This window comes from Bacillus sp. AL-1R, from assembly GCF_052180195.1.
GTDB lineage: Bacteria > Bacillota > Bacilli > Bacillales > Bacillaceae_G > Gottfriedia.
Genome location: NZ_CP197469.1, coordinates 4,348,015 through 4,459,415 on the forward strand (window position 1 = coordinate 4,348,015; position 111,401 = coordinate 4,459,415).

The 111,401-nt window shown below is 38.1% G+C and carries 80 protein-coding genes, 16 tRNA genes, 15 rRNA genes, 1 other RNA gene and 1 other annotated feature; of the genes, 8 read left to right on the forward strand and 104 right to left on the reverse strand.

Annotated features, from left to right (window positions below; genetic code table 11):
* Positions 1–280: 280 nt before the first annotated feature.
* The 62 genes from rrf (ACSBO6_RS20790) to metG all read right to left on the reverse strand — a co-directional run bounded on the left by rrf (ACSBO6_RS20790) (position 281) and on the right by metG (position 55,812).
* Positions 281–396 (reverse strand): 5S ribosomal RNA (rrf, locus tag ACSBO6_RS20790).
* A 58-nt stretch (positions 397–454) separates the two neighbouring features.
* Positions 455–3,392 (reverse strand): 23S ribosomal RNA (locus ACSBO6_RS20795).
* 79 nt (positions 3,393–3,471) lie between these two features.
* Positions 3,472–3,547, reverse strand: a tRNA-Ala gene (locus tag ACSBO6_RS20800).
* 21 nt (positions 3,548–3,568) lie between these two features.
* Positions 3,569–3,645 (reverse strand) — tRNA-Ile (locus ACSBO6_RS20805).
* A 92-nt stretch (positions 3,646–3,737) separates the two neighbouring features.
* Positions 3,738–5,287 (reverse strand): 16S ribosomal RNA (locus tag ACSBO6_RS20810).
* 82 nt (positions 5,288–5,369) lie between these two features.
* Positions 5,370–5,445: transfer RNA gene (locus ACSBO6_RS20815), tRNA-Ala, on the reverse strand.
* A gap of 9 nt (positions 5,446–5,454) precedes the next feature.
* Positions 5,455–5,531 (reverse strand) — tRNA-Pro (locus tag ACSBO6_RS20820).
* Positions 5,532–5,536: 5 nt separating this feature from the next.
* Positions 5,537–5,613: transfer RNA gene (locus ACSBO6_RS20825), tRNA-Arg, on the reverse strand.
* A 10-nt stretch (positions 5,614–5,623) separates the two neighbouring features.
* Positions 5,624–5,712 (reverse strand) — tRNA-Leu (locus tag ACSBO6_RS20830).
* An 8-nt stretch (positions 5,713–5,720) separates the two neighbouring features.
* Positions 5,721–5,795: transfer RNA gene (locus ACSBO6_RS20835), tRNA-Gly, on the reverse strand.
* Between the two features lie 22 nt (positions 5,796–5,817).
* Positions 5,818–5,900, reverse strand: a tRNA-Leu gene (locus ACSBO6_RS20840).
* A 21-nt stretch (positions 5,901–5,921) separates the two neighbouring features.
* Positions 5,922–5,997, reverse strand: a tRNA-Lys gene (locus ACSBO6_RS20845).
* Positions 5,998–6,005: 8 nt separating this feature from the next.
* Positions 6,006–6,078 (reverse strand) — tRNA-Thr (locus ACSBO6_RS20850).
* Between the two features lie 3 nt (positions 6,079–6,081).
* Positions 6,082–6,157, reverse strand: a tRNA-Val gene (locus ACSBO6_RS20855).
* A 5-nt stretch (positions 6,158–6,162) separates the two neighbouring features.
* Positions 6,163–6,278 (reverse strand): 5S ribosomal RNA (gene rrf / locus ACSBO6_RS20860).
* Between the two features lie 120 nt (positions 6,279–6,398).
* Positions 6,399–9,336: ribosomal RNA gene (locus tag ACSBO6_RS20865) — 23S ribosomal RNA — on the reverse strand.
* Between the two features lie 153 nt (positions 9,337–9,489).
* A 16S ribosomal RNA gene (locus tag ACSBO6_RS20870) occupies positions 9,490–11,039 on the reverse strand.
* Together the 16S, 23S and 5S rRNA genes with 11 tRNA genes alongside form the textbook arrangement of a ribosomal RNA operon.
* A gap of 363 nt (positions 11,040–11,402) precedes the next feature.
* Positions 11,403–12,884, reverse strand: a complete 1,482-nt coding sequence (lysS, locus tag ACSBO6_RS20875) for a lysine--tRNA ligase (RefSeq protein ID WP_098846241.1) — start codon at positions 12,882–12,884, stop codon at positions 11,403–11,405.
* Between the two features lie 134 nt (positions 12,885–13,018).
* Positions 13,019–14,017, reverse strand: coding sequence for a tRNA dihydrouridine synthase DusB (gene dusB / locus ACSBO6_RS20880; protein ID WP_498843949.1), 999 nt, complete (start codon positions 14,015–14,017; stop codon positions 13,019–13,021).
* Positions 14,018–14,047: 30 nt separating this feature from the next.
* The gene (locus tag ACSBO6_RS20885; RefSeq protein ID WP_098846239.1) at positions 14,048–14,248 is read right to left on the reverse strand and encodes a helix-turn-helix domain-containing protein; all 201 of its coding nucleotides are present in this window, start codon (positions 14,246–14,248) and stop codon (positions 14,048–14,050) included.
* Positions 14,200–14,697, reverse strand: a complete 498-nt coding sequence (gene folK, locus ACSBO6_RS20890; protein ID WP_498843950.1) for a 2-amino-4-hydroxy-6-hydroxymethyldihydropteridine diphosphokinase — start codon at positions 14,695–14,697, stop codon at positions 14,200–14,202. Before folK ends, ACSBO6_RS20885 begins: the two co-directional genes overlap by 49 nt.
* Positions 14,694–15,056: a dihydroneopterin aldolase gene (gene folB / locus ACSBO6_RS20895; RefSeq protein WP_098846237.1), complete on the reverse strand. Its 363-nt coding sequence runs from the start codon at positions 15,054–15,056 to the stop codon at positions 14,694–14,696. The genes folK and folB overlap by 4 nt, the downstream gene beginning before the upstream one ends.
* Positions 15,049–15,891 (reverse strand): dihydropteroate synthase, encoded by an 843-nt coding sequence (folP, locus tag ACSBO6_RS20900; RefSeq protein ID WP_286138324.1) that lies wholly within the window; start codon positions 15,889–15,891, stop codon positions 15,049–15,051. Before folP ends, folB begins: the two co-directional genes overlap by 8 nt.
* A complete protein-coding gene (gene pabC / locus ACSBO6_RS20905) occupies positions 15,888–16,760 on the reverse strand; it encodes an aminodeoxychorismate lyase (RefSeq protein WP_498843951.1) in 873 nt (290 codons plus the stop codon). The genes folP and pabC overlap by 4 nt, the downstream gene beginning before the upstream one ends.
* Positions 16,757–17,344, reverse strand: a complete 588-nt coding sequence (pabA, locus tag ACSBO6_RS20910; protein WP_498843952.1) for an aminodeoxychorismate/anthranilate synthase component II — start codon at positions 17,342–17,344, stop codon at positions 16,757–16,759. The genes pabC and pabA overlap by 4 nt, the downstream gene beginning before the upstream one ends.
* Positions 17,341–18,759 carry an anthranilate synthase component I family protein gene (locus ACSBO6_RS20915; protein ID WP_498843953.1) on the reverse strand — a complete coding sequence of 473 codons (1,419 nt, stop codon included), beginning with the start codon at positions 18,757–18,759 and terminating at the stop codon, positions 17,341–17,343. Before ACSBO6_RS20915 ends, pabA begins: the two co-directional genes overlap by 4 nt.
* 121 nt (positions 18,760–18,880) lie before the next feature.
* Entirely contained in the window at positions 18,881–19,801 is a 921-nt protein-coding gene (gene cysK, locus ACSBO6_RS20920; protein WP_098846234.1) for a cysteine synthase A, read from the reverse strand.
* A gap of 154 nt (positions 19,802–19,955) precedes the next feature.
* Positions 19,956–20,831, reverse strand: coding sequence for an Hsp33 family molecular chaperone HslO (hslO, locus tag ACSBO6_RS20925; protein WP_098846233.1), 876 nt, complete (start codon positions 20,829–20,831; stop codon positions 19,956–19,958).
* Positions 20,832–20,844: 13 nt separating this feature from the next.
* Positions 20,845–21,609: a type III pantothenate kinase gene (locus ACSBO6_RS20930; RefSeq protein ID WP_098846232.1), complete on the reverse strand. Its 765-nt coding sequence runs from the start codon at positions 21,607–21,609 to the stop codon at positions 20,845–20,847.
* Positions 21,610–21,862: 253 nt separating this feature from the next.
* Complete coding sequence (gene ftsH, locus ACSBO6_RS20935; protein WP_098846231.1) at positions 21,863–23,779, reverse strand: ATP-dependent zinc metalloprotease FtsH; 1,917 nt, start codon at positions 23,777–23,779, stop codon at positions 21,863–21,865.
* An 81-nt stretch (positions 23,780–23,860) separates the two neighbouring features.
* Positions 23,861–24,400: a hypoxanthine phosphoribosyltransferase gene (gene hpt, locus ACSBO6_RS20940; protein WP_098846230.1), complete on the reverse strand. Its 540-nt coding sequence runs from the start codon at positions 24,398–24,400 to the stop codon at positions 23,861–23,863.
* 9 nt (positions 24,401–24,409) lie between these two features.
* Positions 24,410–25,792 (reverse strand): tRNA lysidine(34) synthetase TilS, encoded by a 1,383-nt coding sequence (gene tilS, locus ACSBO6_RS20945; protein ID WP_098846229.1) that lies wholly within the window; start codon positions 25,790–25,792, stop codon positions 24,410–24,412.
* Between the two features lie 72 nt (positions 25,793–25,864).
* Entirely contained in the window at positions 25,865–26,992 is a 1,128-nt protein-coding gene (prkT, locus tag ACSBO6_RS20950) for a serine/threonine protein kinase PrkT (protein ID WP_098846228.1), read from the reverse strand.
* Positions 26,961–27,695, reverse strand: a complete 735-nt coding sequence (locus ACSBO6_RS20955; protein WP_098846227.1) for a VWA domain-containing protein — start codon at positions 27,693–27,695, stop codon at positions 26,961–26,963. Before ACSBO6_RS20955 ends, prkT begins: the two co-directional genes overlap by 32 nt.
* A 79-nt stretch (positions 27,696–27,774) precedes the next feature.
* Positions 27,775–30,249 (reverse strand): stage II sporulation protein E, encoded by a 2,475-nt coding sequence (spoIIE, locus tag ACSBO6_RS20960; RefSeq protein ID WP_498843954.1) that lies wholly within the window; start codon positions 30,247–30,249, stop codon positions 27,775–27,777.
* A gap of 935 nt (positions 30,250–31,184) precedes the next feature.
* Positions 31,185–31,256: transfer RNA gene (locus ACSBO6_RS20965), tRNA-Glu, on the reverse strand.
* 11 nt (positions 31,257–31,267) lie between these two features.
* Positions 31,268–31,344, reverse strand: a tRNA-Met gene (locus ACSBO6_RS20970).
* A 154-nt stretch (positions 31,345–31,498) separates the two neighbouring features.
* On the reverse strand, positions 31,499–31,969 hold the full coding sequence (locus tag ACSBO6_RS20975; RefSeq protein ID WP_056474447.1) for a S1 domain-containing RNA-binding protein: 471 nt from the start codon (positions 31,967–31,969) through the stop codon (positions 31,499–31,501).
* Positions 31,970–32,054: 85 nt separating this feature from the next.
* Positions 32,055–32,432, reverse strand: coding sequence for an FtsB family cell division protein (locus tag ACSBO6_RS20980; RefSeq protein WP_098846225.1), 378 nt, complete (start codon positions 32,430–32,432; stop codon positions 32,055–32,057).
* Positions 32,433–33,044 carry a spore cortex biosynthesis protein YabQ gene (gene yabQ / locus ACSBO6_RS20985; RefSeq protein ID WP_098846224.1) on the reverse strand — a complete coding sequence of 204 codons (612 nt, stop codon included), beginning with the start codon at positions 33,042–33,044 and terminating at the stop codon, positions 32,433–32,435.
* On the reverse strand, positions 33,041–33,346 hold the full coding sequence (gene yabP / locus ACSBO6_RS20990; RefSeq protein WP_056474457.1) for a sporulation protein YabP: 306 nt from the start codon (positions 33,344–33,346) through the stop codon (positions 33,041–33,043). The genes yabQ and yabP overlap by 4 nt, the downstream gene beginning before the upstream one ends.
* Positions 33,347–33,436: 90 nt before the next feature.
* Entirely contained in the window at positions 33,437–33,706 is a 270-nt protein-coding gene (locus ACSBO6_RS20995) for an RNA-binding S4 domain-containing protein (RefSeq protein WP_098846223.1), read from the reverse strand.
* Between the two features lie 34 nt (positions 33,707–33,740).
* Positions 33,741–35,195, reverse strand: a complete 1,455-nt coding sequence (gene yabN / locus ACSBO6_RS21000; RefSeq protein ID WP_098846222.1) for a bifunctional methyltransferase/pyrophosphohydrolase YabN — start codon at positions 35,193–35,195, stop codon at positions 33,741–33,743.
* Between the two features lie 18 nt (positions 35,196–35,213).
* On the reverse strand, positions 35,214–36,803 hold the full coding sequence (locus ACSBO6_RS21005; RefSeq protein ID WP_098846221.1) for a putative polysaccharide biosynthesis protein: 1,590 nt from the start codon (positions 36,801–36,803) through the stop codon (positions 35,214–35,216).
* A gap of 212 nt (positions 36,804–37,015) precedes the next feature.
* Positions 37,016–37,552 carry a stage V sporulation protein T gene (gene spoVT, locus ACSBO6_RS21010; protein WP_114347079.1) on the reverse strand — a complete coding sequence of 179 codons (537 nt, stop codon included), beginning with the start codon at positions 37,550–37,552 and terminating at the stop codon, positions 37,016–37,018.
* A 231-nt stretch (positions 37,553–37,783) separates the two neighbouring features.
* Positions 37,784–41,314, reverse strand: coding sequence for a transcription-repair coupling factor (gene mfd, locus ACSBO6_RS21015; protein ID WP_098846219.1), 3,531 nt, complete (start codon positions 41,312–41,314; stop codon positions 37,784–37,786).
* A 172-nt stretch (positions 41,315–41,486) separates the two neighbouring features.
* A complete protein-coding gene (locus ACSBO6_RS21020) occupies positions 41,487–41,720 on the reverse strand; it encodes an anti-sigma-F factor Fin (protein ID WP_180232930.1) in 234 nt (77 codons plus the stop codon).
* A gap of 90 nt (positions 41,721–41,810) precedes the next feature.
* Positions 41,811–42,374 (reverse strand): aminoacyl-tRNA hydrolase, encoded by a 564-nt coding sequence (pth, locus tag ACSBO6_RS21025; protein ID WP_098846217.1) that lies wholly within the window; start codon positions 42,372–42,374, stop codon positions 41,811–41,813.
* A 104-nt stretch (positions 42,375–42,478) separates the two neighbouring features.
* The gene (locus ACSBO6_RS21030; protein ID WP_069033957.1) at positions 42,479–43,432 is read right to left on the reverse strand and encodes a ribose-phosphate diphosphokinase; all 954 of its coding nucleotides are present in this window, start codon (positions 43,430–43,432) and stop codon (positions 42,479–42,481) included.
* A gap of 43 nt (positions 43,433–43,475) precedes the next feature.
* Entirely contained in the window at positions 43,476–44,834 is a 1,359-nt protein-coding gene (glmU, locus tag ACSBO6_RS21035; protein WP_098846216.1) for a bifunctional UDP-N-acetylglucosamine diphosphorylase/glucosamine-1-phosphate N-acetyltransferase GlmU, read from the reverse strand.
* Between the two features lie 141 nt (positions 44,835–44,975).
* A complete protein-coding gene (gene spoVG, locus ACSBO6_RS21040) occupies positions 44,976–45,266 on the reverse strand; it encodes a septation regulator SpoVG (RefSeq protein ID WP_056474486.1) in 291 nt (96 codons plus the stop codon).
* Between the two features lie 207 nt (positions 45,267–45,473).
* Entirely contained in the window at positions 45,474–45,845 is a 372-nt protein-coding gene (locus ACSBO6_RS21045; RefSeq protein WP_098846215.1) for a RidA family protein, read from the reverse strand.
* A gap of 53 nt (positions 45,846–45,898) precedes the next feature.
* Positions 45,899–46,738 carry a pur operon repressor gene (gene purR / locus ACSBO6_RS21050; protein ID WP_098846214.1) on the reverse strand — a complete coding sequence of 280 codons (840 nt, stop codon included), beginning with the start codon at positions 46,736–46,738 and terminating at the stop codon, positions 45,899–45,901.
* A 53-nt stretch (positions 46,739–46,791) separates the two neighbouring features.
* The gene (ispE, locus tag ACSBO6_RS21055) at positions 46,792–47,661 is read right to left on the reverse strand and encodes a 4-(cytidine 5'-diphospho)-2-C-methyl-D-erythritol kinase (protein ID WP_498843955.1); all 870 of its coding nucleotides are present in this window, start codon (positions 47,659–47,661) and stop codon (positions 46,792–46,794) included.
* 185 nt (positions 47,662–47,846) lie between these two features.
* Positions 47,847–48,005 carry a small, acid-soluble spore protein, alpha/beta type gene (locus ACSBO6_RS21060; protein ID WP_069033981.1) on the reverse strand — a complete coding sequence of 53 codons (159 nt, stop codon included), beginning with the start codon at positions 48,003–48,005 and terminating at the stop codon, positions 47,847–47,849.
* Between the two features lie 119 nt (positions 48,006–48,124).
* Positions 48,125–48,394, reverse strand: coding sequence for a biofilm formation stimulator Veg (gene veg, locus ACSBO6_RS21065; RefSeq protein WP_069033953.1), 270 nt, complete (start codon positions 48,392–48,394; stop codon positions 48,125–48,127).
* A 199-nt stretch (positions 48,395–48,593) separates the two neighbouring features.
* The gene (gene yabG, locus ACSBO6_RS21070; protein WP_098846212.1) at positions 48,594–49,472 is read right to left on the reverse strand and encodes a sporulation peptidase YabG; all 879 of its coding nucleotides are present in this window, start codon (positions 49,470–49,472) and stop codon (positions 48,594–48,596) included.
* A gap of 190 nt (positions 49,473–49,662) precedes the next feature.
* Positions 49,663–50,538, reverse strand: a complete 876-nt coding sequence (gene rsmA, locus ACSBO6_RS21075; protein WP_098846211.1) for a 16S rRNA (adenine(1518)-N(6)/adenine(1519)-N(6))-dimethyltransferase RsmA — start codon at positions 50,536–50,538, stop codon at positions 49,663–49,665.
* Complete coding sequence (gene rnmV / locus ACSBO6_RS21080; protein ID WP_098846210.1) at positions 50,538–51,092, reverse strand: ribonuclease M5; 555 nt, start codon at positions 51,090–51,092, stop codon at positions 50,538–50,540. Before rnmV ends, rsmA begins: the two co-directional genes overlap by 1 nt.
* A gap of 139 nt (positions 51,093–51,231) precedes the next feature.
* Positions 51,232–52,455 (reverse strand): G5 and 3D domain-containing protein, encoded by a 1,224-nt coding sequence (locus tag ACSBO6_RS21085; RefSeq protein WP_142339218.1) that lies wholly within the window; start codon positions 52,453–52,455, stop codon positions 51,232–51,234.
* 186 nt (positions 52,456–52,641) lie between these two features.
* A complete protein-coding gene (locus ACSBO6_RS21090; protein WP_098846208.1) occupies positions 52,642–53,412 on the reverse strand; it encodes a TatD family hydrolase in 771 nt (256 codons plus the stop codon).
* 423 nt (positions 53,413–53,835) lie between these two features.
* Entirely contained in the window at positions 53,836–55,812 is a 1,977-nt protein-coding gene (gene metG, locus ACSBO6_RS21095) for a methionine--tRNA ligase (protein WP_098846207.1), read from the reverse strand.
* A 303-nt stretch (positions 55,813–56,115) separates the two neighbouring features.
* Between metG and ACSBO6_RS21100 the strand changes: the two genes are divergently transcribed.
* Complete coding sequence (locus ACSBO6_RS21100; RefSeq protein WP_088014761.1) at positions 56,116–56,400, forward strand: AbrB/MazE/SpoVT family DNA-binding domain-containing protein; 285 nt, start codon at positions 56,116–56,118, stop codon at positions 56,398–56,400.
* Between the two features lie 107 nt (positions 56,401–56,507).
* On the opposite strand, the gene rsmI is transcribed toward ACSBO6_RS21100, so the two are convergent.
* From rsmI to tadA, 21 genes are all read right to left on the reverse strand, one after another.
* Positions 56,508–57,383 (reverse strand): 16S rRNA (cytidine(1402)-2'-O)-methyltransferase, encoded by an 876-nt coding sequence (gene rsmI, locus ACSBO6_RS21105; RefSeq protein ID WP_098846242.1) that lies wholly within the window; start codon positions 57,381–57,383, stop codon positions 56,508–56,510.
* A complete protein-coding gene (locus ACSBO6_RS21110; RefSeq protein ID WP_498843956.1) occupies positions 57,379–57,645 on the reverse strand; it encodes a GIY-YIG nuclease family protein in 267 nt (88 codons plus the stop codon). The genes rsmI and ACSBO6_RS21110 overlap by 5 nt, the downstream gene beginning before the upstream one ends.
* A complete protein-coding gene (locus tag ACSBO6_RS21115) occupies positions 57,632–58,372 on the reverse strand; it encodes a tRNA1(Val) (adenine(37)-N6)-methyltransferase (protein ID WP_098846205.1) in 741 nt (246 codons plus the stop codon). Before ACSBO6_RS21115 ends, ACSBO6_RS21110 begins: the two co-directional genes overlap by 14 nt.
* Positions 58,373–58,557: 185 nt before the next feature.
* The gene (gene yabA, locus ACSBO6_RS21120) at positions 58,558–58,917 is read right to left on the reverse strand and encodes a DNA replication initiation control protein YabA (protein ID WP_069033942.1); all 360 of its coding nucleotides are present in this window, start codon (positions 58,915–58,917) and stop codon (positions 58,558–58,560) included.
* A 12-nt stretch (positions 58,918–58,929) separates the two neighbouring features.
* Positions 58,930–59,757, reverse strand: a complete 828-nt coding sequence (locus ACSBO6_RS21125) for a PSP1 domain-containing protein (protein WP_097979278.1) — start codon at positions 59,755–59,757, stop codon at positions 58,930–58,932.
* A gap of 3 nt (positions 59,758–59,760) precedes the next feature.
* Complete coding sequence (gene holB, locus ACSBO6_RS21130) at positions 59,761–60,756, reverse strand: DNA polymerase III subunit delta' (RefSeq protein WP_098846204.1); 996 nt, start codon at positions 60,754–60,756, stop codon at positions 59,761–59,763.
* Between the two features lie 169 nt (positions 60,757–60,925).
* The gene (gene tmk, locus ACSBO6_RS21135; RefSeq protein ID WP_498843957.1) at positions 60,926–61,558 is read right to left on the reverse strand and encodes a dTMP kinase; all 633 of its coding nucleotides are present in this window, start codon (positions 61,556–61,558) and stop codon (positions 60,926–60,928) included.
* Between the two features lie 11 nt (positions 61,559–61,569).
* Positions 61,570–62,991 carry an aminotransferase class I/II-fold pyridoxal phosphate-dependent enzyme gene (locus tag ACSBO6_RS21140; protein WP_498843958.1) on the reverse strand — a complete coding sequence of 474 codons (1,422 nt, stop codon included), beginning with the start codon at positions 62,989–62,991 and terminating at the stop codon, positions 61,570–61,572.
* A 268-nt stretch (positions 62,992–63,259) separates the two neighbouring features.
* On the reverse strand, positions 63,260–63,448 hold the full coding sequence (locus tag ACSBO6_RS21145; protein WP_286138319.1) for a sigma factor G inhibitor Gin: 189 nt from the start codon (positions 63,446–63,448) through the stop codon (positions 63,260–63,262).
* A gap of 488 nt (positions 63,449–63,936) precedes the next feature.
* A 5S ribosomal RNA gene (rrf, locus tag ACSBO6_RS21150) occupies positions 63,937–64,052 on the reverse strand.
* A 59-nt stretch (positions 64,053–64,111) separates the two neighbouring features.
* Positions 64,112–67,049, reverse strand: a 23S ribosomal RNA gene (locus ACSBO6_RS21155).
* 79 nt (positions 67,050–67,128) lie between these two features.
* Positions 67,129–67,204 (reverse strand) — tRNA-Ala (locus ACSBO6_RS21160).
* A gap of 21 nt (positions 67,205–67,225) precedes the next feature.
* Positions 67,226–67,302 (reverse strand) — tRNA-Ile (locus ACSBO6_RS21165).
* A 92-nt stretch (positions 67,303–67,394) separates the two neighbouring features.
* A 16S ribosomal RNA gene (locus ACSBO6_RS21170) occupies positions 67,395–68,945 on the reverse strand.
* A gap of 235 nt (positions 68,946–69,180) precedes the next feature.
* Complete coding sequence (locus tag ACSBO6_RS21175; protein WP_180232981.1) at positions 69,181–69,444, reverse strand: pro-sigmaK processing inhibitor BofA family protein; 264 nt, start codon at positions 69,442–69,444, stop codon at positions 69,181–69,183.
* 123 nt (positions 69,445–69,567) lie between these two features.
* On the reverse strand, positions 69,568–69,795 hold the full coding sequence (locus tag ACSBO6_RS21180) for a YaaL family protein (protein WP_098847125.1): 228 nt from the start codon (positions 69,793–69,795) through the stop codon (positions 69,568–69,570).
* A 23-nt stretch (positions 69,796–69,818) separates the two neighbouring features.
* A complete protein-coding gene (recR, locus tag ACSBO6_RS21185) occupies positions 69,819–70,415 on the reverse strand; it encodes a recombination mediator RecR (protein WP_056471203.1) in 597 nt (198 codons plus the stop codon).
* Positions 70,416–70,427: 12 nt separating this feature from the next.
* Complete coding sequence (locus ACSBO6_RS21190) at positions 70,428–70,754, reverse strand: YbaB/EbfC family nucleoid-associated protein (protein ID WP_098847128.1); 327 nt, start codon at positions 70,752–70,754, stop codon at positions 70,428–70,430.
* 20 nt (positions 70,755–70,774) lie between these two features.
* A complete protein-coding gene (gene dnaX / locus ACSBO6_RS21195) occupies positions 70,775–72,460 on the reverse strand; it encodes a DNA polymerase III subunit gamma/tau (protein ID WP_098847131.1) in 1,686 nt (561 codons plus the stop codon).
* 121 nt (positions 72,461–72,581) lie between these two features.
* Positions 72,582–72,846: signal recognition particle sRNA large type (ffs, locus tag ACSBO6_RS21200), an RNA gene on the reverse strand.
* A gap of 84 nt (positions 72,847–72,930) precedes the next feature.
* Positions 72,931–73,404, reverse strand: coding sequence for a tRNA adenosine(34) deaminase TadA (tadA, locus tag ACSBO6_RS21205; RefSeq protein ID WP_098847282.1), 474 nt, complete (start codon positions 73,402–73,404; stop codon positions 72,931–72,933).
* 82 nt (positions 73,405–73,486) lie between these two features.
* Here tadA and ACSBO6_RS21210 point away from each other — a divergent pair, with 82 nt between their 5' ends.
* The 3 genes from ACSBO6_RS21210 (at position 73,487) to ACSBO6_RS21220 (ending at position 75,499) form a co-directional block, all read left to right on the forward strand.
* The gene (locus tag ACSBO6_RS21210; RefSeq protein ID WP_498843959.1) at positions 73,487–74,080 is read left to right on the forward strand and encodes a cysteine hydrolase family protein; all 594 of its coding nucleotides are present in this window, start codon (positions 73,487–73,489) and stop codon (positions 74,078–74,080) included.
* Between the two features lie 106 nt (positions 74,081–74,186).
* A complete protein-coding gene (locus ACSBO6_RS21215; RefSeq protein WP_498843960.1) occupies positions 74,187–74,828 on the forward strand; it encodes a deoxynucleoside kinase in 642 nt (213 codons plus the stop codon).
* Complete coding sequence (locus ACSBO6_RS21220) at positions 74,825–75,499, forward strand: deoxynucleoside kinase (RefSeq protein ID WP_098847273.1); 675 nt, start codon at positions 74,825–74,827, stop codon at positions 75,497–75,499. The genes ACSBO6_RS21215 and ACSBO6_RS21220 overlap by 4 nt, the downstream gene beginning before the upstream one ends.
* 144 nt (positions 75,500–75,643) lie before the next feature.
* Here the strand turns inward: ACSBO6_RS21220 and ACSBO6_RS21225 are convergent.
* Positions 75,644–75,736, reverse strand: a tRNA-Ser gene (locus ACSBO6_RS21225).
* Positions 75,737–75,965: 229 nt separating this feature from the next.
* On the opposite strand from ACSBO6_RS21225, the gene ACSBO6_RS21230 reads away from it, so the two are divergent.
* From ACSBO6_RS21230 to cstA, 3 genes are all read left to right on the forward strand, one after another.
* Positions 75,966–77,717 carry a sensor histidine kinase gene (locus tag ACSBO6_RS21230; RefSeq protein WP_098847270.1) on the forward strand — a complete coding sequence of 584 codons (1,752 nt, stop codon included), beginning with the start codon at positions 75,966–75,968 and terminating at the stop codon, positions 77,715–77,717.
* A 3-nt stretch (positions 77,718–77,720) separates the two neighbouring features.
* The gene (locus ACSBO6_RS21235) at positions 77,721–78,455 is read left to right on the forward strand and encodes a LytR/AlgR family response regulator transcription factor (RefSeq protein WP_098847268.1); all 735 of its coding nucleotides are present in this window, start codon (positions 77,721–77,723) and stop codon (positions 78,453–78,455) included.
* 133 nt (positions 78,456–78,588) lie between these two features.
* Positions 78,589–80,382, forward strand: a complete 1,794-nt coding sequence (gene cstA, locus ACSBO6_RS21240; protein WP_098847265.1) for a carbon starvation protein CstA — start codon at positions 78,589–78,591, stop codon at positions 80,380–80,382.
* Between the two features lie 637 nt (positions 80,383–81,019).
* Here cstA and serS read toward each other — a convergent pair.
* The 5 genes from serS to guaB form a co-directional block, all read right to left on the reverse strand.
* Positions 81,020–82,294, reverse strand: coding sequence for a serine--tRNA ligase (gene serS / locus ACSBO6_RS21245; protein ID WP_098847262.1), 1,275 nt, complete (start codon positions 82,292–82,294; stop codon positions 81,020–81,022).
* A gap of 66 nt (positions 82,295–82,360) precedes the next feature.
* Positions 82,361–82,586: a binding site (T-box leader), on the reverse strand.
* Positions 82,587–82,636: 50 nt separating this feature from the next.
* Positions 82,637–83,224 (reverse strand): pyridoxal 5'-phosphate synthase glutaminase subunit PdxT, encoded by a 588-nt coding sequence (pdxT, locus tag ACSBO6_RS21250; protein ID WP_098847259.1) that lies wholly within the window; start codon positions 83,222–83,224, stop codon positions 82,637–82,639.
* 12 nt (positions 83,225–83,236) lie between these two features.
* Positions 83,237–84,121: a pyridoxal 5'-phosphate synthase lyase subunit PdxS gene (gene pdxS, locus ACSBO6_RS21255; RefSeq protein WP_056471238.1), complete on the reverse strand. Its 885-nt coding sequence runs from the start codon at positions 84,119–84,121 to the stop codon at positions 83,237–83,239.
* Positions 84,122–84,253: 132 nt separating this feature from the next.
* Entirely contained in the window at positions 84,254–85,582 is a 1,329-nt protein-coding gene (locus ACSBO6_RS21260) for a serine hydrolase (protein WP_498844691.1), read from the reverse strand.
* A 112-nt stretch (positions 85,583–85,694) separates the two neighbouring features.
* Entirely contained in the window at positions 85,695–87,158 is a 1,464-nt protein-coding gene (guaB, locus tag ACSBO6_RS21265) for an IMP dehydrogenase (protein ID WP_098847257.1), read from the reverse strand.
* Between the two features lie 115 nt (positions 87,159–87,273).
* Here guaB and ACSBO6_RS21270 point away from each other — a divergent pair, with 115 nt between their 5' ends.
* The gene (locus tag ACSBO6_RS21270) at positions 87,274–88,233 is read left to right on the forward strand and encodes a YaaC family protein (protein WP_498843961.1); all 960 of its coding nucleotides are present in this window, start codon (positions 87,274–87,276) and stop codon (positions 88,231–88,233) included.
* 42 nt (positions 88,234–88,275) lie between these two features.
* Here the strand turns inward: ACSBO6_RS21270 and rrf (ACSBO6_RS21275) are convergent.
* The 15 genes from rrf (ACSBO6_RS21275) to dnaA form a co-directional block, all read right to left on the reverse strand.
* Positions 88,276–88,391, reverse strand: a 5S ribosomal RNA gene (gene rrf, locus ACSBO6_RS21275).
* Positions 88,392–88,448: 57 nt separating this feature from the next.
* Positions 88,449–91,386, reverse strand: a 23S ribosomal RNA gene (locus ACSBO6_RS21280).
* A 153-nt stretch (positions 91,387–91,539) separates the two neighbouring features.
* Positions 91,540–93,090: ribosomal RNA gene (locus ACSBO6_RS21285) — 16S ribosomal RNA — on the reverse strand.
* 316 nt (positions 93,091–93,406) lie between these two features.
* Positions 93,407–94,474 (reverse strand): HAMP domain-containing sensor histidine kinase, encoded by a 1,068-nt coding sequence (locus ACSBO6_RS21290; RefSeq protein ID WP_180232985.1) that lies wholly within the window; start codon positions 94,472–94,474, stop codon positions 93,407–93,409.
* The gene (locus ACSBO6_RS21295) at positions 94,471–95,145 is read right to left on the reverse strand and encodes a response regulator transcription factor (RefSeq protein ID WP_098847316.1); all 675 of its coding nucleotides are present in this window, start codon (positions 95,143–95,145) and stop codon (positions 94,471–94,473) included. The genes ACSBO6_RS21290 and ACSBO6_RS21295 overlap by 4 nt, the downstream gene beginning before the upstream one ends.
* A 23-nt stretch (positions 95,146–95,168) precedes the next feature.
* On the reverse strand, positions 95,169–96,923 hold the full coding sequence (locus ACSBO6_RS21300; protein ID WP_098847313.1) for an ABC transporter ATP-binding protein: 1,755 nt from the start codon (positions 96,921–96,923) through the stop codon (positions 95,169–95,171).
* Positions 96,924–97,093: 170 nt separating this feature from the next.
* Positions 97,094–97,209, reverse strand: a 5S ribosomal RNA gene (gene rrf / locus ACSBO6_RS21305).
* A gap of 58 nt (positions 97,210–97,267) precedes the next feature.
* Positions 97,268–100,205 (reverse strand): 23S ribosomal RNA (locus ACSBO6_RS21310).
* 153 nt (positions 100,206–100,358) lie between these two features.
* Positions 100,359–101,909 (reverse strand): 16S ribosomal RNA (locus ACSBO6_RS21315).
* A gap of 495 nt (positions 101,910–102,404) precedes the next feature.
* Positions 102,405–104,915, reverse strand: a complete 2,511-nt coding sequence (gene gyrA, locus ACSBO6_RS21320) for a DNA gyrase subunit A (protein ID WP_098844395.1) — start codon at positions 104,913–104,915, stop codon at positions 102,405–102,407.
* 66 nt (positions 104,916–104,981) lie between these two features.
* Entirely contained in the window at positions 104,982–106,901 is a 1,920-nt protein-coding gene (gene gyrB / locus ACSBO6_RS21325; protein WP_098844586.1) for a DNA topoisomerase (ATP-hydrolyzing) subunit B, read from the reverse strand.
* A 97-nt stretch (positions 106,902–106,998) separates the two neighbouring features.
* Complete coding sequence (recF, locus tag ACSBO6_RS21330; RefSeq protein ID WP_498843962.1) at positions 106,999–108,120, reverse strand: DNA replication/repair protein RecF; 1,122 nt, start codon at positions 108,118–108,120, stop codon at positions 106,999–107,001.
* Positions 108,121–108,137: 17 nt separating this feature from the next.
* The gene (gene yaaA / locus ACSBO6_RS21335; protein WP_098844401.1) at positions 108,138–108,356 is read right to left on the reverse strand and encodes a S4 domain-containing protein YaaA; all 219 of its coding nucleotides are present in this window, start codon (positions 108,354–108,356) and stop codon (positions 108,138–108,140) included.
* Between the two features lie 221 nt (positions 108,357–108,577).
* Positions 108,578–109,723 (reverse strand): DNA polymerase III subunit beta, encoded by a 1,146-nt coding sequence (gene dnaN / locus ACSBO6_RS21340; protein WP_098844404.1) that lies wholly within the window; start codon positions 109,721–109,723, stop codon positions 108,578–108,580.
* A 156-nt stretch (positions 109,724–109,879) separates the two neighbouring features.
* Positions 109,880–111,226, reverse strand: coding sequence for a chromosomal replication initiator protein DnaA (gene dnaA / locus ACSBO6_RS21345; protein WP_098844406.1), 1,347 nt, complete (start codon positions 111,224–111,226; stop codon positions 109,880–109,882).
* Between the last annotated feature and the right edge of the window lie 175 nt (positions 111,227–111,401).

Sequence of the window (111,401 nt, forward strand, 5' to 3'; positions counted from 1 at the left end):
TCTTTACCATTTTTTCCAAACGATACTGCTCTTAATCCTATTTTTGACCATTAAGAATTGTATAAATCGGTAATGTATTAGAAATTTAATCCCTATGATCTCTCTGTCTTTGCCTAAAGGCTCGCCAGTTGGGCAATTTATCTTTATCAATATATAAATATATATGTTATACAATTCTTTTAAGAAGCTTTTTTTCCTTTATACTTTATTAAAAAATTATTTTTTTGATCTATTTTTAAATATAAAAAAAGCATCGGCTTAATAGCTGATGCTTTTTGTTACCAGGCGACGTTCTACTCTCACAGGGGGAAACCCCCAACTACCATCGACGCTGAAGAGCTTAACTGCCGTGTTCGGTATGGGAACGGGTGTGACCTCTTCGCAATAATCACCTGATTTGTATTTGAGTTGTACTTCGTACCCTCAAAACTAGATAATGTCATTATCAAACTTGTTAGTTAAGTCCTCGACCGATTAGTATCAGTCAGCTCCACGTGTCACCACGCTTCCACCTCTGACCTATCAACCTGATCGTCTCTCAGGGGTCTTACTAGCTTAACGCTATGGGAAATCTCATCTTGAGGGGGGCTTCATGCTTAGATGCTTTCAGCACTTATCCCTTCCACACATAGCTACCCAGCCATGCTCTTGGCAGAACAACTGGTACACCAGCGGTGTGTCCATCCCGGTCCTCTCGTACTAAGGACAGCTCCTCTCAAATTTCCTGCGCCCACGACGGATAGGGACCGAACTGTCTCACGACGTTCTGAACCCAGCTCGCGTACCGCTTTAATGGGCGAACAGCCCAACCCTTGGGACCGACTACAGCCCCAGGATGCGATGAGCCGACATCGAGGTGCCAAACCTCCCCGTCGATGTGGACTCTTGGGGGAGATAAGCCTGTTATCCCCGGGGTAGCTTTTATCCGTTGAGCGATGGCCCTTCCATGCGGAACCACCGGATCACTAAGCCCGACTTTCGTCCCTGCTCGACTTGTAGGTCTCGCAGTCAAGCTCCCTTATGCCTTTACACTCTTCGAATGATTTCCAACCATTCTGAGGGAACCTTTGGGCGCCTCCGTTACTCTTTAGGAGGCGACCGCCCCAGTCAAACTGCCCACCTGACACTGTCTCCGAGCCGGATCACGGCTCTAGGTTAGAATTTCAATACAGCCAGGGTAGTATCCCACCGACGCCTCCACCGAAGCTAGCGCTCCGGCTTCTCAGGCTCCTACCTATCCTGTACAAGCTGTACCAAAATTCAATATCAAGCTGCAGTAAAGCTCCACGGGGTCTTTCCGTCCTGTCGCGGGTAACCTGCATCTTCACAGGTACTATAATTTCACCGAGTCTATGGTTGAGACAGTGCCCAAATCGTTACGCCTTTCGTGCGGGTCGGAACTTACCCGACAAGGAATTTCGCTACCTTAGGACCGTTATAGTTACGGCCGCCGTTTACTGGGGCTTCAATTCAGAGCTTCTCCCGTAAGGGATAACCCCTCCTCTTAACCTTCCAGCACCGGGCAGGCGTCAGCCCCTATACTTCGCCTTGCGGCTTCGCAGAGACCTGTGTTTTTGCTAAACAGTCGCTTGGGCCTTTTCACTGCGGCTCTCCCGGGCATACACCCAAAAGAGCACCCCTTCTCCCGAAGTTACGGGGTCATTTTGCCGAGTTCCTTAACCATAGTTCTCTCGCTCACCTTAGGATTCTCTCCTCGCCTACCTGTGTCGGTTTGCGGTACAGGCACCTATTTCCTCGCTAGAAGCTTTTCTTGGCAGCGTAGAATCAGGAACTTCGGTACTATATTTCCCTCGCCATCACAACTCAGCCTTATGATGTGCGGATTTGCCTACACATCAGCCTAATTGCTTGGACGCGCATATCCAGCAGCGCGCTTACCCTATCTTTCTGCGTCCCTCCATCGCTCAAACGGAAATGAGGTGGTACAGGAATATCAACCTGTTGTCCATCGCCTACGCCTGTCGGCCTCGGCTTAGGTCCTGACTAACCCTGGGAGGACGAGCCTTCCCCAGGAAACCTTAGGCATACGGTGGACGGGATTCTCACCCGTCTTTCGCTACTCATACCGGCATTCTCACTTCTAAGCGCTCCACCAGTCCTTACGATCTAGCTTCAACGCCCTTAGAACGCTCCCCTACCACTGATACCAAATGGTATCAATCCGCAGCTTCGGTGATACGTTTAGCCCCGTTACATTTTCGGCGCAGAGTCACTCGACCAGTGAGCTATTACGCACTCTTTAAATGGTGGCTGCTTCTAAGCCAACATCCTGGTTGTCTAAGCAACTCCACATCCTTTTCCACTTAACGTATACTTTGGGACCTTAGCTGGCGGTCTGGGCTGTTTCCCTCTTGACCACGGATCTTATCACTCGTAGTCTGACTCCTATGGATAAGTCATTGGCATTCGGAGTTTGACTGAATTCGGTAACCCGTTGGGGGCCCCTAGTCCAATCAGTGCTCTACCTCCAAGACTCTAACACATAAGGCTAGCCCTAAAGCTATTTCGGGGAGAACCAGCTATCTCCGAGTTCGATTGGAATTTCTCCGCTACCCACACCTCATCCCCGCACTTTTCAACGTGCGTGGGTTCGGACCTCCATTCAGTGTTACCTGAACTTCATCCTGGACATGGGTAGATCACTCGGTTTCGGGTCTACGACCACGTACTAAATCGCCCTATTCAGACTCGCTTTCGCTGCGGCTCCGTCTCTTCAACTTAACCTTGCACGGGATCGTAACTCGCCGGTTCATTCTACAAAAGGCACGCCATCACTCGTTAACGAGCTCTGACTATTTGTAAGCACACGGTTTCAGGTTCTCTTTCACTCCCCTTCCGGGGTGCTTTTCACCTTTCCCTCACGGTACTGGTTCACTATCGGTCACTAGGTAGTATTTAGCCTTGGGAGATGGTCCTCCCAGATTCCGACGGAATTTCACGTGTTCCGCCGTACTCAGGATCCACTCAAGAGGGAACGAGGTTTCAACTACAGGGTTTTTACCTTCTTCGACGGACCTTTCCAGGTCGCTTCATTTACCCCGTTCCTTTGTAACTCCGTATAGAGTGTCCTACAACCCCAAGAGGCAAGCCTCTTGGTTTGGGCTATCTTCCTTTTCGCTCGCCGCTACTTGGGAAATCGCTATTGCTTTCTATTCCTCCAGGTACTTAGATGTTTCAGTTCCCTGGGTCTGTCCTCAGTACCCTATGTATTCAGGTAAAGATACTACTCCATTACGAGTAGTGGGTTCCCCCATTCGGAAATCTCCGGATCAAAGCTTACTTACAGCTCCCCGAAGCATATCGGTGTTAGTCCCGTCCTTCATCGACTCCTAGTGCCAAGGCATCCACCGTGCGCCCTTTCTAACTTAACTAATTTTAAAACTAATTGAATTAAACTTACGCAGTTTAATGAATGACATTATCTAGTTTTCAAGGTACAAAATAAAAAAATGGTGGAGCCTAGCGGGATCGAACCGCTGACCTCCTGCGTGCAAGGCAGGCGCTCTCCCAGCTGAGCTAAGGCCCCATATTTATTTTATAAAAGATATGGTGGGCCTAAATGGACTCGAACCATCGACCTCACGCTTATCAGGCGTGCGCTCTAACCAGCTGAGCTATAGGCCCATATCTATAATAGAAGGATAATCCTTCAAAACTAAACAAAACAATGAAGAAACATTTCATACATGAACCATCGGTTCATGATGTCTCCATAGAAAGGAGGTGATCCAGCCGCACCTTCCGATACGGCTACCTTGTTACGACTTCACCCCAATCATCTGTCCCACCTTAGGCGGCTGGCCCCTAAAAGGTTACCCCACCGACTTCGGGTGTTACAAACTCTCGTGGTGTGACGGGCGGTGTGTACAAGGCCCGGGAACGTATTCACCGCGGCATGCTGATCCGCGATTACTAGTGATTCCGGCTTCATGTAGGCGAGTTGCAGCCTACAATCCGAACTGAGAATAGTTTTATGGGATTAGCTCCACCTCGCGGTCTTGCAACCCTTTGTACTATCCATTGTAGCACGTGTGTAGCCCAGGTCATAAGGGGCATGATGATTTGACGTCATCCCCACCTTCCTCCGGTTTGTCACCGGCAGTCACCTTAGAGTGCCCAACTAAATGCTGGCAACTAAGATCAAGGGTTGCGCTCGTTGCGGGACTTAACCCAACATCTCACGACACGAGCTGACGACAACCATGCACCACCTGTCACTCTGTCCCCGAAGGGAAAGCCCTATCTCTAGGGTTGTCAGAGGATGTCAAGACCTGGTAAGGTTCTTCGCGTTGCTTCGAATTAAACCACATGCTCCACCACTTGTGCGGGCCCCCGTCAATTCCTTTGAGTTTCAGTCTTGCGACCGTACTCCCCAGGCGGAGTGCTTAATGCGTTAACTTCAGCACTAAAGGGCGGAAACCCTCTAACACTTAGCACTCATCGTTTACGGCGTGGACTACCAGGGTATCTAATCCTGTTTGCTCCCCACGCTTTCGCGCCTCAGCGTCAGTTACAGACCAGAAAGTCGCCTTCGCCACTGGTGTTCCTCCAAATCTCTACGCATTTCACCGCTACACTTGGAATTCCACTTTCCTCTTCTGCACTCAAGTTTCCCAGTTTCCAATGACCCTCCCCGGTTGAGCCGGGGGCTTTCACATCAGACTTAAGAAACCGCCTGCGCGCGCTTTACGCCCAATAATTCCGGACAACGCTTGCCACCTACGTATTACCGCGGCTGCTGGCACGTAGTTAGCCGTGGCTTTCTGGTTAGGTACCGTCAAGGTGCCAGCTTATTCAACTAGCACTTGTTCTTCCCTAACAACAGAGCTTTACGACCCGAAGGCCTTCATCGCTCACGCGGCGTTGCTCCGTCAGACTTTCGTCCATTGCGGAAGATTCCCTACTGCTGCCTCCCGTAGGAGTCTGGGCCGTGTCTCAGTCCCAGTGTGGCCGATCACCCTCTCAGGTCGGCTACGCATCGTCGCCTTGGTGAGCCGTTACCTCACCAACTAGCTAATGCGCCGCGGGCCCATCTGTAAGTGATAGCCAAGGCCATCTTTCAATCAAGGAACAGGAGTTCCTTGATGTCATCCGGTATTAGCTCCGGTTTCCCGAAGTTATCCCAGTCTTACAGGTAGGTTGCCCACGTGTTACTCACCCGTCCGCCGCTAACTAACGGGAGCAAGCTCCCATTAGTCCGCTCGACTTGCATGTATTAGGCACGCCGCCAGCGTTCGTCCTGAGCCAGGATCAAACTCTCCATAAAAGTTAAGTTTAAATCTTGTATTGCTCAAAAAACTAATAATTGACGTTTACTTCATGTTTTGTTTAGTTTTCAAAGATCATCTTGGTGGAGCCTAGCGGGATCGAACCGCTGACCTCCTGCGTGCAAGGCAGGCGCTCTCCCAGCTGAGCTAAGGCCCCTTATTAAAATGGTCGGGAAGACAGGATTTGAACCTGCGACCCCCTGGTCCCAAACCAGGTGCTCTACCAAGCTGAGCCACTTCCCGTAATATGGCGCGCCCGAAAGGACTCGAACCCATAACCTTTTGATCCGTAGTCAAACGCTCTATCCAATTGAGCTACGGGCGCATATTATAAATGGTGCCGAGGGCCGGACTCGAACCGGCACGGTTGTCACCAACCGCAGGATTTTAAGTCCTGTGTGTCTGCCAATTCCACCACCCCGGCAGTATATATGGAGCGGAAGACGGGGTTCGAACCCGCGACCCCAACCTTGGCAAGGTTGTATTCTACCACTGAACTACTTCCGCATATACTGATTAACAAGATAAATGGTGCGGGTGAAGGGACTCGAACCCCCACACCGAAGTACTAGATCCTAAGTCTAGCGCGTCTGCCAATTCCGCCACACCCGCAATATTTTCTTTTTTAGAAAATGGTGAGCCATGAAGGATTCGAACCTTCGACCCTCTGATTAAAAGTCAGATGCTCTACCTACTGAGCTAATGGCTCATAAAGAGTGCCGACTAGAGGACTTGAACCCCCAACCTACTGATTACAAGTCAGTTGCTCTACCAATTGAGCTAAGTCGGCATATGGTGGAGGATGACGGGCTCGAACCGCCGACCCCCTGCTTGTAAGGCAGGTGCTCTCCCAGCTGAGCTAATCCTCCATCAAACCAAGCGACGTTCTACTCTCACAGGGGGAAACCCCCAACTACCATCGACGCTGAAGAGCTTAACTGCCGTGTTCGGTATGGGAACGGGTGTGACCTCTTCGCTATCATCACTTGATTCTTTTCTTTAGGACATTAATTATTATATCAAATTTCATTTTAAAGTCAATAACTTTTTTGAAGTTTTTTATAATAATTTTTGTACCTTCAAAACTAGATAATGTCATTATCAAACTTGTTAGTTAAGTCCTCGACCGATTAGTATCAGTCAGCTCCACGTGTCACCACGCTTCCACCTCTGACCTATCAACCTGATCGTCTCTCAGGGGTCTTACTAGCTTAACGCTATGGGAAATCTCATCTTGAGGGGGGCTTCATGCTTAGATGCTTTCAGCACTTATCCCTTCCACACATAGCTACCCAGCCATGCTCTTGGCAGAACAACTGGTACACCAGCGGTGTGTCCATCCCGGTCCTCTCGTACTAAGGACAGCTCCTCTCAAATTTCCTGCGCCCACGACGGATAGGGACCGAACTGTCTCACGACGTTCTGAACCCAGCTCGCGTACCGCTTTAATGGGCGAACAGCCCAACCCTTGGGACCGACTACAGCCCCAGGATGCGATGAGCCGACATCGAGGTGCCAAACCTCCCCGTCGATGTGGACTCTTGGGGGAGATAAGCCTGTTATCCCCGGGGTAGCTTTTATCCGTTGAGCGATGGCCCTTCCATGCGGAACCACCGGATCACTAAGCCCGACTTTCGTCCCTGCTCGACTTGTAGGTCTCGCAGTCAAGCTCCCTTATGCCTTTACACTCTTCGAATGATTTCCAACCATTCTGAGGGAACCTTTGGGCGCCTCCGTTACTCTTTAGGAGGCGACCGCCCCAGTCAAACTGCCCACCTGACACTGTCTCCGAGCCGGATCACGGCTCTAGGTTAGAATTTCAATACAGCCAGGGTAGTATCCCACCGACGCCTCCACCGAAGCTAGCGCTCCGGCTTCTCAGGCTCCTACCTATCCTGTACAAGCTGTACCAAAATTCAATATCAAGCTGCAGTAAAGCTCCACGGGGTCTTTCCGTCCTGTCGCGGGTAACCTGCATCTTCACAGGTACTATAATTTCACCGAGTCTATGGTTGAGACAGTGCCCAAATCGTTACGCCTTTCGTGCGGGTCGGAACTTACCCGACAAGGAATTTCGCTACCTTAGGACCGTTATAGTTACGGCCGCCGTTTACTGGGGCTTCAATTCAGAGCTTCTCCCGTAAGGGATAACCCCTCCTCTTAACCTTCCAGCACCGGGCAGGCGTCAGCCCCTATACTTCGCCTTGCGGCTTCGCAGAGACCTGTGTTTTTGCTAAACAGTCGCTTGGGCCTTTTCACTGCGGCTCTCCCGGGCATACACCCAAAAGAGCACCCCTTCTCCCGAAGTTACGGGGTCATTTTGCCGAGTTCCTTAACCATAGTTCTCTCGCTCACCTTAGGATTCTCTCCTCGCCTACCTGTGTCGGTTTGCGGTACAGGCACCTATTTCCTCGCTAGAAGCTTTTCTTGGCAGCGTAGAATCAGGAACTTCGGTACTATATTTCCCTCGCCATCACAACTCAGCCTTATGATGTGCGGATTTGCCTACACATCAGCCTAATTGCTTGGACGCGCATATCCAGCAGCGCGCTTACCCTATCTTTCTGCGTCCCTCCATCGCTCAAACGGAAATGAGGTGGTACAGGAATATCAACCTGTTGTCCATCGCCTACGCCTGTCGGCCTCGGCTTAGGTCCTGACTAACCCTGGGAGGACGAGCCTTCCCCAGGAAACCTTAGGCATACGGTGGACGGGATTCTCACCCGTCTTTCGCTACTCATACCGGCATTCTCACTTCTAAGCGCTCCACCAGTCCTTACGATCTAGCTTCAACGCCCTTAGAACGCTCCCCTACCACTGATACCAAATGGTATCAATCCGCAGCTTCGGTGATACGTTTAGCCCCGTTACATTTTCGGCGCAGAGTCACTCGACCAGTGAGCTATTACGCACTCTTTAAATGGTGGCTGCTTCTAAGCCAACATCCTGGTTGTCTAAGCAACTCCACATCCTTTTCCACTTAACGTATACTTTGGGACCTTAGCTGGCGGTCTGGGCTGTTTCCCTCTTGACCACGGATCTTATCACTCGTAGTCTGACTCCTATGGATAAGTCATTGGCATTCGGAGTTTGACTGAATTCGGTAACCCGTTGGGGGCCCCTAGTCCAATCAGTGCTCTACCTCCAAGACTCTAACACATAAGGCTAGCCCTAAAGCTATTTCGGGGAGAACCAGCTATCTCCGAGTTCGATTGGAATTTCTCCGCTACCCACACCTCATCCCCGCACTTTTCAACGTGCGTGGGTTCGGACCTCCATTCAGTGTTACCTGAACTTCATCCTGGACATGGGTAGATCACTCGGTTTCGGGTCTACGACCACGTACTAAATCGCCCTATTCAGACTCGCTTTCGCTGCGGCTCCGTCTCTTCAACTTAACCTTGCACGGGATCGTAACTCGCCGGTTCATTCTACAAAAGGCACGCCATCACTCGTTAACGAGCTCTGACTATTTGTAAGCACACGGTTTCAGGTTCTCTTTCACTCCCCTTCCGGGGTGCTTTTCACCTTTCCCTCACGGTACTGGTTCACTATCGGTCACTAGGTAGTATTTAGCCTTGGGAGATGGTCCTCCCAGATTCCGACGGAATTTCACGTGTTCCGCCGTACTCAGGATCCACTCAAGAGGGAACGAGGTTTCAACTACAGGGTTTTTACCTTCTTCGACGGACCTTTCCAGGTCGCTTCATTTACCCCGTTCCTTTGTAACTCCGTATAGAGTGTCCTACAACCCCAAGAGGCAAGCCTCTTGGTTTGGGCTATCTTCCTTTTCGCTCGCCGCTACTTGGGAAATCGCTATTGCTTTCTATTCCTCCAGGTACTTAGATGTTTCAGTTCCCTGGGTCTGTCCTCAGTACCCTATGTATTCAGGTAAAGATACTACTCCATTACGAGTAGTGGGTTCCCCCATTCGGAAATCTCCGGATCAAAGCTTACTTACAGCTCCCCGAAGCATATCGGTGTTAGTCCCGTCCTTCATCGACTCCTAGTGCCAAGGCATCCACCGTGCGCCCTTTCTAACTTAACTAATTTTAAAACTAATTGAATTAAACTTACGCAGTTTAATGAATGACATTATCTAGTTTTCAAGGTACAAATGTTGAGAGTGAACTCTCAAAACTAAACAAAACAATGAAGAAACATTTCATACATGAACCGTCGGTTCATGATGTCTCCATAGAAAGGAGGTGATCCAGCCGCACCTTCCGATACGGCTACCTTGTTACGACTTCACCCCAATCATCTGTCCCACCTTAGGCGGCTGGCCCCTAAAAGGTTACCCCACCGACTTCGGGTGTTACAAACTCTCGTGGTGTGACGGGCGGTGTGTACAAGGCCCGGGAACGTATTCACCGCGGCATGCTGATCCGCGATTACTAGTGATTCCGGCTTCATGTAGGCGAATTGCAGCCTACAATCCGAACTGAGAATAGTTTTATGGGATTAGCTCCACCTCGCGGTCTTGCAACCCTTTGTACTATCCATTGTAGCACGTGTGTAGCCCAGGTCATAAGGGGCATGATGATTTGACGTCATCCCCACCTTCCTCCGGTTTGTCACCGGCAGTCACCTTAGAGTGCCCAACTGAATGCTGGCAACTAAGATCAAGGGTTGCGCTCGTTGCGGGACTTAACCCAACATCTCACGACACGAGCTGACGACAACCATGCACCACCTGTCACTCTGTCCCCGAAGGGAAAGCCCTATCTCTAGGGTTGTCAGAGGATGTCAAGACCTGGTAAGGTTCTTCGCGTTGCTTCGAATTAAACCACATGCTCCACCACTTGTGCGGGCCCCCGTCAATTCCTTTGAGTTTCAGTCTTGCGACCGTACTCCCCAGGCGGAGTGCTTAATGCGTTAACTTCAGCACTAAAGGGCGGAAACCCTCTAACACTTAGCACTCATCGTTTACGGCGTGGACTACCAGGGTATCTAATCCTGTTTGCTCCCCACGCTTTCGCGCCTCAGCGTCAGTTACAGACCAGAAAGTCGCCTTCGCCACTGGTGTTCCTCCAAATCTCTACGCATTTCACCGCTACACTTGGAATTCCACTTTCCTCTTCTGCACTCAAGTTTCCCAGTTTCCAATGACCCTCCCCGGTTGAGCCGGGGGCTTTCACATCAGACTTAAGAAACCGCCTGCGCGCGCTTTACGCCCAATAATTCCGGACAACGCTTGCCACCTACGTATTACCGCGGCTGCTGGCACGTAGTTAGCCGTGGCTTTCTGGTTAGGTACCGTCAAGGTGCCAGCTTATTCAACTAGCACTTGTTCTTCCCTAACAACAGAGCTTTACGACCCGAAGGCCTTCATCGCTCACGCGGCGTTGCTCCGTCAGACTTTCGTCCATTGCGGAAGATTCCCTACTGCTGCCTCCCGTAGGAGTCTGGGCCGTGTCTCAGTCCCAGTGTGGCCGATCACCCTCTCAGGTCGGCTACGCATCGTCGCCTTGGTGAGCCGTTACCTCACCAACTAGCTAATGCGCCGCGGGCCCATCTGTAAGTGATAGCCGAGGCCATCTTTCAATTAAAGAACAGGAGTTCCTTAATGTCATCCGGTATTAGCTCCGGTTTCCCGAAGTTATCCCAGTCTTACAGGTAGGTTGCCCACGTGTTACTCACCCGTCCGCCGCTAACTAACGGGAGCAAGCTCCCATTAGTCCGCTCGACTTGCATGTATTAGGCACGCCGCCAGCGTTCGTCCTGAGCCAGGATCAAACTCTCCATAAAAGTTAAGTTTAAATCTTGTATTGCTCAAAAAACTAATAATTGACGTTTACTTCATGTTTTGTTTAGTTTTCAAAGATCACTTTATCGCTCTTTAGGCGACTTAAACATCTTAACATTTTCTTTCGAATGTTGTCAATGTTTTTTTAAAAGTTTTTTTCGTTGTTGTTTCGAATTAACGTGACAACGTTTAATAATATAACACCTATAAAAACAAAATACAATACCTAAATTTAAATTCTTTTTATTCAGATAGTTTATAGCAGATTCCAATAAATAAATGATGTCCTTATTCTTTTAAAAAGATACATCAAATCATAAAAAAACTGGCTAAAAGTATTCCTTTAGCCAGTTAATTATAAAATCTTATTTATGTCTCATTAATGGGAACAGTAGAACGTCACGGATTGAAGGAGAATTAGTTAGCAACATAACTAATCGATCAATACCTATTCCAAGACCACCAGTTGGTGGCATACCATGTTCTAATGCTTCGATGTAATCATCATCCATCATATGTGCTTCATCATTACCAAGCTCACGTTCTTTTAGCTGTGCTTCAAAACGTTCTTTTTGGTCAATTGGATCATTTAACTCTGTAAATGCGTTAGCATGTTCACGCGCCACAATAAATAACTCAAAACGATCAGTAAAACGTGGATCGTCAGCATTCTTTTTCGCTAGCGGTGAAATTTCAACAGGGTGACCATAAATAAATGTAGGTTGAATTAATGTTTCTTCAACTTTTTGTTCAAAGAATTCGTTAATAATATGACCAACAGACATATTCTCGTTAATTTCAACATTATGTTCTTTAGCATATTCTCTTGCTTGCTCAACTGACATCTCTGGCCAGAAATCTACTCCACAAGCTTCTTTAATCGCATCTACCATATGAAGTCGAGTCCATTTTGGCTCTAGGTTCACCGTATACTCACCATAAGGAATAGTTGTAGTACCTAATACTTCTTTAGCAATATGAGCGATTAGATTCTCAGTAAGTTCCATGATATCAGCATAATCAGCATAAGCTTCATATAATTCAATCATCGTAAACTCTGGGTTATGGCGAGTAGAAATACCTTCATTACGGAATACTCGACCAATTTCATAAACTTTTTCAAGTCCACCTACAATTAGTCGTTTTAAGTGTAGCTCAATTGCAATACGCATATATAATTCCATATCAAGCGCGTTATGATGAGTGATAAATGGTCTTGCAGAAGCTCCTCCTGCAATAGCATGTAACATAGGAGTTTCAACTTCTAAATAACCTTGGCTATCTAAATAACGTCTCATAGATTGGATAATTTTACTGCGAGCAATAAATGTTTGTCGACTGTCCATATTCATTAAATCTAAATATCTTTGACGGTAACGTTGCTCAACATCTTGTAAACCATGGAATTTATCAGGAAGTGGCAATAACGCTTTTGAAAGGAATGTATATTCTTTAACTTTAATAGATAATTCCCCTACATTCGTTTTGAATACCACACCAGTAACACCTACAATATCACCTAAATCAGTAATATCAAAGATTTCATATTGTTCTTCGCCTACAGCATCTTTACGTACATAAATTTGAACTTGTCCATTTAAATCTTGAACATGTGCAAATCCAGCTTTACCTTTACCACGTTTAGTCATTACTCGACCTGCAAATGAAACAACAATTGCTTTTTCTTCTAATTCTTCCTTAGAAAACTGGTCAAATTGTGCTAATAGATCACTTGAAGAATGTGTGCGCACAAACTTCTTACCGAATGGATCGATACCTTTTCCTTCAAGTGTTTTTAATTTCTCCCTACGTATAAGGGCTTGATCATTTAATTCTTCGTGACTCATTTTCTCAACTCCACGTCATTATTCAATAAATATTTAAATACAATATGATTTTAATAGAAAAACTGCCAGTAATTCGATCTGGCAGTTTTGTTTACTATAACTTATTATATTTTGTCAAGTTAAACCTGTCAAACTTACAAAGCTTGAGCAGCTTTCATTTTTACTTCCACTTCATTAACGTATGTTGTTAATACTTCGACCATTTGAGCACGAGTACTAACTTCATTAATTTGATTACGGACTAATGCAGTACCTTTCAAGCCTTTTAAATACCATGCAGCATGTTTTCTCATTTCCATTACAGCTACATGTTCATTTTTCAAATTAATTAATCGATCTAAATGCAATAAACATACATCAATTTTTTCACGCGGTTCTGGTTCTGGCATTAACACTCCAGATTCCAAATATTTAACTGTACGATAAATCATCCATGGATTCCCTAATGCAGCTCGGCCAATCATTACGCCATCACAGCCTGTTTCGTCTAACATACGCTTGGCATCTTGAGGAGTCTCTACATCGCCATTACCGATTACCGGAATCGAAACCTGATTTTTAACTTCTTTAATCCAACTCCAATCAGATTTCCCTTCATACATTTGATATCGCGTTCTTCCGTGGATTGCAACTGCTTTTCCACCTGCTGCTTCAACTGCTTTTGCATTATCTACTACATAAATATGATCATCATCCCATCCAAGACGCATTTTAACGGTAACTGGTTTTCTTACATTCTGTGCTACAGCATATACCATTTCATGAATTTTATTAGGGTCTAAAAGCCATTTAGCTCCTGCGTCTACTTTTGTAATCTTAGGAACAGGACATCCCATATTAATATCAATAATATCTGCATTCGTATTTTCGTCAACGTACTTAGCAGCTTCAACTAATGTTGATTTTTCACCACCAAAAATTTGTAAGCTTAATGGCTTTTCACGTTCATCCATATAAAGCATATTTAATGTCCTTTTATTATTGAGGAGAATAGCTTTATCACTTATCATTTCTGCGCATACTAAGCCTGCACCAAATTCTTTTACAATTAAGCGGAAAGCAGAGTTACAAACTCCGGCCATCGGTGCTAATACGACGGGATTCTTCATCTCGATGTCACCAATTTTCAGCACATCCCATCCTCCTTCTAATACAATTTAAATCTATATTGATAATTCCTCGACACTCACCTTTAATTGTTTTGCACATTCATGCAAAAACTGTTCTGTTGGCATACGATTTCCTCGCTCAACTTCACCTAACACTGAAACAGAAACTCCAAGGTTTTTTGCAAAGCCTTCTTGGGTATAACCTTTTAATTTTCTAAAAGCCCTAATCCGTCTACCCCACTTTTCAGCTTCCATAATCGAACTCCTTTATCCTCTAAAAATTTAGTTTCAACCTTAATTGTTTGGTTAATTTCTTTTAAGGGGATTAATACAAAGCTTCTTTCAAACATTCTTGGGTGTGGTATTCTTAGGTGCTCAACTTCTATATCTTCGTGATTATAGAGTAAAATGTCAAGGTCTATTGTTCTTGGACCCCAACGCAACTCCCTTTTTCTACCAAGAAAATGTTCAATTCCTTGTGTAACATCAAGTAATTGGTGTGGTGTCAAATTGGTAGAAATTTTAATAACAAGATTTAGAAATGGATCTTGGTCAACGTATCCTACTGGGTCTGTTTCATAGATAGAAGATATTTGTTCTACTTGAATATCGGGATAATTCGCTAATTCCCTAATTGCCTTTGTAAGAAAACCTTCTCGATCGCCTATATTCGTTCCTAAACTTAGAAATGCTTCATTTTTCATATGCGACCTCTTGTTATTTCAACTGCTACAAAATCATAATGTCCTGGTATTGGTGGATCTGGTTTTACGACTTTTACAGTACATTGTTGAATTAAATTGTATGTAGTTAATATTTGTTTGGCAATTTCTTCAGCTACTGATTCAACTAAATCATAAGACTGACCTTGAACTACTTCTTGGCAGGTTTTAAATAAGTCTGCGTAACTTACTGAATACGCCAAATCATCCGTTTCTCCTGCTTTTTTTGTGTCTAATTCGACAATTAAATCAACATTAAATCGTTGCCCTAATGTTTTCTCCTCTTTAAATACACCATGGTATCCATAAAATCTCATACCTGTTACATAAATTTTATCCATTTTTTACTCCTATCTTTAACATCGCATCCATCATTTTAGTCATACGAGAAATCGCTAATACATCGTGTACTCGCACGATTTCACAGCCTTTCGTAATACCTAAACAGACTGTAGCCCCTGTACCTTCCATTCGTTCATGTACTTCAGTTCCAAGAACCTCCCCAATGAACCTTTTTCGAGAAGTACCAAGTAACACTGGGTAATCCAATGCTTTGATTTGCTCCATTTGGTTTAAAACTTCTAAATTCTGCTCAGCTGATTTCGCAAAACCAACACCTGGATCTAATATAATCATTTCGTCCTTAACGCCTGCACGTTTTGCAATCTGAATACTTTCTACTAAATCACAGACGAGATCGCTCATTAAACTATAATAATTTTCATCTGTTCGATTGTGCATTAAGCAAATAGGTACATTGTACGCTGCAGCCACCTCAGCAATTTTGGGATCTTTCTTTGCTCCCCACACATCATTAATGATTGTGGCTCCTGCTTCAACTGCTTGCTTTGCTACTTCAGATTTATATGTATCAATTGAAATTGGGACATCAATTTCTTTAGCTAGCGCTGTAATAATTGGAACTACTCTTCTTAACTCTTCTTCTACATCAACTGTGGCAGCACCTGGTCTTGTCGATTCCCCACCAACATCGATAATTTTTGCTCCATCAGCAATTAACTTCTTTGCATGTTGAATTGCTAATTCAATTTCGTTGTATCGACCACCATCAGAAAATGAGTCCGGAGTTACGTTTAATATCCCCATCACAATTGTTTCATTTTGAATTGGTAATGAGTAATTTCCACAAATCAAAGGTTTCGTTGCTCTTCTCACACTTGTTCACTTCTTTCCATTTCATTCATGCTTAATAAGGTTTTTCGGTAAAGCCTATAATCCTTTTGCAATTCCTTTATTACACTATTTTCACTAACATTAAAGATGCGCTCACCAATTGTAGTAATTGGAATAATCTCTTGAATTGAGTTTGAAATAAATATTTCATCTGCATTTAGCAGCTGTTGCTCCGTGTAGAAGCCCTCTTCAACCGTAATTCCTTTTAATTTAGCCCAATGAATTACAAACTGTCGGGTGATCCCATTTAAGATTCCTGTATCAACATGTGGTGTATATAATCGGTCTTGTTTAATAAAGAAGAGATTTGAAACGATACCTTCTGAAAGAAACCCATCTTTGTTTAAAAAGATTCCTTCTATTCTTGGTGAGTTACCAATCTCTTTTTTCCCGATTATATTATTTAAATAATGATGAGACTTTAATCGCTCTTTTCCTTCAGGAGAGTTTCGAGGGGTATTTAGTATTACCCCTTCTTTCTCTAAAATATTACTTTCATGCATAGGTTTAATAAAAATGATTGTATTTGGATTCGAATATACACCAGTGTATAAGCCTATTTCACCGTCACCCGCTGAAACATTCAAACGGATATACGCATCTTGTAAGTCATTTAATTCAATTAACTGATTTAAAATCGTTTGTATTTCCTCATATAGCAAATTCCACTCGATATTTAGGTTTAATAACGATTTTCTTAAACGCTTTAAATGATCAAATAATAAAAATGGATGCCCATTGTAAATCCGAAAAGTTTCAAATACTCCTAAACCATATAAAAAGCCATGATCAAACGGAGAAATTTTCACTTCATGATCATTCAAGAATTCTCCATTAAAATATAGTTTCATACTGTACTCCTAGCCGGTTTGTAAACTTGTAAAAAGTTTCTAAGCATTTCTTTACCGAATTGAGACATAATCGATTCCGGATGAAATTGTACTCCTTCAATCGGCAATGTCTTATGTTTTAAAGCCATGATTTCTCCTTCATTCGTCCAAGCTGTTATTTCAAGCTCCTCAGGGAATGTTTCTTTTTTAACGATTAAAGAGTGATAACGTGTCACGTCAATCGGCGAAGGTAAGTCATTAAACAATCCTAATCCTTCATGCGTTATTGCCGATGTTTTTCCGTGCATTAAGCGTTCTGCACGAACTACGTCACCTCCAAATACTTGAGCGATTGATTGGTGTCCTAAGCATACGCCCAAAATTGGAATTTTCCCGGCAAAGTGTTCAATTGCTTTTAAACTAATTCCAGCTTCATTTGGTGTACAAGGTCCTGGTGAAATCATCAAATAAGATGGGGCTAATGCTTCGATTTCTTCTAAAGTTATTTCATCATTTCGTTTAACAATTAACTCTTCACCTAATTCGCCTAAATATTGAACTAGATTATAGGTAAATGAATCATAGTTATCAATCATTAATATCATTTTACATTCCCACCCAACTTTGCTTTTTCTTCACTTACTTTCTTAGCTGTCCATAAAGCTTGAGCTTTCTTCAGGCTTTCTAAATACTCATGTTTTGGATTAGAATCAATAACAATACCAGCACCAGCTTGTACAAATGCTTGCTGGTCTTTTGTAATCATTGTTCGAATCGTTATGTTTAACTCCATATCTCCAGTAAAGCTAATCCATCCTACAGAACCTGTATAAATGCCACGCTTGGTTGGCTCTAGTTCTTCAATAATTTCCATCGTGCGGATTTTTGGTGCTCCTGTTATTGTTCCCCCGGGAAATACTGCCTTTAATAAATCAAATGAATCTTTATTCTTTTGTAACTCACCTCTTACATTAGAAACAAGGTGCATTACATGCGAATACTTTTCGATTACTAATAGTTCGTCTACTTCAACAGTGCCATATTCGCATACTCTTCCTAAATCATTGCGCTCTAAATCAACTAACATAATGTGCTCAGCTTGTTCTTTTTCATTTGAACATAGTTCTTCCATCAGTTGTTGTTCTTCTTCAACTGTTTTACCGCGAGATCTTGTACCAGCTATTGGTCTTGTCCAAACTTCTTGATCACGTTTTGCTACTAATAGCTCCGGTGAGCAACTAACAATTTGAAACTCGTCAAAATCTAAATAGGACATATAAGGTGAAGGATTTATTTCTCTAAGCTGTTCATATATATACAGTGGATCTGTTACCAGCGTCTCAGATTGTAGTACAGATAAATTCACCTGGAATACATCCCCTGCACTAATATATTCTTTAACATTTCCTACAGCATCCGTAAATTTTTGTTCAGACATGTAAATCGTTTTTTCAATCTCTTCGGTAGAAGTTCTTCTAGATAAATCGATTTGTTCTATTTCACTAATGAAGAATTCTTCTAAAGAGTTTAGTTGTTCTTGTGCCTTAACAGCATTATTCACTTCATCGACAACGATAAAATATAATTGATTTTCTTCATGGTCATAAATAACAACTTCATGGAAAATTAATAAATAAACATCTGGAATATTGTAGACATCCTCAGCCATTGATGGTAAGTCTTCAATATAATGGTTACAGTCATATGTGAAATAACCAATTGCTCCACCTTGAAATGGTGGAAGGTCATTTCTTTTTTTTGCAGTGTATTTAGAAAGATATTCTTTTGCTAAATCAATTGGATTTCCTTCATACTCCACTTTCCCCGAGCTAACTTCGACCGTTAATTTATTACCTTTCCCATATAACTTCGCAACAGGATTAGATGCCATAATTGAATACCTACCGTCACGACCACTTTCAAGAAGTACAGCATTCTTTTTCTCTTTTGCCGTTTCTACAAAGTATTTAAAAAAAGGTGTAGTATAATTGATAACTTTTGAAAAGATTTCATAATTCACGTGAATATCCCCCTCTGATAGCACTTCTTTTTTCATTTTACACAAAAAGTAAGAAGTATACATCAAAGCATTTTATGGAAATACAAAAAACCCCTTTGCAGATTGCAAAGGGATTTTAAAATTACTCAAATTGGTATAATGCTGTACTTAAATAACGTTCTCCATTACTTGGAATAATCGCAAGTACTTTTTTACCTTTTCCAAGTTTTTTTGCAACTTGTAATGCAGCACTAATTGCAGCTCCAGAAGAAATACCAACAAGTATACCTTCTTCTTTTGCTACTTTTCTAGCTGTTTCCATTGCATCATCATTTTTGATTTGAACGATTTCATCATAAATATCCGTGTTTAATGTTTCAGGTATAAAACCTGCTCCAATACCTTGAATTTTATGCGGACCTGGTTTACCACCTGATAAAACAGGAGAGTCTTCAGGTTCAACTGCAACAATACTAATTCCAGGGTAAGCTTCTTTTAAAACAGCTCCCGCACCAGAGATTGTTCCTCCTGTACCAACTCCTGAAATAAATGCATCAAGTTGGTCTCCCATTTGTTCAACAATTTCAGGACCAGTTGTTAAACGGTGGACTTCAGGATTTGCAAGATTATTAAACTGTTGTGGAACGAAATAACCATTTTCCTTTGCTAATTCATCTGCTTTACGAATTGCTCCTCCCATTCCTTCAGGGCCTGGAGTTAGAACTAATTCTGCGCCATAGGCACGTAATAAGTTTCGTCTCTCAATACTCATTGTTTCTGGCATTACCAGAATCGATTTATAGCCTTTAGCCGCTGCTACCATCGCTAATCCAATACCAGTATTTCCACTAGTTGGTTCAATAATTGTATCACCTGGTTTTATTAAACCTTTTTTCTCTGAATCCTCAATCATCGCAAGAGCAATACGATCTTTGACACTGCTACCAGGATTCATAAATTCTAGTTTTAAGTATACTTCCGCGCTGTCCTCATCTACTAATCTGTTAAGTTTTACAATTGGAGTTCTTCCGATTAATTCATAAACTGAATTTGCAACTTTCATTCCATCCACTCCTAATCCCTAGTATATTGACCTGTTTAATATACATTATGTAAAAAACAAAAGAATCTGTCAATTACTTTCTCTTATACATAACTTGTATGAAATTCATAATAAATTATGAAAAGAAAGCTCGACAAATTCCTTCAACTTTCACCTACAATTTGTTAATTAGTTCTTTTAATTGTTCTTCTGAATAATGATAAGGTTGATTACAGAAATGACATGTTACTTCTGCTTCTCCATCCTCTTCTAATATTAATTGTAATTCTTGTTTACCAATACTTAAAAGAGCACCCTCAATTCTCTCTCTTGAGCATTGACATTGGAACTTTACATCCATCGTTTCTAAAACTTTCACTTCTTCTTTTCCTAACACTTCATATAAAATTTCTTCTGGAGTTAGGCCTTCCTCAATCAGTTTAGAAACTGGTTTAATCGTTTTTAAACGATTTTCAATTTGAGTGATACATTCTTCACTTGCACCAGGTAAAATTTGAATAATAAATCCACCACTTGCTAAGATTGAATGATCCGGGTTTACTAATACACCAACACCTACAGATGAAGGAGTTTGCTCAGATACAGCAAAATAGTAAGTAAAGTCTTCTCCAAGTTCACCTGAAACAATAGGTACTGAACCTGTGAAAGGTTCTCTCATACCAATATCTTTAACGACTGAGATTGTACCTACAGTACCAACAGCTCTAGCTACATCAATTTTTCCATGCTTATTAAGTTCAGTTTGTACATGCGGATTTTGTACATATCCTCGCACTTCACCTTTGGCATTACTATCGACTAAAATATGACCAATTGGGCCATTACCTTCAACTTTTAAAGTTAATTTTTCATCGCCTTTTAACATAGCACCCATCATCGTAGCAGCAGTTAGTGTACGGCCTAATGCAGCAGAAGCATTTGACCAAGTATCATGACGTTCTTGTGCTTCTTTTACAATATTTGTTGATCTAACGCTGTATGCACGGACTTCACCGTTAAAAGCTAATGCTTTTACTAAATAATCTTTCATATTGTACCCCTTTTTATGAATTTCGTTTATAAATTAAATGTAGACCTTTTAAGGTTAAATATGGATCCATGACATCAATAATATCTGATTCCTTAGATATTAATGCTGCAAGTCCACCTGTTGCTATAACAGTAGGTTCTACTTTCGCTTGAGCTTTCATTCGTTTTACAATCCCTTCAACTTGACCTACATAACCATATAGGATTCCAACCTGCATTGCTTCTACAGTTGTGCGGCCGACAATATTTGAAGGTCTTGAAAGCTCTATACGAGGCAGTTTTGAAGCCTTTGTATATAGAGCCTCTGTTGAAATGTTGATACCTGGTGCAATTGCTCCACCGATGTAATTTTTATTTTCATCTATATAACAATATGTAGTAGCCGTTCCAAAATCTACAATAATCAGCGGGCTTCCGTATTGTGCAATTCCTGCAACCGCATTAACAATTCGGTCCGCACCCACTTCTTTCGGATTATCATATTTTATGTTTAAACCTGTTTTTATACCAGGACCTACGATTAGTGGCTTTTGTTTAAAGTATTTTGTTGCCATTCTTTCCAATGAGAACATAATCGGTGGGACGACTGAAGAAATAATAACCGCATGAAATTCATCAAATCCAATACCCGCATATTCAAGTAATGAACCAATGACCATACCATACTCATCTTCCGTCTTATAACGATTCGTCTCAATTCTCCAATGATGTATTAACTCATCTTCTTGGTAAACACCTAAAACAGTATTTGTATTTCCTACATCGATTACAAATAACATATAATCCACCGTCTCTCCATTTCAAAAATAAAACATTTATTTTATATTTTTTGTCTCAATTACATTTTTTAACCACTTTAAAAGTAATGATAACATAAGTTGATAGTAGTTTAAAAATAGATGCTTTCTGCCGTGCATATAGGTACACATTGATGCACTAAAACACTTCGATGAACTGATTTCCTCAATAGACAAGATCCTATTTTTCACCAATAAACAAAAGAAAGAGTGTCTAGAAAGACACTCTTAATTTTTATTCTGTGATTTTAGGCTCAGTTGGCTCATCATTCTTTTTAGATATGTTGACTTTAACCTCATCTTTTGAAGTTGGAGATGTAGGAAGAGTGCCTTGTTCCCAAAGACTCTTAATGCCTTTTGCATCTAAAGTTTCAACTTCTAATAATGTGTTAGCAAGCAAGTCTAATTTATCGCGATGCGTCTTAATAATATCAGTTGCTTTTGCATAACACTCTTTAATGATTGTTTGGATCTCTACATCGATCTCATAAGCAATTTTATCACTATAATTTTGTTCATTATTAAAGTCTCTACCAAGGAATACATTTCCTCCTTGAGATTGACCAAACTGTAATGGACCTAGTTTATCGCTCATACCGAACTCAGTAACCATACGACGAGCAATACCTGTTGCACGTTGGAAGTCATTATGAGCTCCTGTACTTACTTCACCAAATACCACTTCTTCAGCAACACGTCCACCAAGTAGACCTGTAATTTTATCAAGTAATTCCGGTTTTGTCATAAAGTAACGATCTTCTTTTGGAAGCATTACTGCATAACCACCAGCTTGACCACGAGGTACAATTGTTACTTTATGAACCATTTCAGCCTCATCTAACACTTGGCCAATAACCGTGTGTCCAGCTTCATGGAACGCAACAATTTTTCGTTCTTTTTCAGATATAACTTTATTCTTCTTAGCAGGACCCGCAATTACACGGTCAGTTGCTTCGTCAATATCAAGCATATCGATTTTCTTTTTATCACGTCGAGCCGCAACTAATGCCGCTTCGTTTAATAAATTCTCTAAATCAGCACCAGAGAAACCAGGAGTTCTTTGAGCAATCGCTTTTAAGTCTACCTCTGGTGATAATGGTTTATTTCTTGAATGAACTTTTAATACTGCTTCACGTCCTACTACATCAGGACGATCTACCGTAATCTGTCTGTCAAATCGACCTGGTCGTAATAACGCTGGGTCTAGAACATCAGCACGGTTTGTTGCAGCGATGATGATGATACCTTCGTTAGCACCGAAGCCATCCATTTCAACAAGTAACTGGTTTAATGTTTGTTCACGCTCATCGTGACCTCCACCTAATCCAGCACCACGTTGACGACCTACAGCATCAATTTCATCTATAAATATGATACAAGGAGCGTTTTTCTTCGCATTTTCAAATAAATCACGAACACGAGAAGCACCGACCCCTACAAACATCTCAACGAAATCAGAACCACTGATTGAGAAGAATGGAACTCCAGCTTCTCCTGCAACAGCTCTTGCTAATAATGTTTTACCTGTTCCAGGAGGTCCTACTAATAGTACCCCTTTAGGAATTCTTGCACCTAATTCAGAAAATTTACGAGGATCCTTCAAGAACTCTACTACTTCAACAAGTTCTTGCTTCTCTTCATCTGCACCTGCAACATCTTTAAATCGCACTTTCTTTTTCTCGTCATTATAAAGTCTAGCTTTGCTCTTCCCAAAGTTCATAACACGGCTTCCGCCACCTTGTGCCTGATTCATTAAGAAGAAGAACAGAATGAAAATAATAACAAATGGAATAAGTGAAGTGAAGATTTGCACCCACGCACTTGTTGTTTCAGCTGGATTCCAATTAGCCTTTATTTTATAGTCAGCAACTGCTTTGTTAACTATTTTTGTCGTTTCGTCACTAATTGGTACTTGAGTTTGGAAAGATTCGCCTTTTTTTACATCTGTAAAGTGACCTCTTACTATGTACACTCCATTTTTAGGTTGGATAGATGTTAAACTGCTAACATCTCCTTTTTGTAACTTAGTATAAAATGTATCGTAACTTACTTTCTTAACTTGAGATTCTGGCCCATTAAAATATGTAACAACACCAATCACAACTAAGAAGATTAATATGTAAAAGACTGTATTACGGAAAATTCGATTCAATTCCAAACCTCCTCTCTTTCAATTTAATTACTTTATATAGTAGCATAGTTATACCATGTAAACAAACGAATAAAACTTGACTTATTTCGTGTAAACTTCAGGCTTTAAAACGCCAACATACGGCAGATTTCGATAACGCTCAATATAATCTAAACCATATCCTACTACGAAAGCATCTGGTACTTCGAAACCAACTAAATCAGCCTCAATATTTGCTTTACGTCCGCTTGGCTTATCTAATAAAGTAACGATTTTAACCGAATTAGCTTTGCGATGTTTAAATAGTTCAACTAAATAATTTAAAGTTAGACCACTATCAATAATATCTTCTAGAATGATTACATCTCTTCCTTCTACAGAAGTATTTAAATCTTTTACAATTTTTACTTCACCAGAAGAAACTGTGCTATGTCCGTAACTAGAAACATCCATAAAATCAATTTCGATATATGTATCAATATGCTTGATAAGATCAGACATGAACGGAAGAGCTCCCTTTAAAACACCCACTACTAGTGGAAAACGGTCTTTGTACTCTTCAGTTAGTACTGCACCTAATTCTACTACTTTTTGTTGTATTGCCTCTTCACTTACTAATACTTCTTGAATGTCTTGTTTCATTTTTTCCTCCTAGAAACTCTTAGAAACCACCTGTATTGCAATGAGTGACTCATCTGTCGAAAAATTTCTTTCAAATGCAGATTTCTTTACGAAAGGTACCCATAATATATTATTTTGACTATCCGTAATTATTGGCCATTCATCACGTAATGATTGTTTCATTTTTTCATCAATAAATATATCTTTTAACTTTTTTGACCCATTCATACCCTTTAATGACATTCGATCACCATTCTTTCGATTCCGTACAATGAGTGGAAAAGAAACATCCTTGATAGAACAAATAAACGTGTCTTTTTTTGGTTCATAACTTTTTAATTCAACTTTTATTGAAAAACCATTTGGTAGTTCGTAAACACCAGGCCCATTAATAGAAATAGTATAATCCTTCACATTCAATTGTTCGAATGTAAACGTGCATTCATTATATGAGCGTGTGACAAAAAGTCCTTCAGGTAAATGCTGCTCCCACGTGGATTTTTCATTTCGTAATAAAGTCAGAATTGAATTAAGATGCCCTTGTGTCAAGCCTTTAGGGATATATAGGTAGACATATTCTAATATTAGTTGAATACATCTCCTTTGTAAAGATATAGGCATATTTAAAAACTGTTTAACATCAATAGTGACTGCTTGCTTTTCTTTATTTTTAATAACTGTATTCATTGCGTCTTCAGTTAATTCCATTAAATATAGTTCATCTTCTAATTGCTGTCTGCTAAACTGCTGGAATCTTTTGTGTGCAGTTGGATTTTCTTCAAAAATAAAAGGTAGAATATGATGTCTAAATCGATTTCTTGTGTATGCATCTTTATCATTACTTGGATCTTTTCGAGGAATAATACCTTGTTCGAGACAATATGTAGTTAATGCTTGTTTTCTTAAATCTAAAAATGGACGAATAATTTCGCCCGTACTAAAAGATCTCTTTTCCCTAATCCCAGCGTAACCGATCTGCGAACTACCTCTTGTTAACCTCATCAAAATCGTTTCAACTTGGTCTTCTCCATGATGACCTAACGCTAAATAGTTCGCTTCGTATTTCTTCATCGTTTCATCAAAAAAACGATATCGACATTCCCTTGCCGCCAATTGACCACTTAATCCCGTTTCATCGATATATTGATTTACGTTTATACTTCTACCTTCAAATTTAACGTTATTTTGGAGGCACCAGTTCTTAACATATTCCAAATCATCTAGAGATTCTTGTCCTCTAAACATATGGTCTACATGTGCGATTATAATCGAAAACCCATAGTCTTCTCTAATTGATAATAAAGAGTGAGCTAACGCCATTGAATCTGGACCTCCAGAAACACCGATCACAATTACACTATTTCTAATAATATTGTTTTGTTTTAGAAATTCCTTTAATTGATTAATTACCATTTATCTATACTCCTAAATGAAAGTAAAATTCATATATATATGTTACCATTCACACTATTGGAGTACTATAATTTACATTTGATAATAAAAATATAATGCATAAGCCAAGCCCATTAATATGAGAATGGTCGATGTTTCGAACCAATGAATCCTTTTCTTCTTTTGCTTTACTTGGACATTGTTCCTTGATCTTGTCTGTGTCGATTGATTAGATTTTTGATTCTGACTAGTTGAATTTCTAGATTGATTTGCTGGCTGACTATGTTTGTTTGATTGTGATGTTTGATTAGCTGTCTGATTTTGCTTTTTTGATTGCCTTGTTTGATTCATTGAATTTGTTTGTGCTGTAGTAGTTTGAACCTTTTTACTCTTCTTCTTTTTTGTAGCATTTATCAATTGCTCATACATTAATAGAGCCTGTTTCATGGCATTTGCACTAACATACTCACCTTTTAAACCTTTCATTAGAAACTCTTTATATGGAATAAGGGTTTGCGTTTGACTAATTACTTGTTCCAATTGTTTTATACCTAGTCCATTTTTTAAAAATTGCTTTTTACAATGCAAGTGGATAAAAATCATCGTAACAGCAAATAAGTCATAGGAAACTTCTGCTTTTCTAGAACCTAAGCCCCAGTAGCCACGATCAAAGAACTCCGTAAACTCTTTAACAGCACGGCCAATTTGAGTAACCCCTCCAAAATCGATCCACTGGATTTTATTCGGCTCTTTCGTAACTAGTAAATTGTCTGTTTTTAAATCTCCAAAAATATAGCCCTTATGGTGCAATTTATCTAACAATGATAAAACTTGTATGATAAAAATACTACTCCATTCCATTCCGTTTCTTTCAATAAATTTTGGTAAACTTACACCATTTACGTATTCCATAACATAGTAATAGTAGCATTCATTTGTACCTGGATTTATATAGTCATCTACATCGATAAAAGAAGGCCCAAGGAATGAATCCTGGACCTGTGTGATTTTTTTTAAAACATTTACTTCATTCGTGATATTAGTAGAATCTTTACTTAGTTTAATAGCAACATCTCCAGTTTTTCCAGAAGCTAGATAAACTGTTCCATTTGCTCCATTTCCAAGTAAACTCTTAATTTCGTATTTGTTTTTATTCCACTTTCCAGTAATGTGAGTCCCAGGCGCTAAATTAATCTGCCCATTCAATTGATTGTTCATCATCACCATTAATACCTCTATTGTAGTTTTGTTCATTAAAATAGTTTAAAGCCTCACGTAAAGCAGGACCAGTTGGTGTCATACCACCCATCGTTAACTTAGGAAAAATTGTATTTAGTTTTTCTAATTTAGGTGTCCAATCTAATAATTTGTCTACATCATCGTGTTTCCCAGGAAATATGAATAATGAGTAGGCATTTTCTCCTGTTCTTGAGTTTAAACTAATTTGTAAATCAAATAATGATTCCTTAACAGTTTCTAGCTTGTCTTTCATACTAGCACTCGTATCTACTAAAATAATAACTTCTAACCCTACAGTTTCACCGATGTCCTCTACAACCTCATATACCTCTTCTCGCTTTGAAGGAGGGAGTGATTCAATCGAATTGCTATTGCCTAAAATTTGCTTTAATTCTTTATTAACAAATCCTTGAATTGTTTGTGTCATCGCTTTTCTAGTAACCATTTGGACTGTTTGAGAAAGTTGCTTTGTATAAACGACTTGGCTAATTCCCCCACCTGCTCTAGCAATCTCCTCGATTTCCTTTAAACCGTCGCCACTTTGTACATTTTCATCTAATATTCCAATTACATTTACAGTAATACCATATTCTTGTGCCAGGCTTGAAACAGCTAACGGATCTTCACCATGGTTAGAATATCCATCAGTTATTAGTAGAATTTGTTTTAACTTTCCTTTATACATAGAAAATCCCCTCCGCGTAAAAGTTGTTACCATTTTGTCCAATTACGGGAGGGGATAAACCTTTATTTATTTTATTTTACTATGCCATCGCACTATATGATGAGATAGACGACCATTCTGGCAAGTTTCGTTTAACAACCGCAACCACGACCGTCATATCATCATTAATATCACCTGTATTCGAACGAATTACTTCCTCCAGTAACAGCTCTGCTACTGATTGTGGATCATCTGTTTCAAATTCACTTATTTTACGTTTCATCCACATTTCGTAATTTTCAACATGTTTTGGTCCTTCAAAAATACCATCACTCATCATAATTAATAAGTCTCCAGCTTTTAATTGCTCACTTACTACTTCTACATCAAATTCATCAATAATCCCGATTGGCAAATTACTCCCTTCAATCTTAATAACTTGCTTGCCTCGTTTCACAAAACTTGGCGACGAACCAATTTTTAAGAACTTTGCTGAAGCATCGTGTAAATCAACCATTGCTAAATCCAATGTAGCAAACACTTCCTCAGTAGTACGTAAAGATAGAATCGAGTTAATCGATTTAATAGCGACTGTTTCTTCAATACCTGAGTTTAATATTTTTTGAAGTAGTTTTAGTGTCTCATTACTTTCAATATGTGCTCGCTCTCCATTTCCCATTCCATCACTAATTGCAATAGCATGCTTTCCTGCTCCTACATCCATTATTTTAAATGCATCTCCTGAAATAAAGCCTCCACCTTTAGCTGCAGTTGCAACCCCGGTTTCAATAACAAAGGCTTTATCTGATCCAAAAGTAACTAAGTAATTACCTCCATTTGGTATTGTAGCTGCCTCTTCTTTTAATACAACAATTGTCTCTTTTAAAATATCTGATAGAATCGGCGCGATTAACTTTTGGCATTCACCATACTCGTTTTCAAACGGTATTAATATATCTATATCAATATTACCTTGCTCTAAGTTATAAATTTCTACTTGGCTAACGTCAATTCCAAAGTTTAATAAAGCCTGTAAGATTTGATCTTCCTGTAATTGATGGTTTTCTTTTTCTCGTTGAATTTCTTTTGCAAAATCGACCATAACTTTTGAAACCCCGCGCAATTGCTCTGCCACTAATCTTCTACTTTCTTGCACTTGTTTTTTAAGTCTTTGATTTGCACGGAAGTAGAAAACCTCTTGCTTCATCAAATCTGCCATTTTTGAAGAACGTTGGCAATATTTTTCCCACTCTCTCATAAATTGGCCATTTTTAATGAGCTGATCCTTTTCAACTAAATGCATCATATTTTCCATGTATTGATATGTTCGGTCTCCGTTGTTTGACCAGCAATGGTCCTTTTTCATACAACTATTACAGCACTTGTTTGAAATACTACAAATGAACAGTTCTTCATCAGTTAATTCGTCTTCAATTTGTGCAAACTGACTAGGCTGTGAAAAACTTGCAGATAAAGCTTCAAACACGTTTGAAAATTGAGTAATTCGATTAGCTGTCAAATCTCTGATTTTACGCAAGTATTGTTGTTGATCTGTAGAGTGTTCTTCTGTTCCCGGTACTAGTTTAGCCAATTGTTTTAGTAGGAATGATGGGGTAATTAAGAATAAGACAATCGCAATCACAGATTCAATGATTGAAAAAATGATATCTGACTGTTTCTCAGCATAAAAGCTGATTAGGCATGTCCCTATTAATAGTCCGGCTGCCGCACCTAATCTTTTTCCTTCTTTAAGAAGGCCACCAAGTAGGCCAGAGAATGCTAATAGACTCATTTGATATAGACTTGAAACACTGGCTAGACTTAGTATAAGACCCGTTACAACTCCTACTGTACAACCGACCGTTCCACCCGCTACAAAGGCAAATAGCAAGACAATATATCTAGTAACGATATGCTGAATAGATAAATCTTGAATATACCAATCAGTTGTCCCCGTCACAACCGAAGCTAAAAGAATAACTAAACATACGATTTCTTCAACACCTAAAAGCTGTTTTCTTTTAGGAACCGCAAGTAAAGGTACACTTTGGAAAAAGATCATCGTTAAAATAAAACTCAACCCTGCTTCAACTGAAGCCATCAAAACATCATACATCAGAACTTCTTGTTGAAAAGCATATGCAATTAATAGGTGACTAATAAATACGGATAAAAAAACTTGAAAAGGTACAAGACCTATATAATGTCTCTTAACTCTAGCGAAGAATATATTAAGGATAAAAAATAGGATAATTGTGGCGAATGCATAACTAACCGTTTCAACTGACACAGTTAATGAACCGATCATAAGAGCAACAAAGGCTATTCCTGTTCGCTCGCGCTTCATCATATAAACTGAGGCAAAAAACGGTAATACAAACGGGAGTATATGAGATAGTATCAACGCTCGTCCTAATAAAAATCCCGTTAAAAAGATTAGTAGCCCAAAGTCAAAGAATGCTCGCTCTAATTTGGATTTAATTGATTTAGAAGATTGCCGAAATACTGATTGAAATCCATTCGTAGGGACCAAGCTTGCTGAAGAATTAGAAGATCCTCTTTGTAGTTTCGTCATATTTCCACCTCATCCGATTTGGTTTATTGAACATATTTTAACTTGTCCAATTGAAGGAATATGTCAAAATGACAAAGGCAAAAAAAAGTTTTCTTCGACGGAAAAAGCATCTACGTACAACTGTTTTACAAAATATGAGGAAAGCTTGCAGCATAATTTCTCTAATAGGGTAAAAGAAACGCAATTATTAAATTTTATGTCAATCGAAATTCAGAATAAAGAGAGAACAGTTGGAATGAAGAATAGGATTAAGAGGATGGATACATGTTCCTAGAAAAAAGTTTATGTAAAATGTTAGGTGAGATGACCATTCACTTCATCCAATATAATTTCCAATATCTAATACTGATGCGCTAGAACTATCTTTGATCGAAAGCGCTTGAAGGACTTAAATCCAAAAGCGTTTCTTTTTATGACTTTTGTATGATTCGTTATTTATTCAAGAAACCATTTGACTCGTAATATGCAAAACAATTGAATACTTCATTTTGCCAGTTTTATAACGTTTTTATTACTCGGTTAAATTTTGGAATATCAATTTCTTTTACTTCTTAGTAGAACGATTCGATTGCTTCTTTCGTTTTAAGAATATCCTTCGATTCATTTTCTTTACCCTTTTACTGGTTTCCACTAACGCTTCATGAACAACAGCTTCAAATGAAAGGCTCATGCCCATGATGACAATTTATTCCCTTGAAATCTGACAAACCTTCTAATTGCTGTCATATGAGATACCCCGAAAATCTCGCTCGTTTCATTAAAACTTTACTTTAAATCGCTATGATCGATTGAGCCTTTTTTATAGCTGGAGACAAACGAATTGCTTTCTAAAGAAGAGCTTACCACATTTACAACCATAACAACGTCTTATATACCAACTCTCAGGGCAAAAAAAAAACGCCTAGCCTCTCTTAAAGAGACTAAACGTTTTTGTATGACCCGTACGGGATTCGAACCCGTGTTACCGCCGTGAAAGGGCGGTGTCTTAACCACTTGACCAACGGGCCGTTAAAGGGAATGGTAGCGGCGGAGGGAGTCGAACCCACGACCTCACGGGTATGAACCGTACGCTCTAGCCAGCTGAGCTACACCGCCATTATCTTTAAACGACAAGGTTTATAATATCATGGTACTAATTTATCGTCAACAGTTTTTTTAAATGTTATTTTATTATTTTTTCATACAAAAACGCACCCCATCAAAGAGTGCGTGTTCTATATACCTATTTATGTCCTGACAAGGTAGGAAATTAGCCTCGACGAGCTCCACGACCACCACGTTTAGATTCTGTGTTACGTTTTAATGAAGCTAGACGATCTTCACTGTCTTTTAAAAATTTACTCATTTTTTGATCAAATGTTTCTTTAACCGGACGTTGATCTGAACGGTTTTGATTTTTTCCACGGTTTCCACCACCGCCGCCTCCATATGAAGGTCTGCTTTGACGAGGTCTTTGCTCACGCTCTCCCTCTTTTACTGGTGGACGTTCTTTCGCTTTTTTAATTGAAAGGCCGATTTTACCGTCTTTTTCAACATTGATTACTTTTACTTCTACTTCATCGCCAACTTTTAAATGTTCATTAATATCTTTAACATAGTTGTCAGCTACTTCACTAATGTGAACAAGTCCAGTTACTCCTTCTGGTAACTCAACAAAAGCACCAAAATTTGTAATTCCTGTAACTTTCCCACTAACTTTGCTGCCTACCTCAATTGACATAAAAAAAATGCTCCTCCTTAAAAATGTTTAACTGGATTTACTATATTATATAAAATTATAAAAACAAGTGTCAATGAAACGATAATTACTTGATATTTGGAAAAATTATTTCTCCCTTTTTAGAAAAAAATAAATTCTTTCTAGCTAACTCAATAATATATTGATCATCGTTTAATTGTTCAATCATACGCTTCGAATCTTCTACAGAACTCTTTGTTTTCTTTAGATCAGCCTTTGCTAGTTTCAATTGTTTTACTTTAGTTGAATATACATGTTGTTGTGTTTCTAAATGAGACTGTAATAAAAAAAATAGGGGGACAGTTAAAAAGCAGAATAATGAAATACGCACTAAAAACTTTTTAAAACTCCTTCTCCTAGGCTTAACACTACGCTCCTCAACTAAAGTAATATTTTGTTTATCTTGAACTTGTCTAGTTAAATCCAACTTTCTCGCATGTTCCACCTATTTCTTCCTCCTATCTAAAAGGTTCTTTACTTTTTTAATAGTAGTAAGGAAGATATTCTTGAATTTTCCGAAAACTCCTTTAAATTGCATTAAATAGTTTTTGACTCGTTTTGGCACAAAAAACCAACATACTCTGCCGAAAAACAAAAGAATTGATAGTACAACGTTGTAAACTAAACGGATTAGTCGAATAAGGAGTCCATAAATAAACAAAAGAATAATGATTATTACCTGAATAATCCACTTTATAGGTTTTACAATAAATATTACGATTAACTTGACAATAATGCGGTAAAGGCTAATAACCAGCTTAATAACAAGTTCTAATAATTTTTTATAAATCGTTCGAAAAAGACTTTGATATGCCGCATAACCACATAATAAGGCTAATAGTAAATAAAACCTGAGTGCACCTTCATTAACTAAGTATAATACATAAAAAACTAATAGAGCCTGAAAAACCCAAAATAAAATATCAGTTGCAAATACAATCAATCGATTACGAGTACCTCGATATAAAAAACGATGGTATGTATCTAGTGCCATACCAAGATATGCACCCATACCAACCATCGCTATCATTGAGTAGAACTGAACGTTTAAGCTCATTTAAATAGCTTGCTAAAGATTCCTTTAGCTTTCCCTGAATTGTATTCGTCAATATAACAAAGTTCATTAATCTTTCCCTTTATTGCTACATGACCTTTTTCTACATCGAGGTTTTTCATTTGTAAATTATGACCTTTAATATGCAAAAAACCTAAAGCTGTTTCTAATAGAAACTCTTCACTATCAAAGCTCTCAACCTGTTTAACTCCAGTAATTTCAAGATATCTTCTACTTTTTAACGATAAATCTTGCTCGATTATTTGGCTTGTATTTTTGGCATTTAGCTCATACGGATTATTCATACTAGTCCCTCCATTTACATAAACTGTACCTCTAGTAAATCGATTCCTAATACAGTGTTATTTGTACAAGTATATGAAGGGACAACTTTTTTAGAACAAGCTATCTGACAGTTTTTCCTCACTTATGATCGTATACATTGAATCTGCTTCTTCTTTTCGAACGGTCTCTTTAAGTAAATTAATTTTTGCTGTAACAATTTTCTGTCCGAAACGAATTTTTAATTCATCATTTACTTTAACTTCTGTTGATGCTTTTGCAACTGTTCCGTTAATCGTTATTCTTCCTTGGTCAGCTACTTCTTTAGCAAGAGTACGACGCTTAATAATTCTCGATACTTTTAAAAATTTATCAAGTCTCATAATTTATTCTCCTCAATTCTCATTCAATTAGACATTATTCATATTTTTTAGCTTCATTCCATATCTCATCCATTTCATCAAGAGATACATCAGAAAATGTCTTATTTATTTCACGAAGTCTTGATTCAATATATTGAAAACGATTTGTAAATTTCATATTAGTTTTTAAAATCGCCTCTTCAGGGTTTACATCAATAAAACGTGCTAAATTAACAATACTAAATAACAAATCACCAAGTTCCGCTTCCATTTTAGATTGATCATTCAATTTGATGGCATCAAGAACTTCGGTTAACTCTTCCTTAACCTTATCTACCACTGGCGGTAGTTCCTTCCAGTCAAACCCTACTTTCGCAGCTTTGCCTTGCAGTTTCTCTGCTTTTAATAATCCTGAAAGATCCTTTGGTATGCCTGAAAGAACCGACTCAACTACATGTCCTTTTTCAGCTTGTTTTAATTCTTGCCAATTTTTTAATACGTCTTCCTCATCATTCACATGAACTGTTGAAAATACATGCGGGTGACGATAGATTAACTTACTCACTAATCCTTGAATTACGTCTTGGATTGAGAAGTAACCTTCATCTTCTCCGATTTGGGCGTGTAACATGACTTGAAGTAATACATCTCCAAGCTCTTCAATAATATGATCGTCATCTTCTTCATCGATTGCTTCAAGTAGCTCATAAGCCTCTTCTAATAAATACTTCTTCAGCGATTCATGGGTTTGCTTTTGATCCCATGGACATCCATTAGGGCCTCTTAGGGTTGCAATGACTGAGCGAAGTGTTTCAAATTGATGATATAGATCCTCTTCATTTTTAACTGGCGGTACATAAACACTTGTCAAATTATTGATGGATGTATCACGATCCAACTCAAACAATGGTACTCTTCTTATTATTTCATGCGAACTACCTGCTGCTGTAACAATTACGACTTCATAATCATCGGGAAGCTGCTCCATTAGCTTTAATTTCGCATGTGAGGCAGTCATTTGATCGTAAACTTGGCAAATGATTAAATGCTGTCTAAATGTAATCGATTCCTCTTCTAAGTCTGTTGCATCAACAAACTGGAAGCCTTCGATTGGATCAATCTTCAAACTAGTAAACATTGCATCTAGAAAGCTTTGTCCACCTTTGATATCTAGCTGAATATTGCCTTTTTCTGCAAGCTCTATTAAAAGCTGAACAGTTTTTTCCGCTACAAGTGGGTGGCCTGGAACAGCATATGTAATTGCCGCATTTTCAGAGGCTTTCACCAATAGTTGAACAATTTCTTGATAAACCTCTTCAAAGCGATCATGTTTTTCATATATTTCATCGAATGACAGGAATGTTAATCCTTCTGTTTCTAATTCACTTATAACAGGGTGGTCTTTTGTACGTAAATAAAGATTGTCAGTTTTTTGTAACAATTTATAAATACCAAACGGAAGCTGATTAAGGTCACCTGCTCCTAAACCTAAAACTGTAATCTTGTTCATTTTGATCCTCCTGTTCTTTTAAGAAAGCCATTTCTGCAGTTTTTTGCTTTTAACGATTGAGCATAGCTCTTCTACTGTAAATAACTTAATTTTTATTAACACAACCGCAAATACGATTGCACCTACAACCGCTGAAGATAGTGCCTCGACTAACATTCTTAAACGGAGCGGATTAATAAACATTGCATATTTTTCAAAAATGTACTCATAACCATATACACAACCATACATAATGGCTACAGATACTAGTAATTTTCCAATAAACTGAACGTCAAAAAATGTTACTTTTGACAATTTATATATATAAGCTAAGTTCAAAATCGTAACAATAATTAAAGCAGATACTGTTGAATAAGCTGCTCCTTTTGATCCAATTTGCTCCATTAAAATAACATTTCCAATAAATTTAACACATCCTCCAGCAATTACATTTAAAGCCGGGATTAAACTTTTACCTAATCCTTGCGCGATTGAAGATGTCGTAATTGATACACCTGCAAAGAAAATCGATATACATAAAACAGCAAGGACATCCGTCCCTAAATCATTTCGATAAAGCATTATATTGGTTGGATGAATAATTGAAATTAAACCAATTGTGGCTGCTGCACCTACTACAATACTTACTCTAATGGCACCTGAGATTCGATTATTAATAGAAAGATGTTCTTTGCGAACTAATTCACTAGATAAGTACGGAATTAAAGCAAGTGAAAACGATGAAGCAATGACAGAGCCTAATTGAATTAGCGGAAATCCACGGTCATATATACCCTTTACTAGCTTAGCACCTTCAACATGATATCCATATTGTACTAGTAACGGATAAAAAGTGAGTGAATCGATAAACTGAATGAATACAAGTACTAAGCTACTTAAGCTTAGTAAGATCCCTTGATACAAAATTGTTTTTAATTCTAAACGATAGGTTTTTAGTAAACCGAATGATGGTATGGTTAATCCAGAGCCACGAAAAGAAACCCAATAAAAGAAGTACATTATCGCTGCTATACTACCTAGTATCGAACCTGAAACAGCCCCTGCACCTACAATATAAAGATTGTCGGTCGTTTGCATTAAATAAAGAGATAAGACTAAAATCGTAATAACTCGGATTAATTGCTCAATCACCTGACTAACTGAAGTAGGTCCCATATCACCTAAACCTTGATAATATCCTCGAAATGCTGAAGTTATTGGAACAAATAAAAAGCCAACACTAACAACACGGATTAACATCGCTAGGTGATCATCACGCATAAACTTTGCTATACTATTACTTCCTATGTATAAAGTAAAGAAACACAACAACCCAATGACTAACAACATCATAAATGTTGCATAAACCAATTCTTTAGCCCCTTTGTCATCTTTTTTCGCCAATCTTTCAGCAACATAAGACGATAAAACTAATGGAAAGCCATATGTAGAAAAAGCTAGAGCAATCGCGTAGACTGGATATACCTGTTGGTAAATATAATAACCTAAATCGCCGGCAATATTTTGATACGGAATTTTATAAAACGCACTTAATACTTTCGATAATAATGATGCTATCGTTATGAACAATGCCCCTTGTAGGGCTGCTTTTTGCTTGGCTTTTTGCAAAAGGATAACAACTCCTTTGTTAGACGGTTCACCCTTTAATGTATTACATAATTAGGGCTTATGTAAAGAGTTGCCAAAAGAAAAACCCTCCCTTTCCCAAATTTGGCAAGTAGTGGTTTTGTTTAAAGGTGTATCCTGTCGTTAATAGCCTCAAAAAACAAAGACCAGTTAAGGTATTATTCCTCACTGGTCCATGTTTACTTCATATATGATTATTGCTCCATTTGTCTAGCTAAGAAATTAGTAGCAGTATCGATCGCTTTCTTTTCAACTTCGGAAATAGTTTTATCTTTTGAAAAGATAACAACAGCTCCAATTGGATCCCCACTTGCGATGACTGCTCCTACTGCATAGGATTGATATTTTTCAATTACACTTTCGATAAATGAAGCTTCCCCAGGTTCGCTAACTACTTTTGAGTTACGCTCTGCCATCGTTTTCTCGATAATATCACCAATGTTTTTGTTTAAGTATTCTTTTTTGGAAGCCCCTGCAACTGCTACAACAGAATCTCGGTCACTTATTATGACAGTATGTCCAAGTGTGTCGTAAAGTGCATCAGCGTATTCCTTCGCAAAATCGCTTAATTCACTAATTGGTGAATATTTCTTTAAAATGACTTCTCCATCTCGGTCCACAAATATTTCTAATGGGTCACCTTCACGAATCCGTAAAGTTCTCCTAATTTCTTTTGGTATTACTACTCGACCTAAATCGTCAATTCGACGAACAATACCTGTTGCTTTCATACTTGTAAAGCGCCTCCTCACTTACTTGCATGTCTACGTTGATGAAAGATATCCGAGTGACAATGAGGTAAGGTCACCCTTAATTAATGATAGTATCCTACACAACGAAAGTTCTATACAAAATAAGTGAGATTTTTTAACACCTTTACTAAAAATATAGTACTATAAGCACTTTTTGGTAACTTATAAATACTTTATCGCAATATTAAAGCAGCCATTCAGATTATGTTCCTAAGCATTTACGCTCTCTTTTTTAACGTTCTTTAACCCATTAATTAAACCTTCTAGTGTAGTAAGCCAGTCAGCTGGATTTTTTCCTTTAACGTCTAGTGTTACTTTTAATTTTGATCCATCCATTCCTAAGCCAATACCTCGACCGAATGAGTTACATAGTTGGAACAACTTCCCGCCATCGATATTAGCACTTGCCTTTTCAGAAAAATAGACACTTACTTCTGATTTAACTTGTTTAATCAGTTCAATCTTCTCTGCAATAGCTAAAAGTTTAATATGAGCAACTTGACATAGATAGCCAACTTCTAGCGGGAAATCACCAAAACGATCCATTAATTCATCTTGTAAATCATTTAATTCTTCAAAAGTTTCAATACGTCTAAATTGCTTGTACATCTCAATTTTTTGCTTACTATCTTGAATATACGTATCAGGTAAATAAGCATCTACTTCAATGTCAATTTCAATTGAAATGGTATCTTCTTTCTTAACGCCTCTACGCTGCTCAATTGCATCTTTTAACATTTGAGAATATAAATCAAAACCAACCGAATCAATAAATCCGTGCTGTTGTGCACCTAGTAAATTCCCTGCACCTCGTATTGATAAGTCACGCATAGCGATTTTGAAACCTGAACCTAGTTCTGTAAATTCTTTAATTGCTTGCAGACGCTTCTCGGCAACCTCAGTCAACACTTTATCTTGTTTATATGTGAAGTAAGCATATGCCACTCTATTCGAACGTCCTACGCGCCCTCTTAATTGATAAAGAGTTGATAGCCCCATTCGATCTGCATCATATACAATCAATGTATTAACATTTGGAATATCTACACCTGTTTCGATAATCGTCGTGCTGACTAATACGTCATATTGGCCATCTAAAAAGGCATACATAACTGATTCTAGTTCCCCTTCATTCATTCGACCATGAGCTACAGCTACTTTTGCATCTGGTACAAGCATTGAAATCTGTTCAGCCATACGTTCAATATCTTCCACTCGATTATATAAGAAATAAATTTGTCCATCTCGAGCAAGCTCTCTTTCAATCGCTTCCCTCACTAATGCAGCATTATATTCAACTACATATGTCTGAACTGGAAAACGATTTTCTGGCGGTGTTTCAATAACTGATAAATCTCTTACTCCTAGCATCGACATATGCAATGTACGAGGTATTGGAGTTGCTGTTAACGTTAAAACGTCTATATTTGCTTTTAGTTGTTTTATTTTTTCTTTATGGGATACACCGAATCTTTGCTCTTCATCAATAATTAAAAGTCCTAAATCTTTATATACAATATCTTTTGATAATAGACGATGTGTTCCAACTACTATATCGACAGAACCTTCTTTTAAGCCTTTCATCGTTTCAAGCTGCTGCTTGCGAGTTCGGAAACGATTTAACAGACCGATATTAATTGGATGATCTTGAAACCTCTCTCTTAATGTTTCGAAATGCTGCTGTGCCAAAATTGTAGTAGGAACTAGTATAGCAACTTGCTTACCTTCAACAATTGCTTTAAAAGCCGCTCGAATAGCTACTTCTGTTTTTCCGTATCCTACATCACCGCAAAGCAGTCGATCCATTGGACGTTCTCTTTCCATATCCTTTTTAATTTCTTGAATTGATCTAAGTTGATCGTCAGTTTCCTGATAAGGGAATGAAGCTTCAAATTCTTGTTGTTCGAGTCCATCAGGTGAAAATGCATAGCCTTTTGATGCTTCGCGTTCTGCATAAAGCTTAATTAAGTCATCAGCTATATCTTGAACTGAACCTTCAACCTTCTTCTTAACTTTTTTCCAATCAGTCCCACCAAGCTTATAAATCTTTGGCTCTTTACCTTCAGATCCAACATACTTTTGTACTTGATCAATTTGTTCAATCGGTACGAATAATTTATCATCACCATGATATCGAATATGTAAATAATCTTTATGAATTCCATTAATCTCTAGTGTTTCAATTCCTAAAAATTTACCAATACCATGATTTACATGAACAACATAATCTCCAACTTTTAATTCTGAGTAATTTTTTATTCGTTCTGCATTTGATAATTTTGTATTGACTCTTTTTTTCTTCTTAGCTTTTTTTGTGAATAACTCACGCTCTGTTATGAGAACAAATTTTTCTAAAGGAAGTTCGAACCCAGAACGGAGATCACCTTTCATAATGTATACTTCACCATTTTTTATTTGTTCCAGTGAAGAAACAATTTTACCCTCAATTTTATAATCTGCTAATATATTTTCAATTTTACTTGTTCTTTCTTCACTTTCGCCGAGCATAACAATGGTATATTTATTTTTCTTCCAACGATCTAATTCATTTTTCAACAGATTCATTTGTCCATGAAACTCTTGCATCGATTTACATTGAATTGAGACTACCTGTTCAGGATGCGTATGAGGTACTCTTCTTGGAAAAAGACTCGTGTGAATTTGTTGGCGCTTTCTTGATTGCAGTAAATCAAAAAAGTCATGTGAAAAACTTACTCCATGTAATGCATTTCCTTCAGCTAGTAAGGATGTATACCACTCTGCTTCATCCTTTTTAAGCTGCTCTACAATTTCATGAACCCTCGAAATCTCATCAATAACAACGACAGTTTCCATAGGAACATAATCTAGTAAACTAAATTGGTTTTCATAGATTAGACCAAAATATTTGTATATTTGATCAATCAATTGCCCTTGTTTTAGTTGTTCAAGATCATAAGTTACCTTTTCAACCAATAACTCTTTTACTTGTTGATCACTTATTTTTGATAGAGTTGTTTTGAATGCTTGTTCGATTCGTTGAACGCCTAATTGCAAATCAGTTTTTGAAATAATCCTTTCAGTCGCCGGACCAATATGGACACTCTCATATTTTGTAATAGATCTTTGAGAATCAGGAGAAAACGAACGGATTGAGTCGATTTCTGTGTCAAAGAGCTCAATTCGAATAGGGTCTTCATACGTTAGCGGATAAATATCTAGAATTCCTCCGCGTACGCTAAACTCCCCTTTACTTTCAACCATCCCAACACGTTCATAGCCCATTTGAACAAACTTTGAAATCAAATTCGATAAGTCGATTTCTTCACCAATTTCAAAATTGATCTGGTTGTTAGACCATAACTCTGGAGATGGCAAATAGCCAATTAATCCAGAAACAGGCGTAACGACTATCGACGGTTTTTTTGACATCAAACTATTTAACGCAATTAGTCTTTGTGATCTAAGCTCCGGACTTGATACTGCAATCTCTGAAGCAATCAATTCATTTGCAGGATATAAAAAAACTTTATCTTCCCCAACAACCGATTTTAAGTCTTCCGATACTTTTTGAGCTTGAAGAAGATTATTTGTCACAATTAACTGAGTTTGCCCAGTTTCTTTAAAAACGGCTCCAGAAAGCAACGTTTTCGCAGACCCCGTTAAATTTGTAACCAATTGTTCTCTTAGCCCATTTTTTAGGCCACTTATTACTTTCTTAATATCTTTATACTGGTTAAATTGTTCAATTAAACCAATCACGAAGTCAATCTCCCCTAACAGTCAATCTAAGTAACATTAATCTTAGTTGAAGTTTATATTTATAATTTTTTTAACTTTATCATTTTAAGTATCATTCATAGCTAAACATACTAAATCTTAACAGAGTCTAGAAAAAAACAGAAAAACGCCTCAGTTATAAACCAAAGGCAATTTAATTTATGAAATTCTTATATTCATGATAATGTGGAAACTCAGATAGAGTCATTTCGCAATCCTCGCACACAATATAAATTACTTGATTAGGAGATTGAATAAAATTTACAAAATCGCTTAATTCTTCCTCGAAAGAATGACAATACGAAGATGAAACTTGTAACAATTGTTGTTTTTCAATACTACCCATTTGTTTTTTACAATACCGACACTGACAATCTAATACTTCCATTACTTCCTCCATACTACAAAAAAATTCATATATACAGTATGGATTGTACTAACTATACTTATTCAATGTGAAAGCTTAAATTCCTGTTTTTTATTTTTTATTATATTGATTCATTACATCCACGAATGAATGCTTTAAAAAATATTCACATGCATCTGCAGCTCTTTTTACGCCAGCAACTACTTCTGCAATTTCTTCTTCAAAAAAGTTTGATAATACATGGTTAACGACACTCATTCCATTTGACGGACGATCAACACCAATTCGAATACGTTGGAATTCTTGAGTTCCTAAGTGCTGAATTAATGACTTTATACCATTATGCCCCCCGGCACTTCCTTTTGTACGTAAACGTAACTTCCCTGTTGGAATATCCATTTCATCATATAAGACAACAAGATCTTCTATTTCAATATTGAAGTAATCCATGAATGGTCTTACACATTCACCTGACAAGTTCATATATGTTAAAGGTTTTAATAAGAAAACTTTTTCTCCGTCCACAATTCCTGAAGTATAAATTCCATTAAATTTTTGTTGGGTTAACGATAAACCCCATCGGTGAGCTAATTCATCGATTGCAATGAACCCGATATTATGTCGCGTTCTTTCATATTCTCTGCCTGGGTTGCCTAATCCTACAAACAACTTCATTTCATGATCCTCCATTCTAACTCACTTGGTTATATTGCGAAAAGACGTAACCACTTCTGGTTACGTCCTCTTATAATTTTTAAAGCAAAGATGTAATTTTTATATTAATCAAATAAAGTACTTACTGATTGCTCTTCATATACACGAATAATCGCTTCACCTAATAGGCCAGCAACTGATAATTCAACAAGTTTATCAGTCTTTTTATCTTCAGTAAGACAAATTGAATTTGTTACAACTAATTCTTTAATACAAGAGTTTTCGATACGATCAATTGCCGGTCCAGACAATACAGGATGTGTACAACATGCATATACTTCTTTTGCACCATGCTCTACTAATGCATTAGCAGCAAGTGTAATTGTACCCGCTGTATCAATAATATCATCAATTAAGATAGCCGTTTTACCATCAATATTACCGATGATGTTCATAACTTCAGCAACATTTGGTTTTGGACGACGTTTATCAATGATAGCAATCGGAGCTTTTAGGCGATCTGCCATTTTTCGAGCTCTTGTTACTCCACCATGGTCAGGAGAAACAATTACGATATCTTCAAGCTGTTTTTTTCTAAAGTAATCTGAAAGGATAGGTACACCTAATAAGTGATCAATCGGAATATCAAAGAATCCTTGAATTTGTGGAGCATGTAAATCAAGTGTAATCACTCGAGTTGAACCCGCAGTTTCAAGAAGATTTGCAACTAATTTTGATGTAATCGGCTCACGTGAACGAGCTTTACGATCTTGACGAGCGTAACCATAATAAGGAATTACGATGTTAATTGTTTTAGCTGATGCACGTTTTAAAGCATCAATCATAATTAATAATTCCATAATACTTTCATTTACAGGGAAACTTGTTGATTGAATGATAAACACATCACAACCACGGATACTTTCCTCTATGTTAATTTGCACTTCGCCATCGCTAAAACGAGAAACCGAACATTTACCAAGCTCTACACCAATGTGCTTTGCAATTTCTTCTGCTAATTTAGGATTCGAGTTTAGAGTAAATACTTTTAAATGCTTGTCTGGATAATGATTAGGCATGTTTCGTGTACCCTCCGCTTTTTTTCTTTTCTTTTGTCTATAATTAATTTTTATAGTAACCTTCTTTATTCACTTGTCTTGCTCTTGCAATTGCTAGTGAATCTTCTGGAACTTCATGAGTAATCGTTGAACCTGCTGCAATATATGAACCTTTTTTAACCGTTACAGGTGCAATTAAATTTGAATTACACCCAACAAAGACGTTGTCTTCTATCGTTGTTTTAAACTTATTCTTACCGTCATAGTTCACAGTGATTGAGCCACAACCAAGATTAACACCTTGACCAATTTCCGCGTCACCAATATAGCTTAAATGTGATGCTTTACTTCCGTTACCAAAAGTAACTTTTTTAGTTTCAACAAAATTACCAATTCGAACTTCATCACCTAAAGTTGATGCCGGACGAATGTGAGCAAATGGTCCCACTGTAGTTGAATGACCAATTTTACTCTCATGTACAACAGATTGTTTAACCACTGTATCATTACCAATTTCACTATCGATAACTTCAGTATTTGGGCCTATTGTACTACCCGTTCCAATTATACTATTTCCATAGATCATTGTGCCAGGGTAAATAATTGTATCAGAACCAATTTTTGCATCTGCCGAGATATATGTGCTAGCTGAATCAATAATCGTTACACCGTTCAACATATGCTTTTTGTTTATATTTTTGCGCATGATTGATTCTGCAATAGATAATGCATATCGATCATTTACACCTAATGTTTCATCGAAATTTGCCGTTTTATATGCAGCTACTATTTCGCCCTTTGCTTTTAGTATCTCTATAACATCTGGTAAGTAATACTCACCTTGAGCGTTATTATTATTTACTTCGCTTAATGCTTCAAATAATGCTTTATTATCAAAGCAATATGTACCTGTATTTATTTCTTGAACTGTTAGCTCTTCAGGACTTGCATCCTTATGCTCAACAATTTTCAATACAGACCCATTTTCGCCCCTAATTATTCTACCATAACCAGTTGAATCCTCAAGATGGGCTGTTAATATTGTAGCTTTTGCCTTTAATCTTTCGTGCTCGTCGAATAACGCTTGAATTGTCTCTGGTGAAATTAAAGGTGTGTCACCACAAATTACTAAAGTAGTGCCTTCTTTATCTTTTAACATTGGCGCTGCTTGAATAACAGCATGTGCAGTACCTAATTGCTCAGCTTGTAGAGCATATTCACTATGATCACCTATTTGTGTTTTAACTAGTTCCGCTCCGTGACCTACAACGGTTACAATATTTTGTACACCTACTGATTTTACGTGGTCTACAACATGTTGAACCATAGGTTTCCCACAAACAGGGTGAAGTACTTTATATAATTTTGATTTCATTCTAGTACCTTTTCCTGCAGCTAGAACAATCGCATATTTACTTGACATAGTCATCCTCCATCAATCTAAATACCTATACCTGTTAGCTCAAAATGCTAATTTTAATATTTTTCCACAAAATACATCCATTTTATTATACCATAAAAAAAGAACCCATTATACATTAATGGGTTCTTTTTGGTCATATTTTTAAGAAGCACCTGCTTCTTCAAAGTCTTCTTCCAACTCACCTACTCGGTGATATTCAGCTAATACAGAATCCTGTATTTTGCTACGAGTTGAAGAGTTAATCGGATGAGCGATATCACGGAACTCTCCATCCGGAGTACGTTTACTTGGCATTGCTACAAATAAACCGTTATTACCATCGATTACGCGAATATCATGAACAACAAATTCATGATCTAATGTAATCGATGCAATAGCTCTCATTCGACCCTCCGTATTTACGCGGCGTAGTCTTACGTCTGTCACTTCCATCTTGTTCACCACCTTTATCAACTTAAACCATAATTAGTAAGTTTCAACAATTATCAATAATTTCCTTCTTTTTGGAAAATTTTTTATTTAAATTATTTAATTTTTACAAATGTTTACTAAATTAAAGTCCTCAACTTATTTATCGGAATATTTTAATTGGATTTTAACGAATATAAAAAAAACCTGAAAAAGTTTCAGGTTTTTGGCTTATACAACTGCGATACACTCGATTTCAACTAGCACGTCTTTAGGTAGTCTTGCAACTTCCACACAGCTTCTTGCAGGCTTGTGTCCATTGAAAAATTCTTCGTATATACCATTAAATTCAACGAACATTGTTAGGTCTTTTAAAAATACAGTTGTTTTAATAACTTTTGACAAGTCTGTACCAGCTTCTTCTAGAACAGCCTTAAGGTTCGCAAACACTTGCTTTGTTTGTTCTTGAATTCCACCTTCTACAAGATTTCCCTCTGCAGTTAATGGAATTTGACCAGAAGTGTATAATAATCCATTAGCGATTATTGCTTGAGAATATGGTCCAATTGCTTTTGGTGCATGATCAGTATGAATTAATTGCATTATGTATCTTCCCCTTCTTCACTAATTTAGGTAGCTTATTCAATAAGCAACTATCAGTTTTCAGTTTTAATAAATGACTCTTCTTGGAAATTGCCTCTTTCGACACGAATAAGCTGTTCTCTTTCATTTACCTCAGATAACTTTACAAGTGATATATAATCTTCAACTAATCTTTCTTCAATATTTACTGCTTCAACTAATACACCAATTCCTGCAACATTTGCCTGAAATTCCTTCAGTAAATTTTTCATCCCAGTAACCGTTCCACCAGCTTTCATGAAATCATCGATAATTAAAACATTTGAACCTGCCTCGATGCTTCTTTTTGCCAATGACATTGTTTGTATACGTTTTGTTGATCCAGATACGTAGTTAATACTTACTGTTGATCCTTCTGTAACCTTGTTATCTTGACGAACAATTACAACTGGTACATTTAAAAAATTTGCAACTGCGTACGCTAAAGGAATTCCTTTTGTTGCGATTGTCATAACGATATCTATTTTTTGATTACTGAATATTGATGCAAACATACGTCCTACACTATTAACATAGTTAGGATTGCTTAATATATCAGTCATGTACAAGTATCCACCAGGCAACACTCGGTCTGGTTTTTGAAGTAGATCACATAATTCTTCAATTACTGTATTTACTTCTTGATTGCTAATACTAGGAATATACTTTACACCACCAGCTGCTCCTGGGACAGTCAATAGTGTCCCAATACCTTGCTGTTCGAACGTTTGCTTAATAATACCTAAATCCTCACTGACAGATGATTTAGCAGACGCATATAAATCAGCAAAAAAAGTTAATGATACTAATTGTTGTGGATGATGCAACAAATAGTGTGTCATACCTACAAGACGAGAGCTTCTTCTAATTTTCATGCAGCACCTCAAATCACGAATATTTTATAAAAATTTTATAATAATATTCGTATTTAATCAAGTTTTTCCCTTTCACCTAACATCCGAACGGCGTATACTTGATCGCAGAAACCTTTTAGACCGTTATAAACGCGATTCATCCTAGAATCATGGCGAACTAATCCGAACACCGTAGGACCACTTCCACTCATTAAAACGGCATCTGCACCAAAGCGTTTCATTTGATCTTTAATCATTGCAACCTCAGGGTGTAGTTGCAGTGTAACAGTTTCTAATACGTTTCCTAAAGATAGACAAATTTCATCGTAATTTTTATTCGATATGGCATCGACCATACGATCTACATCAGGATGCTGAATATTATCTAATTTTAGCTTTTGATAAACAGTAGCTGTTGAAACGCCCTGTGTTGGTTTCGCTAAAATAACCCAACAAGGTGGTGGTGTATCAATATGTTCGATCTTTTCGCCACGACCTGTAGCAATAGCAGTTCCGCCATAAACACAAAACGATACATCCGACCCGATTTTTGAACCAATTACCGCCAATTCATCCAACGAACAATTTAAATTCCAAAGCTTATTTAGACCTCTCAGTACGGCCGCTGCATCTGAGCTACCTCCAGCTAAACCAGCAGCTACAGGAATATTTTTTGTTATAAAAATATGCGCTCCTAATTTAACTCCGAACATTTCTTTGAGTAGCATTGCAGCTTGATAAGCTAAATTGCGTTGATCATCTGGTACGTAACGATTATGTGATGTAACGACAATCTTATCTTCTTGAATAAGCTCTAATTCAATTCGATCAGCTAAATCGATCGTTGTCATGATCATTTTTACATCATGATATCCGTCGCTTCTTTTCCCTACTACATCTAATGAAAGATTTATTTTCGCGGGAGCCTTCACCATTAATTTCACTATTCTCACCTTCTTATGAACACTTACTTTTTTGCTATTGTATCATAATTAACTCATAAGAAAAATGTACCCCAATGAATGTGAGCTCCAATCATTCTATTTTATTTATGGAAGATTCACAAAAACCGAAGCAAAATGCTTCGGTTTGATGTGTAGACAAATTCGTTTGTCGAAGTGAAGATTGTTTATTGTTGCTTATTAGATAATTGTAACTCAGCTAATTCGATTGCCCTTTTAACCATGTTGCCGGCATCCTTCGCTCGAATGCCTCCCCAGCCTTCTTTTTGAACGACGTCATAGAAACCAAGATCTTTTGCAAGTTCCTCTTTAAAGCTCTGTGACATTATACCTCTTTTTCTTCTACCCAAAAAAAGCAACCCCCTTTTTCCACTTCGACATTGTTAGTATGTGTAAATCAGTTTCATTTCATGAATTATAAAAAGAAAAGGGACAGTAGAAAATTCTACTGTCCATTCGCCATCAGTCCACTTGTATGGTCATCACAGAAAAACAATTCAACTGTTTCTGTTAAGATATCAGCATAACTAAAAGATAAGCGTTCAAATGCGTTCTCTTCTTGATCTAATTGTACTACGAATATGGATGGATATGTTTCTGCTAATACACCGGAACGTTCCACAGTCTTTCTACGTCCGCTATTTGCTTTTAATGTAAGTCGTTGTCCAACATGACTATCTAAAGTATCCTTTATTTCAGATAATTTTTTTGCCATTTCATACCACCTCACTAAGACAAGTATACCATCTTATGTAAACTAAGTCAAAAAAGATAAAATTATACCAACGTTACTGGCTACCTGTCAATATTTTTTTGCAACACCTGTTTATTATTTGTGAAAATCTGAAAATTTATGTATGAAAAAAAAGATTTTCTACATACGAGTTCTCTCGTTAATGTAGAAAATCTTTTCCTTACTCCTCTTCCATCGATTGGAAAGGCAGTCCTGTTCTTAAAATTCCTTTTGTTTCTACTCCACCTAGTCCCTTTTCACCTGTAATTGTATTACGAACCACATCATATACATTTACACGATCCATAAATGAAGTGAAACTTATCTTTCCAACTACATAAACAGGATCTAACGCATGTATGTTTACCCTAGTTGGTGAACTTGCAAAGTTTGCTCCTGCACGTATAATCGCCTCAAAGTGAGATTGACATGCTCCAGCAAATATTACAAGATGGTCTAAAGACGGAACCTTTTTTCGTGCCTCTTTTACAGCATCGACAAAATATCTTGAATGTCTGTAAGCATCTAAATCAGTAACGACACCTTTTGCTTTTGTGTATGCATCGTGACCAGTTATAACTAATATATCAGGGCGATAATGATCTAAATAATAACCAATTTTCGTTGGTAACTCTGTTTCCTTACAATAAATCCCTTCAACGGGAACACCCATCTTATTATACATTTCAAGACATTTTTTTAAATAAATTGGATCCCCATCGATGTGTAGAACCCGACCTGGTATTTGAAAAAGATTTACATCTGTTCTAAATCCATTTGTTGCTTGAAATCTTCTTTTTTCTTTTTGTTCCATAGCTTCTCTTTTAAATAGTTTGTAGTTTTCCTCAATTTGAACAGATGATCTTTTACCTTTTTCTCGATACTCTGATTCAATGATTACTCGCAGGTCGGATAAAGGCGCATCAGCAATTAAACGAAAATCGTCACCATATAAGACAGCAATGACTTCATCCCCGATTTGTTTTACCTCCACTACTCGAAAAACTAGGTCATATTTATAAGATGCTCTTTCTACTATATCTCCTACATTAATATTCACATGCCTTCCCCTCCAAAAAAGCTTAAGTACACTACGAGTTCGCTCTCTTTTTTTAGATTATGTATGGACAAAAAAAAGGGTGAAAAGAAGGTTTATTGAACTTTTGTAGGGCATCAGAACTAAAATAAAATATCAAATAAAAAAGATGATTACAAACTAGTTGTTAAATTAGCTTATAATCATCTTTTCATTATTTTACTTGCTTATATAGACTATTACTTAATGTTGCAAATTCTTGAATTGATAAAGTTTCGCCTCTTCTCGTTCCTTCAATACCTGCCTCTTGAAGGCAAGCTTCAAGAATTGCCTTATCTTTTTTCAGTTGAGAAAAATTATTTAATAAATTATTATTTAATGTTTTTCTTCTTTGAGCAAAGCTCGCTCTAACTACTTCAAAAAAGAATGATTCATCAATTACCTCTGCTGCTGGTTCTTCACGTTTTACTAGCTTGATAACAGCGGAATCCACATTTGGTTGTGGCATGAAGACCGTTCTAGGTACAGTCATAACCGTTGAGGCATGTGTATAAAACTGTATTGCAATTGATAGTGAACCATAATCCTTTGTCCCCGGCTTTGCGGCGATGCGGTCAGCTACTTCTTTTTGTAGCATACAAACAATTCCTCTAATTGGTAAACCTTCTGTTAATAGCTTCATGATAATTGGTGTTGTTACATAATAAGGTAAATTTGCAACTACCATTATATCTGATTCATTAGGCAAATACTCATTAATCGCTTTTTCAACATCTGCCTTTAGTACATCTTCATTAACAATTTGTATATTATCATATGGGGAAAGTGTATCTTCTAAGATTGGGATTAGTCTATTATCAATTTCAAAAGCTAATACTTTCTTAGCACGCTTAGCAATCTGCTCTGTTAATGCCCCAATTCCCGGTCCAATTTCAATTGCGCAACTTTCTTCAGTTAAATCTGCATAACTTACAATGTTTTCTAGTATATTTGTATCAATTAAGAAATTTTGACCATAACTTTTTTTAAAGAAGAAATCGTACTTGGCTAATATTTCTTTCGTTCGACTAGGTGTCGCGATATCCTTCATTATTTTTCCTCCATTAAAACTTTTTTTACTGCTTGCCCAAATTCATCTTTTGATATTTGAAACATTTGCAGTCTTTTCTCTAGTTGCTTACCGTTTGTATAACCTATATTAAGAATTTTACCAAGTTGATCTCGCCTTTTACTTGAAGAGGGATGTCCAATTAATCCGGCATCTATTAAATCTTCTTTTGTAATTTCTGATTCGACCTCGATAAATTCTTGCTTAACATGAATTAAAGCATTTCGAATAGATTCTCTAGTAGCATGCTCGATTCCTAATCCTTTTTTACCTGAACGAACAGCTTCTTCCTTTGGTAAAAACGCATGTTTGCATCCTGGTACATGCTCTTTAATTATCGAGCGAATACGTTGACCAGGGTAATCAGGATCTGTAAATACGATTACGCCTCGAGTCTTTTGAGCATGCTTTATTAAATTTAAAGTATCCTTATTTATAGCAGAACCACTTGTTTCAATTGTATCTGCATCAACAGCTCTTTTAATTGCCGCCGTATCATCTTTACCTTCAACAACAATAATTTCTTTAATTTTCATTTGTTCCTCCAACCAATACAAGTATATGTAATCATACCATAAGGATAATAAAACTTCATACTCTCTTAAAAGTAGTATAAAAAAAGCAGAAGGACTTATCCTTCCACTTTCTTTCAAACAACGATCTATTTAAAAAATATTAACTAATAATACGAATTTTTACCGTACGACGACCAAAATCAAAGCAATCGTCTTTTGTAGGCATTAAAATATCAATTCTTTTGCCTTTAATTGCTCCACCAGTATCACCAGCAATAGCAACGCCATACCCTTCAACCCAAACTTTAGAACCTAAAGGAATAACCTTTGGATCTACTGCAATCAGTTTCTTGTTCGGATTTTTACGGATATTAATACCTATAGCTGTTATACCAGACATTCCAGCATCATAAGGAGAATATGCAGTTGCTTCAACATACATTTCTTTTACTTTGCTACTTGATTTAGGCGCACTAGATTTAGACGTACTAGATTTTACTAAAGCACTTGATGATGGTACAGACTTAGTTCCTACTGCAACTACTCGATCAACAGGTTCTTTTAATAGAGTTTCATCCACTAGTGTTTTAGAAACTACTTTACCATTTTCTTTGATCAGTTCAAAGTTACGTTTAACAAGTCCTTTTACACCTTCTGAAATGACCGAAGATTCATTTTTAAGCATAGAAGAATCTTTTTGCTCTTTTACTTTAAAATCTACAGGCTCTTCCACCACATCGTTGACTTTTTCGACACGGATAACTCGAACTGTATCATTTTGTTTGATCATTTCGCCAGCACCTGGTTCAACTCGGTCAAATTCGTTTAAAGTAATGTTCTGCTTTTCTAAAAAGTCAGCGACAGTAGTCGAAGTTGTAAATACTTTTTTAGAAACTCCTCCGTCATTTAATACCATTGGGAATGATTTTTCGTAAGATACTTTACCGTTTTCCTCTAATGGTGTCGACAGTGCAGGCATTATAACATCATCAGGATTGATGTTAATATTTTGTTCTTTTAATAATTCCTTTACCGTTTGAGCAGTTGTCATAATGACTTTTTCTTGCCCATCGATCGTAAGTTTAACAGGTTTCGCTAAATGAACTGTAATATCCATATCATCTGATATTTTCGTTTTAGCTGACGGATATAATTCATCTGCATTTGTAATATTAATATTTTGTTCTTTTAATAATTCAGCCACAGTATTTGCATGTGTTTGAATAACCTGTTCCTTCCCGTCTACCTCAAGAGTTACTTGTTCTTTAAGTCCCTCATATGCTCCTGTACCTACTGATCCAGTGAAAACTAAAGCTCCTGCAAGTTGTACTGCTAGTTTTTTACTACTCCCAAGTCTAGAAAGTAACCTATTCGCGTCTATCACGATTATACTCCTCCTTTTTGCCTGAGAAAAAAGATTGACTAGCTCCAAACCTATTAACTAGTGCTTCTACTCTACTGAATGTATGTTTACTAGATTTAGAAGTAGAAGAGTTTTCTTTCGACAAATTCTTCAACTCTTCATACGTGAACTGTGACAAATATGATCTATTCGTACTAGTTCATAAGATCATTTGTTAATCTGAAAAATATTACACGCATTTTCAAAAGTTCGTTTTTGAACTTCTTCAACTGATAGATCTTTTAAACGTGCAATTTCTTCAGCAACAAGTGATACATAGCTAGGTTCATTTCTTTTTCCTCTATACGGATGTGGTGTTAAGTATGGACAATCCGTTTCGATTAATAGATTTTCTAACGGAATTTCTGTCGCTACTTCTTTTGGTTTTTTTGCATTCTTAAATGTAACTGGTCCTCCTAGTGAAATATAGAAGTTCATTTTAATACATTCTTTTGCCGTTTCCACACTTCCGCTGAAGCAGTGCATAATGCCACCTACTTCTGATGCATTTTCTTCTTTTAATATAGTTACAATGTCTTCTGTTGCGTCTCGATTGTGAATGACAATCGGTAGTCCGCATTCTTTTGCTAATTGAATTTGTTTACGAAATACTTCTTTTTGGATTTCTTTTGGAGACTTATCCCAGTAGTAATCTAATCCAGTTTCACCAATTGCTACTACTTTAGGATGTTTTGATAATTCTTTAATCCATTCAAAATCTTCCTCAGTTGCGTCAATTGCATCAACTGGATGCCAGCCAATCGCTGCATAAAGAAAATCGTATTTCTCGATTAATTCCATTGCTTTCGTAATTGTCGGTCGATCAAAACCAACAACTACTTGATGAACAACTCCTGCTTCTAAAGCTCTATTAATTACTTCTTCAAGGTCTTCTTTATATTGATCTGCATTTAAATGTACATGTGTATCAAAAAGCATTTTTACTTCCCCTTTGCTCATCTGAGATTTAGTCTAGCATACCGTAAAATTTCTTACCTAACGCACAGTTAACAATTCCGTTACAAAAAGAAACAGTCAAATTTAAGCAGTTTCTAATAGTTTTTTTAAAATGTTTTAAATTAATTCCATGTTATATCAAGACTTTTTACCTTTTTAAACTAAATTCTGATAATTTTTTTAGTTTACTATTGTAATCATTCTGTAATATTTTCTTCATATAATGACATTTTCTAACAATAACTTGTTAACACCTGCCATAAATCAACAAAATATTATCATATTTGTGATTCTTATGTTATTTTTACAATTTTCTGCACAATACAACAATTATTCCAATAAAACAAATAAAAAAAGAAAAGCATTTCATGTTAGTTTTTACACGAAATACTTTTCCTAGTAACATTATTTAATAATCGTACCGTTTGGTAATGATTGATCGATTGTTGCAAGTGATAGCTTACCTTCAATACTTCCTGCTAGGATCATCCCTTCGGATAATTCCCCTCTAAGCTTAACAGGCTTTAAATTCGTCACACAGATCACTTTTCTACCGATTAAGTCTTCTGGTTTATAGTATTCCGCTATACCCGAAACAACTTGTCTTGATTCATTCCCTAAATCTAATTGAAGTTTTAGAAGTTTTTTTGCTCCTTTTATTGCACCTGCTTCTTTTACTTCAGCTACCTTTAATTGAACTTTAAAGAAATCATCAATTGTAATCTCAGGAACAGTTTCTTCCACTTTCTCTTCTACCACTGGTTTAACAGTGCCTTGCATTTGTTCTTTAATATATGCAACTTCAACCTCTGTCTCGAGTCTTGGGAAAATTGGTTCACCTTTTTGTACTCTCGTATCCTCTTGAATTGCTCCAAATTCATTCAAGCTATCCCATGAAAGAATTTTCTCATCAACTAGTCCTAATTGATTGAAAATTTTTGCTGGAGTTTGAGTTAAGAAAGGTTTTAATAAAATCCCAACTTGACGTAAAGATTCCGCTAGATGCGCCATTACTGAAGCTAGTTCTTGTACACGGCTCTCGTCTTTAGCAAGTACCCACGGTTGCGTCTCATCAATATATTTATTTGTACGACTAACGAACTGCCAAATATTTGTTAACGCAACTGAAAACTCCATATTTTCCATTGCTTCTTCTACAGTTTCTTTCGTGTTTTTTGCCACCTGTTGAAGATTTGCATCAAAATCCGTTACTGTTCCATTAACTGCAGGAATATTACCATCAAAATATTTTTGGATCATTGCAATCGTTCGATTTAATAAGTTACCTAAATCATTCGCTAAATCAAAATTAATACGGTCAACGAATCCTTCAGGCGTAAATATTCCGTCTGATCCAAAAGGTACTTCACGTAATAAGTAGTATCTTAGAGCATCTAAGCCGTATCGATCGATTAAAACTACTGGATCTACAACATTTCCCTTTGACTTACTCATTTTGCCGTCTTTCATTAATAACCAACCGTGGGCAAAGACCTTTTTAGGTAATGGTAAGTCTAATGCCATTAACATGATTGGCCAATAGATTGTATGGAAACGTACAATTTCTTTACCAACTAAATGAACATTTGCCGGCCAATATTTTTTATAGTTCTCTTCATTATCTGAACCATATCCTAACGCTGTAATATAATTAGATAAAGCATCAATCCATACATAAATAACGTGCTTAGCATTACCAGGTACTTTTACACCCCAATCGAATGAAGTACGTGAGACTGCTAAATCTTCTAAACCTGGTTTAATAAAATTATTTATCATTTCATTTTTTCTAGATTCAGGTTGAATAAATTCTGGATTTTCCTCATAATACTTCAATAAACGGTCGGCATATTTACTCATTTTAAAGAAATAAGACTCTTCTTTAACTAATTCTACTGGATGACCGCTGTCGGGACTTTTTCCACCAATAATTTTTCCTTCTTCATTATATAAAGGATCTACAATTTGTGTTTCAGTATAGAACGTTTCATCCGGTACGGAATACCATCCTTCATATTCGTCCAGATAAATATCACCTTGATCAAGTAATTGCTTGAAAATCTTTTCAACAATTTCTTTATGTCTGTTTTCTGTTGTACGGATAAAGTCATCATATGAAATATCTAATTTCGTCCATAAGTCCTTGATACCAACAACGATATCATCTAAGTATTTTTGAGGTGTGACATTTAATTCTTCAGCTTTACGTTGAATCTTTTGACCGTGTTCATCTGTACCCGTTAAATAAAAAACATCAAAACCTCTAAGTCTTTTATATCTAGCCATTGCATCCCCAGCAACAGTCGTATAAGCATGACCTATATGTAATTTTCCGCTCGGATAATATATTGGGGTTGTAATATAAAAAGTTTTATTACTCATTGACCAAAAATCCTCCTTCAAAAATTTCTAAATATTGACACTAAATTATTCGCATGATTTTGTATTTCATTATAAAATGAAAAATGAGTTATCTGCATATACCCATCTACTATTACAACTTCATACTAATTTTATAAGTTAAATTTTACACAATAGTAACATCTATTTCTATTATTTCTCGTAATTATACATACATTTTCTCTTTAATTAACCCATTTTGGCATAGTAGCATTACGTAGCTCTTTCTTTTGAACTACATATTACATTTATTTTCATAAAAACTTTATAATAGGAGGATTAATTATGAAATCTACAGGAATTGTCCGAAAGGTAGACGAGCTTGGCCGTGTAGTAATTCCAATTGAACTGAGAAGAACACTAAATATCACTGAAAGAGACACACTTGAAATATTTGTTCAAGATGATCGAATTATCCTAAAAAAGTATGAGCCAAATATGACTTGTATGATGACGGGAGAAATTTCTCAAAATAATCTTGAGGTTGCTGATGGTAAAATTGTTTTAAGTAAAAAAGGCGCTGAGCTTCTAAAATTCGAGATAGAACAATTTATAGCTAATAATAATTAAATCGAAGAGGCTGCTTATTTTAATTACATTCTCTAAATTAAAAGCAAGTAAAAATGAGTAGAGAATTACAAATAAGTAAGACAGCCTAACTTCATTTTTAAACTAGATTAAATCTCGTGATATTCTGCGTAGACGTCCCTTTTATTTAATGAACGATCCTTCGCAACAAGTTTTATTGCATCTTTACTTTTTTCATTTTTTTCATTTATGTACCAATCGACATGCTGGTTAATGGATAGTTCTTGCCACCAACATTCCTCATTGTTTTTCACATCTTCTTCTGATGCCCCTTCTAAAACAACTACAAACTCTCCACGTACTTCTTCATTCGTTGCCCAGTCTATTGCTTCACTTACTGTCCCTCGTAAAAACTCTTCAAATTTCTTTGTTAATTCTCTACAAAGTACAACTTTTCGGTCACCTAATACTTCGAGAATAACGTGTAGTGTTTCTTTTAAACGATGTGGAGACTCGTACAAAATGACTGTACTACGTTGCCCCTTTAACGGTTCCAATTGCTTCTTCTTATCTTTCTTTTGACGAGACAAGAAACCTATGTATAAAAATGAATCGGTAGGTAGTCCAGATGATATTAAAGATGTTAAGGCAGCATTTGCTCCAGGTAATGGGACGACAGAAATACCTTCTTCCAAACAAAGTTTTACAAGCTCATAACCTGGATCATTTATGCACGGCATACCTGCATCACTTACTAATCCAATTTTTAATCCTTGTTTTAAGTCTTCTACAAGTTTTAATCCTGCTTTTTCTTTATTATGCTCATGATAACTCACTAATGGTGTTGGTATTTCGAAATGATTACAAAGCTTTTTCGTATTACGAGTATCCTCTGCTGCTATATAATCTACTTCCTTTAGTATTCGTACTGCTCTAAACGTCATATCTTCTAAGTTGCCAATAGGTGTTGGTACTAAATAAAGACAGCCTAATTCTTCATTTAAGAAACTCTTTTGACTTTTAATCATTGCTCGTTCCTCCTCTCATATATTTTTCTTTGTTCTCTCTTGATAATTGCTTAAAAGCATATTCAGCCTGCATCGCTTCTCTTTTTGTCGGGTATTCCTCAAAAAATATACAATTTACAGGTGTTCTCCCCCTAGTATATTTTGCACCCTTACCATCGTTGTGTTGTTTTACTCTACGCTCAATATTTGTTGTATATCCTGCATAGAAAGTTGCATCGGAACATTCTAGCACATATAAATAGTGTTTATGATCTTCCATATAGAATTTCCTTTAACTCTGATGTATACTCGTTATTTTCCTCGTAAACGTAGATTGGAGGCAAAATTTTAAGGTCTGCCTTACCACCTTTAATACCTTCAATTAAAAGTGTATTGGCTTCTTTACCCATTTTAGGATAGACAAACTGAATTCTTTTCGGCTCGATACCATGTTTACGCATTGTCGTAACAATATCCAACATACGTCCTGGACGATGAACCATCGCCAATTTCCCACCATGCTTCAAGAGTTGTTTACTTGCATTAATTACTTCCTCTAAATTCGTTTTAATCTCATGTCTTGCAATTGCATAATGCTCATTCATGTTCTGTTCAGAAGTCGGAATATCTTGAAAGTATGGTGGATTACACGTAACAACATCTACAAATTCTCTACCTATTTCGTTTGGTGCATTTTTTAAATCATCATGAATCATTGATATTTTTTCAGCTAACTTGTTATATTCAATGCTTCTTTTAGCCATATCAACTAATCGCTCTTGTATTTCTACACCAATTATATTTGCATTAGATCTGCGGTGTAGCATCAATGGAATCACTCCATTACCAGAGCATAAGTCAACAATCGTACCCTTTTGGATTGGGACATATGTAAAATTAGATAAAAGGACTGCATCTAATGAAAATGAAAAAACAGATGGGCTTTGAATAATCCTCATATCATCAGTTAATAAGTAATCTAATCGTTCGTCACCTTTAAGCATAATTAGTTCCTTTCAAATTCACACCAATATTATCTTTTAGCATTGCCTAATTGTATAACAATTAACTAACATTGCATAAAAAGAAGCTATTCCAATTGGAAGTGCGCGTACTTTACCTTTTTTACCAGTTTATTTAAAAGCTGGGTATTAAAAAGGTAATCGCTCGCTTCTTCCGGAATAGCCTACCATTACTTTTTATCAAAGAAGGATAAACAAAACAGACAGTCCTCGCCATGACGTACGCTTCCATAATGTAGATTACAAATATGGAAACCTTCTTGGTACAATCTTGCTAAATTATCATAGCCTTCCCCAAGATCCTTATCCTTTTGTACTTTTTTCTTCTTTGAGTCTTTTATTTGCTCTTTCTCTTCTATACGTTTATTTAGACCTAATCTTTCTCGCAAGTGATCATTCTCAATTTTCGTATAGTGATTTTCTTCTAGTAGCTCAGCAATATATTGTTTTAAGTCACTAAGCTGTGTTGATAAATCTTGAATTTGTTCTTCCATATTGGAAAGAGATAAGAATATATTCTTCTTGTCCAATCTTACCACCTCTTAATCTGTGGTTTGTATTGACACGACTCCCTCGTGAATTAAATCATCTAGGGTATACTCCACAACGCGTTCTTTTTTAATCAATTCTACCTGAATAACTCGTTCTAAGATGTTCAATCCTACTACTCTTCCTGGACCTTCAGCTGTTTTAATAATATCCTCTAAGTCTGGAAGTTGTTCTTTTGCGGCCTCATACTCATCATTTTCATATTTTAAGCAGCACATTAATCGGCCACAAAGTCCTGATATTTTCGCCGGGTTAAGAGAAAGATTTTGATCTTTAGCCATTTTAATAGACACTGGTTCAAAATCTCCTAAGAACGTTGAACAACACAACATTCTCCCACAAGGTCCAATCCCACCAAGCATTTTAGCTTCATCACGTACTCCTATTTGTCTTAATTCAATTCGAGTACGGAATACCGCAGCTAAATCCTTTACTAATTCCCTAAAGTCTATTCTACCATCTGCTGTAAAATAAAAGATGACTTTATTTCGATCAAACGTATATTCGACATCAACTAATTTCATGTCTAGTTCATGTTGCATAACTTTACTAGAACAAACTTCATAAGCCTCTTTAGCTGATTGTTTATTCTCTTCAACAATCATACGATCATGCTCATCAGCTAATCGCATAACTTTTTTTAATGGAAGGACTACGTCATTTTCTCCGACCTTTTTGTTTGGTACCACTACTTTTCCAAATTCAATCCCTCTCACCGTCTCAACGATGACAAAAGTATCTTTAGGGATTGCTAATCCATTTGGGTCGAAATAATAGATTTTACCAGCTTTTTTAAAACGTACTCCGACTACTTCGTACACAATCTACAATCCCTCCTGTAGCTCTATAATCATTTGCTCTAGAACCATTAACATATTTGCGTTGGATGTTAACCGCTTTTTAGCAAAAAGAATAATTTCTAAACAAGTAGTTATTTTCTCTAATGAAATACGGTTTAATGCTTGTCTCATTAATGGTTCTTCATTTTTAAAAACAACGTTCTGCTCTTGCTCAGCATATATATATAACATATCTTTAAAGGCTAATACAAGCATATCAAGCATCATTTGTAACTGTTCCTTCGTATCAAAATGACGAGAAACATTTTGTTGTATGACTAGAAGACTATCTTTTTTTGTCGTTAATAATGCTTCATATAATTCTATCACTAAATCTCTAGCTTGTGCAAACCATTCTTCTTCAGCAATTTGGAGTGCGACTGCCTCACTATTTGTTAATCTTGCCAATAGCGGTACTAAGTTTGATTGGAGCTCGATATTAACTAAATGTTCTTCAAAGTATTTTATTGGTAATGGATTAAAATGGATTGATTGACAGCGTGATTGTATTGTTGGCAATATTTGTTGTACTTGTTCAGTTAATAAAAATGCAGTTGTAATTGAGACCGGCTCCTCTAAAAATTTCAATAAAGAATTAGCTGCATTTGTCGTCATTCGATCAGCATGGTCGATTATATAAATTTTCCGATTCGATTCAACAGCTGTTTTAGAAAATTCTTCTTGTAATTGTTGAATTTGATGTTTCTTAATAGAGGCTTCTTCGGGCTCAATTAGATAAACATTTGGGTGATTACCAGAATCAACACGCTTACAATTCCGACAAGCTCCACAAGGTGTAGCGCCACTTACATTCTCACATAGTAATACTTTTGTGTAGTATAATGCAAGTTCGCGTTTACCTGTTCCTCTTGGGCCTTCAAATAAGTAAGCATGAGCTACCCTGTTTTTAATTACTGCATTTTTTAACATTTTTGTAGCAACTGGCTGACGCTCGCTTAGTTTCTCCCAAGATGTTTTCATATTTACACCTACTCATATCTATAAATTAATCAATTTTTTTAACCTGGCTTATGACCTAATTTTATTATAATTGATACAAAAAATTTTCAGTTAAGTTCCGAAAGTATCCTTTCATCTATTATACCAGTTCCGTCATGTTATTGTTCATGTAATCAATTTTTGCAAAAAATTAAATTTCTCCAATCTTTTCTAAAATAACCTTTAAAGTATCATTAAACACTTGATTGATCTGGTTTGACGCATCAATTCGTTTAAAGCGCCATGGTTCTCTCTTCATAATTTCAGCATATCCACTTTGGACTTTTAAATGAAAGTCTAATTCTTCTAAATCCAATCGGTTAATTTCTCTCTCATCTGCTTGGTGAACTCTATTTAATCCAACTTTAGGATCTAAATCAAAGTAAATTGTCAAATCAGGCATTAAACCATCTATTGCAAATTGATTAATATTATAAATTTCATCTATTCCGATTCCTCTACCGACACCTTGATAGGCAAGCGAACTGTCTACAAATCGATCACATAACACGATTTTTCCTTCAGCCAATGCAGGGATGACTTTCTCTGCCAAATGCTGTCTTCTTGCTGCAGCATAAAGTAATGCCTCCGTACGCTTGTCCATTTCAGTATTCTCTGTGTCTAATATAATATTTCTAATATTTTCAGCAATCCGTATACCACCTGGTTCACGAGTAGATATAAAATTTACACCTCTTTTACGAAGTTCCTCCGATATCATATTTATAATTGTTGTTTTCCCTGCACCCTCTGGTCCTTCAAATGTAATGAATAAAGATTTCAAATGTGTTCCTCCTAAATCAATACTTCTATTTGTAATTTTTTATCTTCAATCAGATTTTGAATCGTCATTCCATATTTATATACATCATGAATATAATCAACGTGCTTAGTAGTAACTAGTTCACCTTTTAGTAAAATTGGAACGCCTGGTGGATAAGGAACTATATTTTCCGCCGAGATTTCTCCTACTGAATCTGCCAAATCTTTTACCGACTTCCTTTTTTTCTTTAAATCAGCGTAACTGTGTAAAACTGTACTCGTAAAATTAGGTACGTTAAGTTTAGGTTGTTTATTTTCAATATATACCATCGATTCCGTTGCTTTTTTTATACGATGAATAAGATCATTAAAATTCATTCTTTCATCTAGTGGAAGGATAAACAGAACATGTCCCCAATCTGATAGCTCTGAATAGATACCCTCCGTTTCAAATATTGCCTGTAATTGTTTACCGGTATGGCCTTTTTTACTTTTTACGATTACTTTTAACATATCTTGTCTATAGTTTATATGACTTGAAGTTACAATTCGGATACTAGATAAGTTATTTACTTCTTCTTTAAATAAGGAAATTTTCTCTTGAAGTATTTTTACTTTATCTAAGGAAAATGTTTCAACAAAACTTCTTGCGTAATCTAAGGAAGCCATAATTGGATAAGATGGGCTGCTGCTTTGTAACATTCTCAGCATTTCTCTAACTTTATCTTTACAAACAAGTTTTGATTTTATATGTAAATATGACCCCATTGTCATTGCGGGTAAAGTTTTATGCGCCGATTGTATGACAATATCGGCGCCCATAGAGAGTGCGTCATTAGGAAAAGGCTCCCCAACTATAAAATGTGTTCCATGAGCCTCATCCACGATCGTTGGAATCTCCATACTATGTGCGAACTCAATTATACTTTTTAAATTCTGAGACATTCCATAATAATTTGGATTCGTTAAAATCATTGCTTTTGCCTTTGGATAATTTTTTATTACATGCAAAGATTGTTCAGTGTTTATCCCGAGTGGCTGTCCTAGCTCTTCGTCGATATCTAATGGCAAGAATATCGGCTTAGCACCAGCTAGTAAAAGACCATGAAAAATTGACTTATGACAATTGCGTTGTACCAATACTTCATCATTTTCGCCACATAACGCTAAAATTGCAGCGAGGTTACCCACGGTTGATCCATTTACTAAAAAGAAACTTTCTTCTGCTTTGTATACACTAGCCAACATTTCTTGAGCCTCACTAATCACCTCTGAAGGATAATGTAAGTCATCTAAGCCATTTAATTCTGTCACATCATAATTTAATATATTTGGTAGTCCTAATTCATTTATAAAAGTGTGTTTTCCATTTTTATGACCTGGAACATGTAGAGATATTGTTTTTTTATTAACGAACTGTTTCAGTGCATTTAGTAATGGCATTTCATTCATCATTAACGCTTCCTTTAATTTATGTAAGTTATTTATCTATGTCGCTTACTAGTCTATTTTTTATAGAATTTTTAATTTAGACAATATAAAAACCGATTGTATTTACAAGTTCTCTCCATTACTTAAAGGTTCAGTCACTAAAGAGGAGACCAAACAGTAATAAATTATGGCAGAGGTACCTGTATATAGAATCGGTCCTACACTATATATCTTATTTTAACTTACAAAAACTTATTAGACTACTATTAGTCTATCACGTTTATACTTATCCCTAATTTGCAATTTCTTCTTTCACTGTACTAATACATCTTAACTTCTCTACGAAGGAATTATATATAGGTGAATCTGTTTCGGTTTTTACGATTTTCTTTTCACACTCTTCACATACAAATGCTTTAATAATATGAATGCCATTTTCCTTTTTCTCTTCACAAACTATACACTTTGATAAACCATTCACCTTTATTCCTCCTCTAAGTGTTTTTCCAATGTAATTTGAGATTGATTAAACAATTTCGTTTATTATTTAGTTTTGCATATTAAAAACTTTTTATACAATTTAGGGCCTATTTTTTTGTAATATATGAAAATAGTTCTAATTTTGTGCTCTATATTTTTAAATTTTTTTCTAATGTGATATTACTTTCCTGACTTGATCTTATGATTGCTCCTTTTAACTACTAAAAAAGGACTACAATTAGTTTAGTTTGTAGTCTTTAATTACCGGCCAAACGTTCGTTATCTTCGTTACTTTTCCTGAGTCTTGGTACTCACCTACTGCTATATGGAGTAACCCCGTACCTTTACAGAATATCCCCTTAAACAAAACGATTAAGTGAACAAGCGGTTAAATTAGCTTTGGTTAAATCGAAATGTAAAGTTTCACATTATTTAACTTTAATTTGTAAACAAAAAAAAGCATCAGCCAAATAGCTGATGCTTTTTTTTACCAGGCGACGTTCTACTCTCACAGGGGGAAACCCCCAACTACCATCGACGCTGAAGAGCTTAACTGCCGTGTTCGGTATGGGAACGGGTGTGACCTCTTCGCAATAATCACCTGATTTGTATTTGAGTTGTACTTTTGTACCCTCAAAACTAGATAATGTCATCATCAAACTTGTTAGTTAAGTCCTCGACCGATTAGTATCAGTCAGCTCCACGTGTCACCACGCTTCCACCTCTGACCTATCAACCTGATCGTCTCTCAGGGGTCTTACTAGCTTAACGCTATGGGAAATCTCATCTTGAGGGGGGCTTCATGCTTAGATGCTTTCAGCACTTATCCCTTCCACACATAGCTACCCAGCCATGCTCTTGGCAGAACAACTGGTACACCAGCGGTGTGTCCATCCCGGTCCTCTCGTACTAAGGACAGCTCCTCTCAAATTTCCTGCGCCCACGACGGATAGGGACCGAACTGTCTCACGACGTTCTGAACCCAGCTCGCGTACCGCTTTAATGGGCGAACAGCCCAACCCTTGGGACCGACTACAGCCCCAGGATGCGATGAGCCGACATCGAGGTGCCAAACCTCCCCGTCGATGTGGACTCTTGGGGGAGATAAGCCTGTTATCCCCGGGGTAGCTTTTATCCGTTGAGCGATGGCCCTTCCATGCGGAACCACCGGATCACTAAGCCCGACTTTCGTCCCTGCTCGACTTGTAGGTCTCGCAGTCAAGCTCCCTTATGCCTTTACACTCTTCGAATGATTTCCAACCATTCTGAGGGAACCTTTGGGCGCCTCCGTTACTCTTTAGGAGGCGACCGCCCCAGTCAAACTGCCCACCTGACACTGTCTCCGAGCCGGATCACGGCTCTAGGTTAGAATTTCAATACAGCCAGGGTAGTATCCCACCGACGCCTCCACCGAAGCTAGCGCTCCGGCTTCTCAGGCTCCTACCTATCCTGTACAAGCTGTACCAAAATTCAATATCAAGCTGCAGTAAAGCTCCACGGGGTCTTTCCGTCCTGTCGCGGGTAACCTGCATCTTCACAGGTACTATAATTTCACCGAGTCTATGGTTGAGACAGTGCCCAAATCGTTACGCCTTTCGTGCGGGTCGGAACTTACCCGACAAGGAATTTCGCTACCTTAGGACCGTTATAGTTACGGCCGCCGTTTACTGGGGCTTCAATTCAGAGCTTCTCCCGTAAGGGATAACCCCTCCTCTTAACCTTCCAGCACCGGGCAGGCGTCAGCCCCTATACTTCGCCTTGCGGCTTCGCAGAGACCTGTGTTTTTGCTAAACAGTCGCTTGGGCCTTTTCACTGCGGCTCTCCCGGGCATACACCCAAAAGAGCACCCCTTCTCCCGAAGTTACGGGGTCATTTTGCCGAGTTCCTTAACCATAGTTCTCTCGCTCACCTTAGGATTCTCTCCTCGCCTACCTGTGTCGGTTTGCGGTACAGGCACCTATTTCCTCGCTAGAAGCTTTTCTTGGCAGCGTAGAATCAGGAACTTCGGTACTATATTTCCCTCGCCATCACAACTCAGCCTTATGATGTGCGGATTTGCCTACACATCAGCCTAATTGCTTGGACGCGCATATCCAGCAGCGCGCTTACCCTATCTTTCTGCGTCCCTCCATCGCTCAAACGGAAATGAGGTGGTACAGGAATATCAACCTGTTGTCCATCGCCTACGCCTGTCGGCCTCGGCTTAGGTCCTGACTAACCCTGGGAGGACGAGCCTTCCCCAGGAAACCTTAGGCATACGGTGGACGGGATTCTCACCCGTCTTTCGCTACTCATACCGGCATTCTCACTTCTAAGCGCTCCACCAGTCCTTACGATCTAGCTTCAACGCCCTTAGAACGCTCCCCTACCACTGATACCATACGGTATCAATCCGCAGCTTCGGTGATACGTTTAGCCCCGTTACATTTTCGGCGCAGAGTCACTCGACCAGTGAGCTATTACGCACTCTTTAAATGGTGGCTGCTTCTAAGCCAACATCCTGGTTGTCTAAGCAACTCCACATCCTTTTCCACTTAACGTATACTTTGGGACCTTAGCTGGCGGTCTGGGCTGTTTCCCTCTTGACCACGGATCTTATCACTCGTAGTCTGACTCCTATGGATAAGTCATTGGCATTCGGAGTTTGACTAAATTCGGTAACCCGTTGGGGGCCCCTAGTCCAATCAGTGCTCTACCTCCAAGACTCTAACACATAAGGCTAGCCCTAAAGCTATTTCGGGGAGAACCAGCTATCTCCGAGTTCGATTGGAATTTCTCCGCTACCCACACCTCATCCCCGCACTTTTCAACGTGCGTGGGTTCGGACCTCCATTCAGTGTTACCTGAACTTCATCCTGGACATGGGTAGATCACTCGGTTTCGGGTCTACGACCACGTACTAAATCGCCCTATTCAGACTCGCTTTCGCTGCGGCTCCGTCTCTTCAACTTAACCTTGCACGGGATCGTAACTCGCCGGTTCATTCTACAAAAGGCACGCCATCACTCGTTAACGAGCTCTGACTATTTGTAAGCACACGGTTTCAGGTTCTCTTTCACTCCCCTTCCGGGGTGCTTTTCACCTTTCCCTCACGGTACTGGTTCACTATCGGTCACTAGGTAGTATTTAGCCTTGGGAGATGGTCCTCCCAGATTCCGACGGAATTTCACGTGTTCCGCCGTACTCAGGATCCACTCAAGAGGGAACGAGGTTTCAACTACAGGGTTTTTACCTTCTTCGACGGACCTTTCCAGGTCGCTTCATTTACCCCGTTCCTTTGTAACTCCGTATAGAGTGTCCTACAACCCCAAAAGGCAAGCCTCTTGGTTTGGGCTATCTTCCTTTTCGCTCGCCGCTACTTGGGAAATCGCTATTGCTTTCTATTCCTCCAGGTACTTAGATGTTTCAGTTCCCTGGGTCTGTCCTCAGTACCCTATGTATTCAGGTAAAGATACTACTCCATTACGAGTAGTGGGTTCCCCCATTCGGAAATCTCCGGATCAAAGCTTACTTACAGCTCCCCGAAGCATATCGGTGTTAGTCCCGTCCTTCATCGACTCCTAGTGCCAAGGCATCCACCGTGCGCCCTTTCTAACTTAACTAATTTTAAAACTAATTGAATTAAACTTACGCAGTTTAATGAATGACATTATCTAGTTTTCAAGGTACAAAATAAAAAAATGGTGGAGCCTAGCGGGATCGAACCGCTGACCTCCTGCGTGCAAGGCAGGCGCTCTCCCAGCTGAGCTAAGGCCCCATATTTATTTTATAAAAGATATGGTGGGCCTAAATGGACTCGAACCATCGACCTCACGCTTATCAGGCGTGCGCTCTAACCAGCTGAGCTATAGGCCCATATCTATAATAGAAGGATAATCCTTCAAAACTAAACAAAACAATGAAGAAACATTTCATACATGAACCATCGGTTCATGATGTCTCCATAGAAAGGAGGTGATCCAGCCGCACCTTCCGATACGGCTACCTTGTTACGACTTCACCCCAATCATCTGTCCCACCTTAGGCGGCTGGCCCCTAAAAGGTTACCCCACCGACTTCGGGTGTTACAAACTCTCGTGGTGTGACGGGCGGTGTGTACAAGGCCCGGGAACGTATTCACCGCGGCATGCTGATCCGCGATTACTAGTGATTCCGGCTTCATGTAGGCGAGTTGCAGCCTACAATCCGAACTGAGAATAGTTTTATGGGATTAGCTCCACCTCGCGGTCTTGCAACCCTTTGTACTATCCATTGTAGCACGTGTGTAGCCCAGGTCATAAGGGGCATGATGATTTGACGTCATCCCCACCTTCCTCCGGTTTGTCACCGGCAGTCACTTTAGAGTGCCCAACTAAATGCTGGCAACTAAGATCAAGGGTTGCGCTCGTTGCGGGACTTAACCCAACATCTCACGACACGAGCTGACGACAACCATGCACCACCTGTCACTCTGTCCCCGAAGGGAAAGCCCTATCTCTAGGGTTGTCAGAGGATGTCAAGACCTGGTAAGGTTCTTCGCGTTGCTTCGAATTAAACCACATGCTCCACCACTTGTGCGGGCCCCCGTCAATTCCTTTGAGTTTCAGTCTTGCGACCGTACTCCCCAGGCGGAGTGCTTAATGCGTTAACTTCAGCACTAAAGGGCGGAAACCCTCTAACACTTAGCACTCATCGTTTACGGCGTGGACTACCAGGGTATCTAATCCTGTTTGCTCCCCACGCTTTCGCGCCTCAGCGTCAGTTACAGACCAGAAAGTCGCCTTCGCCACTGGTGTTCCTCCAAATCTCTACGCATTTCACCGCTACACTTGGAATTCCACTTTCCTCTTCTGCACTCAAGTTCCCCAGTTTCCAATGACCCTCCCCGGTTGAGCCGGGGGCTTTCACATCAGACTTAAGAAACCGCCTGCGCGCGCTTTACGCCCAATAATTCCGGACAACGCTTGCCACCTACGTATTACCGCGGCTGCTGGCACGTAGTTAGCCGTGGCTTTCTGGTTAGGTACCGTCAAGGTGCCAGCTTATTCAACTAGCACTTGTTCTTCCCTAACAACAGAGCTTTACGACCCGAAGGCCTTCATCGCTCACGCGGCGTTGCTCCGTCAGACTTTCGTCCATTGCGGAAGATTCCCTACTGCTGCCTCCCGTAGGAGTCTGGGCCGTGTCTCAGTCCCAGTGTGGCCGATCACCCTCTCAGGTCGGCTACGCATCGTCGCCTTGGTGAGCCGTTACCTCACCAACTAGCTAATGCGCCGCGGGCCCATCTGTAAGTGATAGCTAAAAGCCATCTTTCAATTAAGGAACAGGAGTTCCTTAATGTCATCCGGTATTAGCTCCGGTTTCCCGAAGTTATCCCAGTCTTACAGGTAGGTTGCCCACGTGTTACTCACCCGTCCGCCGCTAACTAACGGGAGCAAGCTCCCATTAGTCCGCTCGACTTGCATGTATTAGGCACGCCGCCAGCGTTCGTCCTGAGCCAGGATCAAACTCTCCATAAAAGTTAAGTTTAAATCTTGTATTGCTCAAAAAAACTAATAATTGACGTTTACTTCATGTTTTGTTTAGTTTTCAAAGATCATCTTGTTTTTTAACAACTTATTCAGTTTATCACTTTCGACAATTTCTGTCAACAGTTGTTTTTTTCTTTTTTTGTTATCGCCATCAGCGACGTATATAAATATAACATCCCCACGATAATTGGTCAACAGTTTTTAGCAACTTTTTTTATATTTTTTATACGATATAAATTCCGATTACACTTAACGCTACAATACCTGGTACACCTAATACACTTAAGAATGTGCAAGTAACAGCATTAATCGGAATATGAAAATTATTAGAAGCTAAAGCATAGTTTAATATAAACACGATCATGACACATACTATACCTCTTAGTACATACCTACTAATTAGTTTTAAAGCTTTAACTGGCAGACCTACTAATAATAGAAATAAAATTACAAATAATACAACCGAAATCATAATAATACTATTCACAAAAAAAACTCCCCTCATATAACTTGTACACCTTGTACTAAGATTGTATGAGAAAAGGAACTATTCAATGACAAAAAACATTAATAAAAAAGAGTCTATTGCCTAAGCAATAAACCCTTTTACTTATTTCATTTTTGTTATTAAAACGTTTCTAGCCTTTGCTTCTTTTAATAAGAAGAAGTATTTAGCCTGGTAAAGTTTAATATGGATTAGTAGATCATCTGGTGGATCCACACTTCTTTCCATTAACTCTACCTGACTTAAGTAAATATCTTTGTAGTCATGTAGTCTATCAACTAACTTTTCATCAAATTCTTTACGAATCTTACCTTTTTTTCGAAAAAAACCCATGGTCTCTCTCCATTAATCAGTTTCTAAAGTTCTCTTCTACCTTCCAGAGCTTTTGAAAGTGTAACTTCATCTGCATATTCTAAGTCTCCGCCTACTGGTAGACCATGTGCGATTCGAGTAATTTTAATACCCGTCGATTTTAATAGCCTAGAAATATACATAGCAGTTGCTTCGCCCTCTATATTCGGATTGGTTGCTAAAATTATTTCTTGAACTACATCATCTTTTAGTCTGCTCAATAATTCCATAATTTTAATATCTTCCGGTCCAACACCCTCCATTGGTGAAATCGCACCATGAAGTACGTGATATAACCCTTGATACTCTCTCATTTTTTCCATAGCAATAACATCTTTTGTATCTTGAACTACACATATTGTAGATCGGTCTCGATGTTGATCGCTACAAATATAACAAGGGTCTTGGTCAGTTATATGGCCACATTCTGAACAGTAAAGTAGTTTTCTTTTCGCATCTATCATTGACTTTGCGAAATCTAACACGTCGTCTTGCTTCATATCTAACATGAAAAATGCCAGTCGAACAGCCGTTTTGGGACCAATCCCTGGCAACTTCATAAAACTATCTATTAATTTTGATATCGGTTCAGGGTAATGCATTTGTCTTAACCTCTAAAACAATCCTGGAATATTCATCCCTTTAGTGAATTGCCCCATTGTTTTAGCAGTTGCCTCTTCAATTTGTTTAATCGCATCATTTGTTGCAGTTAAAACTAAATCTTGTAGCATTTCGATATCTTCTGGATCTACAACTTCTTCTTTAATAGTAACGTCTACAATTTGTTTTAATCCATTAGCTGTTACAGTTACCATTCCTCCGCCAGCTGTACCAACAAACGTACGCTCATTTAATTCATTTTGAGCTTGCTCCATTTGCTTTTGCATTTTTTGCATTTGTTTCATCATATTATTCATATTGCCCATTCCGCCACGCATCATTTTCATTTCCTCCAATATAGTTATTCTTTGATAATGACTAAATCTTCACCAACAAGATTAATCGCCTCTTGTACGATTGGTGAAACTTCTGTTGAAGTCTCTTTTGGTTTTGATGTATTTAAAAATGAATCCCTAGTCGATCTCCAATCTTCTTCGGGAATTGCTAACATACTCATTTCTGTACCTAATAAATTAGATAATGTTTGATTAATCGTTGTTAGGTGCTCTTGTTCCCCATTATTATTAATTAAATCACAAATAGTCTCTGATTTAAAAGCAACAATACATTGTTCAGAAGAAGCAGCCACAACTTCACCATACGATACTAAAGTCGCAGTTGAAACTTTATTTTGTTGCCTCAATTGATCTTGAAGTGATGACCAAACTGCTAAAACCTTGTTTTTTTCTGGTTTAGAGGCAGCTCTTAATACACCTTGTATCATACTATTTGGTATTTTTGAACGAGATGCACTTGATTTCGGTTTTGAATTAGTAGAGGAATCATTCGTTCTACTAACCGTAACACCATTTTCTTTTAAAAACTTTACCTCTTTTTCAAGAGCGTTAATTTTATTAATTAACGGTGTTAGCTCGTCCTGCTTTTTGCCAATATGACTCACAGAAGCTTTTTGACAAAGTTGTACTATTGCCACCTCAAGTAAGACTCTCGGATGATTAGTCCATTTCATTTCTTGCTGACTTTTATTTAAAGAAGCAATAATCTGATATACTAACTCATCGTTGTATGCATCACAAAGCTCATTAAATCGCTCACTAACTGTTGCTCTCTCAAGTAATTCAATTGTACTTGGTGAATGCTTATATAATAGAATATCTCGATAATAAACTGTTAAATCCTCTATAAACCGAACTGGATCTTTACCTTGGTTTAATAATTCTTCAATATTAGTCAAACAAACCGATACATTACCATCTATTATTGCTGAAACAACTGATATTAAACGTTCTTGAGCCACTGTACCTGTTACCGCTAACACATCATCTAATGAAATGGATTCGTCGCTATATGAGATAGCTTGATCCAGAATGCTTAGTGCATCCCTCATTCCACCTTCAGCTGCACGAGCTAACATCATCAAAGCTTCTGGTTCAATTGTTGTTTGCTGATGATTCAGTACAACTGTCAATCGATCCGAAATCGTTTGAGCACTTATCTTATGAAAATCGAAACGTTGACATCTTGATAGAATCGTCAATGGTATTTTATGTGGTTCAGTAGTAGCTAATATAAAGATAACGTGACTTGGAGGCTCCTCTAATGTTTTTAATAATGCATTAAAAGCCCCAATTGATAACATATGGACCTCATCTATTATGTACACTTTAAATTTGCCTACAGAAGGAGCGTATTTAACTTTTTCTCGAATATCACGTATCTCATCTACACCATTGTTTGATGCAGCATCAATCTCAATTACATCCGAAATAGACCCATCAGTAATTCCTTTACAAATGGCACACTCATTACAAGGTTCATTCGTAGGTGCTTTTTCACAGTTTAAAGCTTTTGCGAAGATTTTTGCTGTACTTGTTTTACCTGTACCACGTGGACCTGTAAACAAATATGCATGTGATACTTTTTGCTGAAGAAGGGAGTTTTGTAACGTTCGTATAATGTGATCTTGACCTACGACATCTTTAAATTGCTGCGGTCTCCACAAACGATATAGTGCTTGATAAGTCAATTGATTTCCTCCTTCTTACAAAGTCATCATTATTATACCCTATGTAATGATTTCATGGAAAATATTTTAAAGAAAACAAAAAAACTCACTCAAAATTGAGTGAGTTTTTATAAAGTTACTGCCGTGCACCACTCGTTGATGCACTACCCCAGGCGTTACTTAAACAGTTAGCTCGGCCCAGGCACCCCTACGGCACACGAGATGGCTCACTTATTGCTGCTTCCTTCCGGACCTGACAAGGTTCGTGAGTTCTCGTTGCGTAGGACCCAGACGTCAACACCACTTATTTAAGGCAGACCCTGAAATAGATACACCTCGGAGTGGAATTCAGTCTCGCTAGAGCGGATTGCGAGTACAGGGCACCGCTACCTCCCCACCTAGCACGGCAAAATTAAAACCTAATTTTAAACCGCTGATTGAAGCGGTAGTTAAAGTATATACGAACCTAATTAAAAAATCAATGCTTGTCCTCATGAAGGTAAATTTTTCTTTCTTGATCGCAATTCTCTAAAGAAATTCGTTAATAAGCTACCACATTCTTCCTCTAATATACCCGAACTCACTTCACAGCGATGGTTAAATCGATCTTCTTGCAAAAGATTATATATCGACCCTCCACAACCTGCCTTTGGATCTTTTGCACCGTAAACGACCCTTGGAATTCTGGATTGAATGATAGCACCAGCACACATCGGACAAGGTTCTAGCGTAACATATAGAGTTGTCTCCTCTAATCGCCAAGAATCAATGACCTTGCACGCCTCTTCTATTGTACTCATTTCCGCGTGACCTAAAGCTGTTTGTTTTGTTTCACGTAAATTATACCCTCTTGCAATGACTTGATCATTATAAACTAATACAGCACCAATAGGCACTTCCCCTATTCGCTCTGCTTTTAATGCTTCCTCTATTGCCAACTTCATATAAAACTCATCTTTATTCAAACTTTACACCTCTTTATTTATTTCACAAACAAATATTCTTTTTACGAGTAGATAAACTAAAAATAGATTGGAGTGAGGCCGATTGAATTCTTCAAATCAAAAAGACAAGCAGTTACCTGCATTATTAATCGTGGATTTAATTAACTCATTTACATTTAAACATGGAAGTGTTCTTGCGGAAAAATCAATCCATATGGTTCCGAAAATAAATTACATAAGAGACATTTTCAAAAACAAAAAACTTCCTACTATATATGTTAATGATCATTATAAAATCGAAAAACCGACTCAAAAAAAACTTATTAAGCATTGTTTAAACCCTTTGAGCTACGACTTAATAAAAAATATCCAACCAAGTGAGGAAGATTATTTTATCTTTAAGCCCAACTACTCAGGTTTTTATTTAACAAATTTAGACGAATTACTTAAAAAGTTAAACATCACCCATTTGGTTATTGTAGGTGTCGCAGGAAACCGATGTGTACTTTTTACAGCAAATGATGCATTTATGCGGGATTATAACTTAATTATACCTCAAGATGCAATTTCCTCAGTTACTGATTATGATGAGAAGGTTGCAATTTATATGATGAAAGACATTTTAAACGCAACGATTATTCAAACTCATGAAATAGAAGAAGTGATTGATCACTTAATAAGCAACAATGATCAGTAATTGGAAAAATTTTAAAATGGTATTCCGTCTGACTACAGTATGTTAAAATAGTTTCTGTATGTTTTTTGAGTATGAAACGGAATTTAACTAGTAAGGAGGACAAGAGATGATACGTGTACCTTTTATTACAGTAGAAGGACCAATTGGTGTCGGAAAAACATCTCTATCCAAAGCGATCTCTAAACACTTTCATTATGAACTTTTAAAAGAAATTGTAGATGAAAATCCTTTTTTGGGTAAGTTTTATACGGACATTGAAGAGTGGAGTTTCCAAACAGAAATGTTTTTCCTTTGTAATCGATTTAAACAATTAGAAGATATCGACCGAATGTTTCTTAAAAAATCGATTCCAGTGGTTGCAGACTACCACATCCTTAAAAATTTAATTTTTGCTAGCAGAACATTAAAAGACAAGCAGCATGATAAATATTTAAAAATATATCAAATATTAACTGAAGATATGCCAAAGCCTAATGTGGTCATTTACTTAACGGCAAGCCTCGAGACTCTTCAAAAGCGTATTCACCTTCGTGGTAGAGAGTTCGAACAATTAATTGAGGACCAGTACTTACTTCAGTTAATTGAAGATTACGAGACACACATGAGAGAATTTCAAGCTAAACACCCTGAGATTCCAGTACTAAAATTTGACGGTGATCAAATTGACTTCGTTAATAACCCGAGAGATTTAACGATGATCCTTGAATCGTTAGAAAACACCTTACAAAAGGAGCTAAGAAGTATATGAATTTACGTGAAAAATACGGAATACGAAATGATGCAGTTATTACAATTGCTGGGACAGTAGGTGTAGGTAAATCTACTATGACCAATGCGCTTGCAGATGCATTAAACTTTCGTACATCTTTTGAAAAAGTAGATACAAACCCATATTTAGATAAATTTTATCAAGATTTTGCCCGCTGGAGCTTCCATTTACAAATATACTTCTTAGCAGAGCGATTTAAAGAGCAAAAAAGAATGTTTGAATACGGCGGTGGGTTTATCCAAGACCGTTCAATTTATGAGGATACTGGCATCTTTGCGAAAATGCATTATGAAAAAGGAACGATGAGTGAAGTAGACTACGAAACATATACTAGCCTTTTTGATGCTATGGTAATGTCGCCTTATTTCCCGGCTCCTGATTTATTAATTTACTTAGAAGGAACATTTGATGAAGTCGTTGAGAGAATTAAAGAGCGTGGACGTCCAATGGAGCAACAAACTCCGATAGAGTATTGGAAAGAAATGAATACACGTTACGAAAACTGGATCAATAACTTTAACGCTTGTCCTGTACTGCGTTTAAGTATTAGCGAGTATGATTTAATTAAAGATGAAACATCTGTAGAAGAAATCATTAAGAAGATTGGAAACGTACTAAATCATTCACAAAAATATATGAAATCTAGATAATATATAAAAGCTGCAAACTGTTTCATGTAAAGTTTGCAGCTTTTTCTTTGTCGTTTAACTATGTGAGGTCAAAAAAAAAACAAAAAACTCGTTACAATAATGTAACGAGTTTCCAATATATATGCACTCTTTTAATTTTAAAAATGGAGGAGTAAGAGGGATTCGAACCCCCGCGGGCTGTTACACCCCTGTCGGTTTTCAAGACCGATCCCTTCAGCCAGACTTGGGTATTACTCCGTATTGACAAGATTTATAATACCATATGAAAAATATAGGGTCAAGCATTCTTTCAAAAAAATTTTATTTTTTTTTGAAATAAAAACCAACCTTTTTACAATAGGTATTATTATCACCTTACTATTAATTTATACACCTTTAACATAAGTAGAAAAAATATACAGAAAATTCATTTGAATTTATAATGGTACTACAATTTAATAACATTTGAATGTTTAAGGAGAAAGAAATGTTTGAATTAATACCGCTGATGCTGGAACGAGTCGGAATTCTCGTTATACTAGCCTTTTTACTTTCAAGAATGAAGTCGTTTAGACAAATTATTCAAAATGAACACTCGGTTGGTGCAAAAATAATCTTAATCGTTATATTTGGCGCATTTGGTGTCATTAGTAATTATACCGGCGTTCATATTTATCATGAGTCAATTATGTCACAGTCATGGCATTTTAATGTAGCAAGTGATAATGCAATTGCAAATACAAGAATTATGGGAGTAGCTATTGGGGGTCTAATCGGCGGTCCGATCGTTGGCTTAGGAGTCGGATTAATAGCAGGTTTACATCGGTTAACATTGGGCGGGTTTACTGCTTTTGCGTGTGCTATTTCTACAATCATTGCGGGAATTGTTACGGGACTACTTAGGAAAAAATTTGGAATACAAAAAAGCAAATCCCTATGGGGTGTAGTTTCAATCGGAATTATTATGGAATGCGTTCAAATGGGAATCCTCCTTTTACTCGCAAAACCATTCTCGGCTGCTCTTCATCTAGTTGAAGTGATTGCTCTTCCAATGATACTTATAAATGGTCTTGGTACGCTTATATTTATATTAATCATCCAAAATATTTTGCAGGAAGAAGAAAAAACACGAGCGCTTCAAACAAACAAGGCCCTGTATATCGCTGAGCAAACTTTACCATTTTTTAGACAGGGACTAACCCCTCACTCTTGTAATGAAACGGCAAAAATTATTTATAAATTAACTAAGGCAGATGCAATTTCGATTACTGATCACAATAGAGTACTAGCTCACGTCGGTGCAGGTTCAGATCACCATGAACCAATGAATAACTTAGCGACAAAACTAACAAAGAAAGCATTAAAAGACGGAAACATTATTATTGCTACTTCAAAAAATGAAATTCAATGCTTCCATATGGATTGTCCTTTAAGTGCGGCTATTGTATTGCCATTAAAAGCCTTAAATAAAACGGTTGGTTCTTTAAAGCTATATTACACCGATCCTAACAAGTTAGGAAAAGTTGAGAAAGAGCTAGCTGACGGATTATCTAAACTTTTTTCTACCCAATTGGAGTTAGCAGAGGCTGAACTACAGCGAAAATTAATGAAAGATGCTGAAATAAAAGCATTACAAGCACAAATGCATCCCCACTTCCTGTTCAACTCTTTAAATACAATTTCAAGTTTAATTAGAACAGATGCTGATCAGGCTAGGAAATTACTAATCCATTTAAGTACTTTTTTTCGGAATAACTTACAAGGGGCGAGGCAGACTTTAGTTACTTTAGAAAAGGAATTAGAACATGTAGAAGCTTATTTAACCATTGAACAAACAAGATTTCCTTCTAAATTCCATGTTGAATTCCAAATCGAACCTCATTTAAAAAAGGTTCAAATTCCCCCTTTCACACTTCAACCACTTATTGAGAATTCGATTCGACATGCATTTTCAAAGGAAAAAAAATTAAAGGTAACTGTACAAGCATACGAATTCAATAATGATTTGATTCTCATAACCGAAGATAATGGCAAGGGGATTTCGCCAGAACTACTAAATACAATTGGGAATGAAACAATACAGTCTAAAGAGGGAACTGGAACAGCGTTATGGAATATAAAAAAACGAATTGAAGAAATTTACGGGGAAAAAGAATATTTTCAAATAAAATCCAACCTGAACACTGGAACGAAAGTATCGATAAGAATCCCGTTAACGCAAGAAGGAATGGAGGGATAAATAATGTTAAAGGCACTAATTGTAGATGATGAACCATTAGCAAGAGACGAATTGGCTTATTTACTAAAAAGAAGCAAGGAGATAGATATAGTTGGAGAAGCGGACTCAATTAGAAGTACATTAGAATTTATTCAAATAGAAGAAGTCGACGTTGTATTTTTAGATATCCAGTTAGCGGATGAAAGTGGATTAGAATTAGCTCAAAAAATGCAAGATCTCTCCCATCAACCAGCAATTGTCTTTGCAACAGCTTTTGACGAGTACGCTTTAAATGCATTCGATTTACACGCAATTGATTATATTTTAAAACCATTTGATGAAATAAGAATTCAAAAGACTATTAAAAAATTAACAAAGCTAAGTAAGAAATCCATTAAAACCGAGGTAAAAAAGACCCCACCACTTTTAAAACAAGATAAATTGGCTATATCGGTTGATGATCGAATTCTTTTAATAACATTTGAAGAAATCATCTACATTTTTTCACAAGAAGGTAAAACAATCGTCGTTACTGACAAGATGACTTATCGAATAAATGAGCCTTTAATCAATTTAGAACGAAAGCTACAAAATACACCATTCACCCGTGTCCATCGGAGCTATATTGTCAATTTGGATCAAATCATAGAAATTCAGCCTTGGTTTAATTCAACATATAACTTAATTATGAATGATGGTGAAAAAGTACCTGTTAGCCGAACATATACAAAGGAGCTTAAACAACTCTTTGATTTATAAACTTGCATTTCATGATTCCATTCATGCTTCTCAGCCTACTTTTATTGCATCTCATATTGAAAATCCAAACTTTTAATTTTCATAAAGTAAAATGAGTGTAAATAAAAGAAACAAAGGAGGCTTATTAAATAAAATGAATGCGGTTACAATTGTTATTGCTTCTATGTGTATTTTGATGATTGCATATCGTCTATACGGTACATTTATGGCAGTGAAGGTACTTAAGTTAAATGATTCTATCCCTACTCCAGCTCATGAGTTAAATGATGGTAAGGACTATGTTCCTACTAACAAGTGGGTATCATTTGGTCATCATTTTGCTGCAATCGCAGCAGCTGGTCCCTTGGTAGGTCCAATTTTGGCTGCTCAGTTTGGCTACCTCCCAGGTCTGTTATGGCTTTTAATTGGTGCTGTAATCGGCGGAGCAGTACATGATGCAGTCGTTTTATATGCTTCAATGAGAAAGAAAGGTAAGTCGCTATCAGAAGTAGCAAAGGAAGAGCTTGGACCAGTTGCAGGCTTTTGTACGGGACTAGCCATGCTTTTTATTATTACAATTACAATGGCTGGACTTTCCATGGTTGTTCTACATGCACTTGAAAATAATCCATGGGGAACATTTGCAGTTGGAATTACAATACCAATTGCCATGGGTGTGGGATTACTATATAAAAAGACTGGCAATTTAAAAATAGCTTCAACAATTGGATTTATTCTACTAATGGTTGGGGTCTTTATGGGACCTACTATTCAAGAAACTGCTTTAGGTGATTTTTTAACATTTGATACGCGCACATTAGCAATCATATTACCGATTTATGCGTTTTTTGCTGCAGCTTTGCCAGTCTGGCTTTTACTGGCACCCCGCGATTATTTAAGTAGTTTTATGAAAATAGGTGTATTTATTGCACTCATCATTGGAGTATTTATTATTAACCCATCCATACAGTTTCCTACTGTAACCAAATTTGTTAACGGCGGAGGCCCCATCTTAGCTGGTCCAGTCTGGCCTTTTATTTCTATTACAATAGCATGTGGGGCAATCTCAGGTTTTCATGCATTTGTGGGCTCAGGTACAACTCCAAAAATGCTTGATCGATGGAGTGATATAAAAGTTGTAGGTTTTGGAGCTATGTTAGTTGAATGTTTAGTAGGAATTATGGCTTTAATCGCTGCTACTGCACTCCAGCCAGCAGACTACTTTGCAATTAACTCAACCCCGGAAGTTTTTAAAACGTTAGGAATGAATGTAGTCCACTTACCGGAACTTAGTAAAGAAATTGGATTAAGTTTAGAAGGGCGTACTGGTGGAGCTGTAACACTGGCGGTTGGCATGACATACATATTTACATCCATCCCTTGGTTTAGTCACCTAGCATCGTATTTCTTCCAGTTTGTCGTTATGTTCGAAGCCGTATTTATTTTAACGGCAATTGATGCTGGTACTCGAGTAGCACGATATTTAATTCAAGATTTCTTTGGTGAATATTATAAACCGTTGAAGAAAACAGATTGGTTGCCAGGATCAATTTTTGCTAGTGCGTTAGCGTGCTTTATGTGGGGATACCTCTTATTTTCAGGGGATATTGGATCAATCTGGGCATTATTTGGAGTATCTAATCAATTAATGGCTTCTATTGGATTAATCATTGGGGCAACTGTACTATTAAAGATAGCTGATAAACGTTGGTATATGCTTACTTGTTTGATTCCTCTTGCCTATCTATTTATCACTGTAAATTATGCAGGATACTGGATGATCAAAAATGTTTATCTAAACCATGATGTAGCCGGTTATAGTATGCTAAATGGTATCTTATCTATCATTATGTTAGTCTTAGGTTTCGTAATTTTAATATCAGCTATTAAAAAATGGATGGAATTATGGAACACACCTAATTATAAAATGAATGTTAAAACTATCTAAATAAAAAGCAGATGGAACAAGCGTTATTTCTAAATACCATCTGCTTTTTTTAGTTATTTAATTACATTTTTTCCCCACTAACACTTCCTATAATTATAGAAATATAATAAAATCCATTGACTTGAAAGGATCTGCTTATGTAGATAACCACTTAATTATTAATACTCTCTATTTTGGCATATTAATAGCTATATTGTTTTTTTCAACCTAATTACAAATACTCATTTAGCAAAAAACAATCAAAAATTTTAACTTTAATTTTAATCACCTTTGCTCAAATAGCTATATTTCTGATAATTTCATTTATCTATAAATCTATTTGGTGTATTATCTACCTTTATTAAAAAGAAGATTGGCCTTATATTTAATGGCTAGTCCTTTTTTAACTGTTTTCCGATAGATTTCTCCTTATAAGAAATCGTATTATCCCATTTTTGGACAAAGAAAACTTGAAGACCTAAACCAATTCACTTTATGGAATTTGTAGAACAATTGAAGAATTAAATAGTAAAAAAAATGGGGCAGGAAATACAAAAAGTATTTTCCCTGCCCCATAAACAATGTTTCACGTTTATAGAAATTCACTGTATAACTGTTAAATACATGATATATCAGCGTTTTTTAATCACGTTATATTTTATTTAATTACTTCTTTTCCACCCATATACGGACGAAGAACTTCAGGAATAATAACTGATCCATCCGCTTGTTGGTAGTTTTCTAAAATAGCAGAAACCGTACGTCCAATTGCAAGACCAGATCCGTTTAATGTATGAACAAATTCTGGTTTTGCTTTTGGATCACGTCTGAAGCGTATATTCGCTCTTCTTGCTTGGAACGCTTCAAAGTTACTACAAGAAGAAATTTCTTTGTATGCATCATAGCTTGGTAACCAAACTTCAATGTCATACGTTTTTGCAGAAGAAAATCCAATATCTCCAGCACATAATGTAATGACACGGTATGGTAATCCTAATAATTGAAGAACTTTTTCAGCTTGAGCCGTTAATTTTTCTAACTCAATATAAGAATCTTCAGGTTTTACGAAGCGCACTAGTTCAACTTTATTAAATTGATGTTGGCGAATTAATCCTCGTGTATCGCGACCAGCAGAACCTGCCTCAGAACGGAAACATGCACTATATGCAGTATATGCAATCGGTAATTGAGCAGCATCGAGAATTTCGTCTCGGTGATAATTTGTTACAGGTACTTCTGCTGTAGGAACTAAGAAAAAGTCTTCTTTCTCGACACGAAATGCGTCTTCTTCAAATTTTGGTAGTTGTCCTGTACCGATCATGCTAGCACGATTTACAAGGTTTGGAGGTAGTACTTCAGTGTATCCATGCTCCTCTGTATGAAGATCTAACATAAAGCTGATTAAAGCACGTTCAAGTCTAGCTCCTAAGCCTTTATAAAAAGTAAATCGGCTACCAGTAACTTTTGCTCCACGTTCAAAGTCTAAAATATCTAAATCAACACCTAAATCCCAATGTGGCTTTGGTTCAAAATCAAATGTACGAACTTCACCTATTCTACGAATTTCAACATTATCATCCTCTGTTAATCCAACTGGTACTGAATCACTAACTAAATTCGGGATTGTAAATAAAATTGCATCTAATTGCTCTTCTAACGTTCTAATCTCTTCATCTAGATTTTTAATTTTATCGCCAACTTCTCTCATCTCAACAATTAGTGCCTCAGCATCTTTTTTCTCACGCTTTAATACACTAATTTCTTGGCTCACTTCATTACGTCGGCTTTTTAAACCTTCAACTTGAACAAGTAATTCTCTACGATTTAAATCTAAGTCTTCAAATTTTTCGATATAACTTATGTCGCCACCACGTAACTGAAGTTTTGCTTTAACATCTTCAAAATTGCTACGTAATAATTTAATGTCTAACATTTTTAATTCCTCCTATTCTTTTTTTCTAAAGCGATAAAAATAAATACAAAAAAGCCCTCATCCCATAAAAGGGACGAGAGCTACCCGCGTTGCCACCCTAATTGAAGAATTAATAAATAATCCTTCCACCTTAGTATAGTTAACGGACTATAGTACCGTGGTTACTTACTAGCTATAAAGCATTCCGTAACCCACTCAAGAATGGATTCACAAGTCTTCATTATCGGTTTGCACCAACCACCGACTCTCTATAAATTCAGAACTTGCTACTATTTTCTTTCATCGCTTTAGACAATTTAAATTATATAATAATTTACTATAAGCTTTTACTTTTTTCAATAGTTACATACTTAAATTTGCATTTTTTTCCTTAACCATTTCTACAAAGTAACTCATAAAACGGTAATCATTCGTTAATTCTGGATGGAAAGATGCTGCTAACATGTGATTTTGTCTAACCGCTACAATATTCCCTTCATGTTCTGCAATAACCTCTGCATCACCTGATACTGAACGAATAAATGGTGCTCTGATAAATACAGCTGGGTAGTCTTCACATACTCCTTTAATCGGTATGTTTACTTCAAAGCTATCCACTTGTCTGCCATAAGCATTACGTTCAGCTACCATATCCATAACTCCTAGATGCACCGTGTCATCATTTGCAATCTCTTTTGAAAGTAAGATCATGCCTGCGCATGTACCGAATGCTGGTAAACCACTTTCGATTTTCTCTTTTAATGGTTCTAATAACCCGACATGGTCAAGCAACTTACGCATTGCTGTGCTCTCTCCACCAGGTAATACAATACCATCAAGTCCATCTAAATGTTCTACACGTTTTACGATAACAGCTTCAGCACCACATGCTTTAATTGCATTTATATGTTCTTGAACTGCACCTTGTAATGCTAATACACCTATTTTCATAAATTCACCAACTTAAATGCTACGATCTTGCATACGATCTGCTGCAGCAAGTTGTCTCATATCGATCCCTTTCATAGCAGGACCTAAGTTTTTAGAAAGGTTAGCGATTAATTCGTAATCTTGGTAGTGAGTAGTAGCTTGTACAATCGCACGAGCAAATTTCTCAGGGTTTTCTGACTTGAAGATACCAGATCCTACGAATACTCCGTCAGCGCCTAATTCCATCATTAAAGCCGCGTCTGCAGGTGTTGCTACTCCGCCAGCTGCAAAGTTAACAACTGGTAAACGACCAAGCTCTTTAATTTGAAGTAATAATTCGAATGGAGCGCCAAGGTTTTTAGCTTCAACCATTAATTCATCACGAGATAAACCAACTACTTTGCGGATTTCTCCGTTAATTTGGCGTAAGTGACGTACTGCTTCTACAATGTTTCCAGTACCTGGTTCACCTTTTGTACGTAGCATAGATGCGCCTTCACCAATACGACGAAGTGCTTCACCTAAGTTACGGCAACCACAAACGAATGGAACAGTGTAATCTGATTTATTAATATGGAAGATATCATCTGCTGGAGATAATACTTCACTCTCATCGATGTAATCTACTCCCATTGCTTCTAAAACACGCGCTTCAACGATATGTCCAATACGAGCTTTAGCCATTACTGGAATACTAACAGCGTTAAGAATTTCCTCAGTAATGCTTGTATCAGCCATACGAGCTACTCCACCAGCTGCACGAATGTCAGATGGTACCTTTTCTAATGCCATTACTGCTACTGCACCAGCAGCTTCTGCAATTTTAGCTTGCTCAGCATTTACTACGTCCATAATTACGCCGCCTTTTTGCATTTCTGCCATGCCGCGTTTTACACGTTCTGTTCCAGTTAAATTCATTGTTATGCCCCTCCATTATTAAAGCTTACTTGGTAACATTTTAGTATTTCTCTTCCCCTAGTTAAGTTACCCTACCTTTATTTTACTGAAAAAATGACAACTTAACAATTACTGATATATTTATATAGAAATTTATTTGAATAAACCACCAATTCCACTTATGATGCTATCCCATAAATTCCCAAAAAATGACCCAATTCCTCTAAACGATAAAACTAACCAGTTTGCTTTATCAACGCTTTTATCAACTACTAAATCATACGATTGATTATTAGTATTGATAAAACCTAAATCTTCATTCTTTGAAGATTTAACCACTATTTGTCCAACCTTTGTTCCTTTTTTAATTGGAGCAATAATATCGCCATTCTTATCAATTGATTTACCTGATAATTGGACTGTTGGTTTATAATTTTTAGCTTCACCGCGTTTTACGGCTAGTGTAACGTCGTCTTTTGCTACTACTTTTACTTCTTTATCTTTACCTTTAACTACTTTTACAGTTTTACTTCCTTTTACTGCCTCACCTTTTTTTAGCAATGTAACTTTCTCAAAGTTACTAAATCCGTAATCCATTAATTTAGCCGTTTCACTAAATCTAGAGTTATAAGAATTTGCTCCCATTACAACAGTAATATAACGTTGATCATCTCTTTTAGCAGTACCAGTAAAACAGAAGCCAGCTGAATCAGTTGAACCTGTTTTTAATCCATCCATACCTGGGTATTGAAATACTAAACCTGGTAACATCCAGTTCCAGTTATCCATATTTACAGGATATTTTCCACCTTTTTGGAATATTTTCTTTGGAATTGAAGAAGTTTGAAGTACTTCGGGATATGTTTTGATTAGGTTATATGCTAATTTTGCAACACCGTTTGCTGACATAATATTTTCATCAGAAAGAGCGGTTCCTTCTGGTTGCATACCTTGTAAGTCTTTATTAACTAAACCAGTAGCATTAACAAATTTAACGTCTCCTAAGCCTAGTTTCTTTGCTTTATCGTTCATTAATTGAACAAAATTTTTCTCAGATCCACCAATTTTTTCTGCTAGTGCTATTGTCGCACCATTTGCCGAATAAATTGCAGCTGCTTCGTATAATTCTTTGACTGTATATTGTCCACCTAATTCAAGTGGTACATTAGATAATCCAGTGTTTTGAGAGATTTTATGAGCATAATCTGAAACCGTTACCTTCTCGTCCCAAGAAATTTTCCCATTCTTTACCGCCTCATTAACTAGATACTCTGTCATCATTTTAGACATACTAGCTATCGGTAATGGAGCTTTTGAATTTTTTTCATATAATATTTTCCCTGAATTTGCATCAACTAAGATTGCAGCTTTAGCTTGAATGCCTAAAACATCCTCTGCAGCAGCCGGTCGTAAATTCATTGGGATGATTATCGTTATCGCTAATGCTATTATTATTAACTTTGTTAGTATTTTCTTTCCAATCACTTTTTTACCTCCAACCTTTTATCTCACTTGTTCATTTTAACACAATTATTTCCCAAAAAATAGGCAACTACAATTTCTTGTAATTGCCCTAGGTACATTGCTTAAATTATTATAGTGAGTAATTTGGTGCTTCTTTTGTTATATGAACGTCATGTGGATGACTTTCACGTAATCCTGCACCAGACATACGTATAAACTGTGCATTATCTCTTAATTCATTTAGTGTTGCAGTACCACAGTAACCCATACCAGCTCTAATTCCTCCAATTAATTGGTGAACTGTATCAGCTAATGGGCCTTTATATGGAACACGTCCTTCAATACCTTCAGGAACTAGTTTTTTATTGCCTTCTTGGAAATAACGATCTTTACTTCCTCTTTCCATTGCACCAACAGAACCCATACCGCGATATACTTTAAATTGTCTACCTTGGAAGATTTCTGTTTCACCAGGGCTTTCTTGCACACCAGCAAACATGCTACCTAACATAACTACATGTCCACCAGCTGCAAGAGCTTTAACGATATCTCCAGAGTACTTAATACCACCATCTGCAATAATAGGAACTCCGTACTCTCTAGCAACAGTAGCACAATCATAAACCGCAGTTAGTTGAGGAACACCAACTCCAGCAACAACTCGAGTAGTACAAATTGAACCTGGTCCAATACCAACTTTAACGATATCTGCTCCAGCTTCAATAAGTTCTTTAGTTGCTTCGCCTGTTGCAACATTACCAGCGATTATTGCTAATTCTGGGAATCGACTTCTAATTTCTTTTACTTTTTCAATAACACCTTTAGAGTGACCGTGAGCTGTATCAATAACAATTACATCGACATTAGCTTTCACTAAAAACTCTACACGTTGTAGTGCATCTTTTGTTACTCCTACAGCTGCACCTACAAGTAATCGTCCTTGTTGATCTTTTGCTGAGTTTGGAAACTCAATTACTTTTTCAATATCCTTAATTGTAATTAAGCCTTTTAAAGTACCGTCTTCATTAACTAGGGGTAACTTCTCGATTTTATGTTTTTGAAGGATTTTTTCTGCTTCTGCCAGTGTAGTTCCAACAGGAGCAGTTACTAGATTTTCTTTTGTCATAACATCTGAAATAACAATTGAATAATCTTGAATAAAACGTAAATCACGATTTGTTAAAATACCAACTAATTTTCTATTCTCTGTATCATCTACAATCGGTACACCTGAAATACGATATTTACCCATTAAATATTCTGCATCTGCTACTTTATGAGATGGTGTTAAGAAGAATGGATCATCGATTACACCACTTTCAGAACGCTTTACTTTATCTACTTGTTCAGCTTGCTCTTCGATTGACATATTCTTGTGAATGATACCTAATCCACCTTGTCTAGCCATTGCAATAGCCATATCTGCTTCTGTAACTGTATCCATTCCTGCGCTGATTAATGGAATATTTAATTGAATTTTTTCAGTTAATCTCACACTTACATCAACTTGATTTGGAAGTACTTCAGATTTCGCTGGAACTAGTAATACATCATCAAAAGTAAGTCCTTCTTTTACGAATTTTGATTCCCACATAAAAAAGCCCCCCTATACACGTATAAATATTATTAGTAGATTAACAATAGGATATAACACTGTCAAGGAAGTCAAATTATGTTTAAATATTCAGTTAATAAGGAGTTCCTCTCTTATGTTATACTCGTATAGTAATGTATGGGATGAGTTATGTTATTTTAGCTCTGCACAATATTCAAAAACCTATCTTCAAGCAAAATACGAACAAAATAATCCCAAGGAACAAAAAACTAAGGCTTTCCGTAATGCTTATCCGTTTTTATATTATATTGAGCATGGAAAAAGTTATTTTCACGCAGCACAAAATTCTCAAATTAATGTAAAACCTACTTTACTCTTCTATGGGCTTGTACAGCTATTAAAGGCTTGCGTCCTAACCGTAGATCCTGATTATCCAAGTAACACTGCTATCCTGGCTCACGGTGTTACCTCAAGGAAAATAAAAAAAGTAGGATATTCTTTTGTTGAAGACGAAGTTAAAATTCAAAAAAATGGATTATTTACCCATGCCTCTAAATTATTATTTAACATAAATAATTTAGAAAATGAAAAATTTACAATGCTTCAACTTTTACAATCAATACCTGAATTAAACAAAATCCTTAAAATTACTAAAAAAGGAAATTTGTTTCTTCCAACTACTGTCGATCAGGATGTCATTACTCTACCCGAAAAAATTTTGTCATCCTACCATTTTACTTCAGAACGTTTTATTTCATTTCTTCAATCAAAGCAAGCTTCTATAGATATTTTAATCGTTGAACATAATCAAAAACAAATTAAAATTAAATCAAATTTTCCTGATAAAATTTTAAGTAAACCACCATTTTATTTTAATATATTAAATCAAAGTTATTTTCTAAAATCACAAAAGGAAGCGCTTTTATTGTTACCTGAAATTCTATACCATTATCTACTTTTATATAACTTGAGCATGATTTGTCGCTATGAAACTGACTGGTGGTGTGAACTTATACAGACCTATTCTACAGATGATTATCCTTTGATAAACCAATTTTTAACAATAACAGAACAAAAAATCCCTTATTTAATTCATCATTTTTTAACTACATAATAAAACAAAAAAACATCAGCTATTTGGCTGATGTTTTTTGTTACCAGGCGACGTTCTACTCTCACAGGGGGAAACCCCCAACTACCATCGACGCTGAAGAGCTTAACTGCCGTGTTCGGTATGGGAACGGGTGTGACCTCTTCGCAATAATCACCTGATTATACCTGAGTTGTACTTCGTACCCTCAAAACTAGATAATGTCATCATCAAACTTGTTAGTTAAGTCCTCGACCGATTAGTATCAGTCAGCTCCACGTGTCACCACGCTTCCACCTCTGACCTATCAACCTGATCGTCTCTCAGGGGTCTTACTAGCTTAACGCTATGGGAAATCTCATCTTGAGGGGGGCTTCATGCTTAGATGCTTTCAGCACTTATCCCTTCCACACATAGCTACCCAGCCATGCTCTTGGCAGAACAACTGGTACACCAGCGGTGTGTCCATCCCGGTCCTCTCGTACTAAGGACAGCTCCTCTCAAATTTCCTGCGCCCACGACGGATAGGGACCGAACTGTCTCACGACGTTCTGAACCCAGCTCGCGTACCGCTTTAATGGGCGAACAGCCCAACCCTTGGGACCGACTACAGCCCCAGGATGCGATGAGCCGACATCGAGGTGCCAAACCTCCCCGTCGATGTGGACTCTTGGGGGAGATAAGCCTGTTATCCCCGGGGTAGCTTTTATCCGTTGAGCGATGGCCCTTCCATGCGGAACCACCGGATCACTAAGCCCGACTTTCGTCCCTGCTCGACTTGTAGGTCTCGCAGTCAAGCTCCCTTATGCCTTTACACTCTTCGAATGATTTCCAACCATTCTGAGGGAACCTTTGGGCGCCTCCGTTACTCTTTAGGAGGCGACCGCCCCAGTCAAACTGCCCACCTGACACTGTCTCCGAGCCGGATCACGGCTCTAGGTTAGAATTTCAATACAGCCAGGGTAGTATCCCACCGACGCCTCCACCGAAGCTAGCGCTCCGGCTTCTCAGGCTCCTACCTATCCTGTACAAGCTGTACCAAAATTCAATATCAAGCTGCAGTAAAGCTCCACGGGGTCTTTCCGTCCTGTCGCGGGTAACCTGCATCTTCACAGGTACTATAATTTCACCGAGTCTATGGTTGAGACAGTGCCCAAATCGTTACGCCTTTCGTGCGGGTCGGAACTTACCCGACAAGGAATTTCGCTACCTTAGGACCGTTATAGTTACGGCCGCCGTTTACTGGGGCTTCAATTCAGAGCTTCTCCCGTAAGGGATAACCCCTCCTCTTAACCTTCCAGCACCGGGCAGGCGTCAGCCCCTATACTTCGCCTTGCGGCTTCGCAGAGACCTGTGTTTTTGCTAAACAGTCGCTTGGGCCTTTTCACTGCGGCTCTCCCGGGCATACACCCAAAAGAGCACCCCTTCTCCCGAAGTTACGGGGTCATTTTGCCGAGTTCCTTAACCATAGTTCTCTCGCTCACCTTAGGATTCTCTCCTCGCCTACCTGTGTCGGTTTGCGGTACAGGCACCTATTTCCTCGCTAGAAGCTTTTCTTGGCAGCGTAGAATCAGGAACTTCGGTACTATATTTCCCTCGCCATCACAACTCAGCCTTACGATGTGCGGATTTGCCTACACATCAGCCTAATTGCTTGGACGCGCATATCCAGCAGCGCGCTTACCCTATCTTTCTGCGTCCCTCCATCGCTCAAACGGAAATGAGGTGGTACAGGAATATCAACCTGTTGTCCATCGCCTACGCCTGTCGGCCTCGGCTTAGGTCCTGACTAACCCTGGGAGGACGAGCCTTCCCCAGGAAACCTTAGGCATACGGTGGACGGGATTCTCACCCGTCTTTCGCTACTCATACCGGCATTCTCACTTCTAAGCGCTCCACCAGTCCTTACGATCTAGCTTCAACGCCCTTAGAACGCTCCCCTACCACTGATACCATATGGTATCAATCCGCAGCTTCGGTGATACGTTTAGCCCCGTTACATTTTCGGCGCAGAGTCACTCGACCAGTGAGCTATTACGCACTCTTTAAATGGTGGCTGCTTCTAAGCCAACATCCTGGTTGTCTAAGCAACTCCACATCCTTTTCCACTTAACGTATACTTTGGGACCTTAGCTGGCGGTCTGGGCTGTTTCCCTCTTGACCACGGATCTTATCACTCGTAGTCTGACTCCTATGGATAAGTCATTGGCATTCGGAGTTTGACTGAATTCGGTAACCCGTTGGGGGCCCCTAGTCCAATCAGTGCTCTACCTCCAAGACTCTAACACATAAGGCTAGCCCTAAAGCTATTTCGGGGAGAACCAGCTATCTCCGAGTTCGATTGGAATTTCTCCGCTACCCACACCTCATCCCCGCACTTTTCAACGTGCGTGGGTTCGGACCTCCATTCAGTGTTACCTGAACTTCATCCTGGACATGGGTAGATCACTCGGTTTCGGGTCTACGACCACGTACTAAATCGCCCTATTCAGACTCGCTTTCGCTGCGGCTCCGTCTCTTCAACTTAACCTTGCACGGGATCGTAACTCGCCGGTTCATTCTACAAAAGGCACGCCATCACTCGTTAACGAGCTCTGACTATTTGTAAGCACACGGTTTCAGGTTCTCTTTCACTCCCCTTCCGGGGTGCTTTTCACCTTTCCCTCACGGTACTGGTTCACTATCGGTCACTAGGTAGTATTTAGCCTTGGGAGATGGTCCTCCCAGATTCCGACGGAATTTCACGTGTTCCGCCGTACTCAGGATCCACTCAAGAGGGAACGAGGTTTCAACTACAGGGTTTTTACCTTCTTCGACGGACCTTTCCAGGTCGCTTCATTTACCCCGTTCCTTTGTAACTCCGTATAGAGTGTCCTACAACCCCAAGAGGCAAGCCTCTTGGTTTGGGCTATCTTCCTTTTCGCTCGCCGCTACTTGGGAAATCGCTATTGCTTTCTATTCCTCCAGGTACTTAGATGTTTCAGTTCCCTGGGTCTGTCCTCAGTACCCTATGTATTCAGGTAAAGATACTACTCCATTACGAGTAGTGGGTTCCCCCATTCGGAAATCTCCGGATCAAAGCTTACTTACAGCTCCCCGAAGCATATCGGTGTTAGTCCCGTCCTTCATCGACTCCTAGTGCCAAGGCATCCACCGTGCGCCCTTTCTAACTTAACTAATTTTAAAACTAATTGAATTAAACTTACGCAGTTTAATGAATGACATTATCTAGTTTTCAAGGTACAAATGTTGAGAGTGAACTCTCAAAACTAAACAAAACAATGAAGAAACATTTCATACATGAACCGTCGGTTCATGATGTCTCCATAGAAAGGAGGTGATCCAGCCGCACCTTCCGATACGGCTACCTTGTTACGACTTCACCCCAATCATCTGTCCCACCTTAGGCGGCTGGCCCCTAAAAGGTTACCCCACCGACTTCGGGTGTTACAAACTCTCGTGGTGTGACGGGCGGTGTGTACAAGGCCCGGGAACGTATTCACCGCGGCATGCTGATCCGCGATTACTAGTGATTCCGGCTTCATGTAGGCGAGTTGCAGCCTACAATCCGAACTGAGAATAGTTTTATGGGATTAGCTCCACCTCGCGGTCTTGCAACCCTTTGTACTATCCATTGTAGCACGTGTGTAGCCCAGGTCATAAGGGGCATGATGATTTGACGTCATCCCCACCTTCCTCCGGTTTGTCACCGGCAGTCACCTTAGAGTGCCCAACTGAATGCTGGCAACTAAGATCAAGGGTTGCGCTCGTTGCGGGACTTAACCCAACATCTCACGACACGAGCTGACGACAACCATGCACCACCTGTCACTCTGTCCCCGAAGGGAAAGCCCTATCTCTAGGGTTGTCAGAGGATGTCAAGACCTGGTAAGGTTCTTCGCGTTGCTTCGAATTAAACCACATGCTCCACCACTTGTGCGGGCCCCCGTCAATTCCTTTGAGTTTCAGTCTTGCGACCGTACTCCCCAGGCGGAGTGCTTAATGCGTTAACTTCAGCACTAAAGGGCGGAAACCCTCTAACACTTAGCACTCATCGTTTACGGCGTGGACTACCAGGGTATCTAATCCTGTTTGCTCCCCACGCTTTCGCGCCTCAGCGTCAGTTACAGACCAGAAAGTCGCCTTCGCCACTGGTGTTCCTCCAAATCTCTACGCATTTCACCGCTACACTTGGAATTCCACTTTCCTCTTCTGCACTCAAGTTTCCCAGTTTCCAATGACCCTCCCCGGTTGAGCCGGGGGCTTTCACATCAGACTTAAGAAACCGCCTGCGCGCGCTTTACGCCCAATAATTCCGGACAACGCTTGCCACCTACGTATTACCGCGGCTGCTGGCACGTAGTTAGCCGTGGCTTTCTGGTTAGGTACCGTCAAGGTGCCAGCTTATTCAACTAGCACTTGTTCTTCCCTAACAACAGAGCTTTACGACCCGAAGGCCTTCATCGCTCACGCGGCGTTGCTCCGTCAGACTTTCGTCCATTGCGGAAGATTCCCTACTGCTGCCTCCCGTAGGAGTCTGGGCCGTGTCTCAGTCCCAGTGTGGCCGATCACCCTCTCAGGTCGGCTACGCATCGTCGCCTTGGTGAGCCGTTACCTCACCAACTAGCTAATGCGCCGCGGGCCCATCTGTAAGTGATAGCTAAAAGCCATCTTTCAATTAAGGAACAGGAGTTCCTTAATGTCATCCGGTATTAGCTCCGGTTTCCCGAAGTTATCCCAGTCTTACAGGTAGGTTGCCCACGTGTTACTCACCCGTCCGCCGCTAACTAACGGGAGCAAGCTCCCATTAGTCCGCTCGACTTGCATGTATTAGGCACGCCGCCAGCGTTCGTCCTGAGCCAGGATCAAACTCTCCATAAAAGTTAAGTTTAAATCTTGTATTGCTCAAAAAACTAATAATTGACGTTTACTTCATGTTTTGTTTAGTTTTCAAAGTTCATTTCGCCGCTTACTTCTTAGCGACTTATATTATAATAACACATTCAAGTTTGTTTAGTCAATAACTTTTTTATGTTATTTTCTTGCCTCATCTATTGTTTTAATGTGACAACGTTTAATAATATACCATTATTCTTTTACGATTGCAATAACTTTATCATAAAAAAAGATAATGTTTCTTATTATAGTAAAAGAGACGTTAACTTTACTAAGCTCTAATTACTATAATAAAGAAACATTACACCGCGATTAAAGGTAATTCAACTACAAATAGTGATCCTTTGCCAAGCTCACTTTCTACGTAAACTATTCCGTTATGCATATCAACAATTTTCTTTACGATAGATAAACCTAATCCATTACCGCCGGTTGTTCTGTCTCTTGATTTATCTGCTTTATAAAACCTTTCAAATATATGCACCCGATCTTCTTCGGAAATACCAATTCCAGTATCTTGAATTTGTATAACCACCTTGTCATTATCTTGAACGGCAGATATAAATATATCTCCATTGTTAGGAGTAAATTTTATACTGTTTATAATTAAATTCATCCAAACTTGATTTAAAAGAGCTTCGTCTCCAATAATGTCAATTTTACCAAAGTTAACATGCATATTGATATTCTTTTCTATTATTTGGGGTTCGCAGCTTATCAATGCGTACATAAGTTGGCTATTTAACGAAAAATTATTCTTTTCTATTGGTTGGTTTTGTGACTCTAGTGAAGTTAGCTTTAGTAGGTTATCACTTAGCTTCGATAATCTTGTACTTTCATACTCAATTATATTTAAATATTGTTTTCGTTCTTCTAATGGCAAACTTTCATTTTGTAATACTTTAGCAAAACCTTTAATAGATGTTAAAGGAGATTGAATTTCATGTGAAACATTAGAAATAAACTCCTGTCGCATGTTTTCCATTTGATTTAAATTTTTTGCCATATGGTTAAAGCTATCTATTATCTGACCAATTTCACCACCAAATGCATTCCTAAATTTTTCAAGATCCACTGATACATTAAACTCTCCTCTTGAAATACTTCGAATTGCCTGCATTATTTCTTTTACCATTTTCATTTGCTTTGGATGATGGAACATTCTACCGAATATTGCACCTCCGAGCATTAACAGTAGAAAAGTTAAAAAAGTACTTATAATTTGTTTCGTTAAATTCGATAAATTTGTGAGTTGATGTTCATATAAGTAATAAGTAGAATAGTGAACAATCACGCTTCCTAGCGTTATTGCAGTCGTTAATAATAATATAGCCCCTATAATATCTCTAATTTTTTTTAGTACTTTCATTTTAATAACTCCATTCGATACCCTAAACCCCATACAGTAGAAATTTTAAAACCAAATTTTTTCTCAGGAAATCTTTCCCTTAATCTTTTTATATGAACATCAACAGTTCTTTCATCCCCTGCATAATCGAACCCCCAAATGTTTTCAATTAACTGTTCCCTTGAATAAGTTCTTCCTAAAGAACTCGCCAAAGTATATAAAAGCTCTAATTCCTTCAATGGCATGTTGACCACTTGGTTATTGTTTAGGACTTTGTAATTACCGTGATCTATCGTTAAATTTCCTATTTGAACAATTTGGGATGAAGATATTTTTGCTCTTCTTAACAAAGCTTTTACTCGAACAACCAATTCGACTGGTTCAAATGGTTTTACGATATAGTCATCAGTTCCTAACTTAAACCCTCTAACTTTTTGTTCGGTTTCACCTTTTGCAGTCAACATAATTATCGGGAGATCATATTCATTGCGTATTTCTCGACAGAGCTCAAATCCATCCATTTTGGGCATCATTAAGTCTATAATTAACATATCTATTTTGTTACTTTCAAAAACACTAAGTGCTTCAATACCATTTGTAGCCTCAAAAACAATAAAACCTTCTTCTTTAAGTAATACGTTTAACAGTTTTCGGATATGTGGATCATCATCTACGATTAAAATACTGGCCATAAAAACACCTTCCCTCAATATTATTACACTGCACTATTTACTCTTAATTGCTGATTAGCAAATTCCCTGTACATTATATGGTTTTTATACAATTCATCATGTGTTCCAATACCAGTTACTTTTCCATTGTCTAAAAATACAATTTGATCCGCATCGATAACTGTGGAAAGACGATGGGCAATAATTAAAGTAGTTCTTCCTTTCATTAAATTGGAAAGTGCATTTTGTACAACTAACTCCGACCTACTATCAAGATTGGAAGTTGCCTCATCCAGCATTAACAACTTAGGGTTTCTTAGTAAAGCTCTCGCAATCCCTATTCTTTGTCTTTGCCCACCAGATAGTTTTATACCTCGTTCTCCAACCTCCGTATCATAACCATCGGGTAAGTCATTTACAAATTGATCCACGTATGCCATACGTGATACATAAGTCAGCTCTTTATCAGGTATTTCTCTTTTAATTCCATAGCAAATGTTATCTCTAATTGTACCGACAATTAAAGGACTTTCTTGAGCAACATAACCTATTTGTTTTCTCCAGCTCTCTAAATTGAAGCTATTAATTGAATTATTCCCAATCGTTATATCTCCACTTTTTGGAGGATAAAATCTTTCAATAAGTGAAAATAATGTGGTCTTTCCGCTTCCACTTGGACCAACAATAGCCGTTACCTTACCTGGAGGGATCACAAAATTAAGATTAGTTAACAACTCTTCTTCCTTATACGCAAAATGTAACTTATTAATATTAATTGGTAAACTCATATCAACTTCTTTTTTTCCAGTTTGATAGTCTTCTTCATCTAACTCTAATATACTAATCATTCTTTCAGTAGCACCTTTTGTTTTTTGAAGCTCCGTAAAGAAATGTGTAATTTGTGTTACTGGGAAAATAATTTGGAATAAATATAATATATAGGCTACTAAAGCTCCTGCAGTTATTGCACCTGATGAGACTCTGACCCCACCGTATCCAATAATAACTACTAAAATAAGCATCATTACTAAGGAAACAATTGGTCCAATGAAAGAATGTAATTTCCCTTCCTTTATACCGAAAGATAATAAATTTATAATTCCCTTGTCTCCGTTTGAAATTTCGGTTGTTTCTGCATTCGAAACCTTTACTAATCTAATCTCTGAAAAAACTTGGTTTATTAATGATGTGAATTTTGCCGTTTCATCTTGAGTTGCTTTTGATAACTTTGACATTTGCTTTCCAATAGGGATAAATATTAAAGCAATGACAGGAATAATGCTAAAAGTTACTAAAGTCATTTTCCAATCTAATACTAGTAGTAATATAAAAGATCCAATAATTGAAATGATCCCTGTTAAAAAGTTAGTAATATGCTCTGTTATTAGTCCTTTTAAAACTGCTGTATCATTCGTAACGCGACTAACATTATCTCCGGTCTGGGTCTCATCAAAATAAGATATTGGGAGTACAATCATTTTCTTCCACAATCGGTGTCTAACATTTGCAACAACTGTGTTCCCTACCCGGCTAAGCAGATAAATAGAAGCTGCTGATGAAATAGCCTGTATTATTAGTACTGCAATAAATATAGCTATTTGCCCTGTACTTAAGGATGCTAATGAAAAACCATCTACAAATTTTTTTGTAAGCAAAGGTAATAGTAATCCTACTAAAGTAGTAGCTACACTTAATAATAAGCCTATTGCGAACAACCATTTAGGAGGATTAGCATTTTTTATTAAAGAAATAAAATTTCTCCAATCATTTTTTTTATTTAAATTAGTTTCTTCTTTCATATCTTTACTCCTTATACTTACTATTTTTTATCTACATTACCTTTAAAATTTACAATTAAAATATGAATAAAGAATGAACAAAATATTATTTTTTCACTTAAATCAATATATTAACTAATAATCTTTATAACGCAAAAAAAGCATCAGCCAAATAGCTGATGCTTTTTTTTACCAGGCGACGTTCTACTCTCACAGGGGGAAACCCCCAACTACCATCGACGCTGAAGAGCTTAACTGCCGTGTTCGGTATGGGAACGGGTGTGACCTCTTCGCAATAATCACCTGATTTGTATTTGAGTTGTACTTCGTACCCTCAAAACTAGATAATGTCATTATCAAACTTGTTAGTTAAGTCCTCGACCGATTAGTATCAGTCAGCTCCACGTGTCACCACGCTTCCACCTCTGACCTATCAACCTGATCGTCTCTCAGGGGTCTTACTAGCTTAACGCTATGGGAAATCTCATCTTGAGGGGGGCTTCATGCTTAGATGCTTTCAGCACTTATCCCTTCCACACATAGCTACCCAGCCATGCTCTTGGCAGAACAACTGGTACACCAGCGGTGTGTCCATCCCGGTCCTCTCGTACTAAGGACAGCTCCTCTCAAATTTCCTGCGCCCACGACGGATAGGGACCGAACTGTCTCACGACGTTCTGAACCCAGCTCGCGTACCGCTTTAATGGGCGAACAGCCCAACCCTTGGGACCGACTACAGCCCCAGGATGCGATGAGCCGACATCGAGGTGCCAAACCTCCCCGTCGATGTGGACTCTTGGGGGAGATAAGCCTGTTATCCCCGGGGTAGCTTTTATCCGTTGAGCGATGGCCCTTCCATGCGGAACCACCGGATCACTAAGCCCGACTTTCGTCCCTGCTCGACTTGTAGGTCTCGCAGTCAAGCTCCCTTATGCCTTTACACTCTTCGAATGATTTCCAACCATTCTGAGGGAACCTTTGGGCGCCTCCGTTACTCTTTAGGAGGCGACCGCCCCAGTCAAACTGCCCACCTGACACTGTCTCCGAGCCGGATCACGGCTCTAGGTTAGAATTTCAATACAGCCAGGGTAGTATCCCACCGACGCCTCCACCGAAGCTAGCGCTCCGGCTTCTCAGGCTCCTACCTATCCTGTACAAGCTGTACCAAAATTCAATATCAAGCTGCAGTAAAGCTCCACGGGGTCTTTCCGTCCTGTCGCGGGTAACCTGCATCTTCACAGGTACTATAATTTCACCGAGTCTATGGTTGAGACAGTGCCCAAATCGTTACGCCTTTCGTGCGGGTCGGAACTTACCCGACAAGGAATTTCGCTACCTTAGGACCGTTATAGTTACGGCCGCCGTTTACTGGGGCTTCAATTCAGAGCTTCTCCCGTAAGGGATAACCCCTCCTCTTAACCTTCCAGCACCGGGCAGGCGTCAGCCCCTATACTTCGCCTTGCGGCTTCGCAGAGACCTGTGTTTTTGCTAAACAGTCGCTTGGGCCTTTTCACTGCGGCTCTCCCGGGCATACACCCAAAAGAGCACCCCTTCTCCCGAAGTTACGGGGTCATTTTGCCGAGTTCCTTAACCATAGTTCTCTCGCTCACCTTAGGATTCTCTCCTCGCCTACCTGTGTCGGTTTGCGGTACAGGCACCTATTTCCTCGCTAGAAGCTTTTCTTGGCAGCGTAGAATCAGGAACTTCGGTACTATATTTCCCTCGCCATCACAACTCAGCCTTACGATGTGCGGATTTGCCTACACATCAGCCTAATTGCTTGGACGCGCATATCCAGCAGCGCGCTTACCCTATCTTTCTGCGTCCCTCCATCGCTCAAACGGAAATGAGGTGGTACAGGAATATCAACCTGTTGTCCATCGCCTACGCCTGTCGGCCTCGGCTTAGGTCCTGACTAACCCTGGGAGGACGAGCCTTCCCCAGGAAACCTTAGGCATACGGTGGACGGGATTCTCACCCGTCTTTCGCTACTCATACCGGCATTCTCACTTCTAAGCGCTCCACCAGTCCTTACGATCTAGCTTCAACGCCCTTAGAACGCTCCCCTACCACTGATACCATATGGTATCAATCCGCAGCTTCGGTGATACGTTTAGCCCCGTTACATTTTCGGCGCAGAGTCACTCGACCAGTGAGCTATTACGCACTCTTTAAATGGTGGCTGCTTCTAAGCCAACATCCTGGTTGTCTAAGCAACTCCACATCCTTTTCCACTTAACGTATACTTTGGGACCTTAGCTGGCGGTCTGGGCTGTTTCCCTCTTGACCACGGATCTTATCACTCGTAGTCTGACTCCTATGGATAAGTCATTGGCATTCGGAGTTTGACTGAATTCGGTAACCCGTTGGGGGCCCCTAGTCCAATCAGTGCTCTACCTCCAAGACTCTAACACATAAGGCTAGCCCTAAAGCTATTTCGGGGAGAACCAGCTATCTCCGAGTTCGATTGGAATTTCTCCGCTACCCACACCTCATCCCCGCACTTTTCAACGTGCGTGGGTTCGGACCTCCATTCAGTGTTACCTGAACTTCATCCTGGACATGGGTAGATCACTCGGTTTCGGGTCTACGACCACGTACTAAATCGCCCTATTCAGACTCGCTTTCGCTGCGGCTCCGTCTCTTCAACTTAACCTTGCACGGGATCGTAACTCGCCGGTTCATTCTACAAAAGGCACGCCATCACTCGTTAACGAGCTCTGACTATTTGTAAGCACACGGTTTCAGGTTCTCTTTCACTCCCCTTCCGGGGTGCTTTTCACCTTTCCCTCACGGTACTGGTTCACTATCGGTCACTAGGTAGTATTTAGCCTTGGGAGATGGTCCTCCCAGATTCCGACGGAATTTCACGTGTTCCGCCGTACTCAGGATCCACTCAAGAGGGAACGAGGTTTCAACTACAGGGTTTTTACCTTCTTCGACGGACCTTTCCAGGTCACTTCATTTACCCCGTTCCTTTGTAACTCCGTATAGAGTGTCCTACAACCCCAAGAGGCAAGCCTCTTGGTTTGGGCTATCTTCCTTTTCGCTCGCCGCTACTTGGGAAATCGCTATTGCTTTCTATTCCTCCAGGTACTTAGATGTTTCAGTTCCCTGGGTCTGTCCTCAGTACCCTATGTATTCAGGTAAAGATACTACTCCATTACGAGTAGTGGGTTCCCCCATTCGGAAATCTCCGGATCAAAGCTTACTTACAGCTCCCCGAAGCATATCGGTGTTAGTCCCGTCCTTCATCGACTCCTAGTGCCAAGGCATCCACCGTGCGCCCTTTCTAACTTAACTAATTTTAAAACTAATTGAATTAAACTTACGCAGTTTAATGAATGACATTATCTAGTTTTCAAGGTACAAATGTTGAGAGTGAACTCTCAAAACTAAACAAAACAATGAAGAAACATTTCATACATGAACCATCGGTTCATGATGTCTCCATAGAAAGGAGGTGATCCAGCCGCACCTTCCGATACGGCTACCTTGTTACGACTTCACCCCAATCATCTGTCCCACCTTAGGCGGCTGGCCCCTAAAAGGTTACCCCACCGACTTCGGGTGTTACAAACTCTCGTGGTGTGACGGGCGGTGTGTACAAGGCCCGGGAACGTATTCACCGCGGCATGCTGATCCGCGATTACTAGTGATTCCGGCTTCATGTAGGCGAGTTGCAGCCTACAATCCGAACTGAGAATAGTTTTATGGGATTAGCTCCACCTCGCGGTCTTGCAACCCTTTGTACTATCCATTGTAGCACGTGTGTAGCCCAGGTCATAAGGGGCATGATGATTTGACGTCATCCCCACCTTCCTCCGGTTTGTCACCGGCAGTCACCTTAGAGTGCCCAACTGAATGCTGGCAACTAAGATCAAGGGTTGCGCTCGTTGCGGGACTTAACCCAACATCTCACGACACGAGCTGACGACAACCATGCACCACCTGTCACTCTGTCCCCGAAGGGAAAGCCCTATCTCTAGGGTTGTCAGAGGATGTCAAGACCTGGTAAGGTTCTTCGCGTTGCTTCGAATTAAACCACATGCTCCACCACTTGTGCGGGCCCCCGTCAATTCCTTTGAGTTTCAGTCTTGCGACCGTACTCCCCAGGCGGAGTGCTTAATGCGTTAACTTCAGCACTAAAGGGCGGAAACCCTCTAACACTTAGCACTCATCGTTTACGGCGTGGACTACCAGGGTATCTAATCCTGTTTGCTCCCCACGCTTTCGCGCCTCAGCGTCAGTTACAGACCAGAAAGTCGCCTTCGCCACTGGTGTTCCTCCAAATCTCTACGCATTTCACCGCTACACTTGGAATTCCACTTTCCTCTTCTGCACTCAAGTTTCCCAGTTTCCAATGACCCTCCCCGGTTGAGCCGGGGGCTTTCACATCAGACTTAAGAAACCGCCTGCGCGCGCTTTACGCCCAATAATTCCGGACAACGCTTGCCACCTACGTATTACCGCGGCTGCTGGCACGTAGTTAGCCGTGGCTTTCTGGTTAGGTACCGTCAAGGTGCCAGCTTATTCAACTAGCACTTGTTCTTCCCTAACAACAGAGCTTTACGACCCGAAGGCCTTCATCGCTCACGCGGCGTTGCTCCGTCAGACTTTCGTCCATTGCGGAAGATTCCCTACTGCTGCCTCCCGTAGGAGTCTGGGCCGTGTCTCAGTCCCAGTGTGGCCGATCACCCTCTCAGGTCGGCTACGCATCGTCGCCTTGGTGAGCCGTTACCTCACCAACTAGCTAATGCGCCGCGGGCCCATCTGTAAGTGATAGCTAAAGGCCATCTTTCAATTAAGGAACAGGAGTTTCTTAATGTCATCCGGTATTAGCTCCGGTTTCCCGAAGTTATCCCAGTCTTACAGGTAGGTTGCCCACGTGTTACTCACCCGTCCGCCGCTAACTAATGGGAGCAAGCTCCCATTAGTCCGCTCGACTTGCATGTATTAGGCACGCCGCCAGCGTTCGTCCTGAGCCAGGATCAAACTCTCCATAAAAGTTAAGTTTAAATCTTGTATTGCTCAAAAAACTAATAATTGACGTTTACTTCATGTTTTGTTTAGTTTTCAAAGTTCATTTTGTCGTCCGTATCTCTTGGCGACTTCTATATAATAACAAATCCTACACCCTTGGTCAATAGTTTTTATAATATAATTTATAAAAAAATAAAACATTACGCTTCATTAGTATTCCTTTAAGCCTAAAGCCTATCATACACTTTCCGAAAGTAGGAAAAATAAAAGAAAATATACTAACCAAATAGAAACAATGAGACTGCAAAAGGTATATCGGTAAATACACTTCCTATACTATATGTGAAAGTATTAGGCAATTTGGTTACTCCTAATTTACTCGGAATTAAGCTTCATAAACCCACGCTAACTTTTAGAAGTATATAAATTTCTCCTCTCATTGATTCTTATTACGAAACTGGTTTATGACCAAAAAAAAGAGAGAACCTATTAGTTCTCTCTTTACCGGTCACTTCTTAATTATTCTTCTGTTGTTTCAACATCATCTTCGTTTTCAAGATTTGTTAATTCAACCTCGTTTTCAACTTCTTCATCAATTTCCTCTTCTTCTTTCGCAGCAATTGCTACAGTTGCAACATGACCTTCTTGATCAAGTTTTATTAATTTAACTCCCTGAGTAACTCGACCTAAACGGGAAATTTGTTCAATTGGCATTCGGATCATTACACCAGACTCGGTAATTAACATTAAATCCTGTTCATCGCTTACACACTTTAATGAAATCATTTTACCATTTTTCTCTGTAACATTAAGTGTTTTTAACCCTTTACCACCGCGACTTTGAATTCGATATTCTTCTTGCGCAGTTCGTTTACCATAACCTAATTCCGTAACAACAAGAATATCTAAGTGTTCTTCAACAACTTCCATTCCAACTACATAATCATCATCGGAAAGTGTAATTGCTTTAACACCAGTTGCCGTTCTTCCCATTGATCTAACATCTTCTTCATTAAAACGAATCATCATACCTTTTGAAGTACCGACAACAATATCTTTTGTTCCGTCAGTTAAACGTACCGATATTACATCGTCATCTTCTTTTAAGTTAATCGCGATTAATCCGTTAGTGCGAATATTTGCAAAGGCAGATAGAGGTACACGTTTTGCTATTCCTTGCTTTGTTGTAAAGAATAGGTACCAATTCTCTAAGAATTCACTTACTGGAATAATAGCGTTAATATTTTCATCTCGGTCAATTTCTAGTAAGTTTACGATTGGTAATCCTTTAGCTGTACGACTAAACTCTGGAATCTCGTAACCTTTTGAACGGTATACTTTTCCCTTATTCGTAAAGAATAAAATTGTATCATGTGTTGAAGGTGTTAGTAAGTGTTCTAAGAAATCATCATCATTCGTACCCATTCCTTGAATACCACGTCCACCTCTACGTTGAGATCGATATGTGGATACCGGAAGACGTTTGATATAACCATTATGAGTTAAACTTACAATGATATTCTCTACTGGTATTAAGTCTTCATCTTCAATGATTTCAACTCCACCAGGAACAATTGCTGTTCTTCTTTCATCATTATACTGCTCTTTAAGCTGCGTTAATTCTTCACGAATAATTTCAAGAACTCTTTCCTCATCTGCAAGAATTGCTCTTAATTCTGCAATTAGCTTGATTAGCTCTTGATATTCTTCTTCGATTTTTTCGCGCTCTAATCCAGTTAAACGTTGTAATCTCATATCTAAAATTGCTTGAGCTTGCTTTTCGGATAAGTTAAATCTTTCCATTAACCCATTTTTAGCGATTTCTCCTGTTTGAGAAGCTCTAATTAGGCTAATTACTTCATCTAAATGGTCTAAAGCAATCTTCAAACCTTCTAAAATATGTGCACGTGCTTCTGCTTTTTCTAATTCAAACTGTGTTCTACGTTTAATAACAACGATTTGATGGTCTAAATAGTGTTTTAAACAGCTCTTTAGAGACAAGACTTTTGGTTCACCGTTTACAAGTGCCAATAAATTAATACCAAAACTAGTTTGAAGAGCAGTTTGTTTATACAAATTATTTAAAAGTACATTTGCGTTTGCGTCTCTTCTAACTTCAATGACAATACGCATACCAGTTCGGTCAGATTCATCGCGCAAATCAGTAATACCTTCTATTTTCTTATCACGAACTAGTTCAGCAATTCGTTCAACAAGTTTAGCTTTATTTACTTGATATGGTAATTCCGAAACGATAATTGTTTGTCTACCGTTTGGTTTTTCTTCAATTTCAACTTTTGCCCTAATAATGATAGAGCCTTTGCCAGTTTCATAGGCCTTGCGGATACCACTTTTCCCCAGAATCATACCTGATGTAGGAAAATCTGGACCTTGAATATATTCCATCAATTCTTGTGTAGTGATTTCTGGGTCTTTACTTAATGCGAGAACACCATCAATTACTTCCCCTAATTGGTGCGGAGGAATATTTGTGGCCATACCAACCGCTATACCCGTTGCTCCGTTTACTAACAAGTTTGGGAATCGTGCAGGAAGAACGATTGGCTCTCTTTCAGAACCATCGTAGTTATCTTGATAGTCAATCGTATTTTTATTAATATCACGAATCAATTCCATCGAAATTTTAGACATTCTAGCCTCTGTATAACGCATCGCCGCTGCAGCGTCTCCATCAACCGATCCAAAATTCCCATGGCCATCTACTAGCATATATCTGAAGTTAAAGTCCTGAGCCATACGTACCATTGTTTCATATACAGCAGAGTCACCATGCGGGTGATACTTACCAATTACTTCACCAACGATACGCGCTGATTTTTTATAAGCTTTTTCAGCAGTCATACCTAAATCATTCATTGCATATAAAATTCTTCTATGAACAGGCTTAAGGCCGTCTCGTACATCTGGTAATGCTCGAGAAACAATTACACTCATTGCATAATCTAGGAAGGAATTACGCATTTCATGACTAATATTTATTTCTTTAATTTGTTGATTTTCACTCAACATCGGCACCTCCCTTTAGTTTCCATATCTACCTGAGAAAAGGAGCATATAGCTCCTTACAAATACTTGTTAAATATCTAAATTCTTAACATACTTAGCGTTATCTTGAATAAAGTTACGTCTTGGCTCTACTTTTTCACCCATTAATGTTTCAAACGTTTCATCTGCTTCAATCGCGTCTTGAAGATTAACTTGTAGTAACGTTCTAGTTTCTGGATTCATTGTCGTTTCCCATAACTGTTCAGGGTTCATTTCACCTAGACCTTTATATCGTTGAATAACAGGTTTTGGTACTGCATTTAAAGTCGACATGATTTCTTCCATTTGTCGATCGTTATAAGCATATTGTATTTTTTTCCCTTGTTGGATCTTATATAAAGGTGGTTGAGCAATATAAATATAACCACTTTCAATGATTTGACGCATATAACGATATAAGAACGTTAACAATAAAGTACGGATGTGGGCGCCATCTACATCGGCATCCGTCATCAGTATAATTTTATGATATCGTGCTTTTTCGATATCGAAATCATCACCGATTCCAGTACCAAAAGCAGTAATCATTGAACGAACCTCGTTATTAGATAAAATTTTATCAAGTCGAGCCTTTTCTACGTTAATAATTTTTCCACGCAAAGGAAGAATTGCTTGGAAGTGACGGTCTCGTCCTTGTTTAGCACTTCCGCCCGCTGAATCACCCTCAACGATATAAATTTCGCTAATAGAAGAATCTTTTGAAGAGCAATCAGCTAATTTCCCAGGTAAACTTGATACTTCTAAAGCACTTTTTCTTCTTGTCAATTCACGTGCCTTTTTAGCAGCAACGCGGGCCCTAGCTGCCATTAAACCTTTTTCAACTATTTTTTTAGCCTCTGTTGGATTCTCTAATAAAAACTTTTCAAGGTTTTCACCAAAAATTTGCTCTGTAATCGTGCGAACTTCACTATTACCTAACTTAGTTTTTGTTTGTCCCTCAAACTGTGGATCTGGGTGTTTAACTGAAACGATCGCTGTTAATCCTTCACGTACATCCTCACCAGATAAGTTGCTATCCTGTTCCTTAATCAAACCATTTTTACGACCATAATCATTAATAACACGAGTTAAAGCTGTTTTAAAACCAACCTCGTGCGTACCACCTTCGTGTGTATTAATGTTATTCGTAAATGAGTATATATTACTTGTGTAGCTTTCGTTATATTGAAGTGCAATTTCTACACTAATTCCGTCTTTTTCACCAACTACAAAAATTGGTTCGTCGTGAATTACTTCTTTTGAACGATTTAAATGTTCAACGTAAGATTTAATTCCACCTTCGTAATGGAATTCTTTCTTTTGTTTGTTTTCTCTACGGTCTTCGATTGTTAAGCGAATTCCTCTATTAAGAAACGCTAATTCTCTTAAACGATTTGCTAGGATATCAAATTCATAAACTGTCGTTTCAGTGAAAATTTCTGCATCAGGCTTAAAATGAGTAATTGTACCCGTAACATCAGTTTCACCAACGATACTCATATCTGCAACAGGTATACCTTTTGAGAATTGTTGGTAATAAATATTACCTTCACGATGTACGTGAACTTCTAACAAAGTAGACAACGCATTTACTACTGAAGCACCTACCCCGTGTAATCCACCAGATACTTTGTATCCGCCACCGCCAAATTTTCCACCTGCATGAAGCACTGTCATAATTACTTCTAGTGCAGGTCTACCCATTTTTTCATGGATACCTACAGGAATACCCCGGCCATTGTCTTTAACTGTAATACTATTATCTTCTTCAATTGTTACATTAATCTCATCACAGTATCCAGCCAATGCCTCGTCTATACTATTATCAACGATTTCCCATACTAAATGATGTAATCCTTTTCCGCTCGTAGAACCGATATACATACCCGGTCTTTTACGCACGGCTTCTAAACCTTCGAGAACCTGTATCTGATTTTCATCATAATTATGTTCTTGCATCTTTTGATCCATTGTCATGAACACTCACCTACTTTTTTTATTTTACATAAAAGAATTAGTAAATTTCAGCTATGCTTATTAGGCGGCGTAGTAGAAATTTCATAAATTATTATCGAGAAGTACTTATAATTGTTCCATGTGAAACATTAATAATATTAGCTTGTTTTATCGTTTCGTGCTGAATTCCGTCGACACTTGTTGTTGTGACAAAAGTTTGTACTTTATTTTGAATTGCATTTAATAAATGCGTTTGACGATAGTCATCTAGTTCCGAAAGAACATCATCTAGTAAAAGTATAGGATATTCTCCAACTTCTTCTTTAATCAGTTCAATTTCTGCTAGTTTTAATGAAAGGGCTGTTGTCCGCTGCTGTCCTTGTGATCCAAAAGTTTGGACGTTTTTATCATTTACCATAAAGACTAAATCATCTCTATGCGGACCGAGCAATGTAGTACCTCTTGATACTTCACGCTCTTTTTCAGCTTCGAATTGTTTTATGTACTCATCTTCCATTTTCGTCAAATCTGTTAAATCTGATACATTAATGCTTGGTTTATATATAATTTCTAGTTTTTCGGTCTCTCTAGAAATTTGACTATGAATAGGCGATGCCCAATCTTGTAGTAATTTGATGAACGAAATTCGTTTTTCTATTATTTTTACGGCATGTTTTACAAGCTGAGATGTTAGGACTTCAAGCATTAAATAGTTCCGCTCTCGGCTAGATTGTAATGTTTTTAGTAGTGAATTTCGCTGTTGGAGGATTCTTTGGTACTGACTTAATTCATGTAGGTAAACAGGCGAAACTTGTCCTAGTTCCATATCTAGGAATTTACGGCGCACTTGCGGACTACCTTTTACCAAATGTAAATCTTCCGGTGCAAACATAACGACATTCATCACGCCTATATATTGACTTAACTTCATCTGTTCAAGATGATTTAGCTTTGCTTTCTTACCTTTCTTTGAGAGGATTAGCTGTAGTGTTACTTGTTGATTTTTTTTCTGTAACGTACCCTTTATTGTACCATATTCTTCATCCCAACGTATCGTTTCTTTATCGTTGCTTGTTCGATGGGACTTTGTTAAAGCTAGCACATAAATGGATTCCATTAAATTTGTTTTTCCTTGAGCATTCTCACCAATAATGACATTAACATTATTTTGGAAGTTTAATTCAAGTTTTTCGTAATTACGGTATTGTTTTAGCTGTAAATCTTTAATATACAATGGGATTCCCCCAAAACTTAAGAAGTTATAATATATGAACCTTTTCCAGTTATCGTTATTGTATCATTTAAAACTAATTTTTTTCCTCTTCTATTCTCAGGTTCATTGTTAACAAAGATTTCATGCTCCGATAGAAACCATTTAGCCATTCCACCTGTGTCAATTACACCCGCAAGTTTTAAAAATTGACCTAATGTAATATATTCTGTATTTATTTTAACTTTTTCTGTTTTCATTTTTAATCACCCTCATTTTTCCATTCCTTAATTGTACTAAACTTCTGTTAGAAAAAAAACACTTAACCCTTATTTTGTCTTTTAAGTACAAAAAAGACTGACCTAAATATACTGTACACTCTCCAACAAACAAACTTGTAGAATAAATTCTTTATTATTCTTCTCATTGGAGATTGCTAGTACATTCTATTAGGTCAGCCCCTTTCGATAGAAATTACTAACTAGTATGTGCGAACTGGTAAAATTAATTGCAATGTTCTTGAATCATTTACGGTACGAATTAAAAATGGTCTCATAGCCCCTGTGAATTGAATATAAATTTCTGGGCTTTCGATTGCTTTTAATGCATCCATAACATATTTCGCACTAAAAGAGATTTTTAACTCTTCCCCTTTAATATCTTCACAAACGATTTCGTCTACTACTTTTCCAATCTCAGGAGAATAAGAAGAAACATTGACCACTGAGTTACCTACTGTTTCTAAGTGAACAACATTATTTCTACCTTCTCTTGCTAATAAAGAAGCACGATCAATTGCTTGTAAGAATTCTTTCGTCATGACAGTAAGTTCAGTTTTACTTTCACTTGGAATTAATTTTGATGTATCTGGATAATTACCTTCTAATAATCGTGTAAAGAACAATAGATGTTTTGTTTTAAATAATGCTTGGTGCTCTGTTAAGACGATTTCTACTTTTTCATCATTATCATCTAGAATTTTACTTAACTCATTTAGACTTTTCCCAGGAATAACTACACTAGCTTTAAATTCACTAGTTGCAGAACTTCCGTCAATTTTAGCTTGCCTTAAAGCTAATCGGTGGCTATCTGTAGCAATACAAGTTAGATCACCATTTTCAATCTTCCAGTTTACACCGGTTAAAATTGGTCTAGTTTCTGAAGTTGATACTGCAAACACTGTTTGACGAATCATGAATTTTAACAAATCAGCAGAGATTGAAATTGTTTCATGTTCTTCAATTTGAGGAAGTAGTGGATATTCCTCAGAGTCAAAACCATTTAGGTTAAATTCTGTTTTTCCCGCTCTTATTGTTGTTACATAATTATGGTCAGATTCTAATTCGACGAAATCTGAAGGTAATTTTTTTACAATATCACTAAAATATCGAGCATTTAATACAATGCTTCCAGTTCGTTTTACATCAACTAGTTGTTGATCATCCAATACTGTTGGTAAGTAGGATTCTATAGATATATCTGAATCACTACCTGTGAAAGTTAGTCCTTCATTTGTAACGACTAGTTTAATCCCAGTTAGGATTGGAATAGTTGTTCTTGATGAAACAGCTCTCATAACCTCTTGTACAGCTTTAACAAGATGATCTTTTTGTACAGTAAATTTCATTGTTTGTACTCCTTATATAATTAATAAAATAATATAGTAATAGTAGTAGGGCCTGTGGATTTGTGGATAACTACATTTTATTAAAGAAAAATAAGTCTATCAACATGTGGATAGACTGTGTAAAAAAGATAGAAAGTTATGCACAGGTAAATAACTCTACTGATTTAGTTTTTCATTGATTTCTTTAACTTGAGATTGCAGCTGTGAGTCAGTTTCAATTAATTTTGAAATTTTTTCATGCGCATGAATAACAGTTGTATGATCTCGGCCTCCAAACTCTTCTCCTATTTTAGGTAAAGAATGGTCTGTAAGCTCTCTTGAAAGATACATTGCAATTTGTCTTGGGAAGGCTACGGATTTTGTACGTTTCTTTGCTTTAAAATCCTCTAATTTAATGTTAAAAAATTCTCCAACTGTTCGTTGAATATCATGTATTGATACTGTTTTAGGCTTGGTTGCTGTAATTAAGTTCTTTAATGCTTCAGCGGCCACACTAGCATTTATATCCTTGTTAATTAACGATGAATAAGCGACTACACGAATAAGTGCTCCTTCTAATTCACGGATATTTGTATCAATTTGATTTGCAATATATAACATTACCTCATTTGGAATATCTAACCCCTCAGCCTTTGCCTTTTTACGTAAAATGGCAATCCTAGTTTCTAAATCTGGTGGTGTGATATCCGTAATAAGGCCCCATTCAAATCGCGAGCGAAGTCGATCTTCTAATGTAGGAATTTCTTTAGGTGGTCGGTCACTTGAGATGACAATTTGTTTACTTTCTTCATGAAGCGTATTAAAAGTATGGAAAAATTCTTCTTGGGTTTGTTCTTTTCCAGCTAAGAACTGAATATCATCTATAAGTAGTACGTCTACATTACGGTACTTATTTCTAAATTCAATTGCCTTATTATCACGAATAGAGTTAATAAATTCATTTGTAAACTTTTCTGATGATAAATACACAACTTTTGCATTCGGATTATGTTCGAGTACATAATGTCCAATTGCGTGCATTAAGTGTGTTTTTCCTAATCCTACTCCCCCGTAAATAAATAACGGGTTATAGGCCTTTGCTGGCGCTTCAGCAACCGCTAATGATGCTGCGTGTGCAAAGCGATTACCTGAACCAATTACAAATGTATCAAAAGTATATTTAGGGTTTAACATACTTTGTCCGAACTCTACTGGTTCCTCAAATTTAACTTTTGCCTTAACTGCCGGTATATTCATCTCTATTTCTTCTACATGATTTTGAGGAAGGATAAATTTGATCTCTAATTCCGCTCCAGTTATTTCTAATACTGTATCCATTATCAAAGATGAGTACTTTGACTCAAGCCAATCACGGGCAAATTCATTTGGGGCAATAATAGTTAAAGTATCATTCTTTAAAGAAAACGCCTTTGTTGATTTTAGCCATGTTTCAAAGCTTGGTTTACTTATTTTTTTTTCTATTTCTGCTAGAACCCTGGACCACAGATCCCCTATATTCTCCAAACAGTAATCCCTCCTTACAAAGCTTGTTTAACTTTTGTACAAGCATATAATCTACATATTTATTTTTATTCATATCATTGAATAGTCTTTATTTTATAAAACTGCAAAAATCCACTTTATTTGACAGTATTCACCCATGTGGATAACTTAAAAATAGTACAAGTGTAAAACCTGT

Coding starts and splice junctions, on each gene's coding strand:
- lysS (WP_098846241.1), bottom strand. CDS start 12,884: ATGAGTCACGAAGAATTAAATGATCAAGCCCTTATACGTAGGGAGAAA.
- ACSBO6_RS20885 (WP_098846239.1), bottom strand. CDS start 14,248: ATGGAAGCTGAAAAGTGGGGTAGACGGATTAGGGCTTTTAGAAAATTA.
- folK (WP_498843950.1), bottom strand. CDS start 14,697: ATGAAAAATGAAGCATTTCTAAGTTTAGGAACGAATATAGGCGATCGA.
- folB (WP_098846237.1), bottom strand. CDS start 15,056: ATGGATAAAATTTATGTAACAGGTATGAGATTTTATGGATACCATGGT.
- pabC (WP_498843951.1), bottom strand. CDS start 16,760: ATGAAACTATATTTTAATGGAGAATTCTTGAATGATCATGAAGTGAAA.
- pabA (WP_498843952.1), bottom strand. CDS start 17,344: ATGATATTAATGATTGATAACTATGATTCATTTACCTATAATCTAGTT.
- cysK (WP_098846234.1), bottom strand. CDS start 19,801: ATGAAAGTTGCAAATTCAGTTTATGAATTAATCGGAAGAACTCCAATT.
- hslO (WP_098846233.1), bottom strand. CDS start 20,831: ATGAAAGATTATTTAGTAAAAGCATTAGCTTTTAACGGTGAAGTCCGT.
- ACSBO6_RS20930 (WP_098846232.1), bottom strand. CDS start 21,609: ATGTTATTTGTAATCGATGTAGGAAATACAAATACTGTTTTAGGTGTT.
- hpt (WP_098846230.1), bottom strand. CDS start 24,400: ATGAAACAAGACATTCAAGAAGTATTAGTAAGTGAAGAGGCAATACAA.
- tilS (WP_098846229.1), bottom strand. CDS start 25,792: ATGGTAATTAATCAATTAAAGGAATTTCTAAAACAAAACAATATTATT.
- prkT (WP_098846228.1), bottom strand. CDS start 26,992: ATGATGAACAATCAATTGAATGGGCAGATTAATTTAGCGCCTGGGACT.
- ACSBO6_RS20955 (WP_098846227.1), bottom strand. CDS start 27,695: ATGTATAAAGGAAAGTTAAAACAAATTCTACTAATAACTGATGGATAT.
- spoIIE (WP_498843954.1), bottom strand. CDS start 30,249: ATGACGAAACTACAAAGAGGATCTTCTAATTCTTCAGCAAGCTTGGTC.
- ACSBO6_RS20975 (WP_056474447.1), bottom strand. CDS start 31,969: ATGTCAATTGAGGTAGGCAGCAAAGTTAGTGGGAAAGTTACAGGAATT.
- yabQ (WP_098846224.1), bottom strand. CDS start 33,044: ATGAGCTTAAACGTTCAGTTCTACTCAATGATAGCGATGGTTGGTATG.
- yabP (WP_056474457.1), bottom strand. CDS start 33,346: ATGAATAATCCGTATGAGCTAAATGCCAAAAATACAAGCCAAATAATC.
- ACSBO6_RS20995 (WP_098846223.1), bottom strand. CDS start 33,706: ATGAGACTTGATAAATTTTTAAAAGTATCGAGAATTATTAAGCGTCGT.
- yabN (WP_098846222.1), bottom strand. CDS start 35,195: ATGAACAAGATTACAGTTTTAGGTTTAGGAGCAGGTGACCTTAATCAG.
- spoVT (WP_114347079.1), bottom strand. CDS start 37,552: ATGAAAGCAACAGGTATTGTTCGTCGAATTGACGATTTAGGTCGAGTA.
- ACSBO6_RS21020 (WP_180232930.1), bottom strand. CDS start 41,720: ATGGAAGTATTAGATTGTCAGTGTCGGTATTGTAAAAAACAAATGGGT.
- pth (WP_098846217.1), bottom strand. CDS start 42,374: ATGAAGTTGTTTGTAGGATTAGGCAACCCAGGCAGAGAATATGAAAGA.
- ACSBO6_RS21030 (WP_069033957.1), bottom strand. CDS start 43,432: ATGCCTAATCATTATCCAGACAAGCATTTAAAAGTATTTACTCTAAAC.
- glmU (WP_098846216.1), bottom strand. CDS start 44,834: ATGTCAAGTAAATATGCGATTGTTCTAGCTGCAGGAAAAGGTACTAGA.
- spoVG (WP_056474486.1), bottom strand. CDS start 45,266: ATGGAAGTGACAGACGTAAGACTACGCCGCGTAAATACGGAGGGTCGA.
- ACSBO6_RS21045 (WP_098846215.1), bottom strand. CDS start 45,845: ATGCAATTAATTCATACTGATCATGCACCAAAAGCAATTGGACCATAT.
- purR (WP_098846214.1), bottom strand. CDS start 46,738: ATGAAAATTAGAAGAAGCTCTCGTCTTGTAGGTATGACACACTATTTG.
- ACSBO6_RS21060 (WP_069033981.1), bottom strand. CDS start 48,005: ATGTCACAGAGCTTTAAAGAGGAACTTGCAAAAGATCTTGGTTTCTAT.
- veg (WP_069033953.1), bottom strand. CDS start 48,394: ATGGCAAAAAAATTATCTGAAATAAAGGATACTTTAGATAGTCATGTT.
- rsmA (WP_098846211.1), bottom strand. CDS start 50,538: ATGAAGGATATCGCGACACCTAGTCGAACGAAAGAAATATTAGCCAAG.
- rnmV (WP_098846210.1), bottom strand. CDS start 51,092: ATGAAAATTAAAGAAATTATTGTTGTTGAAGGTAAAGATGATACGGCG.
- ACSBO6_RS21090 (WP_098846208.1), bottom strand. CDS start 53,412: ATGCTTTTTGATACACATGTACATTTAAATGCAGATCAATATAAAGAA.
- metG (WP_098846207.1), bottom strand. CDS start 55,812: ATGAGTAATAAAACTTTTTATATTACAACCCCAATATATTATCCGAGC.
- ACSBO6_RS21100 (WP_088014761.1), top strand. CDS start 56,116: ATGAAATCTACAGGAATTGTCCGAAAGGTAGACGAGCTTGGCCGTGTA.
- ACSBO6_RS21110 (WP_498843956.1), bottom strand. CDS start 57,645: ATGGAAGATCATAAACACTATTTATATGTGCTAGAATGTTCCGATGCA.
- holB (WP_098846204.1), bottom strand. CDS start 60,756: ATGAAAACATCTTGGGAGAAACTAAGCGAGCGTCAGCCAGTTGCTACA.
- ACSBO6_RS21140 (WP_498843958.1), bottom strand. CDS start 62,991: ATGATGAATGAAATGCCATTACTAAATGCACTGAAACAGTTCGTTAAT.
- ACSBO6_RS21180 (WP_098847125.1), bottom strand. CDS start 69,795: ATGGGTTTTTTTCGAAAAAAAGGTAAGATTCGTAAAGAATTTGATGAA.
- recR (WP_056471203.1), bottom strand. CDS start 70,415: ATGCATTACCCTGAACCGATATCAAAATTAATAGATAGTTTTATGAAG.
- ACSBO6_RS21190 (WP_098847128.1), bottom strand. CDS start 70,754: ATGATGCGTGGCGGAATGGGCAATATGAATAATATGATGAAACAAATG.
- ACSBO6_RS21215 (WP_498843960.1), top strand. CDS start 74,187: ATGATACGTGTACCTTTTATTACAGTAGAAGGACCAATTGGTGTCGGA.
- ACSBO6_RS21220 (WP_098847273.1), top strand. CDS start 74,825: ATGAATTTACGTGAAAAATACGGAATACGAAATGATGCAGTTATTACA.
- ACSBO6_RS21230 (WP_098847270.1), top strand. CDS start 75,966: ATGTTTGAATTAATACCGCTGATGCTGGAACGAGTCGGAATTCTCGTT.
- ACSBO6_RS21235 (WP_098847268.1), top strand. CDS start 77,721: ATGTTAAAGGCACTAATTGTAGATGATGAACCATTAGCAAGAGACGAA.
- cstA (WP_098847265.1), top strand. CDS start 78,589: ATGAATGCGGTTACAATTGTTATTGCTTCTATGTGTATTTTGATGATT.
- serS (WP_098847262.1), bottom strand. CDS start 82,294: ATGTTAGACATTAAATTATTACGTAGCAATTTTGAAGATGTTAAAGCA.
- pdxT (WP_098847259.1), bottom strand. CDS start 83,224: ATGAAAATAGGTGTATTAGCATTACAAGGTGCAGTTCAAGAACATATA.
- pdxS (WP_056471238.1), bottom strand. CDS start 84,121: ATGAATTTAACTGGAACAGAACGTGTAAAACGCGGCATGGCAGAAATG.
- guaB (WP_098847257.1), bottom strand. CDS start 87,158: ATGTGGGAATCAAAATTCGTAAAAGAAGGACTTACTTTTGATGATGTA.
- ACSBO6_RS21270 (WP_498843961.1), top strand. CDS start 87,274: ATGTTATACTCGTATAGTAATGTATGGGATGAGTTATGTTATTTTAGC.
- ACSBO6_RS21290 (WP_180232985.1), bottom strand. CDS start 94,474: ATGAAAGTACTAAAAAAAATTAGAGATATTATAGGGGCTATATTATTA.
- ACSBO6_RS21295 (WP_098847316.1), bottom strand. CDS start 95,145: ATGGCCAGTATTTTAATCGTAGATGATGATCCACATATCCGAAAACTG.
- ACSBO6_RS21300 (WP_098847313.1), bottom strand. CDS start 96,923: ATGAAAGAAGAAACTAATTTAAATAAAAAAAATGATTGGAGAAATTTT.
- gyrA (WP_098844395.1), bottom strand. CDS start 104,915: ATGTTGAGTGAAAATCAACAAATTAAAGAAATAAATATTAGTCATGAA.
- gyrB (WP_098844586.1), bottom strand. CDS start 106,901: ATGGATCAAAAGATGCAAGAACATAATTATGATGAAAATCAGATACAG.
- yaaA (WP_098844401.1), bottom strand. CDS start 108,356: ATGAAAACAGAAAAAGTTAAAATAAATACAGAATATATTACATTAGGT.
- dnaN (WP_098844404.1), bottom strand. CDS start 109,723: ATGAAATTTACTGTACAAAAAGATCATCTTGTTAAAGCTGTACAAGAG.